108 protein-coding genes and 3 tRNA genes (2 of these 111 cut by a window edge) are annotated in these 115,343 nt (G+C 57.5%); 61 read left to right on the forward strand and 50 right to left on the reverse strand.

The features are described 5' to 3' along the window. The 3 genes from glnA to hspQ form a co-directional block, all read left to right on the forward strand. On the forward strand, nt 1–602 hold the 3' end of the coding sequence (gene glnA, locus FY152_07020) for a type I glutamate--ammonia ligase (protein UXS31849.1). 808 nt of this gene lie to the left of the window's left edge; 602 of the gene's 1,410 nt are visible here — the last part of the coding sequence; the start codon falls outside the window, past its left edge; its stop codon occupies nt 600–602. 95 nt (nt 603–697) lie between these two features. Then, nucleotides 698–1,618 (forward strand): DMT family transporter, encoded by a 921-nt coding sequence (locus FY152_07025; GenBank protein UXS31850.1) that lies wholly within the window; start codon nt 698–700, stop codon nt 1,616–1,618. Between the two features lie 91 nt (nt 1,619–1,709). After that, a complete protein-coding gene (gene hspQ, locus FY152_07030; GenBank protein ID UXS31851.1) occupies nt 1,710–2,039 on the forward strand; it encodes a heat shock protein HspQ in 330 nt (109 codons plus the stop codon). A gap of 95 nt (nt 2,040–2,134) precedes the next feature. Here hspQ and FY152_07035 read toward each other — a convergent pair whose 3' ends face one another. Then, entirely contained in the window at nt 2,135–2,791 is a 657-nt protein-coding gene (locus FY152_07035; GenBank protein UXS31852.1) for an invasion associated locus B family protein, read from the reverse strand. A 326-nt stretch (nt 2,792–3,117) separates the two neighbouring features. Here FY152_07035 and FY152_07040 point away from each other — a divergent pair, with 326 nt between their 5' ends. From FY152_07040 to FY152_07050, 3 genes are read left to right on the forward strand one after another with little or no spacing between them, the layout of a single operon-like run. Further along, entirely contained in the window at nt 3,118–4,965 is a 1,848-nt protein-coding gene (locus FY152_07040; GenBank protein UXS31853.1) for an ABC transporter substrate-binding protein, read from the forward strand. A gap of 38 nt (nt 4,966–5,003) precedes the next feature. Then, the gene (locus FY152_07045; protein UXS31854.1) at nt 5,004–5,672 is read left to right on the forward strand and encodes a DsbA family protein; all 669 of its coding nucleotides are present in this window, start codon (nt 5,004–5,006) and stop codon (nt 5,670–5,672) included. A 53-nt stretch (nt 5,673–5,725) separates the two neighbouring features. After that, nucleotides 5,726–6,667, forward strand: a complete 942-nt coding sequence (locus tag FY152_07050; protein UXS31855.1) for a DMT family transporter — start codon at nt 5,726–5,728, stop codon at nt 6,665–6,667. Nucleotides 6,668–6,715: 48 nt separating this feature from the next. Here FY152_07050 and FY152_07055 read toward each other — a convergent pair whose 3' ends face one another. From FY152_07055 to FY152_07065, 3 genes are all read right to left on the reverse strand, one after another. After that, on the reverse strand, nt 6,716–7,054 hold the full coding sequence (locus FY152_07055) for a hypothetical protein (protein ID UXS31856.1): 339 nt from the start codon (nt 7,052–7,054) through the stop codon (nt 6,716–6,718). 391 nt (nt 7,055–7,445) lie between these two features. Then, the gene (gene mfd, locus FY152_07060; GenBank protein ID UXS31857.1) at nt 7,446–10,943 is read right to left on the reverse strand and encodes a transcription-repair coupling factor; all 3,498 of its coding nucleotides are present in this window, start codon (nt 10,941–10,943) and stop codon (nt 7,446–7,448) included. A 4-nt stretch (nt 10,944–10,947) separates the two neighbouring features. After that, on the reverse strand, nt 10,948–11,259 hold the full coding sequence (locus FY152_07065) for a succinate dehydrogenase assembly factor 2 (protein UXS31858.1): 312 nt from the start codon (nt 11,257–11,259) through the stop codon (nt 10,948–10,950). Between the two features lie 189 nt (nt 11,260–11,448). Here FY152_07065 and recG point away from each other — a divergent pair, with 189 nt between their 5' ends. From recG to FY152_07085, 4 genes are read left to right on the forward strand one after another with little or no spacing between them, the layout of a single operon-like run. Beyond that, nucleotides 11,449–13,554, forward strand: a complete 2,106-nt coding sequence (recG, locus tag FY152_07070) for an ATP-dependent DNA helicase RecG (GenBank protein UXS31859.1) — start codon at nt 11,449–11,451, stop codon at nt 13,552–13,554. Between the two features lie 12 nt (nt 13,555–13,566). Next, nucleotides 13,567–13,839: a hypothetical protein gene (locus tag FY152_07075; protein UXS31860.1), complete on the forward strand. Its 273-nt coding sequence runs from the start codon at nt 13,567–13,569 to the stop codon at nt 13,837–13,839. A 54-nt stretch (nt 13,840–13,893) separates the two neighbouring features. Further along, on the forward strand, nt 13,894–14,151 hold the full coding sequence (locus tag FY152_07080) for a type II toxin-antitoxin system prevent-host-death family antitoxin (protein UXS31861.1): 258 nt from the start codon (nt 13,894–13,896) through the stop codon (nt 14,149–14,151). Beyond that, on the forward strand, nt 14,148–14,531 hold the full coding sequence (locus FY152_07085) for a type II toxin-antitoxin system VapC family toxin (GenBank protein UXS31862.1): 384 nt from the start codon (nt 14,148–14,150) through the stop codon (nt 14,529–14,531). Before FY152_07080 ends, FY152_07085 begins: the two co-directional genes overlap by 4 nt. Nucleotides 14,532–14,534: 3 nt before the next feature. Here the strand turns inward: FY152_07085 and FY152_07090 are convergent, their stop codons facing one another. The 10 genes from FY152_07090 to FY152_07135 all read right to left on the reverse strand — a co-directional run bounded on the left by FY152_07090 (nt 14,535) and on the right by FY152_07135 (nt 25,867). Beyond that, nucleotides 14,535–15,203: a DUF502 domain-containing protein gene (locus FY152_07090; protein UXS31863.1), complete on the reverse strand. Its 669-nt coding sequence runs from the start codon at nt 15,201–15,203 to the stop codon at nt 14,535–14,537. 13 nt (nt 15,204–15,216) lie between these two features. After that, on the reverse strand, nt 15,217–15,720 hold the full coding sequence (locus FY152_07095; GenBank protein ID UXS31864.1) for an N-acetyltransferase: 504 nt from the start codon (nt 15,718–15,720) through the stop codon (nt 15,217–15,219). Beyond that, nucleotides 15,717–17,543, reverse strand: a complete 1,827-nt coding sequence (glmS, locus tag FY152_07100) for a glutamine--fructose-6-phosphate transaminase (isomerizing) (GenBank protein UXS31865.1) — start codon at nt 17,541–17,543, stop codon at nt 15,717–15,719. The genes FY152_07095 and glmS overlap by 4 nt, the downstream gene beginning before the upstream one ends. A 203-nt stretch (nt 17,544–17,746) precedes the next feature. Beyond that, nucleotides 17,747–19,108: a bifunctional UDP-N-acetylglucosamine diphosphorylase/glucosamine-1-phosphate N-acetyltransferase GlmU gene (glmU, locus tag FY152_07105; GenBank protein ID UXS31866.1), complete on the reverse strand. Its 1,362-nt coding sequence runs from the start codon at nt 19,106–19,108 to the stop codon at nt 17,747–17,749. A gap of 207 nt (nt 19,109–19,315) precedes the next feature. After that, nucleotides 19,316–20,053 carry a FadR family transcriptional regulator gene (locus tag FY152_07110; protein UXS33234.1) on the reverse strand — a complete coding sequence of 246 codons (738 nt, stop codon included), beginning with the start codon at nt 20,051–20,053 and terminating at the stop codon, nt 19,316–19,318. Nucleotides 20,054–20,264: 211 nt separating this feature from the next. Next, a complete protein-coding gene (locus FY152_07115) occupies nt 20,265–21,338 on the reverse strand; it encodes a BMP family ABC transporter substrate-binding protein (GenBank protein UXS31867.1) in 1,074 nt (357 codons plus the stop codon). A gap of 35 nt (nt 21,339–21,373) precedes the next feature. Next, complete coding sequence (locus FY152_07120; protein ID UXS33235.1) at nt 21,374–22,294, reverse strand: ABC transporter permease; 921 nt, start codon at nt 22,292–22,294, stop codon at nt 21,374–21,376. Next, complete coding sequence (locus FY152_07125) at nt 22,294–23,385, reverse strand: ABC transporter permease (GenBank protein ID UXS31868.1); 1,092 nt, start codon at nt 23,383–23,385, stop codon at nt 22,294–22,296. The genes FY152_07120 and FY152_07125 overlap by 1 nt, the downstream gene beginning before the upstream one ends. Then, nucleotides 23,375–24,931 (reverse strand): ABC transporter ATP-binding protein, encoded by a 1,557-nt coding sequence (locus FY152_07130; GenBank protein ID UXS33236.1) that lies wholly within the window; start codon nt 24,929–24,931, stop codon nt 23,375–23,377. The genes FY152_07125 and FY152_07130 overlap by 11 nt, the downstream gene beginning before the upstream one ends. A gap of 210 nt (nt 24,932–25,141) precedes the next feature. Beyond that, a complete protein-coding gene (locus FY152_07135; protein UXS31869.1) occupies nt 25,142–25,867 on the reverse strand; it encodes a phosphatidylcholine/phosphatidylserine synthase in 726 nt (241 codons plus the stop codon). 209 nt (nt 25,868–26,076) lie between these two features. Here FY152_07135 and FY152_07140 point away from each other — a divergent pair, with 209 nt between their 5' ends. After that, on the forward strand, nt 26,077–27,285 hold the full coding sequence (locus tag FY152_07140) for a UbiH/UbiF family hydroxylase (GenBank protein UXS31870.1): 1,209 nt from the start codon (nt 26,077–26,079) through the stop codon (nt 27,283–27,285). Here the strand turns inward: FY152_07140 and FY152_07145 are convergent. Together FY152_07145 and FY152_07150 are read right to left on the reverse strand one after the other, a co-directional pair. Continuing rightward, nucleotides 27,269–28,207 carry an AEC family transporter gene (locus FY152_07145; protein UXS31871.1) on the reverse strand — a complete coding sequence of 313 codons (939 nt, stop codon included), beginning with the start codon at nt 28,205–28,207 and terminating at the stop codon, nt 27,269–27,271. The genes FY152_07140 and FY152_07145 overlap by 17 nt on opposite strands. Nucleotides 28,208–28,241: 34 nt before the next feature. Further along, the gene (locus FY152_07150; protein ID UXS31872.1) at nt 28,242–28,988 is read right to left on the reverse strand and encodes a cytochrome c biogenesis protein CcdA; all 747 of its coding nucleotides are present in this window, start codon (nt 28,986–28,988) and stop codon (nt 28,242–28,244) included. Between the two features lie 285 nt (nt 28,989–29,273). Between FY152_07150 and FY152_07155 the strand changes: the two genes are divergently transcribed. The 3 genes from FY152_07155 (at nt 29,274) to FY152_07165 (ending at nt 31,834) form a co-directional block, all read left to right on the forward strand. Then, nucleotides 29,274–29,349, forward strand: a tRNA-Lys gene (locus FY152_07155). Between the two features lie 86 nt (nt 29,350–29,435). After that, the gene (locus FY152_07160) at nt 29,436–30,599 is read left to right on the forward strand and encodes a site-specific integrase (protein UXS31873.1); all 1,164 of its coding nucleotides are present in this window, start codon (nt 29,436–29,438) and stop codon (nt 30,597–30,599) included. A gap of 182 nt (nt 30,600–30,781) precedes the next feature. Beyond that, on the forward strand, nt 30,782–31,834 hold the full coding sequence (locus FY152_07165) for a MobA/MobL family protein (protein UXS31874.1): 1,053 nt from the start codon (nt 30,782–30,784) through the stop codon (nt 31,832–31,834). Nucleotides 31,835–31,900: 66 nt separating this feature from the next. On the opposite strand, the gene FY152_07170 is transcribed toward FY152_07165, so the two are convergent. The 5 genes from FY152_07170 to FY152_07190 all read right to left on the reverse strand — a co-directional run bounded on the left by FY152_07170 (nt 31,901) and on the right by FY152_07190 (nt 37,933). Then, entirely contained in the window at nt 31,901–32,233 is a 333-nt protein-coding gene (locus FY152_07170; protein ID UXS31875.1) for a lysozyme inhibitor, read from the reverse strand. A gap of 775 nt (nt 32,234–33,008) precedes the next feature. Further along, on the reverse strand, nt 33,009–33,695 hold the full coding sequence (locus FY152_07175; protein ID UXS31876.1) for a haloacid dehalogenase-like hydrolase: 687 nt from the start codon (nt 33,693–33,695) through the stop codon (nt 33,009–33,011). Between the two features lie 117 nt (nt 33,696–33,812). Then, nucleotides 33,813–34,751: a M48 family metalloprotease gene (locus FY152_07180; GenBank protein UXS31877.1), complete on the reverse strand. Its 939-nt coding sequence runs from the start codon at nt 34,749–34,751 to the stop codon at nt 33,813–33,815. A gap of 1 nt (nt 34,752) precedes the next feature. Beyond that, nucleotides 34,753–36,441 carry a type IV secretory system conjugative DNA transfer family protein gene (locus FY152_07185; protein ID UXS31878.1) on the reverse strand — a complete coding sequence of 563 codons (1,689 nt, stop codon included), beginning with the start codon at nt 36,439–36,441 and terminating at the stop codon, nt 34,753–34,755. A 553-nt stretch (nt 36,442–36,994) separates the two neighbouring features. Further along, nucleotides 36,995–37,933, reverse strand: a complete 939-nt coding sequence (locus FY152_07190; protein UXS31879.1) for a hypothetical protein — start codon at nt 37,931–37,933, stop codon at nt 36,995–36,997. A 22-nt stretch (nt 37,934–37,955) separates the two neighbouring features. Here FY152_07190 and FY152_07195 point away from each other — a divergent pair, with 22 nt between their 5' ends. Then, a complete protein-coding gene (locus tag FY152_07195; GenBank protein UXS31880.1) occupies nt 37,956–38,840 on the forward strand; it encodes a hypothetical protein in 885 nt (294 codons plus the stop codon). Between the two features lie 2 nt (nt 38,841–38,842). Here FY152_07195 and FY152_07200 read toward each other — a convergent pair whose 3' ends face one another. From FY152_07200 to FY152_07215, 4 genes are all read right to left on the reverse strand, one after another. Then, a complete protein-coding gene (locus tag FY152_07200) occupies nt 38,843–39,145 on the reverse strand; it encodes a hypothetical protein (protein ID UXS31881.1) in 303 nt (100 codons plus the stop codon). Beyond that, complete coding sequence (locus FY152_07205) at nt 39,142–40,017, reverse strand: integrase (GenBank protein UXS31882.1); 876 nt, start codon at nt 40,015–40,017, stop codon at nt 39,142–39,144. Before FY152_07205 ends, FY152_07200 begins: the two co-directional genes overlap by 4 nt. Nucleotides 40,018–40,810: 793 nt before the next feature. After that, a complete protein-coding gene (locus FY152_07210; protein UXS31883.1) occupies nt 40,811–42,346 on the reverse strand; it encodes a hypothetical protein in 1,536 nt (511 codons plus the stop codon). A gap of 47 nt (nt 42,347–42,393) precedes the next feature. Further along, nucleotides 42,394–43,287, reverse strand: a complete 894-nt coding sequence (locus tag FY152_07215) for a helix-turn-helix transcriptional regulator (protein ID UXS31884.1) — start codon at nt 43,285–43,287, stop codon at nt 42,394–42,396. 174 nt (nt 43,288–43,461) lie between these two features. Between FY152_07215 and FY152_07220 the strand changes: the two genes are divergently transcribed. The 4 genes from FY152_07220 to FY152_07235 all read left to right on the forward strand — a co-directional run bounded on the left by FY152_07220 (nt 43,462) and on the right by FY152_07235 (nt 48,413). Beyond that, nucleotides 43,462–44,694 (forward strand): PAS domain S-box protein, encoded by a 1,233-nt coding sequence (locus FY152_07220; protein UXS31885.1) that lies wholly within the window; start codon nt 43,462–43,464, stop codon nt 44,692–44,694. Between the two features lie 17 nt (nt 44,695–44,711). Beyond that, nucleotides 44,712–46,214 carry a tail fiber domain-containing protein gene (locus tag FY152_07225; protein ID UXS31886.1) on the forward strand — a complete coding sequence of 501 codons (1,503 nt, stop codon included), beginning with the start codon at nt 44,712–44,714 and terminating at the stop codon, nt 46,212–46,214. Between the two features lie 107 nt (nt 46,215–46,321). Further along, nucleotides 46,322–46,873 (forward strand): hypothetical protein, encoded by a 552-nt coding sequence (locus FY152_07230; GenBank protein ID UXS31887.1) that lies wholly within the window; start codon nt 46,322–46,324, stop codon nt 46,871–46,873. A 49-nt stretch (nt 46,874–46,922) separates the two neighbouring features. Beyond that, complete coding sequence (locus FY152_07235) at nt 46,923–48,413, forward strand: methyl-accepting chemotaxis protein (protein ID UXS31888.1); 1,491 nt, start codon at nt 46,923–46,925, stop codon at nt 48,411–48,413. 722 nt (nt 48,414–49,135) lie between these two features. Here FY152_07235 and FY152_07240 read toward each other — a convergent pair. Further along, entirely contained in the window at nt 49,136–49,750 is a 615-nt protein-coding gene (locus FY152_07240; protein UXS31889.1) for a recombinase family protein, read from the reverse strand. Nucleotides 49,751–50,072: 322 nt separating this feature from the next. Here FY152_07240 and FY152_07245 point away from each other — a divergent pair, with 322 nt between their 5' ends. Beyond that, nucleotides 50,073–50,312: a hypothetical protein gene (locus FY152_07245; GenBank protein UXS31890.1), complete on the forward strand. Its 240-nt coding sequence runs from the start codon at nt 50,073–50,075 to the stop codon at nt 50,310–50,312. Between the two features lie 175 nt (nt 50,313–50,487). Continuing rightward, complete coding sequence (locus FY152_07250; GenBank protein UXS31891.1) at nt 50,488–50,721, forward strand: hypothetical protein; 234 nt, start codon at nt 50,488–50,490, stop codon at nt 50,719–50,721. A gap of 166 nt (nt 50,722–50,887) precedes the next feature. On the opposite strand, the gene FY152_07255 is transcribed toward FY152_07250, so the two are convergent. From FY152_07255 to FY152_07265, 3 genes are all read right to left on the reverse strand, one after another. After that, nucleotides 50,888–51,433, reverse strand: coding sequence for a hypothetical protein (locus FY152_07255; GenBank protein UXS31892.1), 546 nt, complete (start codon nt 51,431–51,433; stop codon nt 50,888–50,890). A gap of 104 nt (nt 51,434–51,537) precedes the next feature. Continuing rightward, nucleotides 51,538–51,969, reverse strand: coding sequence for a hypothetical protein (locus tag FY152_07260; GenBank protein UXS31893.1), 432 nt, complete (start codon nt 51,967–51,969; stop codon nt 51,538–51,540). A gap of 81 nt (nt 51,970–52,050) precedes the next feature. Continuing rightward, nucleotides 52,051–53,172 (reverse strand): integrase, encoded by a 1,122-nt coding sequence (locus tag FY152_07265; GenBank protein ID UXS33237.1) that lies wholly within the window; start codon nt 53,170–53,172, stop codon nt 52,051–52,053. A gap of 746 nt (nt 53,173–53,918) precedes the next feature. On the opposite strand from FY152_07265, the gene FY152_07270 reads away from it, so the two are divergent. Then, nucleotides 53,919–58,184, forward strand: coding sequence for a hypothetical protein (locus tag FY152_07270; protein UXS31894.1), 4,266 nt, complete (start codon nt 53,919–53,921; stop codon nt 58,182–58,184). A gap of 46 nt (nt 58,185–58,230) precedes the next feature. Next, nucleotides 58,231–59,262, forward strand: a complete 1,032-nt coding sequence (locus FY152_07275) for a hypothetical protein (GenBank protein UXS31895.1) — start codon at nt 58,231–58,233, stop codon at nt 59,260–59,262. Between the two features lie 7 nt (nt 59,263–59,269). On the opposite strand, the gene FY152_07280 is transcribed toward FY152_07275, so the two are convergent. Then, nucleotides 59,270–59,821, reverse strand: a complete 552-nt coding sequence (locus tag FY152_07280) for a hypothetical protein (protein UXS31896.1) — start codon at nt 59,819–59,821, stop codon at nt 59,270–59,272. A 315-nt stretch (nt 59,822–60,136) separates the two neighbouring features. Between FY152_07280 and FY152_07285 the strand changes: the two genes are divergently transcribed. Next, nucleotides 60,137–60,469: a DUF3768 domain-containing protein gene (locus FY152_07285; GenBank protein UXS31897.1), complete on the forward strand. Its 333-nt coding sequence runs from the start codon at nt 60,137–60,139 to the stop codon at nt 60,467–60,469. A gap of 51 nt (nt 60,470–60,520) precedes the next feature. Here the strand turns inward: FY152_07285 and FY152_07290 are convergent, their stop codons facing one another. Beyond that, nucleotides 60,521–61,291 carry a hypothetical protein gene (locus FY152_07290; protein UXS31898.1) on the reverse strand — a complete coding sequence of 257 codons (771 nt, stop codon included), beginning with the start codon at nt 61,289–61,291 and terminating at the stop codon, nt 60,521–60,523. Between the two features lie 485 nt (nt 61,292–61,776). Between FY152_07290 and FY152_07295 the strand changes: the two genes are divergently transcribed. Further along, on the forward strand, nt 61,777–62,409 hold the full coding sequence (locus tag FY152_07295) for a hypothetical protein (GenBank protein UXS31899.1): 633 nt from the start codon (nt 61,777–61,779) through the stop codon (nt 62,407–62,409). A 174-nt stretch (nt 62,410–62,583) separates the two neighbouring features. Then, on the forward strand, nt 62,584–63,531 hold the full coding sequence (locus FY152_07300) for a DUF2726 domain-containing protein (protein ID UXS31900.1): 948 nt from the start codon (nt 62,584–62,586) through the stop codon (nt 63,529–63,531). Nucleotides 63,532–63,903: 372 nt separating this feature from the next. Here FY152_07300 and FY152_07305 read toward each other — a convergent pair whose 3' ends face one another. The 3 genes from FY152_07305 to FY152_07315 form a co-directional block, all read right to left on the reverse strand. Beyond that, the gene (locus FY152_07305) at nt 63,904–64,647 is read right to left on the reverse strand and encodes a glycosyltransferase family 25 protein (GenBank protein UXS31901.1); all 744 of its coding nucleotides are present in this window, start codon (nt 64,645–64,647) and stop codon (nt 63,904–63,906) included. A gap of 160 nt (nt 64,648–64,807) precedes the next feature. Next, nucleotides 64,808–66,049 (reverse strand): DUF882 domain-containing protein, encoded by a 1,242-nt coding sequence (locus tag FY152_07310; protein ID UXS31902.1) that lies wholly within the window; start codon nt 66,047–66,049, stop codon nt 64,808–64,810. A 157-nt stretch (nt 66,050–66,206) separates the two neighbouring features. Further along, nucleotides 66,207–66,647, reverse strand: a complete 441-nt coding sequence (locus tag FY152_07315; GenBank protein ID UXS31903.1) for a lactoylglutathione lyase — start codon at nt 66,645–66,647, stop codon at nt 66,207–66,209. Nucleotides 66,648–66,839: 192 nt separating this feature from the next. Between FY152_07315 and FY152_07320 the strand changes: the two genes are divergently transcribed. Both FY152_07320 and FY152_07325 read left to right on the forward strand, forming a co-directional pair. Then, nucleotides 66,840–67,418 (forward strand): cold shock domain-containing protein, encoded by a 579-nt coding sequence (locus FY152_07320; protein UXS31904.1) that lies wholly within the window; start codon nt 66,840–66,842, stop codon nt 67,416–67,418. Then, on the forward strand, nt 67,418–67,900 hold the full coding sequence (locus FY152_07325) for a DUF192 domain-containing protein (GenBank protein ID UXS31905.1): 483 nt from the start codon (nt 67,418–67,420) through the stop codon (nt 67,898–67,900). Before FY152_07320 ends, FY152_07325 begins: the two co-directional genes overlap by 1 nt. Before the next feature lie 59 nt (nt 67,901–67,959). On the opposite strand, the gene FY152_07330 is transcribed toward FY152_07325, so the two are convergent. Then, nucleotides 67,960–68,208 carry a BON domain-containing protein gene (locus tag FY152_07330; protein ID UXS31906.1) on the reverse strand — a complete coding sequence of 83 codons (249 nt, stop codon included), beginning with the start codon at nt 68,206–68,208 and terminating at the stop codon, nt 67,960–67,962. A gap of 213 nt (nt 68,209–68,421) precedes the next feature. Between FY152_07330 and FY152_07335 the strand changes: the two genes are divergently transcribed. Further along, nucleotides 68,422–68,691 (forward strand): DUF982 domain-containing protein, encoded by a 270-nt coding sequence (locus tag FY152_07335; protein ID UXS31907.1) that lies wholly within the window; start codon nt 68,422–68,424, stop codon nt 68,689–68,691. A gap of 216 nt (nt 68,692–68,907) precedes the next feature. After that, nucleotides 68,908–70,050, forward strand: a complete 1,143-nt coding sequence (locus tag FY152_07340) for a glycosyltransferase (protein UXS31908.1) — start codon at nt 68,908–68,910, stop codon at nt 70,048–70,050. Between the two features lie 53 nt (nt 70,051–70,103). On the opposite strand, the gene FY152_07345 is transcribed toward FY152_07340, so the two are convergent. Further along, nucleotides 70,104–70,180 (reverse strand) — tRNA-Pro (locus FY152_07345). A gap of 266 nt (nt 70,181–70,446) precedes the next feature. On the opposite strand from FY152_07345, the gene FY152_07350 reads away from it, so the two are divergent. The 7 genes from FY152_07350 to FY152_07380 all read left to right on the forward strand — a co-directional run bounded on the left by FY152_07350 (nt 70,447) and on the right by FY152_07380 (nt 76,178). Continuing rightward, the gene (locus FY152_07350) at nt 70,447–70,752 is read left to right on the forward strand and encodes an ETC complex I subunit (GenBank protein ID UXS31909.1); all 306 of its coding nucleotides are present in this window, start codon (nt 70,447–70,449) and stop codon (nt 70,750–70,752) included. A 48-nt stretch (nt 70,753–70,800) separates the two neighbouring features. Further along, nucleotides 70,801–70,877: transfer RNA gene (locus FY152_07355), tRNA-Arg, on the forward strand. 455 nt (nt 70,878–71,332) lie between these two features. Further along, a complete protein-coding gene (locus FY152_07360; protein ID UXS31910.1) occupies nt 71,333–72,184 on the forward strand; it encodes a hypothetical protein in 852 nt (283 codons plus the stop codon). Between the two features lie 425 nt (nt 72,185–72,609). Continuing rightward, nucleotides 72,610–73,908, forward strand: coding sequence for an efflux RND transporter periplasmic adaptor subunit (locus FY152_07365; GenBank protein UXS31911.1), 1,299 nt, complete (start codon nt 72,610–72,612; stop codon nt 73,906–73,908). 14 nt (nt 73,909–73,922) lie between these two features. Beyond that, entirely contained in the window at nt 73,923–74,642 is a 720-nt protein-coding gene (locus FY152_07370; GenBank protein UXS31912.1) for an ABC transporter ATP-binding protein, read from the forward strand. Further along, nucleotides 74,632–75,840, forward strand: coding sequence for an FtsX-like permease family protein (locus FY152_07375; protein ID UXS31913.1), 1,209 nt, complete (start codon nt 74,632–74,634; stop codon nt 75,838–75,840). The genes FY152_07370 and FY152_07375 overlap by 11 nt, the downstream gene beginning before the upstream one ends. A 62-nt stretch (nt 75,841–75,902) precedes the next feature. Then, entirely contained in the window at nt 75,903–76,178 is a 276-nt protein-coding gene (locus FY152_07380; GenBank protein ID UXS31914.1) for a hypothetical protein, read from the forward strand. A 217-nt stretch (nt 76,179–76,395) separates the two neighbouring features. Here the strand turns inward: FY152_07380 and sufA are convergent, their stop codons facing one another. The 7 genes from sufA to FY152_07415 all read right to left on the reverse strand — a co-directional run bounded on the left by sufA (nt 76,396) and on the right by FY152_07415 (nt 83,512). Continuing rightward, nucleotides 76,396–76,785, reverse strand: a complete 390-nt coding sequence (sufA, locus tag FY152_07385; protein UXS31915.1) for a Fe-S cluster assembly scaffold SufA — start codon at nt 76,783–76,785, stop codon at nt 76,396–76,398. Nucleotides 76,786–76,890: 105 nt separating this feature from the next. Continuing rightward, entirely contained in the window at nt 76,891–77,274 is a 384-nt protein-coding gene (locus FY152_07390; GenBank protein UXS31916.1) for an SUF system Fe-S cluster assembly protein, read from the reverse strand. A gap of 36 nt (nt 77,275–77,310) precedes the next feature. Further along, nucleotides 77,311–78,561 carry a cysteine desulfurase gene (locus tag FY152_07395; GenBank protein ID UXS31917.1) on the reverse strand — a complete coding sequence of 417 codons (1,251 nt, stop codon included), beginning with the start codon at nt 78,559–78,561 and terminating at the stop codon, nt 77,311–77,313. Beyond that, nucleotides 78,554–79,825, reverse strand: a complete 1,272-nt coding sequence (gene sufD, locus FY152_07400; protein UXS31918.1) for a Fe-S cluster assembly protein SufD — start codon at nt 79,823–79,825, stop codon at nt 78,554–78,556. The genes FY152_07395 and sufD overlap by 8 nt, the downstream gene beginning before the upstream one ends. 22 nt (nt 79,826–79,847) lie before the next feature. Next, entirely contained in the window at nt 79,848–80,603 is a 756-nt protein-coding gene (sufC, locus tag FY152_07405; GenBank protein UXS31919.1) for a Fe-S cluster assembly ATPase SufC, read from the reverse strand. Nucleotides 80,604–80,675: 72 nt separating this feature from the next. Then, nucleotides 80,676–82,145 (reverse strand): Fe-S cluster assembly protein SufB, encoded by a 1,470-nt coding sequence (sufB, locus tag FY152_07410; protein UXS31920.1) that lies wholly within the window; start codon nt 82,143–82,145, stop codon nt 80,676–80,678. Nucleotides 82,146–82,342: 197 nt separating this feature from the next. Next, nucleotides 82,343–83,512: a cysteine desulfurase gene (locus FY152_07415; GenBank protein UXS31921.1), complete on the reverse strand. Its 1,170-nt coding sequence runs from the start codon at nt 83,510–83,512 to the stop codon at nt 82,343–82,345. A 211-nt stretch (nt 83,513–83,723) separates the two neighbouring features. On the opposite strand from FY152_07415, the gene FY152_07420 reads away from it, so the two are divergent. Next, a complete protein-coding gene (locus FY152_07420) occupies nt 83,724–84,401 on the forward strand; it encodes an alpha/beta hydrolase (GenBank protein UXS31922.1) in 678 nt (225 codons plus the stop codon). Between the two features lie 237 nt (nt 84,402–84,638). On the opposite strand, the gene FY152_07425 is transcribed toward FY152_07420, so the two are convergent. Further along, complete coding sequence (locus FY152_07425; protein ID UXS31923.1) at nt 84,639–85,763, reverse strand: anhydro-N-acetylmuramic acid kinase; 1,125 nt, start codon at nt 85,761–85,763, stop codon at nt 84,639–84,641. A gap of 148 nt (nt 85,764–85,911) precedes the next feature. On the opposite strand from FY152_07425, the gene FY152_07430 reads away from it, so the two are divergent. Further along, nucleotides 85,912–87,165 (forward strand): tyrosine--tRNA ligase, encoded by a 1,254-nt coding sequence (locus FY152_07430; protein ID UXS31924.1) that lies wholly within the window; start codon nt 85,912–85,914, stop codon nt 87,163–87,165. A gap of 239 nt (nt 87,166–87,404) precedes the next feature. On the opposite strand, the gene FY152_07435 is transcribed toward FY152_07430, so the two are convergent. Continuing rightward, nucleotides 87,405–90,788 (reverse strand): hypothetical protein, encoded by a 3,384-nt coding sequence (locus FY152_07435; protein ID UXS31925.1) that lies wholly within the window; start codon nt 90,786–90,788, stop codon nt 87,405–87,407. A 119-nt stretch (nt 90,789–90,907) separates the two neighbouring features. On the opposite strand from FY152_07435, the gene FY152_07440 reads away from it, so the two are divergent. The 14 genes from FY152_07440 (at nt 90,908) to FY152_07505 (ending at nt 103,689) form a co-directional block, all read left to right on the forward strand. Continuing rightward, nucleotides 90,908–91,375, forward strand: a complete 468-nt coding sequence (locus FY152_07440) for a peroxiredoxin (protein ID UXS31926.1) — start codon at nt 90,908–90,910, stop codon at nt 91,373–91,375. Between the two features lie 15 nt (nt 91,376–91,390). Further along, on the forward strand, nt 91,391–92,218 hold the full coding sequence (locus FY152_07445) for a ferritin-like domain-containing protein (GenBank protein UXS31927.1): 828 nt from the start codon (nt 91,391–91,393) through the stop codon (nt 92,216–92,218). 160 nt (nt 92,219–92,378) lie between these two features. Next, nucleotides 92,379–93,674 (forward strand): peptidoglycan DD-metalloendopeptidase family protein, encoded by a 1,296-nt coding sequence (locus FY152_07450; protein ID UXS31928.1) that lies wholly within the window; start codon nt 92,379–92,381, stop codon nt 93,672–93,674. A 219-nt stretch (nt 93,675–93,893) separates the two neighbouring features. Further along, entirely contained in the window at nt 93,894–95,399 is a 1,506-nt protein-coding gene (locus FY152_07455) for a DEAD/DEAH box helicase (protein ID UXS31929.1), read from the forward strand. A 29-nt stretch (nt 95,400–95,428) separates the two neighbouring features. Beyond that, the gene (locus tag FY152_07460) at nt 95,429–95,845 is read left to right on the forward strand and encodes an NUDIX domain-containing protein (GenBank protein ID UXS31930.1); all 417 of its coding nucleotides are present in this window, start codon (nt 95,429–95,431) and stop codon (nt 95,843–95,845) included. A gap of 777 nt (nt 95,846–96,622) precedes the next feature. After that, nucleotides 96,623–97,798, forward strand: coding sequence for an ABC transporter substrate-binding protein (locus FY152_07465; GenBank protein UXS31931.1), 1,176 nt, complete (start codon nt 96,623–96,625; stop codon nt 97,796–97,798). A gap of 110 nt (nt 97,799–97,908) precedes the next feature. After that, the gene (locus tag FY152_07470) at nt 97,909–98,586 is read left to right on the forward strand and encodes a ribulose-phosphate 3-epimerase (protein ID UXS31932.1); all 678 of its coding nucleotides are present in this window, start codon (nt 97,909–97,911) and stop codon (nt 98,584–98,586) included. 60 nt (nt 98,587–98,646) lie between these two features. Further along, nucleotides 98,647–99,183 carry a hypothetical protein gene (locus FY152_07475; GenBank protein UXS31933.1) on the forward strand — a complete coding sequence of 179 codons (537 nt, stop codon included), beginning with the start codon at nt 98,647–98,649 and terminating at the stop codon, nt 99,181–99,183. Between the two features lie 124 nt (nt 99,184–99,307). Beyond that, nucleotides 99,308–100,615 carry an adenylosuccinate lyase gene (locus tag FY152_07480; GenBank protein UXS31934.1) on the forward strand — a complete coding sequence of 436 codons (1,308 nt, stop codon included), beginning with the start codon at nt 99,308–99,310 and terminating at the stop codon, nt 100,613–100,615. Nucleotides 100,616–100,683: 68 nt separating this feature from the next. Continuing rightward, a complete protein-coding gene (locus FY152_07485; GenBank protein UXS31935.1) occupies nt 100,684–101,247 on the forward strand; it encodes a serine hydrolase family protein in 564 nt (187 codons plus the stop codon). Between the two features lie 203 nt (nt 101,248–101,450). After that, nucleotides 101,451–102,215: a phosphoribosylaminoimidazolesuccinocarboxamide synthase gene (locus FY152_07490; protein UXS31936.1), complete on the forward strand. Its 765-nt coding sequence runs from the start codon at nt 101,451–101,453 to the stop codon at nt 102,213–102,215. A 56-nt stretch (nt 102,216–102,271) separates the two neighbouring features. Continuing rightward, a complete protein-coding gene (gene purS, locus FY152_07495; protein UXS31937.1) occupies nt 102,272–102,514 on the forward strand; it encodes a phosphoribosylformylglycinamidine synthase subunit PurS in 243 nt (80 codons plus the stop codon). Between the two features lie 21 nt (nt 102,515–102,535). Next, entirely contained in the window at nt 102,536–103,207 is a 672-nt protein-coding gene (gene purQ, locus FY152_07500; GenBank protein UXS31938.1) for a phosphoribosylformylglycinamidine synthase subunit PurQ, read from the forward strand. Between the two features lie 77 nt (nt 103,208–103,284). After that, nucleotides 103,285–103,689 (forward strand): hypothetical protein, encoded by a 405-nt coding sequence (locus FY152_07505; GenBank protein UXS31939.1) that lies wholly within the window; start codon nt 103,285–103,287, stop codon nt 103,687–103,689. A 247-nt stretch (nt 103,690–103,936) separates the two neighbouring features. On the opposite strand, the gene FY152_07510 is transcribed toward FY152_07505, so the two are convergent. Next, on the reverse strand, nt 103,937–104,242 hold the full coding sequence (locus tag FY152_07510; protein ID UXS31940.1) for a DUF1127 domain-containing protein: 306 nt from the start codon (nt 104,240–104,242) through the stop codon (nt 103,937–103,939). Between the two features lie 93 nt (nt 104,243–104,335). Here FY152_07510 and FY152_07515 point away from each other — a divergent pair, with 93 nt between their 5' ends. The 4 genes from FY152_07515 (at nt 104,336) to FY152_07530 (ending at nt 109,051) form a co-directional block, all read left to right on the forward strand. Further along, on the forward strand, nt 104,336–105,754 hold the full coding sequence (locus FY152_07515; protein ID UXS31941.1) for a PLP-dependent aminotransferase family protein: 1,419 nt from the start codon (nt 104,336–104,338) through the stop codon (nt 105,752–105,754). Between the two features lie 107 nt (nt 105,755–105,861). After that, nucleotides 105,862–106,452, forward strand: a complete 591-nt coding sequence (locus FY152_07520) for an acyloxyacyl hydrolase (protein ID UXS31942.1) — start codon at nt 105,862–105,864, stop codon at nt 106,450–106,452. A 114-nt stretch (nt 106,453–106,566) separates the two neighbouring features. Then, nucleotides 106,567–108,801, forward strand: coding sequence for a phosphoribosylformylglycinamidine synthase subunit PurL (purL, locus tag FY152_07525; protein ID UXS31943.1), 2,235 nt, complete (start codon nt 106,567–106,569; stop codon nt 108,799–108,801). A 16-nt stretch (nt 108,802–108,817) separates the two neighbouring features. Then, the gene (locus tag FY152_07530; protein UXS31944.1) at nt 108,818–109,051 is read left to right on the forward strand and encodes a BolA family transcriptional regulator; all 234 of its coding nucleotides are present in this window, start codon (nt 108,818–108,820) and stop codon (nt 109,049–109,051) included. Between the two features lie 140 nt (nt 109,052–109,191). Here the strand turns inward: FY152_07530 and FY152_07535 are convergent, their stop codons facing one another. Beyond that, nucleotides 109,192–110,340: a hypothetical protein gene (locus tag FY152_07535; protein UXS31945.1), complete on the reverse strand. Its 1,149-nt coding sequence runs from the start codon at nt 110,338–110,340 to the stop codon at nt 109,192–109,194. A 110-nt stretch (nt 110,341–110,450) separates the two neighbouring features. Between FY152_07535 and FY152_07540 the strand changes: the two genes are divergently transcribed. From FY152_07540 to FY152_07555, 4 genes are all read left to right on the forward strand, one after another. Then, nucleotides 110,451–110,699, forward strand: coding sequence for a hypothetical protein (locus FY152_07540; protein ID UXS31946.1), 249 nt, complete (start codon nt 110,451–110,453; stop codon nt 110,697–110,699). Further along, nucleotides 110,696–111,127 carry a hypothetical protein gene (locus tag FY152_07545; protein UXS31947.1) on the forward strand — a complete coding sequence of 144 codons (432 nt, stop codon included), beginning with the start codon at nt 110,696–110,698 and terminating at the stop codon, nt 111,125–111,127. Before FY152_07540 ends, FY152_07545 begins: the two co-directional genes overlap by 4 nt. A gap of 137 nt (nt 111,128–111,264) precedes the next feature. Next, on the forward strand, nt 111,265–111,600 hold the full coding sequence (grxD, locus tag FY152_07550; protein UXS31948.1) for a Grx4 family monothiol glutaredoxin: 336 nt from the start codon (nt 111,265–111,267) through the stop codon (nt 111,598–111,600). A 137-nt stretch (nt 111,601–111,737) separates the two neighbouring features. Further along, nucleotides 111,738–112,946 carry a multidrug effflux MFS transporter gene (locus tag FY152_07555; GenBank protein UXS33238.1) on the forward strand — a complete coding sequence of 403 codons (1,209 nt, stop codon included), beginning with the start codon at nt 111,738–111,740 and terminating at the stop codon, nt 112,944–112,946. Between the two features lie 220 nt (nt 112,947–113,166). Here the strand turns inward: FY152_07555 and FY152_07560 are convergent, their stop codons facing one another. The 3 genes in view from FY152_07560 to ttcA are tightly spaced (at most 30 nt apart) and all read right to left on the reverse strand, a layout consistent with a single transcriptional unit that may run on beyond the window. Beyond that, the gene (locus FY152_07560) at nt 113,167–113,991 is read right to left on the reverse strand and encodes an inositol monophosphatase (protein ID UXS31949.1); all 825 of its coding nucleotides are present in this window, start codon (nt 113,989–113,991) and stop codon (nt 113,167–113,169) included. 30 nt (nt 113,992–114,021) lie between these two features. Continuing rightward, nucleotides 114,022–114,849, reverse strand: coding sequence for an inositol monophosphatase (locus FY152_07565; protein UXS31950.1), 828 nt, complete (start codon nt 114,847–114,849; stop codon nt 114,022–114,024). Nucleotides 114,850–114,865: 16 nt separating this feature from the next. Continuing rightward, nucleotides 114,866–115,343, reverse strand: partial view of a tRNA 2-thiocytidine(32) synthetase TtcA gene (gene ttcA, locus FY152_07570; GenBank protein ID UXS31951.1) — the 3' portion only. It continues 464 nt past the right edge of the window; 478 of the gene's 942 nt are visible here — the last part of the coding sequence; its start codon lies beyond the right edge, outside the window — the gene reads right to left on this strand; the stop codon is at nt 114,866–114,868.

Here is a 115,343-nt window from a genome sequence, read left to right on the forward strand (position 1 = left end):
ACGTGCACCAGTCGATCTGGAAGGGTGGCAAGCCGACCTTCGCAGGCGACGAATATGCCGGCCTGTCTGAAAACTGCCTCTATTACATTGGCGGTATCATCAAGCACGCCAAGGCCATCAACGCCTTCACCAACCCCACCACCAACTCCTACAAGCGTCTGGTGCCGGGTTATGAAGCGCCGGTTCTGCTCGCCTACTCCGCGCGCAACCGCTCCGCATCTTGCCGTATTCCCTTCGGCTCCAACCCGAAGGCAAAGCGCGTCGAAGTCCGCTTCCCGGACCCGACCCAGAACCCCTATCTCGGTTTTGCGGCCATGCTCATGGCCGGCCTCGACGGCATCAAGAACAAGATTCACCCCGGCAAGCCGATGGACAAGGACCTTTACGATCTTCCTGCAAAGGAACTGAAGAAGATCCCGACCGTCTGCGGCTCGCTGCGCGAAGCGCTGGAAAGCCTCGACAAGGACCGCAAGTTCCTGACCGCAGGCGGCGTGTTCGACGACGACCAGATCGACTCGTTCATCGAGCTGAAGATGCAGGAAGTCATGCGTTTCGAAATGACCCCGCATCCGGTCGAATTCGACATGTACTACTCGGCCTGATCGGCATTCGGGACGCTCTTCGGAGCGTCCCTTTCATTCCGGCGGCTTCCCAGGAGGCCGCCATTTTCTTTTGAAGCCCAGCCATATCGCGAAGAATGTCGAACACGCCAGCCTCTCAGCAAAACCGCCTTACGGACTGGCTCATCTTTCTGGCTGTGCCGTTCTTTTTCTCCAGCAACGTCATTTTCGGCCGTGGCGTCGTCGGTGAGGTCTCGCCCTTCATCGCCGCCTTCATTCGCTGGATTGGATCAACCCTTATCATCGCGCCCTTCATGATCGCCGACTGGCGAAACTGCCTCGCCTTTGTGCGCCATAAAACGCTGCTCTGGCTCGTCCTCGGCATTCTCGGCATGGGCATCTGCGGCGGCGTGGTCTATTGGGGCCTCACCATGACGACGGCCGCCAACGGCACCCTGATCTATACGACGTCGTCGCTTTTCATTATCCTGTTCCAGCGCGTCTTCCAGGGCCGCCCCATCAGAAAGCTCGAAGTCGCGGGAATGATCATCGCCTTTGCGGGCGTGGCAGCCATCGTGCTCAAGGGCGACATGTCGGCTCTCTGGCACTTGAATTTCAACATCGGCGATTTCGCCATATTGACGGCGGCCATTGCCTTTGCGGTCTATTCGCTGCTGCTGCGCGACCCGGCGGCACGGCAGATGGCCTCCTTCAGCCTCTTCGGCCTGATCGCGCTCTCCGGCGCGCTGGTCCTTCTGCCGCCGGCCGCGCTGGAACTGGCGCAGGGCGGATTGTTGCCGGCCACACCAATGGCCTGGGCGAAGATCGGCGGCATCATCCTGTTCGCCTCATTGCTCGCCTTTTATTGCTTTACCCATACGGTGCGCGTTTTCGGCCCCGCCACGGCGGGCATCACGCTCTACATGATGCCGCCCGTCTCGATCCTGATGGCCACGCTTTTCCTTGGAGAGACCTTCGAGACCTATCACGCCATCGGCATCGTGCTGGTCACCGGCGGCGTCGTCATTGCCACGGCACCGATCGGCCGCAGGGCCTGAACGCCAGGTGGCGGATAGGGACGGGAGAACCCCTAACCCTTGATATTTCGCATTCCGCCCCCAACTATTAGTGGGAAAGGAAGTTCATGCCATGAAACAAAGAGACGCAAAATTCACGCTTGGCGAGATCGTCCGCCACAAGGTGTTTCCGTTCCGCGGTGTGGTCATCGACGTGGATCCGGAATATGCCAATACGGAGGAATGGTGGAACGCCATCCCCGCGGAAATCAGGCCGGATCGCGACCAGCCCTTCTATCATCTTCTGGCCGAGAACGAGGAGACGGAATATGTCGCCTATGTTTCCGAACAGAACCTCGTCCACGACGAAAACGAGACGCCGCTGAGAAATCCCAATATCGGCCGCATCTTCGACAAGGCCCCGAACGGCGAATGGCGCCCGAAAATGTCGACTGCGCATTAAACGCAGTTCGGACAGCGAGCCTCCCCAATCCCCGGACATAAAAAAACCGGTCTGTCGCCAGACCGGTTTTCCTGTTTTTGGAGCTTACGCTGCAATCAGGGCTTCGGCGCGCCCTTGGCGGCGTCCTGTGCGGCTTCCAGCTTCTTGCGGGCTTCTTCAGCCTTCTTCTGCATGCCTTCCTGCAGGCTGCGCTGGCTTTCGGCAAGCTGCGACTGGCTGATCGGTGCGCCGTCATAAGCGCCCGTGAAGCCGGAAAGTGCAATCTTGATGGGGTTCGGCGCGCGGCGGAAGTTGATGGAGGTGAAGACCACCTCGCTACCCTTCTTGAGCGACGCGATCATGGCGTCCGTCAGCGGAACTTCGGCCGTGCACTTGTCGGGAAGGCAAACGGCGTAATCGAGCTTCTGGCCCTTGCCGCCGTCGATCTGCATCATCACGCCCGGAGGAATGAGACGCGCGGTCGGAACGGAAACCTGCAGCAGCTTGCGGTTGACCTTGCCTTCAACGGTGATGAGGCCGACGGCGGTGATCATCTGGCCGTTCTGGGCAAGAACCACGTTCTGCACGACGCAGACATCGTTGTCTTCCTGCTTGGAGCAGGTCTTGAACCAGCCAAGCGGAGGAGCGCCTGCGCCCTGAGCGGCGGGAGCAGCATCCTGCGCCTGCGAGATGGCCGGAGCGGACATTGCGCCGAGAGAGAGGACCAGAGCGGACAGAGCCGTCCGGGTGAATGTGTTTGCCTTTTGCATCATAAGAGTTCCGTCTCCTGAATGTCTGCCAGAACAGAACCGCTAAGGTCCTGCTCGCCGATGGCGGTATCCTTCTGCCCGTTCAACTGTCGTTTAAATGAGGCAAATGCGTGACCCGTCTCTTCCGGCCACCCTGTTACATGCCGATCGCGGCGATATCCAGCACTTCTTTAACTTTTTCTTGAGCTGGGCCAAGATTTCCCGCCCGCGCATGGGTCCGGCCATGGGCCTGTGCTACATATTTGCCAGAATCATAACGAAAAAACCAATCATGACGATAAACCGATCATCATGACAAATCGGACGGACAGTTGAGACAGGATAATAAGATGCGCGACCTTGCGGCCCTCATCCCCGCATTGTTTCTTTTGGGTTCATCCCTGCTTCCCGCCGGGAACGCCCAGGCGCAGCCGCTTCACGGCATTTCCATGCACGGTACGCCTGCCCTGCCGGCAGACTTCCGGAACTTCCCCTACGTCAATCCGGACGTGAAGAAAGGCGGCCGTATCTCCTATGGCGTCGTCGGCACCTTCGATAGCCTCAACCCCTTCGTTCTCAAGGGAATGCGCACCACGGCGCGCGGCGTCTGGGACCCGGAATTCGGCAACCTGCTTTACGAACCGCTGATGCAGCGCTCCAGCGACGAACCCTTCAGCCTTTACGGCCTGCTGGCTGAAACGGCGGAGTGGGACGAAGAGCGCAGCTTCATCCAGTTCAACATCAATCCGAAGGCGAAATGGTCGGATGGCGAGCCGGTAACGCCTGACGATGTAATTTTCACCTTCAATCTCCTGAAGGAAAAAGGCCGCCCACCCTTCAACAGCCGTCTCGACGGCGTGGCAAAGCTGGAGAAGATCGGCGACCACGGCGTCCGCTTCACCTTCAATGAGAAGGCAAACCGCGAAACGCCGCTCATTCTCGCCTCCTCCACCCCGATTTTGCCGAAACACGCGATCGATCCGGAAAAATTCGAGCAGGCGGGCCTCGGCCCGGTCGTGGGCTCGGGTCCATACCGAATCAAGACGCTGCGTCCGGGCGAACGAATCACCTGGGAGAGGAACCCGGACTATTGGGGCAAGGATATTCCGAGCAAGGTCGGCTTCGAGAATTACGACGAGATCAGCGTCACCTATTTCCTTCAGGTCACCACCATGTTCGAGGCCTTCAAGAAGGGCGATATCGACATTTACCCCGAAGGCGACGCCATCAACGGCACTTCCGACACTTCGCATTGGGGGCAGGCTTACAATTTCCCGGCCGTGCATCGCGGCGATATCGTCAAGGATGTTTTCCAGCCGCGCCTGCCATCAGGCATGTTTGGCCTGGTGTTCAACACCCGCCGCGCCGTCTTTGCCGATGAAAAGGTGCGCGAAGGCCTTTCCTACGCGCTCGATTTCGAGTGGATGAACCGAAATATCCTCGGCGGCGCCTTCAAGCGCACGCAGAGCTACTGGCAAAATTCCCCGCTCGGCGCCTATGGCAATGCCGCCGATGCACGCGAGCTTGCGCTGCTGGGCGATGCGGCGAAAACCATGCCGCCGGAGCTTTTGGCGGGAACCTATGCCATGCCCACCACCGATGGCACCGGTGCGGACCGCAAGGTGCTGAAACTGGCCGTCGATAAGCTGAAAGAGGCCGGATACAGCATCAAGAACGGAAAAATGTCCGACGCCAATGGCCGCCAGCTCGCCTTCGAGATCATGACGCAGAACCCGGCGCAGGAGCGCATTGCGCTCGCCTATCAGCGCTCGCTCAATCTGATCGGCGTCGCCATGGGCATTCGTTCGGTCGATGACGGCCAATACCAGGCTCGCTCGAACAGTTTCGATTATGACATGATCATCCGCTCGCTGCCCTCCTCGCTCTCGCCGGGGGCGGAACAGCTCAATCGCTGGAGTTCGCTATCACGCGACGCGCAGGGCAGCTTCAACTATGCGGGGGCCGCCAGTCCCGATATAGACCGGATGATCGAGGCCCTGCTGCAGGCCCGTTCGACGGAGAATTTCCAGGCGGCGGTGCGTGGTTATGACCGTCTGCTGGTCGCCGGCCACTACGTCATTCCGCTCTATTACATCGGCGCCCAATGGATCGCGCGCTGGAAATATATCGACCGCCCGGATATGACCCCGATATCAGGCAATCAGAAACAGACCTGGTGGGACGCGCGGGCGCAATAGCCGCCCCCCGACCGGTCCAAGCAACGGAAGATAAAACCATGGAACGCATCGTTATCGACGTCGTATCGGATATGGTCTGCCCCTGGTGTTATCTTGGCAAGGCAAGGCTCGATCTTGCCATTGCCGAGGTGCAGGACGAAATCAGCGTCGACGTGAACTGGCGTCCCTACCGCCTCAATCCGGATTATCCGCCTGAGGGCGTCGACCAGAAGGCCGCGCTTGAGGAAAAGCTCGGCAAGGAGCGTCTGGAGCAGGCGCATATCACGCTAGTGCAACTCGGCAAGGAAGTCGGCATCCACTATGATTTCGATGCGATCAAGATCGGGCCGAACACACTCGATGCGCACCGCCTGTCGTTGTGGGCCCATTCCGAAGGCCGCGACGTTCAGGAGAAAGTCGTTACCGCTCTGTTCAAGGCGAATTTCGAGGAAGGCCGCAATATCGGCGATCACGCCGTGCTGACCGATATAGCCGAAAAGGCTGGCATGGATGCGAAGGTAGTGGCACGGCTTCTCGCCTCGGAGGCGGACAAGGATACGGTCGTTGCCGAAATTGATGCGGCGCAGCAAATGGGCGTCGCCGGCGTGCCTTTCTTCATTCTGGACCAGAAATACGCCATCAGCGGCGCACAAACGCCTGACGTCTTGATTGCTGCACTGCGGGATATTGCAAAAATCAAAGCGGACGAGCATAAGTCGATGAACTGACGGTCAAACACCTTCGGTTTTTCAGCAACTCGATTCTCCGCCGGTGTTTTCCCGTGTCCGACCAGACCCTGAAAGGCATTCTGCTTGCCTTTGCCGCCTTCGCTGCCTACGCATGGAGCGATGCAAGCGTTAAACTCATAGAAGGCCAGATTTCGCCGATCGAATCGGCCTTCTTCGGCGCCCTTTTCGGCTTTGCCGCCCTGCCCTTCATCCGCAAGCGCAACGATCGCTGGATGGATATCGTCAAGACGACGAACCGCCCGCTCTGGCTCATCCGCTTTTTCGCCTCCGGCATCGGCGCGGTCGGCAGTGTTACCGCCTTTACCCATCTTTCCATGGCGGAAGCCTTTGCGCTGATCTTCCTGCTCCCTTCCTTCGTCACCATCATGTCGGTGGTGTTCCTGAAGGAACAGGTGGGTATCAAGCGCTGGTCTGCGGTCATCATCGGCTTTGTCGGCGTTCTCATCATTCTGCGGCCGGGTTTCCGCGAGCTGGGCATCGGCCATCTCGGCGCGATCCTCGGTGGTTTGAGCGGGGCGTTGTCCATCGTGATCTTCCGCGCCATGGGGCCATCCGAAAAGAATCTGTCACTCTATGGCGCGGGCGTGCTGGGCTGTCTGGCGATCAGCGGCCTCGCCATGATCCCCACCTTCGTGCCGCCAAACGGCGAGCAATGGCTGCTTCTGGCGGGTTATGGCCTTTTTGCTGCCGTCGGCAACGTGCTGGTCATGTATGCCGCCCGTTATGCGCCCGCCGCCATGATCGGCCCGACGCAATATAGCCAGATGCTCTGGGCCATCTTCTTCGGTTACCTGATCTTCGGCGACCATATCGACAGCTGGATGCTGGTCGGCATCGCCCTCATTGTCGGCTCCGGACTGCTGACCCTCATTCGCGAGAAGCAGAGAAAAGTGCCGATGCCGGCCTCGATCGCCGCGACGGACCAGAATGTCGCCGTCGGGATCACACCGGAAGTTGCGCCGCGAAGCATTTAGAATCGGGGCGCATTCTTTCGTCTTTTATTTTCGGTTTTCAGCGAAGGGTCAGTAGCACACGCGCGCGCGGTACATATCGCCCCAGCTGTTCTCCCGCCAGACGACGTGGCAGCGCGGATAGGCCGGCTGATAGATCACCGGAGGGCCATAAACGGGCGGGCCGTAAAAAGGCTCGGCATAATAGGGGCCGCCATAGGAATGCCGCGCCCCGGCGATGATAGCGCCGCCGATAATCGCTCCGGCGATACCTGCGGCAATGCCGCCGCCGCCATGCCCATGTCCAAAGTGGTTGCGTGCTTCCGCCTGGTTGGTGGTGGCAATTGTGGTGCCCGCAATTGTCAAAGCAACCAGACCTGCGGAGGCGAACCTGTTCATCCTGGTCCACATTGTCTTGCTCCTTCGTCTTCCCGCTCGCGCATCATATTGGGCGCAGTGCAGGAGATGGGAACAAGACTACGCCCGCCGAAGCTACCGGCGCATGTCCGTTTCATTACATACCGGTAATGTTTGCAGAGCCTTGGGGTGTCGGCTTTGGGAAGTGTCCATTGACAGCGGACCGACGCGCGTGGGGCTTACCCCCCTCTGCCCTGCCGGGCATCTCCCCCTCAAGGGGGGAGATCGGCAAGAGGTGCTACCATCGCTCCACGCGCAAGCTTCGAGATGAGCGAGACCTAGCCGCAGATCGATCTCCCCCCTTGAGGGGGAGATGCCCGGCAGGGCAGAGGGGGGTAAGCCCCACGCTCATCGGTCCGCTATGGATCGGCAACCTCCCGAAGTTTTAGGACCGCGCCAGCTCCGCCAGCTGTGTCATGATCATCGCCGCCCCCGCCAGCCGCTTCTCCGGCGTCGGCAGGTCGCGGGTCAGGAACAGGCTGTGATCGGGGCGGATCTTCGCCATCGTGCCCTGCTTGCCGATATAGGCGACAAGCGCTGCGGGGTTGGGGAATTCCTTGTTACGGAACTGCACGACCACGCCCTTCGGCCCGGCATCCACCTTCTCGACATTGGCGGTGCGGCAAAGCGACTTGATGTAGACGATCTTGAGGAGATGTTGCACCTCTTTCGGCAGCGGGCCGAAACGGTCGATCATTTCCGCGCCGAAACCATCGATCTCGCCGATATCGGCAAGCTCGCCGAGACGGCGGTAAAGGCCCATGCGCAGATGCAGGTCGGGAACGTAATCTTCCGGGATCATCACGGAGGTGCCGACCGATATCTGCGGCGACCAGCCGCTGTCGCGTACCTCTTCGTCGCCCTTCACCTCGGCAACCGCCTCTTCCAGCATCTGCTGGTAAAGCTCGAAGCCGACTTCCTTGATATGGCCGGACTGTTCCTCGCCAAGCAGATTGCCCGCGCCGCGAATATCGAGATCGTGGCTCGCCAGCTGGAAACCGGCGCCCAGCGTATCGAGCGATTGCAGCACCTTTAGCCGCCGTTCCGCCATCGTCGTCAACACCTTGTTGACCGGCAGGGTGAAGAGCGCGAAGGCGCGCACCTTGGAACGGCCGACACGGCCGCGCAGCTGGTAAAGCTGGGCAAGGCCGAACATGTCGGCCCGATGCACGATCAGCGTATTGGCGGTCGGCACATCGAGGCCGGATTCAACGATGGTGGTCGACAACAACACATCATATTTGCCGTCATAAAAGGCGTTCATGATGTCTTCCAGTTCGCCGGCCGGCATCTGCCCATGCGCCACCGCCACCTTCAGTTCCGGCACATCCGATTGCAGGAACGCGTGAATGTCGGCAAGATCGGCAAGACGGGGGCAGACGTAAAAACTCTGGCCGCCGCGATAATGCTCGCGCATCAGAGTCTCGCGGATGACGAGCGGATCGAAGGGCGAGATGAAGGTGCGCACCGCCATGCGGTCCACCGGCGGCGTGGTGATGAGCGACAGTTCCCGCACGCCCGTCATGGCAAGCTGCAAGGTGCGCGGAATAGGCGTCGCGGAGAGCGTCAGCACATGCACGTCGCTCTTCAGCTCCTTCAGGCGCTCCTTGTGCTTCACCCCGAAATGCTGCTCTTCATCGATGATCAGCAGGCCAAGATTGGCGAAGCTGATGCCCGCGCCGAGCAGCGCATGGGTACCGACGACGATATCCGTCTTGCCATCAGCCACTTCCTTTTTCGTCAGCGTCAGCTCCTTGGAACCGACCAGCCGCGAAGCCTGCTGCACCCGGATAGGCAGGCCCCGGAAACGTTCCGAGAAGGTGCGGAAATGCTGGCGGGAAAGCAGCGTGGTCGGCACCACCACAGCCACCTGCACGCCGTTCATGGCGGCAAGGAACGCGGCGCGCAGCGCCACTTCGGTCTTGCCGAAACCGACATCGCCGCAGATGAGCCGATCCATCGGTCGTCCGGCACCGAGATCCTCGCGCACCGCCTCGATGGCGTTCAGCTGGTCCTCGGTCTCGTCATAGGGGAAACGGGCGGCAAATTCGTCGTAAAGCCCATCCGGCGCAACCAAGGCCGGCGCATGGCGCACCAGACGCGCGGCCGCGATGCGGATGAGCTCATCGGCCATGTCGAGCAGGCGCTTCTTGAGCTTGGCCTTGCGCATCTGCCATGCGCCGCCGCCCAGCTTGTCCAGCTGCGCTTCCGCCGCATCGGAGCCGTAACGGGACAGAAGATCGATGTTTTCAACCGGCAGGAACAGCTTGGCGTCATCGGCATAGTGCAGTTCCAGGCAGGCGCGCGGCGCGCCCGCCGCCTCGATGGTCCGCAGGCCAACGAAGCGGCCGATGCCGTGTTCGGCATGGACGACCAGCGAGCCCTCATCGAGCCCCGCCACTTCCGAGATGAAATCCGCGCCGCGCTTGCGGCGCTTGGAGCGGCGCACCATGCGGTCGCCGAGAATATCCTGCTCGCCGATAACGGCCAGCAGTCCGGTTTCGAAACCGGCTTCGAGGCTCAGAACCGTTGCGGCCGCCTCACCCTTACCGAGCTTTTCCACCTCTTTCAGCGAGGTAACCGGCTTGATCTTCTCAAGCCCGTGCTCGTTCAGCACCTGCAACAATCGGTCGAGCGAACCTTCCGACCAGCCGGTTATCAGCACCTTCCAGCCCTTGGCGCGGCGCTCGGCAATGTGCTTCACCGCCAGATCGAAGACGTTGACCCGTTCTTCGCTCTCGCCCTCGGTTGGCGGACGCGCCCAGCGCGGCCCGACATGGGCGTCCAGCGTCGCGACCGGGCGGCCTTCGCTGTCCTGCTCGTTGAAAGGTGTCAGCCGAACCGCGTTAACGGCGGCGAGCGCGGCATCAAAACTCTTGCCGTCGAGATAAAGCTGGCCGGGCGAAACCGGCTTGTAGGGCGCACCCTGCGTCGAGCCCTTGGTTTCGCCGGAACTGCGGCGCGCATCGTAATAATCGAGCACCAGCTTGGAGCGCTCTTTCGCCGCCTCCCGCGCCGTATGGTCGGTAACGATGCGGAAATCCTTCAGATAATCGAAGGCGGTCTCCAGCTGCTCGTAAAACAGTGGCAGCCAATGCTCCATGCCGGAATAACGGCGACCTTCGGAGACGGCCTGATAAAGCGCGTCGTCGCGGGTCGCCGCGCCGAATAGAGACAGGTAATTCTTGCGGAAACGGCTGATCGTATCCGGCGTCAGCGTCACTTCGCTCATCGGGTTCAGATCGAGCGAGCGCGCCTGACCGATGGTGCGCTGGCTGGCCGGATCGAAGGTGCGGATGCTCTCCAGCGTATCGCCGAAGAAATCGAGCCGCACCGGCTCTTCCGTGCCCGGCACGAAGACATCGAGAATACCGCCGCGCACGGCGAATTCACCCACTTCGCGCACCGTCGCCACCCGGTCGAAACCGTTGCGTTCCAGCCGCGCGGCAATCTCCTCCATGCGGATCTGGTTGCCGGGCCTGGCCGAAAAGCCGAGGCTTTCGATAATGTCGCGCGGCGCCATCTTCTGCAGCATGGCGTTGACGGTGACCAGCACGATGGCCGGATGCGGTTTCTTCGCATGGGCGATGAGACCGGAGAGCGCCGCCAGCCGGCGCGCCGAAGCGTCGGCGCTCGGTGACACGCGGTCATAGGGCAGGCAGTCCCAGGCCGGCAGCGTCATCACCGGAATGTCAGGTGCGACGAAACCGAGGATCTGTTCGAGATCGGCGACCCGCTGGCCATCCGACATCACATAGGCGACCGACGTGCCGGCCCGCGCCATATCGGCAAGCAAAAGGGCTTCCATGCCGGAAGGCACGTTTCCGATGGTCAGCGGCGTATCGGCCGACGACACCAGCTTTGCATCGAATCCGGCTATCATATTCTCAGGCTTTCAGGGTGTCAGTGGTGACGAGATCGAAATCGGGGCGGTAGGAGGCGATCTTCTCGAACAGCGGGGTCTGGAATTTTTCCGGTATGGCAAGGGCGCCCGTCACCATCTTGACGAGGTCGTTATCCTCTTCCGCCATGATGATCTCAAGCTCGTCGAGCTCGTCATCGGAAAGCCCGGCAATATTGTCTTCCGCGAATTGCCCGAGCACCAGATCCATCTCGCGAATGCCCCGGTGCCAGCAGCGGTAAAGAATCCGCCGGCGTCTCGGATCGAGGTCGGCACTCGTGCGCACCAGTCCAGTCATCGCATTCACCTTTCGGTTGGCTATTCAACAGGATGTTGACTGCGACCTCCTATAGAACAGGAGGCGAACGCTTGGGAACCGGTTTTTATCGAAATAATGCCGCAGCAGTGAAAATCTGCCGGTGATAACCCGCCTTTGTGGCCAGCGAAGTCTTGCATAAGCCGTCCCCTTCCCCGATTTTGCTGACCCATGCGCCCGGCCATTCTCGATCCGCTGTTTGCCTCCGTCTCCACCCTTGCCGGTGTGGGGCCGAAGCTTGCCGATCTTCTGGCCAAGCTTTTGAGCCGGGAAAGCGCCGACGACACGCGCGTGATCGATCTTCTGTTCCACGCGCCATCCAACGTCATAGACCGCCGCAACCGCCCCGGCATTGCGCTGGCCAGCCCCGGCGCCATTGTCACCATTCAGGGACGTGTCGACCGCCACCAGCCGCCGCCGCCGGGAAACCGCAACGCGCCCTATCGCGTCTTCCTGCATGACGAGACCGGCGAACTGGCGCTGACCTTCTTCCGCGCCAAGGGCGACTGGCTGTCCAAGGCCCTGCCCGTTGATGAAGAGGTTCTCGTCAGCGGCAAGGTGGACTGGTTCAACGGCCGCGCTTCCATGGTGCATCCGGATTTCATGGTGAAGCTATCAGAGGCGGAAAACCTGCCTTTGGTGGAAGCCGTTTATCCCATGACCGCCGGGCTGTCTGCCAAGGTGCTACGCAAGGCAATCGAAGGCGGGCTGTCGAAACTGCCGGTCTTTCCGGAATGGATCGACGAGACGCTCAAGACCCGGCAGGGTTTCGGCGATGTTGCCTCGAGCTTCCGCGAATTGCACGACCCGCGCGACAGCGCCGATATCGAACCGCAGGCCCCGTCGCGCAGGCGGCTTGCCTATGACGAATTCCTTGCCGGGCAGCTGTCACTGGCGCTGGTGCGCCAGCGGCTGCGCAAGGTAGCGGGCCAGCCGATCCGCGCCAAGGGTGATGTCGCCGCAAAAATCCTGTCGCAACTGCCCTTCTCGCTGACGGCAAGCCAGAGCGCCGCCGTGAAAGATATCCTCACCGATATGGCCGGCGAAGACCGCATGTTGCGGCTGCTGCAGGGCGATGTCGGTGCGGGCAAGACGCTGGTGGCGCTGATGGCCATGGCAACGGCGGTGGAGGCCGGCGGACAGGCGGTGCTGATGGCCCCGACCGAAATCCTCGCCCGCCAGCACTACGCCACCATCTCGAAGCTCGCCAATGCAGCGGGCATCACCGTCGAAGTGCTGACCGGCCGCACCAAGGGCAAGGAGCGCCGCGAGATCGAGGAGCGCGTCGCTTCCGGCGAAGCGCAGATCGTCATCGGCACCCATGCGCTGTTTCAGGACAGCGTGAGTTACAGGAACCTCGTGCTGGCCGTGGTCGACGAGCAGCATCGCTTCGGTGTGCACCAGCGCCTGCGCCTCACCGCCAAGGGCATCACGCCGCATATGCTGGTCATGACCGCCACACCCATTCCGCGCACACTGGTTCTGGCCGCCTTCGGCGACATGGATGTTTCCAAGCTCACCGAAAAGCCCGCCGGCCGCAAACCCATCCAGACCGTGACGATCCCTACCGAACGGATCGGCGACATTGTCGAGCGACTGCGCGCGGCACTGAAGGAAGGCAAGAAGGCCTACTGGATTTGCCCGCTGGTGGAGGAAACTGAAGAATCCGACCTGATGTCGGCGGAGGAGCGCCACGCGGTTCTCTCGCAGATGCTCGGCGCCAATATCGGCCTTATCCACGGACGCATGAGCGGCCCGGAGAAGGACGCCGCCATGCTGGCCTTCAAGAACGGTGAAACCCGGCTGCTGGTGGCGACGACCGTGGTGGAAGTGGGCGTCGACGTGCCGGATGCGACGATCATGGTCATTGAACACGCCGAACGTTTCGGCCTTGCCCAGCTTCACCAGTTGCGCGGCCGTGTGGGCCGCGGCGACGAGGCCTCCACCTGCATCCTGCTCTATAAAGGCCCGCTCAGCGAAAACGGTCGTGCCCGGCTCTCCATCCTGCGCGACAGTGAGGATGGCTTCCTGATTGCCGAGGAGGATTTGAAGCTGCGCGGCGAGGGTGAACTGCTCGGCACCCGCCAGTCCGGCACGCCGGGCTTCCGCATCGCCAGCCTCGAAGCCCATGCCGATCTTCTGGAAATCGCCCGCAAAGACGCGGCTTACGTCATCGAACGCGACCCCGAATTGACAGGCCCGCGCGGCAATGCGCTGCGCACCCTGCTCTATCTGCACCGCCGCGACGAAGCGATCCGCTTCCTGCACGCCGGCTGAAAGTGAACGCCCATGAACATGATCGACCCGCGCCGCCCGCCACCCGCCTTCCGCAAAGGTTATGCACTGTGCTCGCCGCAGAATATCCTGCAACCCGAGACATTTGCGAAGAGCGCGAAAAAGGCAATCGGCAAGGCCTTCAAGAAGCCCGGCCGCAAGAAGGCGTGGAGCGAGGCGCTGGAAGAAGGCTGGAGCGTGAGGCTGGTCTATATGCGGCTTTTCGTTCCCGTATTCCACGCCACGAGCACCGGCACGGAAGTGGATGATCTGGATGACGAGGATTGATATGGTCCATTGAATGGACTAATATAATGCTAACTTTAACGCCCGAGGTTAGCCGTGCAGATATCCGTGACGGATGCAAAAAGTCAGCTTACCGAACTGGTGCGCCGCGCCGAAGCCGGTGATGAGGTCATTCTCACCCGTCATGGCCACGCCGCCGTGCGGCTGGTTCCGGTCACTGCCGTGGCGGATAAAACCTCCCGCAAGGCCGCGCTCGCAAAAGTGCGCGCGACTGTCGCCAACAAAGCCAATGATGGTCCGGATGCCGCGCATAGTCAGGATTTTCTCTATGACGAGCATGGCCTTCCGAAATGATCGTTATCGATACGTCAGCTCTGATGGCGATCCTGCTCGATGAACCCAAAGCGGATGCCTGCGCCGCAGCGCTCGAAACGGATGAGCCTCTGCTCATTTCCGCCGGTACGCTTGCGGAAGCCATGATCGTGGCGCAGCGGCGCGACCGCAGCCAGGAACTGGAGATGCTGATCGAAGGTCTGAGCGTCGAAATCAGACCTGTTACCCCCAAATCGGCACATGGCGTTTCCGAAGCTTACCGCATCTGGGGCAAGGGCATTCATCCTGCCGGACTGAATTTCGGCGACTGTTTTGCCTACGAGCTGGCGAAAACCGAGGGGTGCCCCTTGCTTTATGTCGGCAACGACTTTTCGCAGACGGACATCCTCGGCGTTCTCTAACCGTCAAACCGGCGCAATCATCTTCGGGGGCGTGAAATCCGGGGCCACCAGACCACCGGATATCAAGAGCTTTGCCGCATCTTCCGGCGTCATATCCAGCATCACGATCTTGTCTTTCGGCACGAACAGCAGAAAACCGGCTGTCGGCACCGGTGTCGGCGGCAGGAAGACGGCGACCATCTGCTGGCCCATTTCATTGAAACGATGGGCAAGCTCACCTTTAGCCTCGGAGGCAACGAACACCATCGCCCAGGTGCCCGATGACGGAAACTCGATCAGGCCGACCTTCTTGAATGAGTTCGAATGCTCCTTCAGGACGGATTCGAACAGCTGCTTGATGCTCTTGTAGATCGGCCGCACCAGCGGCATGCGGTTGAGGATGGATTCGCCGACACCGAAAATCCATTTGCCGATGAGGTTATTACCGAGAAAGCCGATGAGGGTGATGCCGACGACGGCGATCAGCAGGCCGAAACCGGGAATAGCCACATCGAAATATTGTTCGGGATCGTAACGGGCGGGAATATAGGGCTTCACCCAGCTATCCGCCCATTGCAGGAAACTCCACACCAGCCACATGGTGATGGTGACGGGCGCAAGGATCAGAACGCCCGTGAGGAAACTATTGCGCAGCCGGGCTGCGAATGAAATTTTTACTGGAATATCGGTCATTTACCGTTCGGAATTAAGCGTTGACGCTATCGAAACCCGGATGAAAACCGACAATGCCGGATGGAGTTCCACCATGCAAGCGCAGGGCCAACAAATATTTGTCAGGAATGCCTTTGCTGTGCAGGCCGTCGAAACGCTCAAATCCAAATCGGCCGTAATAGGCAGGACTGCCCGCCAGAATGCATCCGGCCGCTTCGAGCCGATCCAGCATTGAAAGCCCCTCATGCACGAGGCGCGATCCAATGCCCTGACCTTGCCTCTCCGGAGAGACCGAAATCGGGCCGAGAGCAAACCAGCGACCTTCCGAATCCGAGACGGTGACCGGCGAAAAAGCGATGTGACCGACGATCTGCCCGCCATCCTCCGCCACCAGAGAAACGGTGAGCGCATCCGCATTGCGCAGCCTGCCGACGATCAGGTGTTCGCTCTGGTCGCTAAACGGCATATCCTGGAACGCCGCTTCCGTCAGCGCTCCGATCGCCTCTTCATCGCCCTGCCGCTCCGGCCTGATGATCATTCAACGGTCACCGATTTCGCCAGATTGCGCGGCTGGTCCACATCCGTGCCCATGAAGACGGCGGTGTGATAGGCGAGCAGCTGGATCGGCAGCGAAAACACCATCGGCGCAATGAGTTCGTCAACTGTCGGCAGCGTGATCGTCGCCATTGTATCGAGCTTGGAAGCCGCAGCTCCCTTCTCATCGGTGATGAAGATGATGCGGCCGCCGCGGGCGGCGACCTCCTGCATGTTCGAAACGGTCTTTTCGAAGAAGCGGTCATGCGGTGCGATGACGATAACAGGCATGTTCTCGTCGATCAGCGCAATCGGGCCATGCTTCAACTCGCCAGCGGCATAACCCTCGGCATGGATATAGGAGATTTCCTTGAGCTTCAGCGCGCCTTCCAGCGCCAGCGGGAAGCTGGTGCCACGGCCGAGATAAAGCACATCCTTGAAACGTGACAGATCGCGCGACAGGCCCTCGATCTGCGGCTGGATGATGTTCAGCACCTTGCTCATGATGCGCGGCATCTCGATCAGATGCTGCACCAGTTCCTTTTCCTGGCCGGGTTTCAGCGTACCGCGCGCCTTGCCGGCGGCGATCGCCAGCGAAGCAAGAACAGCCAGCTGGCAGGTGAACGCCTTGGTGGAAGCGACGCCGATTTCAGGGCCGGCAAGAATTGGGAAGATGGCGTCGGATTCGCGAGCAATGGTCGATTCCCGAACATTGACGATAGCGCCGATCTTGAGATCGTTTTCCTTGCAATAACGCAGCGACGCCAGCGTATCGGCCGTCTCGCCGGATTGCGAAATGAAAAGCGCCGCCTGAGACGGCTGAAGCGGCATTTCGCGGTAACGGAATTCCGAGGCGACATCGATTTCCACCGGCAGACGGGCATAACGCTCGAACCAGTATTTGCCGATCAGGCCGGACAGATAGGCCGTGCCGCAGGCGGAAATGGCAAGGCCGGAAAGCTTGGCGAAGTCGATGGCCGTGTCGGCCTGCTTCACGGTCTTGGAGGCGAAATCCACATAATGGCTGAGCGCATGGGAAATGACTTCCGGCTGCTCGTAGATTTCCTTTTCCATGAAGTGGCGATGGTTGCCCTTGTCGACCACATAGGCCGTCGCCTGCGAAATCTGCCGCTCGCGCTTGACCGGTTTGCCGGAGAAATCGATGATTTCCGCACCCCGACGGGTCACGATGGCGCAATCGCCATCCACCAGATAGGTGATCTCATTGGTAAAGGGCGACAGCGCGATGGCATCGGACCCGAGGAACATTTCCCCCCGACCGTAACCGACGGCAAGCGGCGGGCCGGAACGCGCCGAAAGCAGCGTGCCGGGATCGTCCTTGAACATGACGACCAGCGCATAGGCGCCCGTCACGCGGTTCAGCATCTTCAGCATCGCCTCGCGATGGCCGAGACCCTCGCGGGTATATTTCGCCAGAAGCTGCGCCACCACTTCGGTATCGGTCTGAGTGGTGAAGGTTGCGCCGCCGGCGGTCAGTTCCTCACGCAGCTCGGAGAAGTTTTCGATGATGCCATTATGAACGACGGCCACGCCGTCGACGAAATGCGGATGGGCATTGGTTTCGTTCGGAACGCCATGGGTTGCCCAGCGGGTGTGAGCGATGCCGACCACGCCCGGCAGCGGCTCTTCCGAAAGCCTTTTCTCCAGATTGAACAGCTTTCCTTCCGCCCGGCGGCGGTCCATCGCGCCATTGTCGATGGTGGCGACACCAGCCGAATCGTAACCGCGATATTCGAGACGCTTCAGCGCATCGACAAGCCGTTCAGCAACGGGCTGGGTTCCGACAATTCCGACAATTCCGCACATATATTTCTCCAGACGGCGATCTCTTCGCCGAAACTTCCAGAGTATTTTCGCATTTCACTGAAATGCAAAAATACTCCACCTTTTTGTTCTGACGCATTTCCGGACGTAAACCGCTGCACACTTTTACTGGAAATGCTTTAACCGTTTCCCTGAAATCGGCAATTACGCCGCCGGTCACTTTCGGTATCGCTCGGTAACGTCTTTCAAGAGGACTTTTTCTTCGCTTCCTTCAGCGCTTTTGCCCGCTCGCGCACAACGGTCGCCCGGCCCGGCTTCATCTCCTGCCGCGCGCGCCCGAAGGCTAGCGCATCATCAGGCACGTCATCGGTAATCACGCTGCCGGAGGCGATATAGGCTCCCTCTCCAATGGTGACAGGAGCGACCAGCGACGAGTTCGAACCGATGAAGCTATTGGCACCGATCCGCGTTTCTGCCTTGTTGTAGCCGTCGTAATTGCAGGTGATGGTGCCCGCACCGATATTGCTGCCCGCGCCGATGAAGGCATCGCCGATATAGGTCAGATGGTTGACCTTGGCGCCCGCGCCGATCTCCGCTTTCTTCACTTCGCAGAAATTGCCGACCTTGGCATTGGCGTGCAGATTGGCGCCCGGGCGCAATCGCGCATAGGGACCGACTGTCGCACCCTCGGCGACATAAGCCCCTTCCAGATGTGAAAACGCATGGATGACGGCACCCGGCTCGATGGTGACGCCGGGACCGATGACGACATTCGGTTCGATCAAAACGTCCTGACCGATCTTCGTGTCATAGGAGAGAAACACGGTCTCCGGCGCAATCATCGAAACACCGTCCACCATCAATTCGTGGCGGCGACGTTCCTGCCAGAGCTTCTCGATAAAGGCCAGTTCGGCGCGGTTGTTGCAGCCGACCAGTTCCGTTTCGGGCGCATCGATGGCGACGGCGCGGCGGCCGAGGGAACGGGCGATTTCGACCACGTCGGTCAGATAATATTCGCCCTTCACATTGCTGTTGCCGATCCGGTCGAGTAGGTCCAGCGCGTTGCGACCGTTGATGGCCATCAGGCCGCTATTGCACCAGGTAACCTTACGCTCCGCATCGGTCGCGTCCTTCTCCTCGCGGATAGCGACAAGTTCGCCATCCTTGACCAGAAGCCGGCCGTAGCCGGTCGGGCGATCGGTATGGAAACCGATGACGGCGACATCGGCGCCGGCAGCAATCGCCTCACGCGCCCGGTCGAGCGTTGCAGACGTGATGAGCGGCACATCGCCATAGGCAACAATGAGATCGTCGAAACCACGTTCGATGGCCTGGCGGGCGGCAAGAACCGCATGGCCTGTGCCCTTGCGTTCCGTCTGCAGGAAAGCTTCGACCTGAAGGCCCTTCATGCTTGCGGCTGCGGCGACATTGTCAGCATCGCGCCCGACCACCAGCGCCACCGCGCCGACACCCGCTCCAGCCACCGCCTCCACCACATGCCCGATCATCGGGCGTCCCGCGACCGGATGAAGCACCTTGGATTTCGACGACTTCATGCGCGTGCTGTCGCCCGCTGCGAGAATAACGGCTAGAGAGCTGCGCTCCATAAGACCTCCAACACCCTGTCACCGGCCACAGGACGGCCGCAACAGTGGCAATGTTTGACTTGACGCCGACCGGTTTAACGGACGGGCGCATCGGTGATTTCTTTCCGGCACTGCTATAACGGCGCCCCACTTAAGAAACCATGCAAATCTCCACCAAATTTCCACGCCGATTTTCATCAAACGTGATCGGCGGCTGCCTGGCATGATCTATTTTCGGGAATTACGGGCCGTGAATTCGAGTATCTGCTGACGGCCGTTTTCAATCAGCCTTTCCATCTCGCGGCGGGCCGCGGCCTCGTCGTGCAGGCGAAATGCTTCCACGAGCCTCAGATGGGAGGCGGATACGTCGGAAATCTCGTTAGGGTCGGCTTCCGGGTTGCTCATCCGGAAAATGCCCGCCAGGGCCGCCTTTATCAGCGAACCGACCGTGCGCATGAACGGGTTGCCGGACATTTCGGTAATCAGGACATGGAAATTCATATCCGCAAGCGCCCGCTTTTCCTTGGAATAGGCGGTATTGCCCATCTCATTGGCGTAAGCGACGAGCTTTGCAATATCGCCGTCTTTTGCCCTGATAGCGGCAAGCCCCGCACCATAGGGTTCGAAAGCCAGGCGGATATCGTAGAGGTGCAAAAGGAATTCGTCGCTGACACCCGCCTCGAAATGCCAGAGCAGCACTTCGCTGTCGAACATGTTCCAGTTTTCGCGTTCCGTCACCCGGGTGCCAATACGGGCCTTGGGAGAAATCATGCCCTTGGCCGTCAGCGTCTTCATCGCTTCGCGCAGAACCGTGCGGGATACTTTCAGCCGCTCCATAAGCTCGGCGTCGCCGGGCAGAATATCACCCGTCTTGAAAACGCCGGACACGATATCAAGGCCTAGCTTGTGAACGACCTGTGCATGATTTGTCCGCAACTTTCGAAAACCGATCGCCGCATCGAGCATTCCGCGCTGCAAATGTCATGTCCTTCCGTTCGGTTGGCGATCTCAAAAATCGCGCCAGACGTGTATATCCAAAGTCACAATATAGTGAAAAACATCAAGTCGTCTGAAAAGCAAAGGCAAACTTCATCTGCAACGTAAAACACATGAAAATAACAAAGGCCGCACATGAATTTCATGTGCGGCCTGTTATCAGCGGGAATGGAAAGTCCCGTTAATGCGGCAGCTTGTCGTCCACGCCGGCAACGTAGAAGTTGAGGCCGAGCAGAACGCCGTCCTCGGCCTTTTCACCAGCCTTCAGCCATTCCGAACCGTCCTGCTTCTTCACCGGGCCGGTGAAGGGGTGCAGCTCGCCCGACTTGATCTTGGCTTCGGTATCCTCGGCCATCTTCTTCACGTCATCAGGCATGTTGGTATAGGGTGCCATGGTCAGGATGCCATCCTTCAGGCCGTCCCAGACGGATTCGGACTTCCAGGTACCATCGAGAAGAGCCTGCGTGCGCTTGATGTAATAGGCGCCCCAGGTGTCCTTGATGGCGGTCAGCTGCGTCTGCGGACCGGCCGCGATCATGTCGGAAGCCTGACCGAAGGCCTTGATGCCGCGTTCGGCCGCAACCTGCATCGGCGCGGTGGTGTCAGTGTGCTGCGTCAGGATATCGACGCCCTGGTCGATCAGCGCCTTGGCGGCATCGGCTTCCTTGCCGGGGTCGAACCAGGTATTGGCCCAGACGACCTTGACCTTGAACTCCGGATTGACCGACTGCGCACCGAGCACGAAGGCGTCGATGCCCATCACCACTTCCGGGATCGGGAAGGAAGCGATGTAGCCGGCAAGACCCTTCTTGGACATCTTCGCGGCGATCTGGCCCTGAATGTAACGGCCTTCATAGAAACGCGAATTGTAGGTGGCGACGTTTTCTGCGGTCTTGAAGCCGGTAGCGTGTTCGAACTTCACCTTGGGGAACTTCTGGGCGACCTTCACGGTCGCATCCATGAAGCCGAAGGATGTGGTATAGACCAGCTCGCAGCCCGAGCGGGCCATGCGCTCGATGGCGCGTTCGGCATCCGGGCCTTCCGGAACGCTTTCAAGGAACGGCGTTTCGATCTTGTCGCCGAAATGCGCCTGCAATTCCTGGCGGCCGATATCATGCGCCTGCGTCCAGCCGCCGTCGGTCTTTGAACCGACATAGATGAAGCAGACCTTCTTGGCGTCGGCGGCCTCAGCCGAGGAAACGACGCCGCCGAGAGCCGCAACGGAAGCGGCGAGTGCGATGACCAGTTTTTTCATTTTTACCCCTGTTGGTTTGGAGACTTGAGACTTCTTCACCTGTCCGGAACGAAGGATTTGCCCAGCGATGCCGGTGTGTTGATCAAGGTCGTGCGGCGATTATGCGAGATGATCACGAGCACGACAATAGTTGCAAGGTAAGGTAGTGCCGAAAGCAGTTGCGACGGCACGCCGATGCCGAAGGCCTGCGCGTGCAATTGCCCGATCGTGACGGCGCCGAACAGATAGCCGCCCGCCAGCAGGCGCCAGGGACGCCAGGAGGCGAAGACGACGAGCGCCAGCGCAATCCAGCCGCGCCCGGCCGACATGTTCTCCACCCATTGCGGTGTGTAGACAAGCGAGAGCTGCGCGCCGGCGAGACCCGCGCAGGCGCCACCGAACATGACAGCCAGATACCGCGTGCGGATGACATTGATGCCGAGCGCATGGGCGGAACCATGATTGTCGCCGATCGCCCGAATCTTGAGACCCGTGCGGCTTTTGAACAGAAACCAGCTGATGCCGGCAACGAGCGCAATGGACATGTAGAAGATCAGGTCCTGTCGGAACAGCAAGGGGCCGAAGAAGGGAATCTCGGACAGAACCGGAAAGACGATGGGCTGCAGCTTGACACCCGGCAGGCCGACGAAGCTTTCGCCCAGCATGCCGGAAACACCAAGACCGAGAATGGTAAGCGCAAGGCCCGTCGCCACCTGGTTGGTCACCAGCGTCAGTGTCAGGAAGCCGAACAGCAGCGAAAAAACCGCGCCGGAAGCGATGCCGGCCAGAATGCCGAGATAGGGAGACCCCGTCATATGGGCGGTCGCAAAAGCGCAGACCGCACCCATGATCATCATGCCCTCGACACCGAGATTGAGGACGCCGGAGCGCTCCGCCACGAGCTCGCCGGAGGCGGCAAGCACGAGCGGTGTCGCGGCGGTGATGACGGTGAGAAGAATGGCCTGAAGCATATCCATCATGCCGCTCCTTCTTTGTGATGCGCCTTGCCGGTGAAGACGACCCTGATGCGATAGAAGATCAGCGTGTCACAGGAGAGCACGAAGAACAGCATCAGCCCCTGAAACACGCGCGTCACCTTGTCCGAGACGCCAATCGAAAGCTGCGCCGCCTCGCCGCCCAGATAGGTCAGCGCCAGCACCAGCCCGGAAAGGATGATGCCGAGCGGATTGAGACGACCGAGAAAGGCGACGATGATAGCGGTGAAGCCGTAACCCGGCGAAATGCTGGGCTGGAGATGGCCAATGGAACCGGAAGCCTCAGATATGCCCGCAAGCCCCGCCAGCGCACCCGAGAGCAGCAGCGAAAACCACACCATGCGGCTTGAGGAAAAACCGGCAAAACGCCCTGCCCGCGCCGATTGGCCGAGCACGGTAACCTCGAAGCCTTTCAGCATGTAGCGCATCATGAACCACAGCGCGATGGCCGCAACGATGGCGAAAACGAAACCCCAGTGCGCCCGGCCCGAGGCCAGCATTTCCGGCAGAACGGCGCTGTCGTTAAAAGGCTTGGTCTGCGGGAAGTTATAGCCGCCCGGATCACGCCAGATGCCGCGCGTCAACCAGTCGAGAAACAGCTGCGCGACATAGACCAGCATCAGGCTGACGAGGATTTCATTGGTGTTGAACTTCGTCTTCAACAGCGCCGGAATACCGGCATAAAGCGCGCCGCCGACAGCGCCCATCACCATCATCAGCGGCAGGATGAGCGGCGAATGCCAGTCGGGATAAAGCACCGGCAGGATGGAACCGGTGATCGCGCCGATGGTGAACTGCCCTTCCGCGCCGATGTTCCAGTTATTGGAGCGATAACAGATCGACAGGCCGACGCCGATCAGGATCAGCGGTGCGGCCTTGATCGCCAGCTCATGCAGCGACCACACCTCCAGAAGCGGCTCGACGAAGAAGGCGTAAAGCGCGTCCAGCGGGTTCTTGCCGAGCATGGCGAACATGACAGCGCCGACGAGCAACGTCAGCGTGAGCGCCAGAAGCGGCGAAAGAAGAGTGAATAGCTTTGAGACCCCTGCCCGTTTTTCAAGCTCAATGCGCATGCTGGGCGGCTCCCGAATGTGTGTGGATGCCGCCCATCAGCAGGCCGATCTTTTCAAGCGTCATGTCTTCCACGGGATGGGTCTCTGACAGCTTCCCGTCGGAAATGACAGCGATATTGGTGGCGACCTCGAAGATTTCATCGAGATCCTGGCTGATGACGATAACCGCCGAGCCCGCCTTGGCGAGATCGACAAGCGCCTGGCGAATTCGGCTCGCCGCACCCGCATCCACACCCCAGGTCGGCTGGTTGACCACCAGCACGGCGGGCTGACGGTCAAGTTCACGCCCGACGATGAATTTTTGCAGATTGCCGCCCGACAGCGACCCCGCCAGCGGATCGGCCCCGCTCTTGCGCACATCCATGGTTTCCGAGATGCGCCGCGCCGCCGCCTTGATGGTCGAGCCGCGGATGATGCGCAGGAAACCGCCAGTCAAAAACGCCTTCCGATCAGAACGCGCCCGCGCCAGCAACAGATTGTCGGAAAGGCTCATGCCGGGAACGGCGGCATGGCCATGCCGCTCTTCCGGCACAAAACCCGCGCCCATCAGCCGGCGGCCATTGATGCCGATGCGGCCGACCGGCTTGCCGCGCAGATGGATCGCATCATTATTATAGACCGGATATTCGCCGGAAAGCGCATCGAACAGCTCGCCCTGGCCGTTGCCGGCCACACCGGCAATCGCCAGCACCTCGCCGGCGCGTACATTCATCGAAATCGATTTCAGCGCCACGGCAAAAGGCGTGCGTGGCGCAACCGAAAGCCCCATGACCTCGATCTGCGGTTGCCCGAGCGCGGCTCCCGTCGGACGTGAAACGCTCGCGACATCGCTGCCGACCATCATACGCGCCAGAGATGCAGGCGTTTCCCTGCGCGGATCGCAGGCACCCGTCACCTTGCCATGACGCAGAACGGTGGCCCGGTCGCAGATGCGCTGCACCTCTTCCAGACGGTGGCTGATATAAAGCACCGAACGGCCTTCGGCCTTCAGCTTCGCAAGCGTTTCGAACAGCTTGTCGGCCTCCTGCGGTGTCAGCACCGAGGTCGGCTCGTCTAGAATGATGAGGCGCGGGTTCTGCAACAGCGCGCGCACGATCTCGATACGCTGGCGCTCACCGACCGACAGATCGGCCACATGTGCATAAGGGTCGAGCGGCAGGCCATAGGCGCGCGACAGCGTTTCCGCTTCCTTCGCGATTTCCTTCAGTGAAATTTTCGGGTCCAGAGACAGGGCGATGTTTTCAGCGACCGTCAGCGCCTCGAACAGGGAAAAGTGCTGGAAAACCATGCCGATACCGAGGCTTCGGGCCTCGCTTGGCGAGCCCACGGAAACCGGCCGGCCCTGCCAGATAATGTCGCCCTCGGTCGGCGAAAGAACGCCGAACAACATCTTGACGAGCGTGGACTTGCCGGCGCCGTTTTCACCCAGAAGCGCATGGATTTCGCCCGGCGCTATATCGAGGTCGATGCCGTTGCAGGCCGCGAAATTGCCGAACAGCTTTGTCAGCTTGCGAACAGACAGGAGAGGCACGGCCTCCGGCGCCAAATTTCCAGTCACTGGTCCCTCTCTCACCGCCAGCCCATGCTTTCTTTGAAGCACTTCAACAGCTGCGGTTATTGTTCCCAATCACGGGGCAATGCGTATGCAATGCTGCGCGACCATGATGTATTGATAACTGTTTTGCTGCTGCGCACAACTGAAAAAGAAGCTGCTTAAATGCAATTTGCACAAGCAATAAACGGCTTTAGATTTTCCTTACTTTGCGCCCAGCGACGGAAAAAACTGCAATATTCCACCGATGCAATAGAGATAGATGCCGCTCGCCACGAATGCGACCACCGCCCATGTCGGCGTTTCGAAATGCATCAGCAGCGCATAACCGCCAAGCGCGCACCAGACGAAAACGACGGCCAGATTAAGCGGCCGCAGGCGCTTCACCCGCACCGGATGCAGGAAATTGATCGGCAGGAACGTCAGGAACACCGAGACGGTAACCACGGTCATGGCCGTGGTGGCGCTGGCATCCATGACGAAGAGCGTGAACACCACCATGTTCCACACCACCGGAAAGCCGGAGAAGAAATATTCATCCGTCTTCATGCCCATATCGGCATAATAGATGGCGCTCGACACCACGATCATGCCCGCCGCCACGAAGGATAGCGGTTCCCCGATCATGCCGCTCTGGTAAAGCGCAAAGGCGGGCAAAAGCACATAGGTCACGTAATCGATGATATTGTCGAGCGTATCGCCCGACCAGTTGGGCAGAACTTCCTTAACCCGTACCTTGCGGGCGATGGGGCCGTCGATACCATCCACCAGAAGCGCCAGGCCCAGCCACCAGAACATGTCGACAAATCGGTGCTCGGCCGCGGCGACCACGCCGAGAAAGGCGAGAAACGAACCCGAAGCCGTAAGCATATGAACGGAAAAGGCGCGGATTTCCGCGTAGGGAACACGCTTGTAGTTGAAAATTTTCATGGTCAGCGTCTGCGCCCCGCTTTTCATCCGCCCTGTTCATTCCGGTATGCGGCCATTCACCACGCTTTGCAACCGGCTCAATCCGCTTATCCTAAGACTAATATAGTGGCGCAACCAACGAATCTTCGTGACTGAATGTTCCGGCCCCGAAGTGGATTTGCCCGCGCAAAGACACTATGATGTTCTGGAAATAACAACGGATCAGGACCATGAGACACTTCGATATCGCCATAACAGGTGCGGGACTTGCGGGCCAGATCGCGGCCATCGCGCTGGCGCGGGCGGGCCGCCACGTGGCGCTCATTGCACCTTCCAGCGACAGGAAGGACCAGCGCACCACGGCGCTGATGGACCAGTCCATCCGTTTCATGGACCGCCTCGGCCTCTGGTCTCGCATCGCCCCTGCGGCCGCACGCCTTTCCACCATGCAGATCATCGACGGCACCGAGCGCCTGCTGCGCGCGCCGACCGTACAGTTCCGCTCCTCCGAAATAGGGCTCGACGCCTTCGGCTGGAACATTCCGAACGAGGCGCTGCTCGGCGTGCTTGGTGAGGCTGTCGAACAGGAACACAATATTACTCGCCTCGACACCACCGCCGAGACGATCGACATCGGCAACGACCGCGTCTCCGTGACGCTTGCAGACGGCGAAACGCTCTCTGCCGATTTCCTCATCGGCGCGGATGGCAGGAAGTCGATGGTGCGGGATGCGGCCGGCATCGGCGTCAAATCCTGGTCCTATCCGCAGACGGCCATTGTTTTGAACTTGGGCCATAGCCGGTCGCATGGCAATGTCTCGACGGAATTCCATACGCCCACCGGTCCTTTCACCCAGGTTCCCCTGCCCGGCAACCGCTCCAGCCTCGTCTGGGTCGTTACCCCGCAACAGGCGGAGGAACTGACTGCACTGCCGCTGGAGGCGCTCAACCTGCGGATCGAGGAGCGTATGCAATCCATGCTGGGCGCTGTTACCGTAGAGGACAGCGTGCAGGCATGGCCGCTTTCTTCCATGACGGCGCACCGCTTCGGCAAGGGCCGCGTCGCCCTGATCGGTGAGGCCGCGCATGGCTTCCCGCCCATCGGCGCGCAGGGTTTGAACCTCAGCCTGCGCGACATCATTTCGCTGACGGAACTGCTCGGTGCCGTCTCCGACCGCCCCATTGCCGCTGACGCCGGCAGCAGCTTTGACCGCAGGCGGCGGGCGGATGTCTACAGCCGCACCCTCAGCGTCGATCTCCTGAATCGCTCGCTGCTTTCCGATCTTCTGCCAGTGCAGATGGCGCGCGCGGCGGGCCTGCATGTCCTCTCCGGCATCGGCACGCTCAGAAGCATGGTGATGCGCGAAGGCATCGAGCCCGGCCGCGGACTGAAGGCCCTGCCCTCGCTGCTGTTCGGCAGCTTCAAAAAGGCTGGATGAAATAGACCACGCCTGTCAGCGTGAGGACCGACAACACCGTCGAGATGAGAATCGTCGCCGACGCCCTCTCCTGCCAGACATGATATTGCTGGCCGATGACGAAGACATTCGTCGCGGTCGGCAAGGCTGCCAGCAGCACGGCGGAATAAATCCAGACCGGCTCGAAACGCCCGAGCGACGAGAGCAGGAGATAAGCCGCGAGCGGATGCAGGATCAGCTTGGCCGGCACGATATAGCTGATTTCCACCGGCACCCTTTTCATCGGCCGCAGCGCCAGCGTCACGCCCATGGCAAACAGCGCGCAGGGCGCCGCCGATTGCGCCAGATAATCCACCAGCCGCTGCACCGCCTCCGGCGGCTGCCAGGACAGCGAGGCAGCGAGAAAGCCCGCAATCACCGACACGATGAAGGGATGGGTGATGACCTTGCGCGCCACATCCATTGCAAGCTTCGCCGGGGAGCGCTTGTCACCGCCCGCAACCGCCATCATCGCCGGCGCGACGATGAAATGGGCGGCGTTTTCCAGACAGACGATCAGCGCCACCGGCACCGCCGCCTTTTCACCGAGCGCCAGCAGCGCAAGGCCCGGCCCCATATAGCCGATATTGCCATAGCTCGCCGCGAAACTCTGGATGGTGGTTTCGGCGAGGCTGTTCTTTCGCACGAACCGGCCGATCAGGAATACAGCCAAGAAAATGCCGTAGGTGCAGGCAAGGCTGGCGGCAACGAAATCCATGCGCGCCAGCTCTTCGACCGGCGTTTTCGACACCAGCTTGAAAAACAGCGCCGGAAGCGCAGCATAGATGATGAAGGTATTCAGCCAGCCCATCGCCTCGACTGGCTGTTTCGTGATGCGCGCCGCGCCGTAACCGATGAAGATCAGGCCGAAAAACGGCAAAAGCAATCCGACGATATCGGCCACGGTCTTTCCCTTACGTCTAAAATACGCGGGAGGCTTAGCCGATTTTCATCAGGATCGGAAAGGTCTCCTGGAACCAGATCGCCACATTGGTGATGAAACCGGACATGAAAGCGATACCGGTGAGCACGAGCAACACGCCCATCAGCTTTTCCACGAGGCCAAGATGGCGGCGGAAGCGCACGAGGAACCGCATGAAGGAACCGGAAAAAGCAGCCGCGATCCAGAAAGGCACGGCAAGGCCAAGAGAATAGACTGCAAGCAGCGCCGCACCGTCGCCAACCGTGTCGCGCGAAGCGGCAACACCGAGAATCGCGCCCAGAACCGGGCCAATGCAGGGCGTCCAGCCGAAGGCGAAGGCAAGGCCCATGACATAGGCTCCGGAAAGCGTGGCCGGCTTGCCCGCTCCCTGAAACCGCGCCTCGCGCGAAAACACACCGATGCGGAAAACACCGAGAAAGTTAAGGCCCATCAGAATGATGATGAAACCGCCGATCTTGGCGAGAATATCGAGATTCTGGCGCAAAAGCGTGCCGATTGTCGAGGCGCCGGCACCCAGCGCCACAAACACCGTGGCAAAACCGAGCGTGAAAAAGAAGGCCGAAATCAGCACCGCCTTGCGCACCTCGGGCCGGGGCGCCGCATCCTCCGTCTTGAACTGCTCGACGGAAATACCCGCCATGTAACACAGGTAAGGCGGCACCAGCGGCAGAACGCAGGGCGACAGGAAAGACAAGGCACCGGCCAGAAGCGCGCTGAACAGGGAAATATCGGCAATCGACAAGAAAGAACTCCGGATCCCGTAAAGCCCGCCGCGATTCGCAAAAGATTCGCCGGCACTTCACGCTTTCATTTTCGCACATGTCATTGCCGTAAAACGATTTCACCCGTTTGCCCGACATGTCTGAGCCGCTTTTATCCCCAGCCGCCCCCTGTCTCCAATCACCTTTTCGGGGGTGCGACAAAAAAAACCGGATTGATTGTAGAAAGCGCTTTTTTTGGGTTGACCGAACGGATCGCTCTACCTATGTTCCGCGCACTTCCGAAGGGCAACCAAGCCCCGACACGGGAGAGCGTAGCTCAGCCGGTAGAGCAACTGACTTTTAATCAGTAGGTCCAGGGTTCGAATCCCTGCGCTCTCACCAACGGAAACAAGCACTTACCGTTGAAAATCAGCCCAAAACCGGTAAAATTAGCCTCACACATGTCTCGCACAGTTTGAGAGGGTGAAATGGCCTCGCATACCGTCTTTGGTGACAAGGTCCGCGTCTATCGCCGGGCCAACAGCACACTCTGGCAATGCTCCACCTACCTTGAGGGCAAGGAGTGGCGCGTCAGCACAAAAACCGATGTTTTAGCGCTCGCCAAAGAGTTTGCCGAAGACTGGTATCTGGAGCTTCGCGGTAAGAGCCGTATCGGCCAGTTAAAGACCGAGCGCACCTTTGCCGATGCCGCCAAGCAGTTCCTTCAGGAATATGTCCCGCTCACCAACGGCGAGCGCAATCCGCGCTACGTAAAGGACCACGAGGCGCGCATCAACAACCACCTCCTTCCCTACTTCGGCAAGATGGCGCTTAGCGCCGTCACAGCGGGCAAGGTGCAGGAGTTCCGCGTCATGCGGCTTCAGCCGCATCCCGAGACCGGCAAGGTGCCGACACGCAGCACCCTTCACCATGAGACCGTGACCCTGCGCCAGGTCATGAAGACCGCCCTGCGCCACGGTTGGATCAGCCATCTCCCCGACTTCTCGGCTCCCTACAAGGCGTCGGGCAAGATCACGCACCGCGCATGGTTCTCTCCCGAGGAATACAAGCAGCTCTACACCTACACCCGTGAGCGCGCCAAATCCGCCGCAGGCCTTAACTGGCAGTATGCCGCCGAGCAGTTCCATGACTACATCCTGTTCATGGCCAACACTGGCCTGCGGCCCGATGAAGCCAACCGGCTGGAATACCGCGACGTGACCATCGAGAAGGACGAGGAGAGCGACGAGCGCATCCTGTTGATCGAGGTGCGTGGCAAACGGGGCTTCGGCTATTGCAAGAGCACCACAGGCGCTGTGCATCCGTTTGAGCGGCTGGTGAAGCGCAACAATCCCAAGCCGACCGATCTCGTGTTCCCGCAGGACCACAAGAAGCAGTTCAACCGTGCCATGACTGATTGCGGGTTCAAGACTGACCGTGAAGGCAACAAGCGTTCGGCTTACAGCCTTCGCCATACCTATATCTGCCTGCGCCTGCTGGAAGGTGCCGACATTTATCAAATCGCCAAGAACTGCCGGACGAGCGTAGAAATGATTGAGAAGCACTATGCCGTGCATCTTAAGAACACGCTGGATGCCAAGGCCATCAACGTGAAGAAAAAAGTGAAGAAGGTGGTAGCTGCCGAGGCCTAGTTTCTATTGAACATCCTTGGCTTAGCTGTATCAATGCGTAACAGCGCACCTACGCATCGCAATGTGTACGCATTGAGGGCGATGCTTTGCTCGATTTTGTCACCAGCCGCGCGGCGTCTGGACAAAACCGGCAAGTGCGTCAGGGGAAACCCCTGAACCCCGTCCGTGCCGGAGCAAGGTGAATGGCTATCTATCACCTGAACGTCAAGAACATCAGCCGGGGAGACGGACGCTCCGTTGTCGCGGCCGCTGCTTATCGCGCGGGTGAGGTTCTGCCGAATGATGCGGAGGAAAAGCTTTCGGATTTCGGCGGACGGCGGGATGTGGTCACAAGCGGCATCCGCCTGCCAGCCGGTGCGCCGGACTGGATGGCCGACCGAACCACTTTATGGAATGCCGTGGAACTGGCCGAGAAGCGGCATGACGCGCGCTTAGCCAAAGAAATCGAATTCGCCCTGCCCCGTGAGCTACCGCGCCCGGCGTGGCTGGCCGTTGCCCACGCGATGGCCGACGCCTACACGGCGCAGGGCTTCGTGGCCGACTTCGCCATCCACGATGATGGCACCCAGCATAATCCGCATGTCCATATCCTGCTGACCACGCGCGTCATCACGCCGGAGGGATTCGGCCCCAAAATCCGCAGCGCTGATGGTCGGCAGTTTATAAGCGAGGCCCGACTAATCTGGGAGCGCATTGCCAACGCATCATTGAAGAAGGCAGGAGTTGCCGCCGCCATCGACAGCCGCAGTTATGCGAAACGTAAACTTGACCGGACACCCGGCCAGCATCGTGGGCCGGACAAAGAGGAACGGCGGGCCCGCAGGCAGCGCCAGCGAGAAAGGGAAAAGATGGTTCCTACACATGATGACCGTGACCTGCCCGTTCCCGATCCCGATGGTAAGCCCATTCACCCACGAGAGCTCGCAGCCGCCGAAGGGCGGATGCTGCGCGAGGTTGAACGGGAGGAACCTCCCTCCTTTCAAGAGCCGAACGGCGACCCTGCTGCCGCACGGCAGGCGATTGAGCGGCAGAACAGCCGCAATATGAGCGAAGATGACGCTGCCGCTTATCGGCTGGCACCCGAGGATATGCTGGATTGGTTAAGTGAGCCCCTTCCCGCCCAGGACGAGGCAGTTCTGGAGCGGTGGGAAAACCACCTCGACTGGCTTGAAGCTGATGTCAGACACTCACCTTCTCCTCTAGAGTCCGGGTTAGAGCCAGAGCGCGAGCGTTAAAGGTGAGTGCATTGCATCTGCCAGACGTTTGATCATCTGGTTCTGAAGTTTAGGAAATCGGCTTCTTTAACTTTTGCACTCAGACAGTATCGTCTGACGGCTATCCTGAAGCGTGGCGTCCTTGCCTTTGGTGATCAACGTATAGGTGTAGTTCGGATCAATGGCCTTGTAGGTCGCTCCAGACGCCGAGCGTTGTTCCGCCATGGGGATCATTTCATCCATCTGCTGCAAGATTGCGAAGCTTTTTCCGTCTGCGCCATTCACATACACGACACGCATGACAGCGTTGTTGGCGCATGAATAGGACACCGAATCCAGCGTTGTCTTCTCTGCTGCGGTCGCAGTGGAGAACGTTGCTACGCTCAATGCACACGCCAAATAGACGTTAATCTTCTTCATTACTAATTACCTTTATACATTGATTGCCAGTCCGAAATTGAACTCGCTGTTTTAGACTACATTTCGGAAAATATACTTTCAAATAATAAATCGCGTCCCGCACCACATGACAATGATGCGTCATCTTCAAGATCCGAAGGGCGGTTCTGCTGCCGCGCGGCAGGCTATGGAGCGACATGACAGCCGCAAGATGAGCGAGGATGACACTTTATGGGAAATCAGTTGGTTTGGCTTAAAAAGGACGACAAGCGTTCGCGGAACTATCTCCGCGAAACAAGCTTTTTAAGCCGCTGCCACAACGTAAGGCGATCACGCGTTAAACGTAAGGGTATTGTTGTGACGCTTGTCCCTTGCTGAGATAGCCGGAGATAATACCCATTCAGAACATTATCGCTCTGCTGGTGCACATACCAACACCCGTAACTCATAACGCTCGTATCTACCGACCAGAACACAGCGAAAAAATCAGCGCCTCGTAGGCGCCCCTCAAATTTCCACTTCCTATGAGCTTCGTTCTCCGGGATTTTTCGCTCAATGCTTCCCGACAGAACGTCATTATACTGCTTTACCTTCAAACGATCGACCTTAACCACTTGACCGGCGTCGTCCAATATTTCGGTCCGCCAAATTCCCGTATAGTCGCCCCGGAACTCCCGAACCCTTCGATAAAGGACAATAATAGCCTGCCATATTATAGCACCGGCAATGCTGGTAATTACCGCGTATACGTGTATCTCCAAAATGCTTCCCCAAAAGCAGTGAACGAAAGCGTGTCTTAAAGAATGCTTTCTAGCTCTTCCATCAACTCAGACGGTGCAATGATAGGGGCGATTTCCCGCAGAAGTCGAGACGTTTTTGCTCGACTTTCATTTGAAATAACAAATGGAAAACGTGCCGCTTCCAGAAGAGGGGCATCTGAAATCGTATCGCCCAAAGAAATGGTCAATCGATGGCCTTGCGCTTGTAACTGTTCAACGACCTCTCTTTTTGCGACAGGTCCCGCCATATTGCTTACAAATTGGTTTTTAAACACACCGGAAGCGTCGGTAGCTACCTCAACGCCGAATATTCGCTTAATACCTAAAACATCGGCATATTCACGCAGCACAATGCCGGGAGCTCCACTCACTACGACAAAATCTACGTTCTTCTGCTTTGCACGTTTTATGAGAGGCATCACGAAATCAAATAAGTTGCCTTTATCTTTTCGAACAAATCTAGCTGCGAAGGCAGCTATTTTCTTTTCTTCGTATCCAACCATACTTTCAGCATATAGGTCGAGAACGGCAACGGCGAACTCGTCGTAGCTTTTCTGATGGTTTTTATACTTATGTAACTCGCTGTCGAAAATATGGGGATACTTATCTTCGATGACTTTTACGGACGCTAAATAATCAAGCCAGTCCTTCAACATGAATCCCGGCCTCAGGGTCCCATCCCAGTCCGCCACAATCAGGTCCACCGACAAGGTCTCACAGAGAGATTCGGCGTTTTTTTTGAGTGATCTCATCCTCGGATGTTACCGCAGTCATTGAGTTTCACAAGCAGAATAACAAGGCAGTCTTACGAATAGCTTATGCTATATTTTAGTGGGTCTTGATGACGGGCGTTTAGCGTAGGCCATGTCTTGAACTTCTGGCACCTGTGCGGATGGTACGCTCAGTGAATGACTTATCAAAAGCGGTGGAATCCGCCCCAGATACGTCTCCGCCTCCAGCGCCCCTCGCCGCTCCTCCAGCGTTGGGTGCGTTGAAAGCAACGAGCCAGCGGCAATCCCCCTGAACATCAACCGTGCCTTCTTGCGCTCGAATTCGCTCAGTTCCGGCCCGTTGTGCAGCTTGTCCAGCGCGGCGATCATATGCTCCTTGCTGGTCAGCGCCGCGCCGAAGGCGTCGGCCCAATACTCGCGCTTGCGCGACAGGCTCAGAACATACAGTTCCGACACCCACGTCAGGAGCCAGCGGCCCCAGCGCTGCAAGGTTTCGGAAAACACCAGATACCACACCAGCGCGTTCTGAAACGAGTGTGCCAACCCCATGCGGCGCATGTCATTGTTGGCGATATGGCCGAGTTCGTGGCCGATAATGGCGTCAACTTCGGTCTCGCTCAGAGTGTCGATGAGTGGCTGGCCCACCACCACCATCGCGTTGTCGGCATTGGAACCGATGGCGTAGGCGTTGTTGTGCGGCATGATGCCCACCCATGGGCGGGTTTGCAGGCCGAGGCGGGCCGCGAGGGTGTAGACCCGCTGGGCCAGCGGATCATCCTCTTTCAGGAGGGTAATACCGTGTTCCTTGAGTGCCATCTCCCGCTGTCGGCCCAGACCGATCAGGCCCCAGACCGTGCCCCATAACGGTACGGCGAGGAAACCGCCAAAGGCGCTGCCTGCCGCCACGCCGAGACCGATGCCGACAGGCGCGGAAATCAAACTCCCCCAGGCGAGGCCAGCCCAACTGCCGGCGACAAGGCCGAGCCAGGTCGGAAAGGTGCTATGTTTGAGAGGTATCTGCTCTGCCATGTCATTCCCCCTTGGTCATCATGCCGATGCGTTGCCTGCAAGTCTCGCTTTTCTCGTGAACTACGAGCTGCGTCTTGAACGGGCGGGTGCCCGCGATATCGGTAATGCCGTAGCGCCAGCCGTCACCCTGCCAGCCACCGAAGAGTTCCCTCACCTCGTCACTGGTCAGCAGCGGACGGCCAAGAAACTGTGTGCTCTCGGTCATGGAAAACCCGCTGTTGGTCGAGGCGTCGCCCATCCATCCGCCAAGATGCGAGGAGACATTGGTGCTGGAGGTGGTGGTGCGCAGCGCATGCGTTTTGTGACCGAGATAGTCGCCCACCATCTTGGCGGTCTCGTTGTCGTTGATCCCGAAGAACTGCTTCACCGCACAATTGAGGAACGGGCGCCAGCTGTTGCCGGGATAGTGTTCTTCAATGGAATAGATGTCTTGCAGGAAGAACCACAGGCGCACCCCTGCCCCGGCATGGGTGCGAATGGCATCGCGGTACTCCGGAAACGGGCCGATGTTGAGGAATTCGTCCAGCACGAACAGCACCGGAATGTCGGGCACGCGTGGGTTGGCGAGCATAGCATCAAGCGCGGCCTTCAGCACGACCCGCAGGTAACCGGCAAACGTCTGCATCATGTGGAACGGGATTTCGATGTAGACCGTCGCAGTGTGATCCTTGAGGCTTTCGAAGCTCACATCGTTGCCGTCAACGCTGCGCCGGATATCGATATCCCTCCACTCATAGAGCTTGCTGGCCAGCGTTTCCTCCAGAACCTTCAGGCCACGTTCCGCATTCTTTGCGAGCAGTGCACGTCCCGCATCGGCGGACGACCGGTGTTCAGCCATCCTCTTGGCCCAAGCCAGCAAATGCTCTCCCTTCAAAGCGGCGAGATCGCAGACCGTTCCCAGCGTGCGCCGATGGCGTGGAGCCGTGTCACGGACGTGCATAATGAAGCCGGTCATGATCCCCACCGCGTCATCCATGAAGAACGAGGATGCGCGGGGATCGCGCGGAAACATCTGCTGCGCGATCGCACGGGCGTCGGCTTCGCGTTTGACGCGGCTCAGCGGGTCGAAACGGTGCACGGGTTTGCCCGAGCCGTCATCCAGAGGGGCGATGCGGTATACGGGGCCGAGCGTGCTGCGCCACTTGGACGTGGCTTCGAACAGCTCGCCCTTGGGGTCGAGGACCACGCAACTGCCTTGGTAGCGCAGCAGGTTCGGAATGATGGTGGTGAGGGCCTTGCCGGAGCGGGTTGGCGCGATGGTCAGCAGGTGGCCGTCGCCATCCCAATGCACGAATCCGGCGGGTGTCGTCTGGTTCTCGTCCGTAAAGCTGCCGAGCAGGATCGAGCGGGGATCGTTGAATGCAGTGCGGTCGCGCAGGTAGGGTTTCAGGTCAGCGGGGGTGGGCCAACGTGCGGAGCCATAGAGTGGTGGTGGGTCGGCAAGCTGGCGTTCGCGTTCTTCGCGCGCCATGCGGTCTCGTTCGGCCCGCTCCAATCGCGGGCGCGGATCGCGGCCTGCGCGGATGTCGGCTTCTACCGCATCGGCCACTTCGGGACCGTAACGCTCCTCAACCTCTTGTCGTGCAAAACGCGCGCTGAGATTGCGTCCGGCCTTGAAACCCCATGTACCCCATTTTTTAGCGAGACTGAAGTTTCGCTCCAGATCGCTAAAGAGATCGAACTTACTCATACGACTGCCCCCAGCCAATAACGCGGAGACTATCAATCAAATGAGGAAAATCAATGCCTGATGAAGCAGGCCAAGTGGCGTTATAACTGAGTAGTTTCGTTGTATGTATTTTAGAACGTACTTACGAAAACTCGACCGCCGCCCAATACTGGCAGGGTTAATACCTAATAGACATCTCGTTTCCGCTCCATAGCGGCCCCGTCATACGCCTTCCGGCATTGACGGAAGGCCAAATTATTGGAGGTTCCCAGTGCCTATTCTTCCTATTTTGAAAACCTTTGCAGCAAAGCTTGGCCTATCCAAAAGAGCTGAAGCCAACGGGCGAAGCAATTGCGGCTCATCGATCCATGATCCGGCAAACGGCAGGTACGACAGCAATTACCCGCGAACACACCAGACTCTGATGCAGGTCGTTGCGGGGAGCGCATCGACATAATCCACATATTACGCAGACGAGCCTCCGGTAAACACCGGAGGCATTTTTGATGGATGCGCGGCGCAGCGCACTTAAGAACTCAAAGCAAAACACGATCACTTTGAATGAAAGTGTTATTTACCGAACCTTGACTGATTTGACGACGGTGAGATCGGAGGGTGGTAGGGTTGAAAACACCAGCAGAGATGAAATTTTACATGTTCGCTTGTCATCTATGCTGGCAATGGCCAAGACTTCGGGCGTTTCTTTAAGAGCGTAAATAGCGACCTCACTTTTCCCTATAGGAAAACCACTAACACGTAGCAATGTGCCATCATTTGGATCAACCTCGGTTAAGTTGGAGGTTTTCGATGAGGCCTTCAGACTTCTAATATCGCCATCAAATTCACGGAGTGTGGGCGTGCAACTCACTACCGATGTGGTCGCCCCCCCAAACATGATGAACAATCGGCGCCAAGACGCCGCCGCCTCAGTCCGTTGGTTACCCGGCTTCAGGTACGACCGAACATGATTTAGGAATGTGGTATCGACCGCATCTGTTTGGTTCAAATAAAATGTGTTGGTCGTAACTAGTGTCTCGGAGATGTTAGGCACATATTTCCAACGACTTTCCGGTTGGGGCTCCACTCCGGCAAGTCGCTCGCCGAGAACGAACGCAGCGTTTTGTATTTGTGGAACGTCTGGGCCGAAGGCCCACTGAGTAACTAGGAGAACGTCGGCGACCGGGTTGTAGAAAAGAATATACGTTTCCGTTGGTGCTACCATTGGAAATGCTGAAGCACCACGCATGAAGGCATCTAACATGATCAGATCGTGTTCAAAGGGGTAGCCATTGTTCAGGTGTGTGCGAAGAGAATTCACTATAGGGCTGAGCGCATTGCGCTCTAACAAGTTTGCCCGCAAAGACTTTCCAACACCTATTAGCTCCGCAGTTTTGCGAAGTTCCTTGGTGTAAGCAGTATCGGATTTCGTCCCGATTTTCCCAAGATTTTCAGCAAAGCATGTCGTTGTGATTGCGAAGCAGCAGCAAAGTAAATAAGGGAATAATAAGCGCAATTTCGAAACCTCTGAGGCTGTTATGCTAGTTTTTAGAAATGCTATCATACTATGTATTGGCCTCGCATCTCTTTTGAACATTAGCTCCAAAGCATTTGCCGACGACGATGTCGAATTGGCTATCGCAAGTGGAGATGCTATTCGCAATGTCGAAGAAGCGGTCAAGAGTAGCTCTGGCTGGCGACTTGCAGGCACTGTACTGAGTAAAGCTGGGCCTGTAAAAGATCTTTGGGATGCCGAAATAAAGCTCAATGCAGGGCAAGATCCCTCTGTGTCATATTCTGGGCTGGCGGCGAAAGCTTCTGCCGCATACGCCCTCAGCAAAGGCTCCTCGCCAGTTATAGAGCGTGCATGTAGGTCACGCGGAGGGATCGGGATTGCGGTTTGCGTTAGCACCGGGATAGGTCTGGCCTACACATCCTGGCAAGCCGCAGAAGCTGCTCAGAAACAGGGGGAAAAACTAATGGCCAGTCTAAATAAAGCGGGTAAGGCTGCAATAGCGAGAACAACCGAACGGTCGAGCAAGTGGAAATATATTGATGAAGATGGCTCGTGGCCGTGCGAAGCAATTTCGCTCGACGGTGACAACTGGATTGATGACTTAATTAAGGAAGATCTCGGAAACGCACCGGAGTGCCAGCTAGTAGCTAAAGACATTACAACGAATCTCGCGACCTACACCACCCAGTGCATTTATCGAACCGAGGCCTGCCCGAGTTGTGTCGATGTCGCAAGCAGCACACCTCGGTCTGGTGGAACGCCCGCATCAACAACTATACACCAACTCGAAGTCAGAGTCGAAAGAGCCAGTCAAGATCGAGTTCTTTACAGTTGGCGAGAGTCAAGAAGCTCGGGTGAAAACTCGTCCGGACGCAGCGAATATAACCGCTGCATGGCTCCATACTAACCTCACCAATAAATCACCAACTCGGGATGCTCCGTTGCAATTGACGGCCGGAACGCATCTTGTTCGAGAAAGCGCGGCCGCCACGTGTAGGTGAACTGTTCCTGTTTCAACCACTCTTCGAGCGCACGGGCAGCTGCCGTACCAGACAGATCGAACGGAAGTTCCTGCACCACCCGATACTGCCGATGGCCTTCGAACGCCACGGCATCGACAGCCGTGGCGATTGTGGCAGGGTTGAATAGCTTTTTGGCATACTTGGCACGATAGCTGACCGCCATCATGCAGTTGCCTTCCGCCCGTTTCATTGAAAGGCACTCCCCAAATAAATATCCGTGATCTTGAGGCGGCCATGGCCAAGTTCGGCGGAGATTTGTCGGCGCGCAGCGCGATCGGCCTCACGTTCCTGTTGCGTCATGGTGGCCCAGTCTTTGCCGCCCGCCAGCGGGCAGGCTTGGCCGGTCAGAACCTTGTAGCGGTTCTGGGCATAGGCGTGCCGGAACCCGTGCGTGTTACGAAGATTCACCTTGAGGGTCTGGTACTCGAACCGTTTGAGGTGTTCGACATAGCTGAGTTCCGCGGGGATCAGTGAGCCGCGACCGGGCACGAGTTTCATGACATGCTGGAGGACATGGCGCTGTTCCAGCGTAGTGATCGGGATGGTGCGTGCCCTGCCCCCTTTGGTCCAACTGGCTTGCAAGGTGACGTGGTCGCCGCGTATGGCCGCCAGCGGCTGGAACTTCATCGCCTCCTCGCGGCGCAGGCCGAAGGCCGCTTGCAACAACAGGGAGGCTTGGATGTACGGGCAATCAATGGCTTTGAACTTGGCGGGATCGAGGGTCTGGGCGCGGTTGCGGGTGATTTCGCCACGTTCGGCCACGCCGTAGGCGGCGTTGTCGCGGTTGACGACGTTCGGCTTGTTGACCTTTTCGGCCCACCATCGCAGCCACGTCAGCCGGTTGCGGATGCTGGCATCGGTAGTGTCGGCATCGAGCCATCGCTCGACCAGTGCTTCGATATGTTTGGGTTTGAGGGATTCAGCGGACGGTAGCTTGTAGCCGAGGTCGCTGAGATCGTTCGCCATTGCGGTCAGGCCGCGTTTGCGGTTGGTCTGGGTGCCGTAAGAGCCATCTTTGTTGCGCTGGCACAGATGCACGAGGTCCATAGTAAGGTTATCCATCTAGCTTCCTTCCTTGAGAGGTCGGTGAGTGTTGATGGCTGATGCCTGTCCTTGGATCAGGTCACCCCGCGAAGGTCATTCGCGGCGAGCGCCGGAATGCGTCAGTCAGTGGTCCTTTCGTGGTAAAAGCCCCCCGAGCCAGCCGGATGGCTGGCCTGTGTGGTCTGCCCTGTTGGGCACCGGCACCCGTTCGGGTGAAGAACAGGTGTCGGGAACGAATGCCGCTGCGGCGGCGCGCGGATAGATGAAGCAGGCATGGAAGCCCTCCTTTTGCTGGGAAAACGGTGAGTGAGATGGATCAGCGTTAGGCGTGATCTGGGGAGATAGTGAACGGCGCCGTGTGTCATTTCCAGCGGCCTGCGCTGAAAATGATCAGCGAAGCGGAGCGCCAAGGGCGCTGTCATTGCGGTGTCATGTAGAATCCTTTGCGTGCAAGCGGCGGCGGCTCTGGATTTGGTGGCGGTCCGTCACTCCCTAATAAATAAGGGAGTGACGGACCGCCGTCGCCCGCACGGTCGGATGTGCGACATCCGACCTGTCCCTCTTTTCGCTTTGCGTGACGTGATTGTGCCCTGAGAGAGGTCAGCAGACGATGGCACCCTGCCCTGTCTCCGCCAACCCGCAAGCCGTGTGCCGCCGCGAGCGGTCTCCCGAGCACAGGCTTGCAGAACGTCGGATACGACAGGCCATAAGGGGCCATCTGCCGACCACTCTCGTGAGCATCACGCCCCTGCTCCGCTCAAGGCGGGAGCGCGTGCGGCTAAGGCCTCCATGCGGAGCCTTCGGCTAGTCTTTAAGTACGGGTACTTTGTCCGACTAAAGCGTCAGCCCGGTCTGAAAACTCTTCAATCCGGCTGAAAGGGACTATTCGCGGATTGTCCGTAATGACCGGAAATTTAGAAACCAGCATATGCTGTATGCTGTTGATTGAGAGCTTGGACGTAAGCAGGTCTCCGCGCTCACGTTCTTTTTCGAGCGCCTTTTCGTATGCGCGCACGTAGAGGCGGTTGAAGCGTGCAAAGCGCTCTGCGTCATGCTCGACTTGTGCGAGAGCTACAAAATTGTTTTTGCATTGGACGTTCCAGATTACCCCATCCCGAACGGTAACAACGTCAAATTCGCTTCCATTCACTCTGGTGATATTTTGATGAACAAACCCCTGCTTCTCCAAAGCTTTCGCTACAGCATCTTCGAAAATGAAGCCTGACCGAATTTGGAACCGCTTACGTTGATCGAGAGTGCGACCTCTCCAATGGTACATAAAGCGGCTCAGCAAGCTGACCGTAGATGAGTAATGGCCATTCATCAGGACGAATGGTGAATAAGTGGACAAACAGCCTACGTAATCCTTCGCGTGATTGATAATTGCCGTCCTTAGTGACGCAGGCGTTTGAAGATAGTTGAATAGTTTGTCCAACTGCTTCGGTGAAATTTTTACCCAGAAATCTCGTTCGACATACTCCCGCGAAAGCTTGTCGATCAGCGCAGCAACAGGCTCAAAGTCAGTGGTAGTCAAGTCAAACTCCGCATAGGCGGCACGAACCAGTAGAATATCGTTTCTCAACTCAGCCGCAGAAAAAAGCGCGCTCTCCGGTTGAGGTTCTCGTCGCTCGAGTATTTCATGACCCTCGGCGGTGATGGGCATATCCGTGACGCCTGCACGTTCAGGTTCAAGGAAAAACTTATTCAGCACCCGTAATGTCGGTACGGAATGGGCGGTGATACCAAGCTTTGCCTTAGCAACGTGCTCAAGAAGCGCATTCTGCGCTCCCATTAACTGAATTCCATCCAGTTCGACAATCGGCAGAAAAATAGTGAATGCGTCTGACTGTGTGACCGGAACATTGCCCCGACATGCGGTCGGCATCATATGAAGCAAAGCGACAAAATGCCGACGTCGCGATTGGAAATAACCAACCATATACGCAAACGACTGTAAGCCGCCAACAGGTTCATAAACCCCTATCTGGGCAAAGCTCCAACTCATAGAGACACCCAACCCAATCAGATTGCAAATACGGTTGGCAAACGTCTCGCTGTAATGGTGTGTGAGTTGCTGACGAACCTCTATGAAGAGTTCGGGATGATTGAGAAATTCTGTCAGAGGCGTATGAAAAAACATCTCTTCAAAGGTATCGTTGTCGAAACCGGCTAAACCTAAATTGAAAACTTCTTCAACAGCGCGGATTATATCGAGCCACCACGCCATAGCGCTAATTGGCTCATATTGTGCGAGGCTCGCCGCTATGCGTTGCTCGTGCAGGGCTATGCGGTTTTCAATGACGTTCCGAGGGGAGCGAGCCGTTACTATTCCGCTATTGTTAGCCAAGACCATATCTTTCTCACTTTCACAGATGCGAGTTGAGCAACTTAAAGCTACGAGATTTTACGGAACTCCGAAGGAGTGACGCCCACTAGTTCACGGAACGTCTTAATGAAATTCTGCACGGTTCCGAAACCGAGATTTTCAGCTATCTCGGAAATGGTCGCCCGTGAACTGACCAGAACCGACTTCGCAAAGTTCACCCGTTCCTTGTTGATATAGCGGACGGGTGAATCGCCGAACGTCTCTTTGAAGAACCGTGAAAAGTGAAATCGGCTCATCCGTACGAGGGATGAAAGCTCATCAAGAGTCATGTCCTTGGTGAGATTGGCTGTTATGTACTCGGACACGAGGCGTTCTTGTGCGCGACTTAGTCTGCCACGCTTCATCTCGAAGACATCGTTGGTGAGTACCATATTAAGCTCAAATACAGCAGCCAGACCCAAGGTTTCCATGTACATGGCCTGATAGGGCTCCACCTGGCTGAGCAAATCCGCAATTTTCAGCATTGTTGACTGTATGCTCTTGCTTCGAAAGTAGATGTGCGGCGAGAGCAACTTAACCGGAAAAATGGCTTCAAGTTCATCGCCTATCAAATGAGGATCAAACGTGAGAGCAACGATCTGGTTCTCTCGCGGCTCAAGAGTAACCCACCCCTTAAAATCCACCTGTTTTGGGATATACGTGATCGTCTCGCGTATGTCTTTGCGATTGGAGGCGGCCTTCCCTCCCACTTCCCATTCCCCCTCAGCGCGTACAAGGTCGTGATACGCTAGATAGTGGTGGCTAGGATTTCCGCCGCGAAACTCATAACTTTTAGCTGAGCTCAAATCGATGAGCTCAACTGAAAAACCTTTCCAGAATGATGCACGTGAATGTTCAACGTCTTTAGAAGACTTCTTCACGTCAAATAATAGCGCGAACTTATCTCGCTTAACCCCAGTCATGCGGCGACATTACCACAATCGCAGGATGGTCATAGGTTGCATATTAGCGACACATGATAATATATCGTGCACTTAATCTTTACACATAGCAAAAATAATTAATAATGCGCAAAAAGGTTTAACTGCGTGCGTGTATTAAGTGTGTTTAATAAAGAAAATGATGAGTCAGCCATCATGTCTGCGCTTCATCGTTCTCAAGCTATTATTCACTTTACTACCGATGGCACGATTATATGGGCAAATCCCAACTTCTGCAAAGCATTGGGTTATTCCCTATCTGAAATACAGGGCCAACATCATCGTATTTTCGTAGACCCCTACTATGCTGCAAGCCCACACTATCAAGCCTTCTGGTCCGATCTGGGTGCGGGAAAATTCAAGAGTTCCCAGTACAAGCGCATCGCCAAAGGTGGTCGCGAGGTTTACATCGAGGCGACCTACAATCCCATCCTCGATAGGAATAATAAGCCGTTTAAGATCGTCAAGATTGCGACCGACATTACGGTCAAGACACGCAAAATGCGGGAAGCTCTCGATCGGACTCAGGCTGTCATCTCGTTCAATATGGATGGCACAATTCTTGAAGCCAACTTGCTGTTCTTGAATGCCGTTGGTTACAGCTTCGAGGACATCCGAGGGAAGCATCACAGCATCTTTATGGACCCTGTCGAAGCGCAAAGCCCTTCATATGGCGAATTTTGGAAAGCGTTGAACCGAGGAGAGTTTCGTGCTGGTGACTTCCGTCGAATAGGCAAAGGCGGTCAAGAGATTTGGATTCGAGCCAGCTATAACCCGGTCTTTGGGAATGATGGTCTGCCCTACATGATCACCAAATTCGCCACCGACATCACCCAGCAGAAGCGTATCGCCAAACAGACTGCTGAAGTCGCCACATCTGTCGCCACCGCAACGCATGAAATGAGCGGTTCGATTCAAGATATCGCCAAGAACATGGCCCTCACCCGCGACAATGTTGAAAACATTTCTGATGAAACGGCGAATGCAACCGCGTTTATCGATCACTTGATGGATTCGGCCAAAAACATGGGAGAAGTCGTCAGCCTGATCAAAGCCATTTCCAGCCAGATCAACATGCTTTCCCTCAACGCTGCCATTGAAGCCGCCCGTGCGGGTGAAGCTGGACGGGGATTCTCTGTAGTTGCTGACGAGGTCAAGAAGCTCGCCAATCAGACTGGCGCTTCAACTGAAAAAATCACGGTCGAGATCAGCGACATGCAAAGTATCTCAAAAAAGGTATCCGACACGCTTTTGAGGATCAAAGAACTCTTAGATGGGGTTTCGGCCCGCGCCCATACCGTAGCAGCGGCTACCGAACAGCAGGCATCTGTCACCAATGATATCGCCAAAAACGTCATGACGGTCAGCGAACTGGTCAATCGAAGATAAATAATCCGTACTGAAACATGAATCCCCCGTTCATCCACTCTCTTTTGCTGAAATATAAAGTCTCAAGACATTTCTCATTATTCGTTTTTGTCTGTCTCTCAAGCGGACTGATTTCAACCTTCTCTCACGCCGAGACCGTGCAAGGCAGCTATGGTGTTTCCACAACTGGATATTTGGAGGCCGTCAGCGCAACCGGCCCATGGATCGCCACTCAGTCGGAAGCTGAAGACGGCGCGAATAACGATCAGTTGATGACACCGCTACGCGTCAAACAGGCTTTAATTTCAGCTTTGGGTACGGGAAATTTTAGTGGTGACCGTATTGTGTCCGGTACAGCGTCCCTCACCGTCGACACAGCCGGAACAGTAACTCAGCGTTCGAGTGGTAACAGCAAGCTTGCACTGCAAGGCGATGGCTCTAATTTCATTGAGTTGGGAAACACCCGCACGACGAACAACTACGCTTATATCGATCTGATTGGGGACGCCACCTACACCGATTACGGCTTGCGGCTTATTCGCGATAATGCTGGACCAAATGCTAATTCGTGGCTCCAGCACAGAGGTACAGGCGGGCTGCATCTTATGACGCAAGAAGCCGCGCCAATCGTTTTCCGCACAAGTAATACCGAGCAAATGCGTGTCCTTCCGAATGGGAATGTGGGTATTGGTACATCTTTACCGCAAGCACCCATGGAAGTTGCCGGCATAACAACTGCGCGCGCCATTGCCCAGGGAAGCGTGGGGCTTGGCCACATTTCTGAGACGGGGTGGGATGGAAACGGAATTATTTTCACAAATTCCTATATAACATCTTCCGTCACCCACCGCTCCATAGTTCAGAATGGCGGAAACTTGTACTTCGGACGTCATAGCTCGTCAGGGCATACAACAGACATGTTCATTGCTGAATCAGGTCGTGTTGGTATTGGCACAAGCTCTCCCCGCACGTCACTCGATAGTCCGCGCGGAGCAGTATTTAATGAGGTCAGCGTAGGGGCGTGTCCGTTTGGTAGCTGCGTAGGAGATAATATTGATTACTCCTACGAGGCAATACAACTCCCAGGCGGAACGAACTTGCGACTCTTCTTTGGCTCTAATCAGCGGTTCATTTTCGGCAATGACGGCACCCCCTACAAACCTAATGGTGGTTCTTGGGCTGCCATTTCAGACAAACGCCTTAAGCAGGTTGAGGGCAGTTATACCCGTGGCCTAAAACAGATCGCGGGCCTCAATCCAGTTCGTTACCATTACACCAAAAATAATCCACTTCAGCAGCCTTCAGACAAGGAATATGTCGGCCTGCTGGCGCAGGACGTGCAACCGCATTTCCCAGAAGCAGTGCACAAAGCCGAGGATGGTTATTACCGTCTCGACACGACCTCCATCAATTTCGCCATGATCAATGCCGTCAAAGAACTCAAATCTGAAAATGACGATCTCAAAACCGAGATGCGTCGGTTCCGACAGGATTTTGAGGATTACAAACACCGCCACTCTCAGGTGGTCCAAGTTAAATAATGAAAGCCCCCCATGTGAAAATCGCTCATCTCGTGCTTGTCACGGTCGTCCTAGCTCCAGCAATTCGAGCGCAAGAGCGCGCAGCGGCTGGAGCTATAGAAACTCAAATGTCTTGGACTGCTTTAAGCGCAAAGGCTGACGCGGCTAAATTTGCAGCTGACGCTGTAGATATCCGGGTAAATCAAGTTGTGGCCTGTGCGCGCGCTGGGATGCTCTACGCCCCTGAAGCGCCAGGGGCAAATACACAAGGATGCTTACTATCCAAACTGGATCCAAGCTTCACTACTAAATTAGACATACTTAACTCAAACATAAACAGCGTAAACTCCTGCGCCGCGAGCGGTGGTTTCTATAACCGCAACACACATTCTTGTTCACAAATAAAAATGCCAGATCCAGCGGCTCTAAATGTTCAGAGCCATACTCGAACCATGTGCGTAAATGGTGGAAATCATACACTTGAGGCAGGTTGCCCATCAGGACAACGCTTATTGGGTTGCGGCGGGGGACCGGGCGATCAGCTTGAACGCGGCGAGTATTGGGTGCTCATGCCGGACTTTAAAGGGAATAAATGCATCGGACATGCCGGCAATCCGTGGTGCAATCCCGACAACTACTATGGGCAGACCATCGTAACCGCCATCTGCTACGCCCCGTGACTTTAGCCTTCAACAAAATATCCAACTAAAATAATAAAAAGAATACCACATGCTCAAAACCATTCGCGCCAAACTAATAACGCTGGCAATAACATCCATTTTGTCCATATTGGCAATAAGCGGGTTCGGTTACTACGGGTTCTTTAAATTAGAAGCCGCGCTCACCAAAGCTAACACTGACACTATTCCAACCCTTATAACATCGGGCCGGATGTCGTTAGATGTAGCGAGATTGCGGATGTTAGATGCGCAATATGCAACGGAACCTCATGAAGTTGATCGCAACGATCTTAAGAAACAAGCGATCTCAGTTCTACAGGATATTACGCGTACTCAAAATGAATATGAACAGCTTAATTCGTTGCCTCAAGAGCCAGAGACTTATGATGCTTTCAAAAAAGCATTCTCTACCTATCTCAACCACAAGCCTGCTCTAGCCACTCTTGTAGAGGCCGGAAAGGTCGAAGATGCAACAACGCTGTTCAATGGACTGATGAAGAACTCTTACGATGAAGCGCTTCAGCATATGCAAACAATCGTTCAAATGAATAGCGCGGCTGCTGATCTACGTGCAGCTGATGCAGATAGAACCGAGAGTAATATTTCAATATTGATGTTGGCGAATGTTGTAGGCGCTATTTTGCTCTCAATAATCCTTCAAACCTCCATTCTTCGGAGTGTTTCGATGGGCCTTTCTGAACTTGGCCGTTGTCTTAAATCGCTCTCTACGCTCGATTTAAAAGCCAAGGCCAATGTTATAGCTCAAGATGAAATCGGACACGCTTTATCATTATATAATAACACCTTGATTGAGCTCAAAACGGTAATCAGCCATACAAAAGAAGCATCTAGTACAGTATCGGCAGCCTCCAGTGAACTCAGTTCAACGATGGATTCTTTGTCAACGGCGACAACTGAACAATCGGCGGCACTAGCGGAAATTGCTTCTGCCGTTGAACAAACCTCTTCATCAGCCTTGTCCGTCAAAGAGCGAACAGAGCTTTCGGTACGCGCTACACGTGAGGTAGAAGACGAGTTCAGAACGACTACCGAAAGTTTGAGAGAGCTTCACAGCAGCGCAATCGGAATTGAAGAAGCACGTGGCGTTATTCAGGATATATCCGAACAGATCAATTTGCTTGCCTTGAATGCTGCCATTGAAGCTGCCCGTGCGGGTGATGCAGGGCGCGGCTTTGCTGTCGTGGCGGACGAGGTACGTAAACTTGCGAACTCAACAGGTATTTCGACCCAGCAAATCACTGAACGCATCGTGCGATTAAAAGGCTCTGTTGAAAAGATTACGAGCAGTCTATCACGCTCAGTCTCATTGGTGACAGACGTGACAAACAACGGACAACTCATGCTTTCCTCAGTCACAGAACAAACAGCTGCAATCGAACAAATAAGTAATTCGATGCAGCATTTTCAAAATCAGATGAATGGCATGGTTCTAAGTATTAACGAATCTAAAAGCGCGTCTGCCGGTCTCTCGGAAACCGCTGTCGGCCTTTCCGATACAGCTACCAAATTCAATACTTAATTAGGTTTCAAGACATCATGAGAGCTTTTAATCTCACTTGGCCACAATGCGGTACACACCAAGTTCGTGGATCGGGTTATCCAGACGAACTCAGGATCCAATTAGCGGAAGCGGTACGAAAGGACGCAGTTCCGCAGGAGATCACCGCGAAATAAGAATTAATCCAACTACAAGTTATCTTCAGACATGCAGGTTTTAGATACTCCTTTCCAGAGCGAGAAAGACAATCTCGAATTGTACCTACTTCAGCTAAAGGCGAATTCCGTAGCTCTTATCCGTGAGATGAATGTTCTTAACGCCGCCGTAAAAAAAGAGATCAGGTTTATCGAAAATCTCATTGAAAAGATAAAAAACAACAACACCCCCTGAGCGGCTGAAACGCCCGATATTGTCGATCTAACAGGTAAAGCCGTTTCCTAAACGGAAAACATCAACATAAACAAATAGAAAACAGATCTTTAATGAATTTTAGCGAACCCATGCTTATGCAAGAACTTGATGATGTTGATCATCGCCAATTCTTGGTTTTTGTGACAAATCACTGTCTCAAGGGTAAGCCCATGCATCGCGAGTCATTGACGACTACCGTGTTCAAGCTAATCCAAATCTCGCGCAATATGGATCTTGAGCAAGTAGAACGCGACGCAGCGGCCACACTTGCGACAGGTTTGGCGAACGCTGCCATTCAAGCTCATGGTCCCAATAGTGAATTCAGTTATATGCTAACCTCCGGTATCCAGAGCCTTATCGACAAACACCATTAAAGTGCGTTGGATGCGATAAATCGTACTCTCACTCACTCCAAACGTGTGAGAAATTGTAGCACATGTCTCCCCAAGCTCTCTACGCTCCTTGATCACTTGTTTTTCGCGATGCCCTAATTTGGGTTTCCGCCCGAATTTGACCCCGCGTTCTCGCGCAGATTTTCTACCCTGTGCAGTATTTTCCAGTATGCGCTTCCGCTGCCAGCGTGCAGCCCATCCCACGAGAAAGACAATTAGATCTGCCATCTCGGAGGTGGTGTCTATGAAAGGCTCATCCAATAGCCGCAGCCCCGCACCCGCATCCTTCACCGTTTTGAGGATATTCACCAGATCAAGCGGATCACGCGCCACCCGATCGGTAGCGGTTGCCAACATGATGTCACCGGGCTGAAGGCTGGCCAGAAGGCCTGCAAGCTCCTGCCGGTCATTGCGGTTCTTGCCGCTGCGCTTTTCATGAAAGATCTGCGTGCACCCCGCCCTCGTCAGTCGGTCGATCTGATAGGCGAGGTCTTGAGCCTCGGTGCTGACGCGAGCGTAACCAATGAGCCGCACGGGCGGGTGAATCTGGGGCATAGCGAGGTCTCCGGATTAAATCCCTTGAAGACCGCGAACATCGAAAAGGTTGCTTAAGGGATGCTTGATATTTACTACCCGCCAAAAGTCACGACTTTTGCAAGTAGGCCTGATTCACAATTTGTAACGTGAGATAAACTTTATCAATACTGAATCTATTCAGATTTACATTGTCGCTTCACGAGGTCAATGCGGGGGATACGGCGGGCAAGCCCCCGTCAAAAGTCGTGATTTTTGATAGTCACGATTCCGGAATGCCCGCGCAATGCGGGCCTTATCTTTCGGGGCCATTCTCATGATTTCGTGCAAGAACATTTCATTCATGACCATACCCGTTGTCCTGCTTGCTCTTGGAGGATGCAGTAATGGTGACGACAGGCCCATGGCCGCCGATGTGGCAGCAGCGGCGGGTGTGGAGAGTTTCACCACACTCGATTGCAAAAAAACCAACGATGGAAAGCCGGGCTATCTGTGTTTTTATAAATCGCCGCAGTTGAATGCATACGCCGCCGAAATCAGAATCGAAAAAGGCTGGTTCGGCTGGAACCGGATCAGCAACTAACCTCGGCACCACCATTTCATTGCTCGTTTTAAAACAGGTTGTTTAAATGCGTCATCACATAATGAAAGTAGCCTCAGCAGTCGGGCTTGCCGCTACCATACTCGCCGGTTGCTCTGACAAAAGCGATGAACTTATCGGGTCGTGGACCGCCTCAGTCCCCGCGGGCAAGCTCGTCATGGAATTCATGGAAGGCGGCGCAGGCAAGGCCTCTGCAGCAGGCACCGAAAAGCTGTTCAAGTGGCAGCGGGTGGAGGGCACCATTCCGGACGGTTACCAAGGCTTGCTCCACTTATCCAATCCCGAGAGCACAGCCAAAGACCTCACCTGCGCCTACAAAATTGTGGGATACAACCTCTCCTACGCCAATTGCGAACTCCAGACTGCGGTGTTCACGCGGGTGAAGACGTAGGGCATCCCGCCTTACGGATAACAGCATCGCAACACATTAGGCGTCCCCTGAAACACGATGCGTGATGGAGGGAGTTGGAACGAAATTACGCGCTCCACTCCCTCGCCTTTGTTGGACCATTCCTCCACCAAGTCGAAGAACAGATCGGCACCCCGCCAGACTTGCGCTAGCTATCCTTCTGCACGAAGAGTTTCCCGCGTTGGCGTGCATCGGCACGCCATAACTTGCGGCGTGCGTCCGGTGTTTCCAAATGCCTGTATTTCCCGCCTGAGAATTTCGGCCAGTCCAGCGCCATACCGGCGCTGACCATTTCAGCCGACAGGTCGCGTCCATCCGGCAAAAAACATTCTGCCACCACACGGTCGTAGGACAGTTCCGGCCTGATCCGCGCGGTAATAGTCTGGCCCTTGCATAGTTTGACCAACGCCCATTTGGACTGCTTACCGTAGGGGTGGTCAAGTTCGGGAGCATCAATCCCGGCCAGGCGAATATGACGGTTATCGATCACAATCGTGTCGCCATCAACAACCCAGCACGTACCTTGAAGGAGGGTATCTAGTGGCGCCGGCGGGACTACGATTGGACGCGGGGCGGCATAGGACCGGGAAGCCGGGGAAGTCACAATGACAACCGGCCGCGACTGATTCTGCCAGAGTGACGAGCGCCTTCGTTTCCCGAAAAACGCTCGTATTAATATGCGAAATAGCCTCATGCCCACGACCCGCTACAATCTGTCTTTTCAGTCAGAATGATACCCTTAAGTTGCAATTAAGGGAAAGGGGCACTTTTGCGGATCATTGTGTATGGCTAAACCTTTTACGCAGTCTTGTTGGCGTGGGTAGAACACGTGAACTTTCGGCGGCGATAATAAGCCTCCCATGCTAGCCGTATATCCGCAAACGACCATTCGCGGCGACGGCCATAGGCTGGGCTTGGGCGACTGTAGCAATCCACGAGTCCGGTTTCCCGTTGGAACTTCATGAACCATGCCGAGGATTTCGGTTTGCCGCGTGGCGTTGGTTCGATCTGGCGGACGATGCCGCTGTGCGCCCAGCAGTCGTTCGGGTTAGGGACCGACGCCGGATTTGTGAGGTATGCCCGCAGTCTCTGCAAGGTGACATCATCGGGTGGCTGGTGGATATCCTTCCGCAGTTCCGCAACGGCTAGCGCTGCGCCCTGGCGCGCGGCCTCGCGCAGCATGCCATTCAATTGATCGCCGGTCAGCACCAGCGCCTGCATTGGTTCCATGAGCACACCCTTCCGATGACGACACAATGTGGCTCGGTGGCGCGCTTTAGGTAAGGATATAGTTAGGAAAATGACCTGTGCTCACAGACCCGCCAATTCACCCAGCCTTTGAGTGACAGGACGAAGCGGATCGACCAGCCCAAGATCGTAAATCATCGTGGTTTCTAGGTTGCCCTTGTGATCGACGTAGTGGGAGACCGCCTCACGAGATACGCCCTGCCCGGTCAGCATCAGCGAGATCGCGATGCGCTTGAGATCATACAGCTGAAAGTGATCCGGCACTCCTCGCAACGCTTTGAAGCGCGCCAGTCCCTTACGGAAGTTGTCGCGCGGCTGTGACGGGTTCGTATGGGACGGAAATACGAGCTTGCTTTCCGGCCAGCGGTCGCGCTGGGCACGGACCATCGCCGCCACCTTGCTGTGGATCGGCACCGTACGGTAAGCATACTCATAGAGCGAACGCGAGAGTTTGATACCCTTGGTGTTGTGTTTATTCCAGACCAACGTATCGAGATTGAAATGTGCGAACTCGGCACCGGCAAGGTCGCTCGGGCGAGCCATGGTCAGGAAGAGGATGCCCATGTAGTTGCATAGCTCAGCCATTTGGTCATTGGCCGTCATAATATGGGCTTTAACGAGAGCTTCGTCCCGCTTTGCCAGACCGCTCATGCTGTCGATGTCTGGCACCGCTTCAAACACTGGATAGAAAATATGCGCGGTTATCTGGCGGATTTGCTCCACAGTATAATCCCGCCGCTGACGAATGACTTTACGCTTTTTCAGAGGATGGGCAGGATTGCGCATATCAACTAGTTGCATTCGGATAGCCCAATTAAACAGAGCCAAGACATGCCGAAGCGCGGTATTGTAGACATATGGAGAGGCAAACTGCTTCTGGTACCGTTCAATATCCAAGGGCTTAATTGACGACAACGGCCGATCCAGAAACATCGTGCCGAGATCGATGTAGTTTCGGATATTGCCGCCCCTCTTCGTCACGAGTTTAGGAGCATGGCGGAGCCATTTCGCCATCAGCACTACAAAGGAATACTTATAGCCGTCCGACAACCCGGAAACGTGGCTTTCCCAGTAGCGGTCAATCGCTTCACGGACGGTCATGAGGTGGATGCGGCGCGGGTCGCTCTCATCAAGATCAGGATTCTCGCCCGCATGAAGTCGCCTTTCGCGATCAATCACGGCCAACCGCGCTGAGGCAACGTTTAAGATGATCGTTGACCCAAGAGCCTTCCGGTGTCGCTTTTGATTGAAAACATAAGCATGCACAAAGGTCTTGTTACCCAATGCCGTCACACGCAGTCCAAGTCCTGCAACTGAGCCATTCCGGACGATTCCGTCACCACCAATCGGGTAATCCCAATAAATTTCCTGATCCTTTTCCGCAGGACAAATCGCTTGGGCAACCACTAGATCAGTTAAGTAGATATTCGGCATTTCATGTAACTTCCATGTAACGGATTTCGACTGAATGTTACATGAAAAGTGCCATAATGACGAAATATCAATTTTGCAAAATGATTAAATAACAATCATTTACATGTGTTTCATGAATCTAAAAATTAGTCTGGAGCCGCTACGAATCTGAGGGTCAGGAGTTCGAATCTCTTCGGGCGCGCCAAATTTTCCAAATACTTACGTGATTTCAGCCCGGCAATGCCGGGCTCATGTAACTTTGGTGTAACCGCACCACAATATCTTGTCTGGTGATGATGTCGGGCTACTTCTTCACCTTCATGCAGATGCTTATAGCGGGCATTTAATTTATCCGGCTTTATCCTGGCGGGTCCGAAACTAGGTCGCGCTTTGCTATCGGAGCGTGTTTTATTTTGTGATTATCTACTCAACTTAGTCGCAACCACTAGTCAGAACAAAAAATGAACAATAATATGCGGAGCTCATATTAAGCCCTACTCCGCAGGTACATCCCTCTCGTGTCAGAATATATTCCCCTCTCTCGCCATTTCAGACCCGTCAATGCAGACGAGGCCGAATATCGGTCTCAGCGCGAGATGGCCTATGCATTTGGGAAATCCGTTGAGCAAGGATGGGAAATTGTCCTTAATGCGCGCCGGGCCGTGGTTCTGGCCGAAGGTGGCAACGGCAAAACAGAAGAGTTTCGGCAACAGGTCCTAAAACTGAAAGCAGACGGTCAGTTTGCCGTCTTTGTTCCCGTCGAGGACCTCGACAATTCAAGCCTAGAGGACGCGCTCGATGTGAGCGATGGGACCCTGTTCACCGCATGGATGGCGTCCGACCAAGCAGGATATTTTTTCCTCGATTCGGTTGATGAAGCGCGTCTTACCCAAAAGAGCTTTTCTCGCTGTGTACGCAATCTGCAGAAGGCTATTCACGGCCACGCCGAACGGGCCACAATCGTTATAAGTTGCCGTTGGAGTGATTGGGATAGGAAAGAAGACCTTAAACTCTTGAACGACAAGCTGACTCTAGTGACACGCACGCCGGGCGAAGAAACTACCCGCGAGCAGGTGCTTGTGTCTTTGCTAGAGGTTCGTGGCGGGGACAAGGACACGGCCGCAGCAGCTACGGCCAAGGTGCACGAATTCCAAACTTTCATTCTGGAGGAGCTCGATGTCGAGCAACGCACTGCCTTTATCAAGGCCAAAGGAGTTCGGAACGCGGCCGCCTTTTCGCGCGAGCTTGATCGCAACGGTCTTTTGCCATTGGCAGGCAGGCCGAAGGACTTACTAGACTTTGTCGACTACTGGCACAGTAATGACGAGCGCCTTGGTACACGTGTCGAGATGCTCCGCTTTGTAATCGACATGCGCCTGCGCGAGGACCGCCAACACCATCCAGGTATTCAAGACATATCTTTGGACGAACTTCGTCTGGGCGCTGCCCGCATCGCGGCCGCCATGGTCCTCGGTAGGACATTCTACGTTCGTGCGGGACAGGATGACGGTAACGGTAACACCGAGTGGCTGGATCCTCTCGCGCTGTTGCCGGATTGGAGCCAACCTAAAGTTAGCGCGCTTTTGCGCCGAGGTCTGTTTACACCCGCAAGCCTTGGACGCTCCAAGTTTCATCATCGAGAAGCGATGGAGTTTCTTTCCGCAATCTGGTTAAAACACCTGCTAGACAACGGCTGTCCACCCACGGTCATCCGTGATCAGATCGTCGTCAGTCTTTACGGGCAGGAAACCATCATCCCGTCGCGACGCGCGACTGCTGCGTGGCTCGCAGTATTGGACGATGGGTTTCAAAAGGACATTATCGCCCGTGAACCTCTGGTTCTTATTCAGCATGGCGACCCCGGCTCATTGTCGATCTCAGCGCGACAAGAGCTCCTGCATACTTACGCTGCCCTGCATGCCCAACACCGGATCAGCAATGATCAACTCGACGGCACTCGGCTCTGGATGTTCGCCGATAGCGGCCTTGAAGGCACCATTCTTGAAATCTGGCCCGACCACTATGAGTATGACCTTCGCGGTGATCTCATTCGATTGATTATGTCGGGGAAGCTGAGAGGATGTCTCCCTTCCGTTCGCCAGCTTTTAGATTCTCCTTGTGCAAACCACCACCAAGGACCGTGGGCGCTTGAATGCATGATCGAGCTCGAAGATGACGATGCGGTGCACGCATTCTCCGAGCAGTACATGGCAACTTATCGGGAGATGACGACCTCTTACCAGACTTGGTTCGCCAAGCTGCTCTATCCTCGGTTCCTTACTCTTGATCAGCTCTTTGAGGTAATTGAGAATTCGCGACCGCCAACTAAAGGCCGTGTGGATGGATTCGGGTACGAAATCCGGGATCTATGGAAGCGGTGTCCAGAGCAAGACAAGCCGGGATTCGCACTGCGAATAGCAACGCTGGCACTCAAGCCGCCATATGCGTCAGATTACCATCGCATCTCCGCTCGGTATCGTTTTCTGGCTCGGCATATCGAATCGGTGTGTCGTGGCCTTCTTCAGCGCAATCCAGTTGACAACCCAACCGACGAGCTAATCCGCTGTCTGATCGTGTATCAGCGCAGTGACCGGCAAAGTAACAGTTTCGACCGGGACGAAGAGCCTCTACACCAGATCGTTGCCAACAGGCCGCGCACCAAAAGGGCCTTGTTATGGGCGGAAGCACATGAGGCCCGCACAAACGCTGAAACCGACCGCAATATCGTGGCCGTATGGCAGTTACACTCGATTTTCCGTTTGCTGGCGGATTTCAACGCTAACGACGCAATGTGGCTCTTCACCGACCTTAAGGATGAATCAATCCACCTGGACGACAGGAAAATCGCCTTGAGCGCCCTATGGAAACTCGCGCAACAGAGGCGACTCCCAGATGCAGAGTGCATTGAAGATGCGATTTCAGCGGACGGCGCATTGCAGGCGTATTGGGCGGAACTACAGGCCCCTCCTCCAGAAGACGCGGACATCAAGCGACTGGAGAGGAGAAACGCCGACTGGGAACTGAAAGAAGAAAAAAAGAAACTTAAAGCACGCGCTAGCTGGCTTGAGTTTCAACGGGACATCGTGGCCGATCCAGCCCGTTTACGCGACCCTAAAATGGGTTTTACCCATATGCACCACGTATCTGAACTGGTGAAACGAAAAACACACCATGCTGATGAACGCTTTATTGATGACATTGCTCTCGTCGACTCCCTCTTCTCGTCTGAGGTTCGCAAAATCTACGAAGACATTCTGCGTGAGCATTGGCGTGCTCTTGAGGTTAGAGAGAGTGAAGTCAACACATGGAACCAGATATATGGTCGAGCAGGCGTCTATCTAGAGTTCCGTGAGAATCTTCCGGCTTTCGATGCTTTGCCGGAAGACATGGCCCGAAAAGCGATTGCACTTGGTGTCTGGGATTATCACCGCGATTGGCTTCAGAGACTTATTGACCGCAGGCTCGAGATCGGTTTGCCGCTCGTTACCGCAAAACTGGCCAAAGATTTGAGCAGCAAGGACGGACATAACAGCTTCCTCTACTACTACGCTCGTCAGACCACCGATGTTCCTGCCCCCGTCGTCGCTTGCCTGCTGAAGGTGCTCGAAGTGGGCCTCCTGGACAATCTCGCTCATCTGGGACAGGTCATCACTATTCTGCTTAAGTCCAATCTGGCTTCCCATAATACCGGTCTTGCCGCTAAAGCATTTCGAACCGCATTGGATACGGCAATTTCGTGCAAGGACATTCCGAGGCAGGCACATTGTATCGGTGGACTTTTGGCGCTCGACCTACCAGAGGGTGTGGAAGCTCTTTTCAGCAGCATCTCTAAAGCCAAGGACGCCCATAGAGTTAGCTTGCTGATTGCTGTATTTTCTACGCTGTTCGACAACAACCACAGCGGAATTGCAGTGTCTGTGCTCGCGCGTCTGGAGGTGCAGCAACTCGCTGACCTTTACAAAATCGGCGATCGTATTTTGCCAAAGCCTGAATACTCAGGCGGATCAGTCACCGAATTTCATCATGCACGAGACGGGTTGGGAGCTGTGCTCTCTGCCCTTGAGGGCAAGCTTGGTCTTGATGCCTACATGGCAATGTATGACCTGGCCAAGACCGACGCCCCTGGCGATGGCTGGTACCTGAAGAAAGCCAAGGCGATGCTAGAGCGCGACAGTGAACCGCAGGAATGGGACGTAAGTGAAGTGTTAGCCTTCGAAAAGGGCTTCCTCGCACCAATTAAGAACGGCAAACAGCTCCACGCTGCGGTTACGAATGCGTTGGAGCGTGTTCGGGATGATCTCACCTACGCCGATGCGTCCATTGCCGAGATCCTCAAGATCGTCGCTGAAAAGGAAGTGCGCGACGAGAACGCATTGCGGAACGCGGTGATGAGCAAACTTATCGATAGCAACCCTACGATTTTCCATACCGCACGGGAGAACCATGTCGGACAGGAAAAGCGCCCGGACATTTTCATTGCAGGTGCAACATGTCCTTTCCAGGTCGCCGTCGAAGTGAAGCAGGCCGATTATTGGTCAGGCCGCGAGTTAGTACAGGCACTAGAGACCCAATTGGTGGGTCAGTACCTCTATCCGCAACGCCGCCGCAACGGCATTCTCCTGCTGATAAATACGGGAACTAAGAAAAGCTGGCAAATACCCAGCAGTCCGAAGAGGTTGGGGTTTGCAGCACTGGTGCAAGCCTTACAGACGATAGCAACCAGTCTTAGCAACGTAAATGGCCGAGAAAATGTATCGGTGTTTGGCCTAGATACCACAACGTGAGTGATCAAGCAGACCGTCGCTATATAACAGTGAATGACATGTTGCCATGGATAAACCTTTTACTACTTTGAACGAATTGCCACATATCGACACCTCAAATTTATGTGGGCGAAAGGTCTACTTGATACCTTTATGGGATAAGGTGAGCTGGAAGACGTGGACACCTATTGAAGACGGCAACCTCTTGGAATTGTCGCTCGTGGGCGTGCTGAGGTCAGACTATCTCGCGGAAGCTGCGGCACACAAAGACGATGTCTACATCCCTTTTATAGAATTGGTTTGGCAACATCTTAGCTGGCCGAACATAATGAGAGAAATGTCTGGCCTTGCTACAGACATTCACCTCATGGCGACGATCGCCGCGAAACTTGAACACTACCACTCCGCACAGGAAGCTATCGGCAAAGACCTCCTCACCACTTTCGTTAATTCCGAAGTTGAGCATCTCCTGGTAATTGCTCGATCAATGTTTGATCTTTTGCAGGCCATGATTGCTCATCTTTGGATTGAGCACGTTCGGATTGACGATCCAGCGCTCGAGAAAAGTCGCAAGCAGCGCCCCATGCAAGCGACATTCTCTAAAATAGTCTTGGACGGCCAAAAATTGCGGACCGCCGCAGAGATACAGGAAAAATACAGCATTCCTGCTGTTATGGCTGAGATGTACGTCAAGCATGCGCCTTTTTTCCAGTCCGTTCGAACTGCCCGCGATCACGTTGTCCATTACGGTAAATCGACGGATTCCGTTTATGCAACTGAGCGAGGATTTTGCGTAAATCCGAACGCACCATATTTCCGAGATTTCCCTTGGCTGGACGAACATCACTACAATGAGAATATTGTCACACTGAAGCCGTGGCTTGCCCGTTTGGTCGGTCAGACCCTGGAAGCGTGCTCTGACATTCTGTTGTCGATAAATAACCAGATTGGCTTTCCACCACCCTTAGCTCCGAGACATCATGTTTTTATTCGTGATCCTGCTGCCCCTGCACTCCTGCGTCTCATTGGCGCATCAGATGTTGCAGATCACTGGTGGGCCGACATACCCAACGACACAAATGAAGGTGAATTCAACTAGCTTACACTCAGGACATTTCGTCTTCTACTGACCCGGAAACCCCAAAAAGGCGCTCCCATCCACCGCGGCTTACGAAAAAACCAGTTTCAGCCATCTCCTTTGCACGATCCTCCAATCCAGCCGGATATCTTATCAAATAGCGGATTTCGCCTACTCTTCCCGCCATATCTGCCAAATCTTGAACTGTGAATTTTGCTCGAATAATCTCTTTCTTTATCACGCGCACGGCTACGACTTCATCCGGTTTTTCTGGCGTCCATTCCCACCGTGAATGCACAACTGCTTGCCGGAACTGAGAAAGCTCTCGGATTCGCTCGTATTGAGCGATCAATACAGCTCTCCGTTCCCCTTCTTGTTTTTCTGCGACTTCTCTTAGCCAGAGATCGAGAACCAGACTAAATTTCGCGTTATTCATTTCCTTGGGGAGCGGCTCGACATCAGCTAACGCCTGCAAAGTCTGTTCGAAAATATCTGCTTCAAGGTATCCCCATTGCGAGACGATCGAACCCAAGAGGTACGTTTCCCGCTCATTGAGGCTAGTATCTAAAACGTACTTCATCAAACTCTCCATAAATTGCTTCTCAGCATTCTCGCTGATTTCAATGTCAACGCGAAGCGTTATATTTGAACAACTTGGCAGCGGGGCCGTCCGTCGTTTTTACTTGTGGATGGGGCCCGAGGTGCTTCGCCCCTTCTCTCCCCCAAACAGGTCTTCCGCCCAGCTTCCTTCATTCCGCTGCGCTGCATTGCGTGCAGCCGGTTCCCCGCGAATCCCTGTTGTCCCCTTCCAACCCCACCGCTCACGCGGCCCCGGGAAGCAGGACGGGGCCTGTTTCCCTGTCCGACTAAGGAAACCAAGACAAGGGACAAAACCATGACAACCACACAGACCGACCGTATCCGCGAGCTGAATGACATATTCCGTACGACCTGGCTCACCGGTAAGGTACTTATGACATCGGGCATTAAAAGCCTACCTGATGCGATTCAATCTAGCATCGTGGAGGTAGTGCAGAGATTTGACGCGTTCACATCCGACAACGACCCCCATGGGGAGCATGACTTCGGCGTGGTCATCGTCGAGGGGCATAATGTCTTCTGGAAAATCGACTACTATGACCAGACCCTGCAATACGGTTCGGAGAATCCCGCTAATCCGGCTGTCACCAAGCGGGTACTTACGATCATGCTGGCAGAAGAATACTAATTCTAAAAGGACGGAAGGCGCAGATGTCTACGCCTTCCTCTCATCAGCCTGTTAGGCAGACCGCACAGCTTCGTTCCAGAACGGCGTCGGGAAAATATCCATAGGCGTCGCCCCGCATTCCGTGCAGTGCCACAGGTTTTTGGCCATGGCGTACCCATCATGCACGCCGTCGCAATGGAGGCAGTGCCACTCCGCCGACAAACCGCCTCCCAAAGGATGAAGCGCCCGTCCCTGCTGGTCCGGCATGGTCGAACGCCGTGGCCAATCAGCAGAAACCTCGGCATGCATCCGGCGCGCGCGGACCATGAGCAACTGGGTAGCGAGCTCGATAAAGGCGGGCTCAAGTGCATCCACTGATTTGATGCGTCCGCCCAGACGCTTAAGCACCGGCTTGGCTGAAGGTGCCTGATCAAGGATGATCTCCCAGCCTTGCGAACCAAAGGCCACCTCGAACTCGTCTCCAGTCAAATAGAATTTATGGCCGTCAAGCTCGCCATAAATCTCGTCAGCTTCCATTGGTTTTACGTCGGCAGGTACCCAACGGGTAAAGGCAAGCCTCTCACCAAACACGTTTAGATCAATGCTCTCGTTTGCGTTACCAGCAGAAGAGGTATTCACGTGGTCAGATAGCAAATCCGGCAGGTTATCCAGTTGCTCGGACGTTGGTTCCCAGCCCTTTTTATGGGCTTCGGAGAGTCCGCGCCAATGAGGGTATCCCATTTCGCGCGCGACGATTTCAAGAGCGGCGATATGTTGAATACGGCGCTTTCGTGCCAGCCTCTTGGCTGCAATCTTAAGCGGTTTGAGGGTGTCGATGGCCATGATATCCATTCCTTGTTGTAACGGAATCCAACCGGGTGCCCACTGCCGACCGGACCCGTCCAAAGGAACGGTGTCAGTCTTGATCAATAATAACGCACTGCAAGGCTTCGCGTGGTGGGCACACCGGCCTATGCTTCAGGCCAAGTGCATCCTGCCCGTATGATGCTGCTGAGTCAACAGGTAGCCTATAGCTCGTCGCCACGCATGCCGTCTGTTTCTCGCAACAGATTTTCAGCCAAGAATGTGTAGGATAGCACGGCCTACCATGAGACACTCTTTAAACTAATGGAGGCCTCCGCAATGCGTAATAATGTACCACGTGGCGTCACACTGCCGACGAATAGGATTGATGTAAGTATCGAGAATTGGCTGCGAAACGAGGTAGGTCGCGCTTACGATGCCCATAAAGCAGACCCCGCCCGCGCCGTTACACTTAAAGAAGCCATGTCCAACGTTCAGAAGCTTATTGCTAGTAACTGCCAAGCATGAAAACGAACTCAATAGATTTAGATGACTATGTCATCGTAAGTGAAGAGGCCGTGCAATTTCTGCCACCGGAGTGGCGCGATCATTTCCAAGTGCTAAGAGATGAAGGAGCGGCGCGCTTAACTGTTGTCGATGAAAACCTCAAAGGCTTAATGAGATTTTCAAATGCGATCCTTACAGTTGCCAGCCTCCAACATATCCATGACCGACTTTCCAAATGCCCCTTTGAAGTTTCGATGCCATCGATTCTGGAGCACGAAATGCTGACGTCGGCCTTCGTTGTTACTTATTCCCGCCTCAAGGAAATCGGTATCGCCCGTAAGGACCTGCCCCCTCATCTGCGTACGGTGCATGATCACATTCTGGAACTGCGCAATCAACGCTTTGCCCATAATGGGAACCACCATTCGCTCGGCAGCGAACTGCTAATAACCTTCCAAAATGGGCAATTCGATCTAAAACTAAATGCAAGCATGGGATTTCACGTCGGGGGACGGCTTGAATGGAGCGATCTTGTTAAATGCCTGAACGAAATCATCTATGATCGCCTACAAAAGCAATTAGATAAATTACGACAAAAAACCGGTTGGGAGTGGACATTCCCGGTGGGACCGCCTCCAGAAAAGGCTTAGGGCCGTCATCGGCATGCAAACTCACATGGATCGTTTTCGAGGATTGATGTATAATTGAACCATGAATCAGACCGATGTAATTAGACGCTCAAAGAAGCATTCTGAAAGTGGCTGTTCACGCTACTTGATATCTGTTGGAAACAAAGAATAAAAGCCGACGAGGAGCAAACGTACATGCTTCGCAAATTCCGCAATCACAGCGAAAATCGCTTGCAGCAGCAAATACGCCCGGTCACGGAGCGGCACGGCGCTCAGTTACAGGAGAAAGTCCGGGTTGCGGATATCGTCGATATCAAAAAACTAAGCAGCTCCCACCAAGGCACTTATGCGCTTCAGTCCCACTTTGACTTTGTTTTGATCGATGAAGATCAAATGCCGGTCGTGGTGATTGAATTCGATGGGCCCGGCCACAATACGGCAAATGACGAACTCAAAAACTCAATTTGCAAACAGGCCGATTTGCCGCTGATTCGTATTCACAGCTTTGAAGAGGTGCGAGAAGTTAAGCAAATGACGCTTGCTCGCTATCTGGTTGAACTGGTCTTTTATGGAAAAGCCTTTCTCCAAATGCAGGCGGATGGCCAGATTCCCAGAGATGAGCCTTTTACCTTGAGCGCCTTCCTCAGGGAGGACGCTAAACACATATTTGACAGTGAGTTTGATTTCATTTGCAGTGGGCGTAGCAAGCTAAGCAAGACCCTTCAGCAGTACGGCCTATCAGATTCGCCTCACCCTCACTTTTCTATCAGCCACGTTACTCTTAGATCACCAACCGATCATCTGCATACATTCGTCAGCGTTAATTCGAGCAAGGGTCCTGTTGTGGGTACAGCGGCTCTTAAAGTTAGCCTGCCATCCCCTGGCTTCCTTGATGATTTAGGTTTTGCTTCGATGGAGATCGCACAGTTTGTTGAAGGTATGGCCTTTGACAACCTTCTTGAGAATATTCGCCTTATTGCGACAGGCGCTGGTCATGTCGTTACTCACGCCGATGAGCGACTGGCGGAGCTCAAATATCTCGGTGAACAGGGCTTCACGCTTATGATGGGCGGAGGCGGCACTTCAGCGGATGCCAACCTCATGGCAGCTTTTACATCCGGCAGAGACGGTCAAATATTCTGATCACATTTCGTAACAGCGAAGCGCCAATTTGACCCGCCAGACGCACACTCGCACGCACATTTTTACACACACTCAAATCCTCATTTAAAATAACAAATTAAATACAATATCTTATCAACGGACTATCCTGACTTTTAATCAGTAGGTCCAGGGTTCGAATCCCTGCGCTCTCACCACCTCAACCGTCGATTTATCAATAGCTTAGATGACTTCTTGTCGCGTATGCCTCCGATCTGCAACAGATTGGAAAACAGCATCCTTGCGTTTTGTTGAGGTAAAAATAACCGCACCTTCTCTTTGCCGGGTACGGAATATCAATCTCCCCATTGCGCCGTTATCGGACAGCGAGCCGACATACCGTCATGATCGCGGCTAGCGATAGGCATAAACATACCGCGCAATATTGTCGTAAAAACTGGAGAGATAAGCCGGCACCCGCTTGAACCGGGCAAATTTGCTGCCGCGATATTCGGCGCGCGTTCCAACCAGCGTGTCCGGATCGCCAAAGGGCAGGAAATCCTTTTCGGTCACATAGACATGCGTGCCATAACCCCAGCCGCACTCCAGCGCCCGGTCGAAGGGCAGCGTCATCACCCTTGCGGCCTTCAGGAAACGTTCGGCACCGCCGCGTGAGATGATATAGCAGGCTGACGATCCCTGCGGGCCATAGATGCAGCGCCCGAACGTATCCCCGAGAGCGCTGGTCTTCCTGCCCTTGAAGCCGCTGCGGCGGTGATTGGTCAGTTTAACGATCGAATTTTTCGGCATGATCGCAGCCACGGCTTTGACCCGCTCGGAAAAGTCCGGGGTAAAGGCGACATCGTCCTCGACGATTACCGCCATCGGCGCGTCGCTCGCCAGGAAAATCTCCAGCGCCTTTATATGGCTGGCGTAGCAGCCATACTCGCCGGGCAAGGCGTGGCGGCCGTTACGCAGTTCAAAACCACGCCGGTTAAAGTCCGTCCATTCGGCGGGTGGAATGGTCTTGCCGTCGACACCCTCGACCGGACGCAAATCCAGCCCGAGGCCCGAAGCGCCGTTCAACATTTTTTCCAGCCGTGCGCGGGCTCTGGCGATGGAGATGATGTAGACGGGAAAAGTGGAAATCGGCAGCATTCGCAGGACACCATAAGCATGGAGATGGGAAACCGTCTCCTACAGCATGGCGTGCCACACGTCCATTCGGAGGCGAGAGGGTGTCTGCATAGAGAGATCCTAAACGAATCTCAGGGGCGCAACGCCCCGGATTCCCTAATCATCAAGAACTGGCTGGAAATTATTTGCGCGCGGCGGTGCGGCGGCAGCGCCAGTTCCAGTCTCTCGGTTCACCCGTGTCCATGTGCACCGATTCGGTATGGCAATAGGTGCCGACACCACCGCGCTCCGGCAGGGAACGCAGATAGGTTGCAAGCTCCCATTTGGAGACGCCCTTGATCTGAATATCGGCAGCATCGCAGGTATAATGCTTGGATCCCTGCCTTATGCCCTTTGGCGGACGATAGCCCGAGGTGACGATGGCCGGGCTGTTATAATGACGCTCGACATCCTTGATCATCCGCACGAGTTCCGGCTTGAAACAACCGACTTCGACATGATCCGTCTGCAGGAAAAGCCCGTTCGGGGAAACACGGGTGAGACCGGAAAGCGACGCAAGCTTCATCAGGCCGGTCGGTTGATCTTCCTCGTCTTCGAGATGTGCATCATCGAACTCATCGGACATCATCGAGCGGCCTGAAAGCGCAATGCCCATTGTCCTGTCCGCCGCTCCCGGCAGCGCTGCAACCTGCGTGTTCTCCGCAGAACCGCTTTCAATCATTTTCGGCAGACGCTTCTTGGCTGCGCCGGCGAAAAACGCCGCAAGCGTCACGCCCTTGCCCTCGTCTTCCTGCCCGCTTTCACCGGCTGGCTGTGCGGGAGATGCAGCAGCAAGCTGTTCAGATGCTGCCTGCGGCACCGGCACCGCCTGACGGTTTTCGCTGTGCTGTTCCGCTGGGACCTGCCCGGCGGGAACCTGAACCGGCGCTGCAACGGGCTGCGGCTGCGCCGCCTGCATGGGTGCCGAATAAACGCTGCTGACGGCGGGAATGATTTTCTGGGATGGCGCGCCGGTGGCAGCGACACCCGGGGCCCCGGCTCCCGCCGCAACGGCAGGTGCGGTGGAATAGATGCTGGATGTCCCGGCGGAAATCGCGGTCGGCTGCGTCGTCAGTCCGCCAATATCGGCGGCTGCGCCGTAACCCTGCGCCGGGCCACCCGGCGCCTGAGGCTGGGCCGGCACCGAAGCGCCGGCCGCCGATGCCACGGCGGGATCCACATAATGTCCCTGCTGCGTGCCGGCCGCCGACGTGGCGGCGGTCGTTTGCGGCTTCTGCTGTGCGGCAATCTCCGGCTTCTTGTTATTGGCGGCCAACTCGTCATCGGTCACGGCGGAAACGCACCCGGAAAGCCCGAGCAGCGAAACGGCAATAACAAGACGCTGACAGGAAACGCGCCCTTTCGCGCCGTCTGCAGCTTTCATGAGTGGCCTCCGTATCTTGCATTTCCAACAGCAGCACGGGAACGGGCGCGTGTGCTTTCCCAAAACGGGACAGGCCGTTTCGATTCGCGGACTATGCCTCATCCCATCCGGACAAGGCAAGAGCGCCCGAAAACGCCGCTGTTGGCCGGGAATATCCCTACCAGGAACCGGTATTCTGCATAGATATCCACGGTTCGGCTGGTGCGAGGCTTTCGCCTTTCTGCAGGATTTCGAATGAAATGCCATCCGGCGAACGGACAAAGGCCATGTGACCGTCCCGTGGCGGCCGGTTGATCACGACGCCATTTTCCTGAAGACGGGCACAGAAATCGTAAATATTGTCGACCTCGTAGGCCAGATGGCCGAAATTGCGTCCGCCTGTGTAGTCTTCCGTGTCCCAATTATAGGTGAGCTCGAGGCTCGGGGCCTTTTTTTCCTTTGCCGCAGCAATGTCATCACGTGCCGCAAGAAAAACCAGAGTGAATCGGCCTTTTTCGTTTTCGATTCGGCGTATTTCCTCGAGACCCATGAGGTCGCAATAGAATTTCATTGATTCGCCAAGGTCTTTGACGCGAACCATTGTGTGCAGATACCGCATTTTCTTACTCTCCAATACACGGGTCGGGGGCCGTTAAACGCATGATGGCAAGCCCCGGACAAGGACGGCGACATAAAAGCAGCTGCGCAAATCAAAAACTAGGGCTTGCGTGGAACCGTTACCAAGATGTTAATCTGGTACACAGGAATCAGTTGACCGGTGTATGGCGCGTAATCGAGGGGTTGGCAGGATATGGCTGATAGGATGTCATCGAAAACGATAGTCGATGTCGAGGACCTTTCGGGCGATGCCGTCGACCTGACCGAGATCACCGGCGTCGTGAAATGGTTCGATGTCGCCAAGGGTTTCGGCTTCATCGTGCCTGATAACGGCATTCAGGATGTGCTGCTGCATGTCTCCTGCCTGCGCCGCGACGGATACCAGACCATTCTGGAAGGCACGCGCATCGTCGCGCTCATCCAGCGGCGTGACCGCGGTTTTCAGGCCTTCCGCATCCTGTCGATGGATCAGTCGACCGCCGTTCACCCTTCGCAGCTGCCGCCGGTGCGCACCCATGTGCAGGTCACGCCTTCAAGCGGGCTGGAGCGCGCCATCGTCAAGTGGTTCAACCGCACCAAGGGTTTCGGCTTTTTGACGCGTGGTGAAGGAACGGAAGATATTTTCGTGCATATGGAAACGCTGCGCCGTTTTGGCCTGACGGAACTGCGCCCCGGCCAGGTGGTGCTGGTGCGTTATGGCGATGGCGACAAGGGTTTGATGGCGGCGGAAATCCACCCGGACAACCCTGTCTCGGTCGGGATGTCGCACTGATGGCCGCGATATTGGGAAAGATTGCGAAAAGCGCCGTTATGGCGCTTCTTTTTTTCACACTCGCAGGCGTCGCGCAGGCTCAGCAGCAGACCTTTGCCTCCGAGCCCCTGACAATTGAAACCGCGTCCGGCAAAAACCACGACTTCGTTGCGGAACTCGCCCTCAATAATGCCCAGCGCGAGCAGGGCCTGATGTTCCGCAAATCCATGCCGCTTGAAAACGGCATGCTGTTCGACTTTGGCAATGAGCGGGACGTGGCCATGTGGATGAGGAACACCCTCATTCCGCTCGATATGCTGTTCATCGTCCGGGACGGGCGCATCACCCATATCCACGAAAACGCCGTCCCCCACTCGGAAGCGATCATCAGCTCCCGCGGGGCGATAAAATTCGTGCTTGAACTGAATGGCGGCACTGCCAGGCGTTTTGGCATCAAGCCGGGGGACATGGTCCGCAGTGCCCAGATCGGCAACCGGAAATGATGTTGCCGCGTTAATATATCTGAAAAAGCCGGACGACACCTCGCCCGGCTTGCAGGATATTAATAAACCGGCTCGATATGGCTCAAAATGCGGCAATTGGAGATGGAGGCGGCAAGATTGATGGCGATATCGATCGCCTCGACCGAATCAGCCGTGCCTTCCAGATAGATCACGTCATTTTCGACGATTGCGGAAATCCGCGACTTCTCAAGTCCCGTTTCAAAGGCCAGCGCCGACGTGATCGCCTGGCACACGCCAGCCATGCGGTCGCCGAAGAAGCTTTCCTGAATACCTGACAAATTGAACATCTGCGTTCTCCTTCTTATGGACTTTACAACGCGCCAATAGCGGTTTTGTTCATCTCCGGTTCATCATTTCGTTCATCTTCCATTCATCTTGGAAAATTGGAACCCCCTGACCGATCACATTTTAGGTGATCGGGAACCATTTCGTGAGGCGGGCATTTCGCGCATGGGAGAGAAAACGGCCTTCAAGGCACATGAAACAGGGAGGAGAATGACATGCTGATAAACAGAACGGAGCCGTGTCACCACGCCTCGTGGATGAAGCCGGTGGCGATCCATCTGCCGCTCTGCGTCGCCGTGGAGATTTACAGCCCCCTGGTGGCGCTGGACATGCTGATGTACCGCTGGCCCGAGGAACACGGCCCGGAATATGAGGAAGCACGCAGGAACTGCCTCGATGCTATCGCCGGCAGGTGCGACATCGAAAAGGCGCGGGAATCGTTTCTCGTCGCAAGCAGTCACGCGCATATCCTGAACATCCACTAAAGTTCATTGGCACTGATGATGACTGGGCCCTTCTCGACGGAGGGCTTTTCTTTGCCGCCGGACCGGCGCTGTGGTGCCGTTTCCCGCACCCGCACCCTGCCCGCCTGTCGATGATGACATGTAACTGTCACTCAAACGTTATAATCGGCAGGAACGAATTCCATGGAATCGGTTGGCGGACAGACCGCCGAAAGCTTGGGAGTGGGACTGGCCAGCATGGAAACTGTTTTTGCCCTTTGCGCAATTCTGCTCCTCGCCTTCAATCTTCTCGGCATTGTTCTCGCCGGCTGGCGCCTGACAAGACGGGACGTTGAAAACGAACTCGTGCGACAGAGACCGCCGGTCTCACTGGTGGTCCCGCTGCGCGGCGTCGAAAACTTCACACCCCTGACACTCTCCCGGGCCTTCGAGCTCGACTGGCCGGACTATGAACTGCTGTTCTGCGTCGCCGACGAATTCGATCCCGTGATCGAGGAAGTGCGAAAGGCAAGCGCCGCCTCCCCCACAGTCTCCGCACAATTGCTGATCGGCGACGACCGCATCAGCGCCAATCCGAAACTGAATAATTGCGTCAAGGGCTGGCGCGCCGCCCGCCACGAATGGGTCATTCTGGCCGATTCGAACGTGCTGATGCCGAAATCCTATATCGCGACCATGATCTCGGCCTGGCGGCGGGATAGCGGGCTCGTCTGCTCGCCGCCGCTCGGCTCCCGGCCGGCAGGTTTCTGGGCGCATGTGGAATGCGCCTTCCTCAACGGCTCGCAGGCCCGCTGGCAATATGCGGCGGAAGCGATCGGCATGGGTTTTGCACAGGGCAAATCGATGTTGTGGAACAAACCGTTTCTGGAGGAACATGGCGGCATTCGCGCGCTCGCCGCCGAAATTGCCGAGGACGCCGCCTCGACCAAGCTGGTCAGAAATGCCGGCCGCAAGGTGCACCTGGTCTCGGCCCCCTTCGAGCAGCCACTCGGCCAGCGTCATGCCGGAGAGATCTGGTCGCGCCAGACCCGCTGGGCGCGGCTGCGACGCGTGACCTTCCCGCAATATTTCGCCCCGGAAATCCTCACCGGCGCACTTCCCCCGCTTCTCTTCGCGCTCGCAGCCGCCATCGCTGTCGATGCCGACCTCACGCTCACCACTCTTGCCGTCCTTACCCTCATATACGGCCCGGAACTGGTGCTGACAGCCCTCAATGGATGGCCGATATCTCTCCATACCCTGCCGGCGATGATCGCGCGGGATGTGATCATGCCATTTGTCTGGGTGCGCAGCTGGGTCGGCAGTGCGGTGGCCTGGCGCGGCAATGTCATGACGATCGGCACGGCCGAAAGTACCCTTGCCGGGCCATCAGCAGACTGAACAGAAGCTTGTTTGAAGAGGTTACGCCGGCGAGTTCATGTCTTGCTTTAAAATGGTCGGAGTGGAGAGATTCGAACTCCCGACCCTCTGGTCCCAAACCAGATGCGCTACCAGACTGCGCTACACTCCGCCGAGGCGATGGCTGGGGAATACACGGTTCACCCAAACTCCGCAACAGGGAAATTCATCTTTGTTCAGCCATTATCCCCATCGGCAAAACCTGGTGCCTGCGTGGCAAGAGCGCGAAAGGAAAGCGCGGGATAATCGTCTTGACTCTCACATGAAGTCGGTCCATTTCAAATTCAGCGTTCCTGACACGATTTGGTTATTCTATTCAGGTACGTGAATAGTAATCCGGGGTGCTACGCCCCACCGCCCAACCGGAGCAGTTTCGACATGTCTGCGAAGATTTACCGCCCTGCAAAAACCGCCATGCAATCCGGCAAGGCGAAGACCAATGTCTGGGTTCTGGAATTCGACGCCGAGGTTCCGCGCAAGATCGATCCGATCATGGGTTACACCTCCAGTTCCGACATGAAGCAGCAGGTCAAGCTGACATTCGAAACGCAGGAACAGGCCGAAGCCTACGCACAGCGCAAGGGCATCGAATATCGCGTCATTCAGCCGAAGGAAGCGACACGCAAGGTGGTTTCCTACACCGACAATTTCCGTTTCAACCGCACCCAGCCCTGGACGCACTGAAACAGGACGATCAAAGTTTTTGCCGGAGCATCGATTGCCCGGCATGACGGCCCCTTAGCTCAACTGGATAGAGCAACTGCCTTCTAAGCAGTAGGTCGCAGGTTCGAGTCCTGCAGGGGTCGCCAATTATTTCAAGCGCTTAGCTACATTTCCCAAATCGGCAGTTTGCAATTTTCTGCCGCAGTTTGCAGAATTCGCTCTGTGGGCGTTCTGGCGGTGCAACTTTTTGATGATTTTCCACTTGCACGAATCGGTGCCGACAACCATCTCTGATTACGACTAGAGACAGCCGCGCATGAGGGGGCAACCTGGCTGTTCAAACTGGAAACACCCTCAAAAAGTCTGGCGGGCGATACGCGGTTACCCAAGACTTCGCCCTGAGATATTGGAGCTCCTTATGGATGCGTCTTTGCTTCTCGAAGCCAGTCAGTCCGAACGGTCGTTTCGGTTGAAGCTTGACCTAAAGGTCAGTGTGGCTTTGATCCTTGGCTGGCTCGGCCTGTAATGCAGAAGCCTCTCCTGCTCGCGCGGGGGAGGCTTTTTAGCACCAAACACAGAGCGGACCTACGCGAGGCCATACGTGGAAAATGAATTTTCGTATCGCAAAGAGCTGACTTTTGAGCAGGCAGAGGGTGCGGCACCGCTGCCATCTCAGTTAGCACTTAAGGAAGTGTCCGACGGCCTAAAGGCGAAGATGTGGCAGCTGTTTCACGATTCTATCGTTTCAGTTAGGGGAGACTGGCTCGAAGGAAAATGGAACGAAATCTTACGCGATCACCATGTCGACCGTCTAAATCTACCAATAGATAGATTTAACGAATATAAGAAGCTTGCATTGGAGGAATTACGAGGCACGTTATTCAATAACGATTACCTCAAGTTTTTTGGGTTCATACAATACGTTCTACGACATCATCAATGTCCCGAATATATCAAGATGGCTGTGCCGGCGATATTGACTATGCACAGAGCCGCGTATCGAGTTGTTGACGGGGACACTATCGCTCCATTTGCCACAGAAGAAGAAGGCGCAACCGCTCAAAGAGCTCTCGATGAGTTGAAAGCTGCCGGAATGGATGGCGCCCGTTCCCACTTGCGAAATGCTATGATCAATTTGACTGCGGGCGCGTGGGCAGATTCCATTAGAGAAAGTATCCACGCCGTTGAGTCTGTTGCTAGAACAATTGCAGCAAGGACAAACACACTTGGTCCCGCCTTAACGGAGATTGAAAAGAAGCTTGGGATGCATCCAGCGCTGAAATCCGGGTTCGGATCAATTTACGGCTTCGCCAGTGACTCACGCGGCATCCGTCATGCGCTCTTGGATAGGGGCGATGCCGAAGTCGACGAAGCAGACGCAATGTTCATGATTGGCGCGTGTTCTGCGTTCGTTACGTACCTTGTTCAAAAAAAGAGGGCGGCTGGACTATAATTGATGCGCGCTCCCTTGTAAGCTGCAATGTGCCTACCCCTGCCCCATAAACGTGAAATACCCCCACACCGCCACGAAAAACGCGATGACAACCGCAATCGTCAAAGCCTTCCTGGCTTTCGGTCCCAGCGGTTCGCGTGGCTTCTTCGGCGGCACCGGTTTGCGGAACTTCACCACATTGTCGTTCATTCTATCTTCGTCCTGACTATCGCTGCTGAAACCGCTGCCACATCAATGGCATCGGCCTTTACGGATTTCTATCTACCAGACCAGAGCTATCATAAATATTACCAAGTTTTCACTTCCTCCTTTGGGCAAGCTATGTCACTTCCCACAATCAGAGGAACACAAACAGCGACAGACGGACCGAAAAACAGGGTTGGCGACAATCCCCTGTGGTATTTTGAATTTTGCGGGTGACGAGAATGAATGATGCCAACACCAATGGCCGCGACACGGAAAACAGCCAGCCCGATCTGCGGGAGATTCTGGGTACGAACAGGTCCGGCAGGAAGAAGAAGTCGCGCCGGTATCTCTATGCCGCAGCAGCCATCGTGTTGATCGGCGGCGGACTTGGCTATTATTACCAATCCCGCGCAGCAGGCGTTGCCTATAACTACACCACGGAAGCGGCGCGTCAGGGCGATCTTTCCGTCATCGTCACCTCCACCGGTTCGGTTCAGCCGACGGATCAGGTCGATATATCGAGCGAATTGTCCGGGACGGTGCGCAAGGTCAACGTCACCTATAATAGCCCGGTCAAATCAGGCGATATCCTTGCCGAACTCGACACCAACAAGCTGGAAGCCGACGTGCAGAGCGCCCGCGCCAAGCTTGCCTCTGCCAAGGCCAATGTGCTGAAAGCGCGCGCCGATCTCGGCTCGGCAAAGACATCCATGGAGCGTCTGAGATCACTGGTGCAGAACCGCGTTTCCAGCCAGCAGGATCTCGACGCCGCGCAGTTCAGCCACGATGCCGCCGCGGCCACGCTTGAAGTCAACGAGGCCACCGTGCTTTCGGCGGAAGCGGATCTGAGGCTTGCCGAGGTCAATCTCGGCAAGGCCAAGATCGTCTCGCCCATCGATGGCGTCATTCTCACCCGCAGCGTCGATCCCGGCGCCACCGTCGCCTCCTCGCTCAACGCCCCTGTTCTCTTCACCATCGCCGGCGATCTGCGTCACATGGAGCTGCAGGTCTCGGTGGATGAGGCGGATGTCGGCAAGGTCGAAACCGGCCAGAAGGCCAATTTTAACGTCGATGCCTATCCCGACCGCAGCTTTCCGGCCGAGATCGAAACCGTGCGCTTCGCCTCGGAAACCGTGTCCAACGTGGTGACCTACAAGGGCATATTGACCGTCGACAATGAGGAACTGCTGCTGCGCCCCGGCATGACGGCGACCGCCAACATCATCGTCGAGGAAATCAAGGATGCCCTGCTGGTGCCGAATTCCGCGCTTCGTTATACGCCGCCGCGCGAATCCGCCTCCCGTGGCGGCGGGTTGATGAGCCTGTTCCGCCCGCCGCGCATGGGCCGCTCGCAGAACCGCGACGCCAGCCCGGCGGCAACGGCCAAAAGAACGGTCTGGGTGCTGCGCAACAACAATCCGGTCTCCGTCGCCATCGAAACCGGTTCCACCGACGGCCAGCATACCGTGGTAAAATCGGGCGAGTTGAAAGCCGATGACCAGGTGATTACCGACGCAACGGCCCGCAACGCGGGCTGACGGAGGACAAGCCCATGCAACAGCCGCCGCTCATCGAATTCCGCAATGTCGTCAAGCAATATGGCCGCGGCGAAGCGACGATCCGCGCGCTTGACGGCGTCAGCCTGTCTATCCGCGAAAAGGAATTCGTCGCCATCATGGGTCCATCGGGCTCCGGCAAATCCACGTCGATGAACATCATCGGCTGCCTGGATGTACCGACGGCTGGCGAATATCTGTTTCAGGGCGTGCCGACCAGCGGCTTCGACAATGAACATCTGACGCTGCTGCGCCGGCATATGCTCGGCTTCGTGTTTCAGGGCTTCAATCTGCTATCGCGCACCTCGGCGGTGGAAAATGTCGAGCTGCCGCTGGTCTATCGTGGCATGAAGGCCTCGGAGCGGCGCGCGCGCGCCATGGAGGCGCTGGCGCAGGTGGGTCTGAAAGGCCGCGAGGATCACACCACGCAGGAGCTTTCCGGCGGCCAGCAGCAGCGTGTGGCCATTGCCCGCGCCATCGTCACCCGCCCTGCCCTGCTTCTCGCCGACGAGCCGACCGGCAATCTCGATACGAAAACCAGCGCCGAGATCATGGATCTTATCACCTCCCTCAACCGCGACAGGGGCATCACGGTCGTCATGGTCACCCATGAAGAGGATATCGCGGCCCATGCCGGGCGTCTCCTGCGTTTCGTCGATGGCCATCTTGCCTCCGACAGCGCGACGGACAAAAAGGAGACCGCCGATGTTCTTTGAAACGTCGCGTCTTGCGCTGCGCGCCATCAGCCGCAACCTGCTGCGCTCCTTCCTCACCGTGCTCGGCGTCGTCATCGGTGTAGCCGCCGTCATCGCCATGGTCACCATCGGCAATGGCACGACGGAACAGGTGAAATCGGAACTGTCGCGGCTCGGCACCAACATGCTGTTCGTGCGCCCAGGCCAGTTCGGGCCCGGCCGTGCCAGCACCGAAGCCAAGCGCTTCGATGATCGCGATGTCGAGGCCATTCGCAACCAGATCAGCGGCGTGCGTGCCGTGGCGCCGCAGAACCGCAGCTCCGCCGCGACCGTCATTTTCGGCGGCAAGAACCATCAGACAAGCGTCATCGGCACCACCAACGACTATCTGATCGCGCAGGACTGGACCATCGCGCTCGGGCGAGACTTCCAGCCGGCCGAAGATCGCGGCGGCCAGATCGGCTGCATCATCGGCGAAACGGTGCGGCAGGAACTGTTCGGTGCAGAGAACCCGGTGGGGCAGACGATCCGCGTCAGCAACATCTCCTGCCCCGTCATCGGTGTGCTGGGCAGAAAAGGTCAGTCAGGCCTCGGTGACGATCAGGACGACACGGTCATCATGCCGCTGAAAATCCATCAGCGACGCATCGGCGGCACCACCACCATTTCCTCGATCATGGTTTCGGCGCAGGACGGCGTTTCGACTGCCAAGGTGCAGAGCGACCTGCAGAACCTGCTGCGCGAACGTCGCCGCATCGGCATCGGCCGCGAGGACGATTTCACCGTCAACGACATGACACAGATCGCCTCGGCCATGACCGGCACGACGACGCTGATGACCGGGCTTTTGGGTGCAGTCGCAGCCGTCAGCCTGCTGGTTGGCGGCATCGGCATCATGAACATCATGCTGGTCTCGGTGACGGAACGCACCCGCGAGATCGGCATTCGTCTCGCCATCGGCGCGCTGGAGAAGCAGGTCCTGACGCAGTTTCTGGTGGAAGCCGTGATGCTCTCCGCTTTTGGCGGCATCGTCGGCATCCTGACCGGCCTCGGTCTGGCTTACGGCGTGGTCAGCTTTCTCAACGTGCCCTTCGTCACCAGCCCGTCGATCATCTTCCTCGCCTTCGCCTTCTCGGCCGCCATCGGGGTGATTTTCGGCTATTTCCCGGCGCGACGGGCGGCAAGCCTGAGCCCGATCGAGGCTTTGCGGCACGAGTGAGACAAGCGGTCGAGGCTGCAACGGCCTCGACGGAACAGGTTGATAATTGACGGAGGGCTTCGATGTTCAAATCGGTATCGGACAGCGCCGCCGCCGCGGACGGCGGTTCGCTCGCGCTCTTCGTGGAACGAATTGACGGACAGACGGAGGTGTTTGTGATCAATCGCTCCCTCGCATCACGCGGAACGCCCGACTACAACAAGGTCAGCTCGAGCCTGCGGTCACTTACAGAGGAGGATTGCGGGACGATCGCCGCGGCTCTCAAGCCTCTATTGACGACGACGCCATCGGTTCATCCGCTGGCGGATTTCATCGATACGCTGAAACAGCAGTCATGATCCTTCGAAAGCTGATTTGCGCGGGACGCAGTTTGCGGAAAATGAATCTGAAACCTCTCATCCGTCATCCTCGGACTTGACCCGAGGATCTACAAAGGTCTCAAGGGATTTGACGGGGATAGATCCTCGGGTCAAGCCCGAGGATGACGTCGCGTTTGTGGGAGCGCTGTGTGCATAAGAAAGGTCTGTCTCTCCATCGCAGAGATAGCGCAGCCAATCAAACGCTGGCCTCTGCCTCACGCTGCTTTGCCAGCGCCGCCAAATCGGCAGGCTTCAACTCTACCGATTCACCGCAGCCGCAGGCGGACGTCTGGTTCGGGTTGTTGAAGGTGAAACCGGAGCGCATCTTGGTCACTTCGAAATCCATCTGCGTGCCGAGCAGATAAAGCACGGCGGAAGGCTGAACCCAGACCTTTGCCCCTTCGAATTCGACCAGATCATCCTTCGCATCCGGCTCGGTCACGAGGTCGATGGTATATTCCATGCCCGCGCAGCCGCCCTTCTTGATACCGACGCGCACACCCCTGGCATCCGGTCCGGAATTTTCGACGATTGCTTTAACGCGCGAGGCAGCAGCCCCGGTCATGGTCATGATCGCAAAGCCCATGGGCTTAATTCTCCTTCGACAATCGAGTTCAAGGCTCGATGCTTATGGATTTCAATTTAGTAGCGCCTGAGAGTGTCATCAAGGGATGACATCAGTCAAATCACGTCAGTACCAGCCGACAGCGACCTGTGCTTCTTCCGACATGCGGTCAGGCGTCCATGGCGGATCGAAGGTCATTTCGACCACGACACCGGAGACACCCTCGACGGCGCCGACCGCATTTTCCACCCAGCCCGGCATTTCACCGGCCACCGGGCAACCGGGCGCCGTCAGCGTCATGACGATCTTGACCATGCGGTCATCCTCGATGTCGATCTTGTAGACGAGACCGAGTTCGAAAATATCGGCCGGAATTTCCGGATCGTAGACGGTCTTCAGCGCCGCGATCACGTCATCGCTGAGGCGCGCCAGTTCGTCAGGCGGGATAGACGACGGCTTTGCCGCGTCTTCGGTCGTATCCTGGGTCTTTGCAGTGGCTTCGGCAGTCATGGTCTTAAACCTCAATCCTGATCTCTTATTCCGATATCAGGCGAAAAATTTGCGCGCATATTCCAGCGCCTCAACAAGAGAGTCTACTTCGGCGCGGGTATTGTAAAGGCCGAACGATGCCCGGCATGTGGAGGTGACGCCAAAGCGTTTCAAGAGCGGCATGGCGCAATGGGTGCCCGCACGTACCGCAACGCCGCGCCGGTCGATCACCATCGAGACATCATGGGCGTGAATGCCCTCAAGCTCGAAGGAGAAGATGCCGCCCTTGTCAGGCGCATTGCCGATGATGCGAAGCGAATTGATCTCGCGCAGACGCTCGGCAGCGTAAGCGGCAAGATCGGCCTCATGCGCAGCAATCGCGGCGCGGCCGAGATTGTCCATGTAATCCAGCGCGTAACCGAGGCCGATCGCCTGCACGATGGGTGGCGTGCCGGCTTCGAAACGGTGCGGCGGCTCGTTATAGGTGACATTGTCTTCGGAAACGTCGAGGATCATCTCGCCGCCGCCCTGGAACGGCCGCATCTCGCGCAGGCGATCCGCCTTGCCATAGAGCACGCCGATGCCCGAGGGACCGTAAAGCTTGTGGCCGGTCATCACATACCAGTCGCAATCGATATCGCGCACGTCGACCGGCATGTGAACCGCGCCCTGCGAACCATCGATCAACACCGGAATGCCGCGCTCATGGGCGATGCGGCAGATTTCCTTGACCGGCACGATGGTGCCGAGCGCATTCGACATATGGGTGATGGCAACGAGCTTGGTGCGCTCCGTCAGGCTCTTTTCGAAAGCCTCGATATGAAACGCGCCGTCATCATCGACAGGCACCCAGACGAGCTTCGCACCCTGCCGCTCGCGGATGAAATGCCACGGCACGATGTTGGAATGATGCTCCATGATCGAGATGACGATCTCGTCGCCCTCGCCGATCTTCGGCATGCCGTAACCGTAAGCGACTGTGTTGATCGCTTCCGTTGAGGATTTGGTGAAGACGATCTCATCCACCGAACCGGCATTCAGGAAACGGCGCACCTTTTCGCGCGCCGCCTCATAGGCGTCGGTTGCGGCATTGGAGAGGAAATGCAGGCCGCGATGCACATTCGCATACTCATTGGCATAAGCATGCGAAACGGCGTCGATCACCACCTGCGGTTTTTGAGCGGACGCGCCGTTGTCGAGATAGACCAGCGGCTTGCCATAGACCTCGCGCGACAGGATCGGGAAATCCTTGCGCACGGCTTCGATGTCATAAGGGGCCGCCAATGCGGCGCGTTCGCTCTCAGGCATGATGTTCCAGCCAGCCGGAGATGATCGTCTCCAGCGCCTCTACCAGATTTTCTTCTTCCAGTTCCTCGACGATCTCGGCGACGAAGGCGTTGACGAGCATCGCCCGTGCCTTCGCCCGCGGCACGCCGCGCGCCATCAGGTAATAGAGATGATTGTCGCTGATATCGGCAACCGTCGCACCGTGGCCGCACTGAACGTCGTCAGCGAAGATTTCCAGTTCCGGCTTTGCCGAGAACTCGCCATCGTCGGACATCAGCAGCGTATTGCACGCCATCTTCGCGTCGGTCTTCTGGGCATCGGGCGCCACCCGGATCATGCCCTGGAAAATACCCTTTGCACGGTCGAACACCACGTTGCGGAATACTTCCGTCGAGGTCGTATTCGGCACGTTGTGGCCGAGAACCATCGTCACGTCGGTATGGGTTTCGCCACCCAGAAGGTTGACGCCGCGAACGATGAGGTCCGTGCCCTCACCTTCCACGTCGATGCGCAGTTCCTGACGGACCAGCTTGCCGCCGGCATTGACAATGAACAGGCGAATCTTGGCATCCGCGCCGATTTTCATGCGCAGCTGGCCAAGATGGATATCGGCCGCACCCTGTTGCTGCAGGATGATCCAGGTCACTTCCGCGCCATCCTCGACAACGATGTCGCTGACGGAGGAAACGAACGCTGCATCTGAAGTCACCGAAAGGTGACGCTCGATGACGGTCGCCTTGGAGCCCTTGCCGAAACGGACCGGGAAGCGGTTGTGAACCTGGCCTGCGCCATGGACCGCCTGCAATTCGATCGGCTTCTCGATATCGGCATCGGCCGGGATCTCGAGCACCAGACCATCGCGCACGAAGCTGCCATTGATGCGGCCAATCGCGTCATCCTTGCTGGCTTCAGCGAGGCCAGCGGCAGCAGAACCATCGAGCAGGCTTTCGGCAAAGCGCGACACGCGGATGTCTTCAATCTTGCCGATATCGGCCGTGCCATGCTGCACATAGGCGACCAGCGAACCGGCAACCGTTGGTGTCTGCTTTTCGATAACAGGCGCAGGCCGGTCTTCCGGTACGGCGCGCAGCAGGCTCTTCAGATCGGTATAGTGCCACGCCTCGATGCGGCGGGTCGGAAGACCGCCGGTCTTCAGATCGTCGAACAGCACGTCACGGGCGGCGACAACAGCGCCGTCGCCCGGCAATTCGCTGAACTTGGCGGTGTAAGCGTCGACCAGCGCGGTTTCCGCTGGCGTCAGCCGGTTGGTAGCTTGAATGTTCATGGACATCACCTCCTGGCCCGACTTAGGCCGCTTCACCGATGATGTCGGCGTAACCGTTGTTTTCCAGTTCCAGCGCCAGAGCCTTGTCACCCGAGCGGATGATCTTGCCCTTGTAGAGAACGTGAACGCTGTCAGGCACGATGTAATCAAGCAGGCGCTGATAGTGGGTGATGACGACGGTGGCGCGATCCGGCGACTTCAGCGCGTTGACGCCGTCAGCCACGATCTTCAGCGCGTCGATGTCGAGGCCGCTATCGGTTTCATCGAGAACGCAGAGCTTCGGCTCCAAGAGCGCCATCTGCAGGATCTCGGCGCGCTTCTTTTCGCCGCCGGAGAAGCCGACGTTCAGCGGACGCTTCAGCATCTCCATATCGATCTTCAGATCGCCGGCCGCTTCCTTGACGCGACGGATGAAATCCGGCGTCGTCAGCTCGGACTCGCCGCGCGCCTTGCGCTGCTCGTTCATAGCGACCTTCAGGAACTGCATGGTGGCAACGCCGGGAATTTCGACCGGGTACTGGAAGGCAAGGAAAATGCCCTTGGCGGCGCGCTCGGCGGCATCCAGCTCCAGAATGCTTTCGCCGTTGTAGAGAATGTCACCGGAGGTGACTTCATAATCTTCGCGGCCCGACAGGATGTAGGACAGCGTCGACTTGCCGGAACCGTTAGGCCCCATGATGGCGGCAACCTCACCGGCAGCAACCTTCAGGTTGAGACCCTTGATGATCTCGGTTTCGGTATCGGCGATCTTTGCGTGCAGGTCGATGATTTCAAGCATGGATGTATCCTAAGAATTGTGTGAGCGAAGGTGCGCGAACATCGCGCACTCAAATGCATGTTTGGGTGACGATCAGCCGACCGAGCCTTCCAGCGAAATGCCGATCAGCTTCTGCGCTTCCACGGCAAATTCCATCGGCAGTTCCTGAATGACTTCCTTCACGAAACCGTTGACGATCAGCGCGATCGCCGCTTCCTCGGGAATGCCGCGCTGCAGGCAGTAGAACAGCTGGTCTTCGGAAATCTTCGACGTCGTCGCCTCATGCTCGAAATGCGCAGAGGAATTCTTCGCCTCGATATAGGGCACGGTATGCGCACCGCACTTGTCGCCGATCAGCAGCGAGTCGCACTGCGTGAAGTTGCGCGTGTTGGTCGCCTTGCGGTGAGCCGAAACCTGGCCGCGATAGACGTTTTCCGAAAAGCCGGCGGCAATGCCCTTGGCGATGATGCGGCTCGACGTGTTCTTGCCGAGATGGATCATCTTGGTGCCGCTATCGATCTGCTGATGGCCGTTGGAGACCGCGATCGAATAGAATTCGCCACGGCTGTCATCGCCGCGCAGGATGCAGGACGGGTATTTCCAGGTAATGGCCGAGCCGGTTTCCACCTGCGTCCACGAAATCTTCGAACGGTCACCGCGGCAATCGCCACGCTTGGTCACGAAGTTGTAGATGCCGCCCTTGCCTTCCTTGTCGCCCGGATACCAGTTCTGGACGGTGGAATATTTGATTTCGGCATCATCGAGTGCCACCAGTTCGACAACGGCCGCGTGAAGCTGGTTCTCGTCGCGCTGCGGCGCGGTGCAGCCTTCCAGATAGGAGACGTAAGCACCCTCTTCGGCGATGATCAGCGTGCGCTCGAACTGGCCGGTGTTCTTTTCGTTGATGCGGAAATAGGTGGAAAGCTCCATCGGGCACCGCACGCCCTTCGGCACGAAGACGAAGGAACCGTCGGTAAAGACAGCCGAGTTCAGCGTCGCGTAGAAATTGTCCGTCGTCGGAACGACCGAGCCGAGATATTTCTTTACCAGCTCCGGATGCTCGCGCACGGCTTCCGAAATCGACATGAAGATGACGCCGGCTTTCGCCAGTTCCGCCTTGAAGGTGGTGACGACGGAGACGCTGTCGAACACGGCGTCCACCGCAACCTGGCGCTTTTCAACACCGGCGAGGATTTCCTGTTCCTTCAGCGGAATGCCGAGCTTTTCATAGACCTTCAGAAGCTCCGGGTCGACTTCATCGAGCGACTTCGGGCCGGGCGTGCTTTTCGGTGCGGCGTAATAATAGAGATCGTTGAAGTCGATCTTGGGATAGCTGACGCGTGCCCAGGTCGGCTCTTCCATCGTCAGCCAGCGCTTGTAAGCCTCAAGACGCCATTCCAGCATCCATTCCGGCTCCTGCTTCTTGGCCGAGATGAAACGGATCACCTCTTCCGAAAGGCCCTTGGGGGCCTTGTCGACTTCGATATTGGTTTCGAAGCCGTATTTATACTGGTCCACATCGATCTGGCGGACCTGATCGATCGTTTCCTGAACCGCTGCCATGTCGTTCTCCAATCTCGCCGGAGCCAAGGTCCGGTGGCTTGTCAACGTATCAAGGCGGAAAGCCGCCTTATCCATCTTCGGGCAATGTCACCGCGCCGTTAAGCGGGGCGGAGCTTATACCCATGTAAGTGCGGGATGGCGCTTTTCACACATCCCGGCAAGCGGAAAATTGCTATTCCGCAATTCTTTGCCGCATTTTAAGCGGCCTGACCGGAAAGCCTGCGCCGCCCGGCAATTTTCGTGAACGCCGCAAGCGTCCGTTCTATATCGGCCTCATCAGTCGCATGGCCAAGGGAAATCCTGAGTGCGCCAAGCTTGGGATCACGCCCCATAGCCGTCAGCACATGGCTTTCCCCCACCTTGCCGGATGAGCAGGCCGAACCGGCAGAGAGCGCAATGCCTTCAATATCGAAAGCGATCTGCCCCGTTTCCGCCTTCAGGCCCGGCAGGGTGAAAAACGTGGTATTGCCAACGCGGGCAACGTCCTCGCCGTGGATGATCACGTCAGGCGCGCTCGCCCGCATGCCGTCTTCCAGCCGCGCCTGCAGAGCGGCAAGACGCGCCGCTTCAATCTCGAGATTCTTGGCAGCAACAGTAGCAGCGGCACCAAACCCGATGACCGACAGGGTATTTTCCGTACCGGAACGATGCCCCTTTTCCTGCCCGCCGCCATGGATCAGCGGCTTCGGCATCATCACCTCGCCGCGCGAGACCAGCGCGCCAGCCCCCTTGGGGCCACCGAGCTTGTGGGACGAGACAACAAGGAAATCGGCATCGAGCGCGTTGATATCGAGCGGAACCCGGCCTGCCGCCTGAACGGCATCAACCACCATCAATCCACCCGCCGCATGCACCAGCCACGCCGCTTCCGCCACCGGCTGGAGGATGCCGGTCTCATTGTTCACCAGCATGCAGGCAACCATCGGCAGGCCGGTGGAAGCATCATGCGAAGACAGAAGCGCCTCAAGTGCGGCAAGATCGATGACACCCGCTGACGTAACGGGAATTTCCGCAACGTCAGCCTTGCCGAACCGGCCGCCTTCGCGAAAGGCGGGGTGCTCGATAGCGGAGACGTAAAGACGGCCATAGCGCACGGGAGCGCGCCCCATCCTGAATTCAGGCGTCAGCACCAGATTGGCAGCTTCCGTCGCCCCGCTGGTGAAGGTGACATGGGCGGCCTGCGCACCGGCAAGCGCTGCAACCTCGCGGCGGGCGGCCTCGACGGCAGCGCGCGCCGCACGCCCTTCCCGATGAACGGAAGACGGGTTGCCAGAGAGATCGAGCGCCGACACAAGGACATCACGCACGGCGGGCAGAAGCGGCGCCGTGGCGTTCCAGTCCATATATGTGCGCGTCAAACCCGTCATGGCGATGAGGCTTTATCCAATCTTCAATGCGCAAAAACGCATTTTTCTTGAAATTACAGTTGCGCTTGTCTTATGACACCACCCGAGTGCTTAAGCACACGCAAAGTTTCGAATTATTCTAAACTGCGTTCTAGAAAAGATGACACAGTTCGTCAAGTCTTCTCATCGGAAGAATGCGGTTGGAGAATGAAAAAACACGACCGGAGTACCAATGCCCGAAGTCATCTTTAACGGCCCTGCGGGTCGCCTCGAAGGCCGTTATCAACCCTCCAAGGAAAAGAGCGCGCCGATAGCGATCATCCTTCATCCGCACCCGCAGTTCGGCGGCACGATGAACAACCAGATCGTCTATCAGCTCTTCTATCTTTTCCAGAAGCGCGGCTTCACGACGCTCCGGTTCAATTTCCGCTCCATCGGCCGCAGCCAGGGCGAATTCGACCATGGCGCCGGCGAGCTTTCCGACGCGGCCTCCGCTCTCGACTGGGTGCAGAGCCTGCATCCCGATTCGAAAAGCTGCTGGGTCGCGGGTTATTCCTTCGGCGCCTGGATCGGCATGCAGCTTCTGATGCGCCGCCCGGAAATCGAAGGCTTCATGTCGATTGCGCCGCAGCCCAATACCTACGACTTCTCCTTCCTCGCCCCCTGCCCGTCCTCCGGCCTCATCATCAATGGTGATTCCGATAAGGTCGCGCCTGAGAAGGACGTCAACGGTCTGGTCGAAAAGCTGAAGACCCAGAAGGGCATCCTCATCACCCACCGCACCCTTCCCGGCGCCAACCACTTCTTCAACGGCAAGGTGGATGAGCTGATGGGCGAATGCGAGGACTACCTCGACCGTCGCCTGAACGGCGAGCTGGTGCCGGAACCGGCGGCCAAGCGCATTCGGTGATTTTGAGCGTATTTTCAGGTCGGTCTTGATCTGGCTGCAATGATCGATGGCGGGTGTGGTTCACCCCCCTCTGCCCTGCCGGGCATCTCCCCCTCAAGGGGGGAGATCGAATCGTGGCGACCTTTCGACCATTTTGAACGTCGCAGCCGAGGCGAAGAGCAAGCCTCTTGCTGATCTCCCCCCTTGAGGGGGAGATGCCCGGCAGGGCAGAGGGGGGTAAGCTTCACCCGCCGCCGTCTAACGTGATCGCACCAAAACCCCACCCGTCACCGGCTCCCTCACCCCCGTCGTCCCGGGATAGGTCAGCGGCAGACCGTTCAGCGAACGCACCGCCAGATAGGCCCAGGCCTCCGCCTCCATCGCCCCGCCATCGAAACCCGCCTCCTCCGCCGCGATCACCCGTGCGCCGACTTTCGCGACAAGGCCCGCAAACTCCGCCATGATCACCGGATTAAGCCGCCCGCCGCCACAAACGACATAGGTCTTCGCCGCCTCCGGCAGATAGCTCGCCGACTTCAGAATCGCCGCACCCGTCAGATGCGCCAGCGTCCGTGCCCCATCCGCCAGAGAAACCTCACCCTTTTTCGGCGGCGCGAAATCGCCGCGATCGAGCGAGCGGCGGATATTGGCCGAGAAGAACGGGCTTTCCATATAACGCGCCACCAGCGACGCGACGACGCTGCCGCCCGCCGCCGTCCTGCCGCCCTTGTCGAAGGCTTTGCCCGTATGCGCCTCGATCCACTGGTCGATCAGCATATTGCCCGGTCCGCTATCGAAAGCCGCGAGCCGTCCGCCATCACCGATATAGGTGAGATTGGAAATGCCGCCGACATTGACGAAGACGGCGGGCGTTTCGAATCCATCAGGCAGATTGGCGGAGAGCGCCACGTGATAGGCGGGGATCAGCGGCGCGCCCTGCCCGCCATGCACCATGTCATTGGCGCGCATGTCATAGACCACGTCGATGCCGGTTTCGGAGGCCAGAAGCGCGCCGTCGCCGATCTGCACGGTCAGCGCCTCATCCGGCCGGTGCAGCACCGTCTGGCCGTGAAAACCGATCACATCGATATCGCCGGGCTGGAGCCGGTGACGGTGGAGGAAGGATTTCACCGCCGCCGCATGGGCAAGCGTCAGCTTGCGCTCGGCCTCCGCCAGATCGCCGGGACGTTCGCGTCGTTCACGAATGGCTTTGGCCGTGACCAATGCCTTCTGCCAGATGGCGCGCAGGCCCGGATCATAGGGGAAATACCCACTCGGCCCATGCCGCACCACGCTTTCGCCATCCGTGCGCAACAGGGCGATATCGATGCCGTCCATCGATGTGCCGCTCATCAGCCCGATTGCCGTTTTGACCTCGCCCACCTGCCGCTCCCCTGCAATCACGAATCATCATCGAGTGAATCCCGACATTCATGGCCGAAACGGGTGCACATTTCAAAAAACAATGATAAAGGCGCGACGGTCATTGGTTTTCGATGGCCGCAAAGATCAAACCAGAAAGAAAAAGGTTATGTCCAGGTTCAAGTCCGATTTCCTCCGCACGCTCGACGAGCGCGGCTTCATTCACCAGATCTCCGACGAGTCGGGTCTCGACGAACTGTTCGCCAAGGAAACCGTGACCGCCTATATCGGCTATGACCCGACGGCTTCGAGTTTGCATGTCGGCCACCTTACCCAGATCATGATGCTGCACTGGATGCAGAAGACCGGCCACCAGCCGATCTCGCTGATGGGCGGCGGCACCGGCATGGTCGGCGATCCCTCCTTCAAGGAAGAGGCCCGCAGGCTGATGACGATCGACATGATCGAGGACAACATCACCTCGCTCAAGCATGTCTTCGCCAACTACCTCGATTATGACCGCGCCAACAATCCGGCGCTGATGATCAACAATGCCGACTGGCTGCGTGGCCTCAACTACCTCGAATTCCTGCGCGATGTCGGCCGCCATTTCTCGGTCAACCGCATGCTGTCCTTCGACAGCGTGAAGACCCGCCTCGACCGCGAGCAGTCGCTGTCCTTCCTCGAATTCAACTACATGATCCTGCAGGCCTACGACTTCGTGGAGCTGAACCAGCGTACCGGTTGCCGCCTGCAGATGGGTGGGTCGGACCAGTGGGGCAACATCATCAACGGTATCGACCTTGGTCACCGCATGGGGACGCCGCAGCTCTACGCGCTAACCTCGCCGCTTCTGACCACCTCCTCGGGCGCGAAGATGGGCAAGTCCGCTTCGGGCGCGGTATGGCTGAACAAGGACCTGCTGCCGGTCTATGATTTCTGGCAATACTGGCGCAACACGGAAGATGCGGACGTGGTTCGCTTTGCGAAACTCTTCACCACGCTGCCGATGGATGAGATCGCCCGCATTGCCGCGCTTGGCGGATCGGAAATCAACGAGGCGAAGAAAATCCTCGCGACCGAAGTGACCGCCATCCTGCATGGCCGCGCCGCTGCGGAAGAAGCGGCTGAAACCGCGCGCAAGACCTTCGAGGAAGGTGCGCTCGCCGAAAACCTGCCCTCCATCGAGGTTCCGACATCCGAACTCGATGCCGGCCTCGGCGTTCTCTCGCTCATCGTCCGCGCCGGCCTCGCCGGCTCGAACGGCGAGGCCCGCCGCCACGTTCAGGGCGGTGCGGTGAAGATCAACGACGTCAGCGTTTCGGATGAGCGCCAGACGGTTGGTTCCGGTGAAGTGACCGGCGACGGCGTCATCAAGCTGTCGGTCGGCAAGAAGAAGCACGTTCTGGTTCGCCCGGCATAAGACTTACAAAAACATCGTGTCGAGGACTGCGAAAGCGGTCCTCGATGCGCCGATACCCCCACTTCCGTCATGCCGGACTAGATCCGGCATCCAGCCACGGCGCGTCTGCGCCGTGAAAGGGCTCTCGCGCGATCAAGGACTTGATCGCACTGGACCCCGGATCAGGTCCGGGGTGACGGAGTACGGGTGCACCCGTTCTCGCCAAACAGCCGCTTGCGCCAAGCTTTGCGACGCTCCATTCACTGAAATTCGAAAATCTGCCGGAACACACCGGGCGCGATCAACGACAGCGGATTGATCGTCAGCTTCGGCTGGTCCGTCTGGCCTGATAGTTTGAAGGTAATGCCGAGCAGACCCCGGTCGCGGCCATTGCCGAGGAAAATGCCGATGAAGGGCAGCTCGCCGAACAGCCGGTTCAGGCCATAGGCGGGCATGAAGGTGCCGGTCATGTCCATGCGGCCGCTCTGGTCCTTCAGCAAGCCCTGGAAGGTCGCGCCGATCTGCTCGCCGCGCACGACGCCGTTTTCCACCGCAACCGAGCCGTTGACGTAAACGACCCGGGCAAAACCGCGCTGGAACTTCTCCGAGCTGACATCGATATTGCGGCGCACCGCATTGTTGAGGCTCCTGCCATCCTCACCCGTCGGCGTGGCAACGATATCCTGCAGCTTGGCTTCGTTCACGACGGCAAAATTGCGCAGGTCGAGCGATCCGCTCCAGTCACTGCCATTGGAGGTCGTGAGCGCAAGGTTGAGAAGGCCGCCGCGAATGCGGCTGTAGATATTGGCGAAACGGGCAAGCGACCCCGCATCGCTGCTGGTCAGCGTCACGGTTCCCGTTGCGCCGCGATTGACGGTCTGCGCCACGACCGCCTGGCCGTTGCCGGTGACGCCACGGAAATCCACCGAACGCACCTTGCCGTCACGCACGCTGATATCCGAGCTGACATTGGCGAGGATTTCGTCGTTGAAACCGTAAACCTTGTCGAATTGCGTCTTGATGGCAAGGGATGGCTGCGCACGCGATGTCCCGTCACCACCACCGGAAGAACTGCGCAGCTTCGAAAGGAAAGGCCTGACATCGGCGGATTTTCCCGAAGCATTGATGCTATAGCCGTTTTTCGAGGCGGCGACCGAAACGGCGTAATTGTCGGAAGGCGACAATTGCACGCGGCTGAGATCGGCTGAAATCAGTCCGTTCTTGCTGAAGGCAATATCGCCGGCAGCGCCAAAGCCATCGCCATCGAGGGAAAAATCACTGATTGTCGTGCGGCCATCCACCACCTCCATGGTGAAGGCAGCTTTTGCCGGAATGCCGATACCCTTGCTCCAGCCAAGCCCCGGCAGAATGATCGATGCCTTGTTGAGGTCGAGCCGGACATCCTGACGTTTGGGATCGGCCCCTGAAATTTCCATCACCGTCGTGCCGCCAAGGACTGTCGAAAGCTCCGGCGCAAGCTTGGCAACCTGCGACTCGTTCAAGGTTGCCTTCAGCAACAGTGTCGGAGAGACGTCGCTGTTCTTGCGCACAGGTTCCGTCATTTCGATGTCCATCGGCACATCGTCCACCCGGCCCTTGCCCTCAAGCCTGAGCTGCCGGTCGTTCAACGCCATGAAACCATCGAGCGCGGTCACCTTGTGGCCGGCGAACGGCTTTGTCAGCGACAGGTTCTTGAGGTCGAGATCGGCCGTCCATACCGGCGGCGGCGGGTTTTGGCTGGAGAGGAGCCCGATGGTCAGCTTCGCATTCGCCTTCACATCGCCGGTGAAATCGTCCGGCTTGAACTGCGTATCCTTGAGGGCATTGATGGGTTTCAGCGTCGCAAGCTCCGCCACGGCATCGGCTGCGCCCGCAACATTCAGTTCAAGATTTCCAAGCAGCGGCTTGTCATAGACATCGGAGATCAGGAAACGGCTGTTCTCAAGCGCAAGCGAGCGATTGGACGGGAAATAGGATGTCGCCCGCTTGATATCGACACTCATCTGGCCGCCGACGAGATTGAAATGCGCGTCGACATCGCGCAGCGGCGGAATGTCGCCGGTCGTATTGAGCCGCGTATCGTCAATATCGAAGCGGATCTGCATTTCGCTCTCGCCAAGCACCAGCGGGCAACCGGGACCGCACATCCGCCCCTGCGGAATGAAAACGGCAATCGAGCCATTCGTGATCGTCCCGCCATAAAGGTTGGAAACCACCCATTCGCGCGGCTTGTGCGCCATCCAGAACGGCCAGAGCTGCTTGACCGCCGTCGCCTCCATCTTCGGAATCTGCCCCGCGAAACTGATTTCCGGCGATCCTTCCCCAAACCGGATTTTCAGCGATCCCGCCATGTCTCCAAGTGGACCGCTGACATAAAGCGAGGGAACCTCAAGCTGTTTCGTGGCCGCCGTAAATTGCCCATCGGCCTTCAGGCTGAAAGGCACGGGCGCCTCACCCGAGGCTTCGGCGGAAGCCACCGCATTGTCGATCCGCAGCGAAAGACCGAAGCCCTCTTCGGTATCCCTGATTTCGCCAACGACCGGAACGACCGTCCGCCCCAGCTCCACCCGTGAGTTTTCGATCACGAGCGTGCTCTTTTGAAAATCGTAGCGGGCATTGACCGTGCCGGCGGTAAAGGGCTGGGCCTCGCCACCGATCAGAAGCGTTCCATTGCCCATGCCGACCGAGACGTCCAGCCGTGGCTCGTGCCCTTCCATGGCGCGGCGGGCAACGATGCTGACACCGGTCTTGACATTCAGCCCCTCATGAATATTGCCCTGCGGATCGTATTTTTCCAGAAACGGGCCTATATCGAAACCGTCTATCCGGGCCTGAAAGCCATCGATCACGCCGCCACCGCCCGAGGTCTTCAGCGACACGCTGGCAATTTCACCGTTAAACAAGGTTTCGCCATCAAGCGCATAGCCGCCCTGCTGGTCGGGCGTCAGCGACAGTTCCCGCACCTCGATGGTACGCGGTTTACCGAGTTCACCGGGCGGCAGATGAACCGAAACGCTGGAAATATCGATTTCCTCGGTTCCGCTGCTCAAGAAAGCCTGCGCAAGCTTGTCGAGCTGCCCGAAAGCCTCCTGCAATTGCTGCGGCACCGCATCGAGCTTGACACTGGACAGATCGAAACCGTTGCCCTTGGGCAAGAGCGCCGTATCGAGCTCCATGCCGTCGGCCTCGAGGCTCTGTACCGAGACGCGGCCAGCCAGAAGCGCAAGCGGATCGAGCGCCATGCCGATCGCCCGCGCCCGGCTCAGATGCTGGCCGGATTCCTTCTCGACAATGTCCACATCCTGCGCCACCAGCGCCAGCCGCAGCCCGGTCGAGAACCGGATGGCCGATGAGCCTATCCGCGCGCTGTAGTGAGGCCCGAGCGCCCTTTCCAGCGCCTGCTGCGCCTGGCTGGAAAGGGTCTTGTCGATCGATCCGGTTTCAACAGAGACGATGATGCCGCCGATCGACAGAAAGGCGAGCACGAAAAGAGCCGCGAAAATCTTGATGAAGGCACGCGCCATGGAACGCGGCGGCGGGCAATGCACGATGATGGGATCTTCCGCCTGCGCCGAAGGGAGATCGTGCAGCGCAATGATATCGCGCTTGCCGAACGTAACCTTTTCACCCCTGACTTCAGCCATACGCCCGTGTTTGCCCCTGAATAGCTTTTGTTTCGCCCCAACACTGGACGACGCGCCGTTTCGCTATATATCGAATGTGGCGACTTTCACTCAACATCCCGGCGAAAGAAAGGTGGATTATGACAGACTTGACGATTGGCAGCCCGGCTCCGGATTTCACTTTGCCCCGTAACGGTGAAGGAACGGTGACATTGTCCGGCCTGCGAGGCAAGGCGGTCGTTCTCTATTTCTACCCGAAGGACGATACATCCGGCTGCACCGCCGAAGCGATCGACTTCAGCGCCCTTGGCGGAGAATTCGAGGCCGCCAACACGGTCGTCATCGGCATTTCCCCTGACAGCGTCAAAAGCCACGACAAGTTCGCTGCAAAACACGCGCTCAGCGTCATGCTCGCCTCCGACGAGGACAGGAAGGCTCTCGAAGCCTACGGCGTCTGGAAGGAAAAAAGCATGTATGGCAAAAAATACATGGGCGTCGAACGCACCACCTTCCTCATCGCACCCAATGGCACAATCGCCGAGATCTGGAACAAGGTGAAGGTCGCGGGCCACGCACAGGCCGTCCTGGACGCCGCAGGCAAACTCTGAGAGACGGCGCCTGTCGTGACACCCCCTTTCAAAATCATGTCGCTGCGCGGCGGCGCCGCCGAGGCGATCGCCAGCGCCGATCTCGACAGAAAAACCGCATTGGCGCAGGAGACGGCGACACGATGGTTCGAACGTCGCCTGTCGCTGCGCTCTCCTCTCGATCCGCCCCTGCCCGAACGTCCGGGCAGGCCTGAAAAGCCGCAGCTCGTTCCACCGACCGCCGTCGAGCGCCGTTCCCTTCACACCGTCAAGGGCCGCATAGCGCTGTTGCATGCCATTGCCCATATCGAGCTGAACGCTGTTGATCTCGCACTCGACATCGTTGCCCGTTATGCCAGCGAGCCGGTGCCGCATTCCTTTTTCGATGGCTGGATGCAGGTCGCCTTCGAAGAGGCGAAACATTTCCGGCTGGTGCGTGACCGGCTGCGGAGCCTGGACGCGGACTATGGCGATCTGCCGGCCCATGACGGGCTCTGGCAGGCAGCCCACTCGACCCGCAACGACCTGACTGCGCGGCTCGCGGTCGTCCCTCTCATTCTTGAAGCGCGCGGGCTGGATGTGACGCCCTCCCTGCAGGCAAAGATGCGGGAAACCGGAGATCTGGAAAGTGCCGCCGTTCTCGATGTCATCTACAATGATGAAAAGGGCCATGTCGCCATCGGCGCCAAATGGTTCCGGTTTCTGTGCGCCCGCGAAAAGAAGGACCCGGCAGCCACCTTCAAACAGCTGGTGCGCACCAATTTCCGCGGTCCGCTGAAACCGCCCTTCAACGACCTCGCCCGCGCCGAAGCAGGTCTGACGCCGTCCTTTTATCGCTCGCTTACCGCCGTCAGCAACAGCTGACGCCGCTTTCGGCCCTGAAAGCCTCCCCGGCAAAACTTCGTTAACCTTAACGAATTATGATTTCCTTCAGTGCCCCGTGCGTCCGGTCGGACGCGCGAATGACGCTCCAAACTGTTGAATCTACGCGTCGTGCTTTGCGAAGCCAGCCCGGAGAGAGATTTTGACTGATACAACGGAAAACCGGGTATTCGGCAAAAAGCGTGAGCCACACGTCCTCATTCTGGCGCGCGGTGACAAGGTTCGGCATCTGACGATCCGGCCCTGGATGTCGGCGCTTGCCGGCTGCACCATCGGTTTTCTTTCACTCGGTTATCTCGGTGCCACCGGCTATCTCATCCTGCGCGACGACCTGATCGGCGCAACCATGGCGCGCCAGACGCGCATCCAGAACGATTACGAAGACCGCATCGCAGCGCTGAGAGCGCAGGTGGACCGCGTTACTTCACGGCAATTGCTCGACCAGCAGGTGGTTGAAAAGAAAGTGGAAAAGCTGCTGGAACAGCAGGCCGCCCTCACCTCCAGGCACGGACGCATGAGCGAATTGCTGGAACGCGCGGAAAATTCCGGCATCGCCGCTTCGCCGGCCGCACCTTCCTCTCTCTCGAATGCGATGGCACCGGAAAAACGCGCCGATATGTCCGGCGGCCTTTCCGCCATCGAAAAGCTGATGGCGCCCCGGAAATTGCAGCCGGAAAATGCCGGAACCGACAAGCGGGCGTCCTACGTTCCAGAAGCCGGCGAAACACCTTCCGACCGGGCCGACCGGGTGTTCTCCAAGGTGACGCTTTCGCTGAAGGACATCGAGCGCCAACAGATATCGCGCATAGCCAGGCTGACCAGCGACGCCGAGGACAAGGCGAGCGCGATGCAGGACATCATCCGTCAGGCAGGCCTGAAAATCGACGAAAGCGGCACGGACGATGTTGGCGGTCCCTATGCGGATCCTCAGCGCAGCGAAACCGATCCCTTCAATCTGTCCCTCACCAATCTCGACAATGCGCTCAACCGTCTGGATATCGTCAAGGAAAGCGCGACCGCCCTGCCCTTCGGCAATCCGGCTCCCGGCAGGACCATCACCAGCCGATTCGGCAACCGGATGGATCCGTTCCTCGGGCGGCCCGCCTTGCATACCGGCATCGATTTCCGTGCAGAAACCGGCGCTGACGTGAAGGCAACCGGTGCCGGCAAGGTGACGGTGGCGGAAAATTCCGGCGGCTACGGCAATATGGTCGAGATCGACCACGGCCAGGGCGTGTCGACGCGATTCGGCCACCTCTCCGCCATTCTGGTCAGGGTGGGTGAGAAAGTGGAGGCCGGCCACGTTATCGGCCGGGCCGGCAGCACCGGCCGCTCGACCGGTCCGCATGTGCATTATGAAGTACGCCGCAACGATACGCCTGTTGATCCGATGCGGTTCCTGGTCGCCGGGGCAGAGCTTAAAACCTATCTTAAATAGTCGGCCGAATTTAACGCTTTTTTTGCGCTTTTTACGATAAATCGCGCAAAACCGCGCCGAAGGCTAAAAAGCCCCGCTCGAACCGCGACGTTTCGCGTGCATTTCCCGTTGTTTCCTTGACTTTCCGGCAATTTGGGCATATCCCCGCGCCAAGTCTTTGCAAGTGTCGCAGCGGCACGCAGGTGTTCTTACCGAACCAGAACGGAAAAAGTTCTTCCTTTGACAACATTCTCTGATCTTGGCCTGAGCCAAAAAGTTCTTTCCGCTATTGCAGATGCCGGCTACACGACGCCGACACCCATTCAGGCCGGCGCAATTCCGCCCGCGCTGGAAAAGCGTGATATCTGCGGTATCGCACAGACAGGCACGGGGAAAACCGCTTCCTTCGTTCTGCCGATGCTCACCTTGCTCGAGAAGGGCCGCGCACGCGCCAGAATGCCGCGCACGCTGATCCTCGAGCCGACCCGCGAACTCGCAGCGCAGGTCGCCGAAAACTTCGAGAAATACGGCAAGAATCACAAGCTGAACGTCGCCCTTCTGATCGGTGGCGTTTCCTTCGAAGATCAGGACCGCAAGCTTGAGCGCGGCGCCGATGTTCTCATCTGCACACCCGGCCGTCTTCTCGACCATTGCGAGCGCGGCAAGCTGCTGATGACCGGCGTGGAAATCCTCGTCATCGACGAAGCCGACCGCATGCTGGACATGGGCTTTATTCCGGATATCGAGCGTATCGCCAAGATGATCCCCTTTACCCGGCAAACGCTGTTCTTTTCGGCCACCATGCCGCCGGAAATCCAGAAGCTCGCCGACCGGTTCCTGCAGAACCCCACCCGTATCGAGGTTGCCAAGCCCTCCTCCACGGCAAAGACGGTCACGCAGCGTATCGTCGCCGCGCACAACAAGGATTATGAGAAGCGCGCCGTCCTGCGCGATCTCGTCCGTGCCGAAGAGACCGAACTCAAGAACGCCATCATCTTCTGCAACCGCAAGAAGGATGTGGCAGACCTGTTCCGTTCGCTGGATCGCCACGGCTTTTCCGTCGGCGCCCTGCATGGCGACATGGACCAGCGTTCGCGCACCACGATGCTGCAGAATTTCCGTGATGGAAATCTGACGCTGCTGGTCGCCTCCGACGTTGCAGCACGCGGACTGGACATTCCCGATGTCAGCCACGTCTTCAACTTCGATGTTCCCATTCACGCTGAAGACTATGTCCACCGCATCGGCCGCACCGGTCGCGCGGGACGTTCGGGCAAGGCCTTCACCCTCGTCACCAAAAGCGACGCAAAATATCTGGACGCGATCGAAAAGCTGATCGCCGAGAAGATCGAGTGGCTGAATGGTGATCTGTCCTCGCTCCCCGCCCCCATGGAAAGCTTTGAAAGCAATTCCGGCCGCCGGGGCAGCAAGGAACGTGGCGGCAGGGGCCGCGACAGGAACCGTCGCGATGCACCCGCATCGCCGGTCGAAAACATCAATCAGGTTGCACAATCCGCTGTGGACACGGACATCCCGGCTCATGGAGACGACAAGGTGAAAGCAGAACGCAGACCGGAAAAGACCCCGCGCAATTCTGAGCGCAACAACCGCAACCAGCCGCATGCCAATGACGACAACCGCGACCGCCGTCGCCACTATCGCGACCATGATGACGGTCCGACGCCCGTTGGTTTCGGCGACGACATTCCTGCATTCATGCTGATCGTGGCAAACGCCAAGGCCTGAGCCCACCAGACTGCCGCGGGAATGAAAACATGACGCCGACCATCAAGCCAGGACAGGATTTTCCAGGCGTCGGCGTTGGCCTCGCCATATTGCGCGATGGCCAGCTTCTCCTCTGCCGGCGCATGAAAGCGCCGGAGGCAGGATACTGGAATATTCCAGGCGGCAAGGTTGACCATCTGGAAACCGCCCTCGCCGCAGCAAGGCGAGAGGCCGAAGAAGAGACCGGGCTGACAATCGGCAAGGTCGAGTTTCTCTGCCACAGCGAATATATCAATCCGGAAGACCGCCATCACTGGGTCTCGCTGATCTTCATAACGCGTGACACGCAGGGTGAACCGTCGCTCACGGAACCGGACAAGCTTTCCGAAATCGGCTGGTTCGACCTCGATGCCCTTCCAGCACCCATTTCCGCTTTTGCGAAAGACGCCTTGACCGCGCTGAAATAAAGCCGGGCAACAAACAGCGAACCGCCGCTCTGCCGACGCAAGGACGGCATTTTTCCGTCTCAAGGAGAGATTTGCGCGGATCGAACATGCTCACGCCCGCACCAGAAGACCCGCTTTCATGCGATTTATTTTCAGCAAACATAATTATAGAAGAATGTTTTTGCGCGAAGCTTTCAAAATACAATTTAAAATTGCTTAAATTAGCACAATGTAAAAAACCGCCCCAGTTGCCTGAAGCGGTTTATACGTGATGAAATAAATAGAATAAGAACTGTAATATAGTCTGGCAGTGCTTATAATCGGAACACTTCCGAGGCCTTTTAAAGCCAATTTCAGTCGTCCCCTGAAACACGGATATCTAAGCTAAACATTTACTTTCCGTCAAGCAAATCTTCTCGCAAATGCGAAAAAAACATGGCAAGAAGCAAATGGCAGGCAAAAAAATCAGAATATTATCTTTGCATATCAATGAATTGAAGAGATGAAAATTAAATGTGCAGTCTATCGCGCTGCACTTAAAAAGTGCAGAATGAGATATTAATCTGCATAAAATTTGCTTATAAGCTCGGCATGTTACAGCATTATAAAGTAAAGAGCCTCTCGTAGAGCGCAGGCGATACTTCTTTTTGCACTCTGCGGAAATTCCATTAGCTTTCGAGCAACGATAATCGGCAGATCGCCCATAATTGCGCCAAACACCAACAACCAGGACGTGTCGTCGTCCTCCCGCCTTTCGAATCGGATAAGTTCCACCACAACCATCGCGAAGGGCGGTCGATGTGCGATTCTGCGAGGGTGTCAGTGATTTTTCCTTTGGAAAACCGATTGTTGCCGATAAACATCAAGCCGGGACAACAGGATTTCGATCACGTCATGCTTTCACTTCGCCTGCTAACGATTATCGCCGGTTTTGCCCTTGCGGGCTCAGCAAGTGCGGCATCGATCGGCATCGTTGCTCCACAGAATGGTCCCTACGAGCTTTTGGGACAGCAGCTACGGCAGGGTGCGAAGGCAGCGGCCGCCAAGCTCGGGCTGGACGTCGTCGAAATCCATGAGAGCTGCGAAGACGGCAGCGGCGGTGCGATTGCCGACGGCCTGGTGGCCGCCAAAGTCAGCGCCGCAATCGGGTTCCTGTGCACCGAGACGCTTCAGGGCGTTCTGCCGCCCCTCAAGGCGGCGGCCATTCCGGCGATCACGCTCTCCAGCCGCGCCCCCATCCTGATGGAAGACGCCCTTAAATACGGCTGGCCGCTCTTCCGCCTCACCCCGTCGGACAGGGCCGAGTCGGACAGGGCGGCGGAAATCATCCTGCGTGACTGGAAAGGGCATTCGATCGGTCTTGTGGATGACGGCACGATCTTCAGCCGCGACCTGATCGACCGCATCCGCTCGACGCTGGAGGAAAACGGGCTGAAACCCACCTTCGCCGACACGATACGCCCCGGCCAGGAACAGCAGGTGGCGCTTGTGCGCCGGCTGGCGCGAACCGGAATTACCCATGTCTTCATCGGCGGCGAGCGCAATGACATTGCGATCATCGCCAGAGATGCCGCTTCGGAAAACATTCCCCTTACCATCATGGGCGGCGACGCCATGAATGCGGCGAACAATCCGGTTGCGCTTGCCGCCAATGTGCTGGCCATCACCCGCCCCGCTTATGACACGCTGCCCTCGGCACAGGCCGTTGCCGGTGAATTGCGCGCCGCCAACATCGAACCGGAGGGATATACCCTGCCCGCCTATGCGGCAACCGAGTTGACCGCAGCGCTCGCCGAAGCGGCGCAATCGCAGGGAAAACCCGCACCCGAAATACTGGCAGGCGGCACCGTCTTCAAAACCGTCATCGGCGATATCGTTTTCAACCCGTCGCATGAACTTGCGGACAATCCCTATCGCCTGCAACGATGGAACGGCCAGCGCTTCGAACCGGCAGACAAGGCCGAGCGACAGTAAGCGAAGCCGGCGTCACCGGAAATTCAACAAGTCGCGGCTGAGGCCGTTTCAAACCCGGATACATGATGCTAAAGGCAGCGTTGAGCAACGCGTCGAGAGGAGTTTGCCCCATGTCCCTTCCCATCCGGATAGCACCGTCCATCCTGGCTGCCAATTTCGCCAAGCTTGGGCAGGAAGTCGCCGATGTGACGGAAGCAGGCGCGGACTGGATCCATCTCGATGTCATGGACGGCCATTTCGTGCCCAACATCTCGTTCGGACCGGATGTGATCAAGGCGCTTCGCCCGCACAGCAATGCCTTTTTTGATTGCCATCTGATGATCGCCCCCGTCGATCCCTATCTGGAGGCCTTCGCCAAGGCCGGCTGCGACGGCATCACCGTGCATGCGGAGGCAGGGCCGCACCTGCATCGCTCGCTTCAAACCATTCGCACGCTCGGCAGGAAGGCCGGTGTGACGCTCAACCCTGCCACGCCGCTCTCCGTCATCGAAAACGTGCTTGATGATGTCGATCTCATCCTGATCATGAGCGTCAATCCCGGCTTCGGCGGGCAGAAATTCATTCCCGCCATGCTCGACAAGATCCGCGCGGCAAAAGCGATGATCGGCGACCGGCCGATCGAACTTGAAGTGGATGGCGGCGTGACGGCGCAGACCGCCGGCGCGATCGTTGCCGCCGGCGCCAATGCACTCGTGGCCGGCTCAGCCATCTTCAAGGGAGACGGCGTCGAGGATTATCGTAAAACGGTCTCGCTGCTGCGCACGACGGCGGAAGCCGGACAGTCCTGATCCGACACCAAACGCGGAGACGCCGGAAACGAGACTGCAGGCGTTTGGGTGGGGGCTTTGATGGACAGCGAAACGCAGGATTTCCGTAAGATAATATCGGCCTCTTTGTTCCCGCTCCTTGCCCCGCTCGTCTGGGCCGCCTCTTCTGCAGCCAGCGCTGCCCTCGGCCTCTATCTCAGAAACCGGTTCGAAACCGACCATGCCGCCGACATCGTAATATTGTTCTTCTGCGGTGGCCTTCTGGGCTGGCCCTTGGCGATGGTCGCCCTGCGCTTCCTCCCCGCATCCCTCAACGTCCCGCTACGCCTTGCGGCGAGCTGCCTTGCCATCGCCTTCTTCACCATAGCGGTCACGGCAGTTTTTTTCGCTTTTCAGTACCGCATCTTTTATGCGCAGTGGCACGCACCGGCATTTTCCCGCATCTGGTTTTTCCAGCAGCTCTTCACCTCGCTCGGCGCCATCTACCAGTTCTGCATTCTGGGCCTTCGCCTTTATTTTCCATTTGCCGCCGTTCCGCTGCTGCTTGCAGGCCTTATCCTTTGCAGACGGGCACATGGAGCGCCGCGCATCCGTTCAGACGCACAAAGGACGCCCTGACACTTTGAATATGCGCATCGGGCCGATGCGCAGGCCTGATAGCTGATTGAGATTACCGGAACACTTTGCTAAACGGGCAGCAAAATTCCTCCACAGAGAATTCCACACAAAGAAAGTCATTGCCATGATCCCTCGTTACTCCCGGCCGGAAATGGTCGCCATCTGGTCGCCGGAAACAAAGTTCCGCATCTGGTTCGAGATCGAGGCGCATGCCTGTGACGCGTTGGCCGAACTCGGCGTCATCCCCAAATCGGCTGCCCAGACCATCTGGGAAAAGGGCGGCAGCGCCACTTTCGACGTCGCCCGCATCGACGAGATCGAGGCCGTCACCAAGCACGACGTCATCGCTTTCCTGACGCACCTTGCCGAATTTGTCGGACCCGACAGCCGTTTCGTCCACCAGGGCATGACCTCCTCCGACGTGCTGGACACCACGCTCAACATCCAGCTCGTCCGCGCCGCCGATCTGCTGCTCGCCGATATGGACCGGGTGCTCGCCGCACTGAAGACCCGCGCCTTCGAACACAAGAACACGGTGCGCATCGGCCGCAGTCACGGCATCCATGCCGAGCCGACCACCATGGGCCTGACCTTTGCCCGCTTTTATGCCGAGATGCACCGCAACCGCGAGCGCCTCGTCAATGCCCGTGCGGAAATCGCCACTGGCGCGATCTCCGGCGCCGTCGGCACCTTCGCCAATATCGACCCGCGCGTGGAAGAACATGTCTGTGCCAAGCTCGGCCTCATTCCCGAGCCGGTCTCCACGCAGGTCATCCCGCGTGACCGTCACGCCATGTTCTTCGCCGTCCTCGGCGTCATCGCCTCCTCGATTGAAAACGTCGCCATCGAAATCCGCCACATGCAGCGCACCGAGGTTCTGGAAGCGGAAGAGTTCTTCTCTCCCGGCCAGAAGGGTTCCTCCGCCATGCCGCACAAGCGCAACCCGGTGCTCACCGAAAACCTGACGGGCCTTGCCCGTCTGGTGCGCATGTCGGTCGTCCCGGCGATGGAAAACGTGGCGCTCTGGCATGAGCGGGATATCAGCCACTCCTCTGTGGAGCGCGCCATCGGCCCTGACACCACCGTTACCCTCGACTTCGCACTGAACCGCCTTGCCGGCGTCATCGAAAAGCTGGTGATCTACCCGGACAACATGTTGAAGAACATGAACAAGTTCCGTGGCCTCGTGCATTCGCAGCGCGTTCTCTTGGCGCTGACGCAGGCCGGCGTTTCGCGTGAGGACGCCTACCGCCTGGTGCAGCGCAACGCCATGAAGGTCTGGGAACAGGGTGCGGATTTCCTTGAGGAACTGCTGGGCGATGAGGAAGTGCGCGCCGCCCTTCCCGAAGATGCCATCCGCGAGAAGTTCGATCTCGGCTACCACACCAAGCATGTCGACACGATCTTCAAGCGCGTCTTCGGCAACGCCTGAGCAAACACCCTGAAGTTAATGCCGTCGCGGCCTTGATCGCGGCGGCATCACGACACAGATATGGGCGCATGAAAGTTTCAGAAGCAGATATCCTCATCGTACCGGGTTACACCAATTCCGGCCCAGACCACTGGCAGACCCGCTGGGAGCGCAAGCTTTCCACCGCGCGCCGTGTCGAGCAGGCCGAGTGGACAAAACCGGTGAGGCACGATTGGGTGGCGCGGCTGGTGGAAGAGGTCAACGCCTCGACCAAGCCGGTCGTTCTCGTCGCCCATTCACTGGGTGTACCGACCGTCATCCACGCCATTCCGGAAATCGGCAGGAAAGTTGCAGGCGCGCTTCTCGTCGCACCGCCGGATGTCGCCAATCCGGATATCCGGCCGAAACATCTGATGACCTTCGGCCCCTATCCGCGCGATCCGTTGCCATTTCCGGCCATCACCATCGCCAGCCGCAACGATCCCTTCGGCTCCTATGAACATGCCGACGATATTGCCGCCGCCTGGGGTTCGCTGCTGATCGATGCCGGCATGTCCGGTCATATCAACGCCGAGTCCGGCCATGGACCATGGCCCGAAGGCGGCATGGTGTTCGCCCAGTTCCTGAGCCGCCTGAAGGCAAACGAGCCCTGAGAGGTACGAAGGGCGAGACCCGTCCCGCCCCTCGCCGCTCGCGCCGGCCGATTTTCAGCCATGGGACATTGTCGGCCCGACATAAGAATTGAAGGGAAGATATGCGCGCTGCATTGTAGAATGCACTCTTTTCCTTTATGGGACCGCTCAAAGACAGAAACGTAACGCCACCAGAATCGGCGTCAACCAAGAGACCTGCCATTATGAACCGTCGCCGCCGTATTTACGAAGGCAAGGCCAAGATCCTCTACGAAGGTCCGGAGCCAGGCACGCTTATCCAGTTCTTCAAGGACGATGCGACCGCCTTCAACAAGAAGAAGCACGAAGTCATCGACGGCAAGGGTGTGCTGAACAACCGTATCTGCGAATATGTCTTCACGCATCTGAACAAGATCGGCATTCCCACCCACTTCATCCGCCGCCTCAACATGCGCGAGCAGCTGATCAAGGAAGTGGAGATGATCCCGCTCGAGATCGTCGTGCGCAACGTCGCCGCCGGCTCGCTCTCCAAGCGCCTCGGTATCGACGAAGGCGTGGTCCTGCCGCGCTCCATCATCGAATTCTATTACAAGTCGGATGAGCTGGAAGACCCGATGGTCTCCGAAGAGCACATCACGGCCTTCGGCTGGGCCAACCCCGCCGAGCTTGACGACATCATGGCGCTTGCCATCCGCGTCAACGACTTCCTGTCCGGCCTCTTCCTCGGCGTCGGCATCCAGCTCGTCGATTTCAAGATCGAATGCGGCCGCCTTTTCGAAGGCGACATGATGCGCATCATCCTCGCCGACGAGATTTCGCCAGACAGCTGCCGTCTCTGGGACATCGAGACCCAGAAGAAGATGGACAAGGACCTGTTCCGCCGCGACATGGGCGGGCTTCTCGAAGCCTATTCCGAAGTTGCGCGCCGTCTCGGCATCATCAATGAAAACGAACCGATCCGCGGCACCGGCCCTGTCCTCGTGAAGTAATATCGGCCTCGTGAAGTAATATCGACACCGCAAGGGTAAAATCAGGAGAAGATCAGGTGATCAAGGCACGGGTGACTGTTACGCTGAAGAACGGCGTTCTCGATCCGCAGGGCAAGGCAATCGAAGGCGCGCTCGGCAGCCTCGGTTTCGGCGGCGTCGGCCATGTCCGTCAGGGCAAGGTCTTCGACCTGGAGCTGGAAGGCGCCGACAAGGCCAAGGCCGAGACCGACCTGAAGGCGATGTGCGAAAAGCTTCTGGCCAATACGGTTATCGAAAACTACTCTATCGCCATTCTCTAAAAGCCGCAGGAGCCGCCGACCATGAAATCCGCTGTCGTCCAACTTCCCGGCCTCAACCGCGACCGCGACATGATCGCGGCGCTCACGAAAATCTCCGGAACGGCGCCCGTCACCATCTGGCAGACGGAAACGACACTTCCGGATGTTGACCTGATCGTCATTCCCGGCGGCTTCTCCTACGGTGACTATCTGCGTTGCGGCGCCATTGCCGCCCGCATGCCGGTCATGCAGGCCATCCGCGAAAAGGCCGAAAAGGGCGTCAAGGTTCTCGGCGTCTGCAACGGCTTCCAGATATTGGTCGAAGCCGGCATGCTGCCGGGCGCGCTGATGCGCAACGCCTCGCTGAAATTCGTCTGCCGTGAAGTGAAGCTCGAAGTCGTCAATAACGACACCGAATTCACCCGCGCCTATGACAAGGGCCAGGTCCTGCGTTGCCCCGTCGCCCACCACGACGGCAACTACTTCCTCGAAGCGGATGAGTTGAAGGCCGTCGAAGGCAATGGCCAGGTCGTTTTCCGTTATGCTGACGGCACCAATCCCAACGGTTCGCTGAACGACATTGCCGGCGTCATCAACGCCAAAGGCAACGTTCTCGGCATGATGCCGCATCCCGAAAACCTGATCGAAGCCGCCCATGGCGGTAATGACGGCCGCGGCCTCTTCGCCTCGGCGCTCGGCGTCATCGCCGCCTGACAAGCGGGCGGGCATGTGCCTGCCCTCTTCTCGATGCCACTTCCGGCTCCAGTTTGGCCTTTAATTTGGATGACGCGATGAACCGCCTGTTCCGATCCCATGCCCCGAAGGCCGCTGGATTGCTTTTCGCCGCAGCAGCGCTTGCCGCGTGCCAGCCCAAGCCCCAGCCGGTATCATCCGTGTCGCGAGCGGCATTGCCGACCATGGAACGGGTCGCACTCGGCGCGAATGCCTGCTGGTTCAAATCGGGCGATCCGGCCTTCAAGGCCTATCGCCTGGCGCCGGAACTGAATTCCTTCTCCGGCCGTCCGCGCATCCTGCTCGTGCCGCGCAACAGCCCGGAATCCCGCCCCATGCTGGTGGTTCAGGCCGAGGGCAACCCGGCAAAGCTCGACGCTTTCGGTCCGGTGATGAACGACGCCGTTGCCGGCCGCATCGCGGCTGACGTCAAACGCTGGGCGAATGGCGGCAAGGGCTGCTGATTTAGCGACCCTGACGTGTTCAGTTAGAGATTTGACGACAAGGCCACCCCGCGCGTGACGCCATCCTCGGGCTTGACCCGAGGATCCACGGCCGAATGAAAACGGGTTCTCGGGTCAAGCCGGAAGACGACGGAGGGTGGAAGATTCAATACAAAAAGACCCGCCGCGCCGGTTGGGACTGGCGTGGCGGGCCTGCCGAATGGCTATCAGGCACCGGGGAAAGATGGCGCCGCTCTCCGGCAGAAAATCAAAGCGGCCGCGTTGGCCACGAGAAAAGCTGCGACTTTGCGGCCTCTTTCAAGGCCTCGTCGCGCGTCACGCCAATATCCTGCAGAAGATCGTCCGACAGTTCCCGCAAAGCGAGCCGTCCCTGTCGTTTATCGTGCCAATTGAACAAGCCCGTAATCAGGCGACCAATAAGCGTGCGAGCGATCTCAGCCGGATACGGCGCCGGTGCGACCATGTCGCCGGCATCGCGGAACACGCGTTCCCGTTCGTAACCGTCAGGATAAATTGTATCCGTTGTCGAAAGGTATTGATCCATCTTGCGCATATTGCACCTATTGTCTCCGTGCGTTCAGCCTCAGTTAATGCATCCAATAAATACAATTGACTTGCACATAGATACAATGCATAAATTGTCACCATGACAAATTGGCTTCCCGACATTACCGAGGGCAATGGGCCCATTTACCTGCGCCTTGCAGACAGTATCGAAGGTGCGATTTCGGATGGCATTCTGAAGGCCGGTTCGAAATTGCCGCCGCAACGCAATCTCGCTTATGATCTTGGCGTGACAATCGGCACAATCAGCCGGGCCTATGCTCTCATTCACGAACGTGGTCTCGTCAGCGGCGAAGTCGGGCGTGGCACCTATGTCAATGAGAGCAAGACCCCTGCCCCGTCGTCACGTATCGAACCCGCAGCGTCCGCATTCGGCGGCACACGCCACCCGATCGAGACCAGCGCGGAGTTCAGGCTGAACACCACTGCTGCACCCGATGTAGGCCAGAGCACGTTGATCACCCGGCACATCGAGGCCGTCACCCGGGACCATCCCTTCGAAGTGACCAACTACACCCGCGCGCTTCCAGACAGCTGGTGTATGGCGGGCGTTCGCTGGCTTTCCCAGAACGGCTGGTCGCCAAAGCCGGAAAACATCGTTTCGACGCTCGGCGCCCATGCGGCGGTGATGAGCGTGGTGACGGCGATGACGGCGCCGGGCGACCGGATCGTTTTCGAGCCCCTCACCTATTCCCATATCAGCCGCAGCGCCGCATTGGCCGGACGGCGGGTAACGCTGGTGGAAGCGGATGAGAAGGGCATTGTCCCCGACGATTTCGAACGCGTCTGCGCCCAGCAGCACCCCAAGATGATCTTCCTGATGTCAGCGGGCCAGAACCCGACCTGCGCCACCCTGCCCGAAGAGCGGCGGCGTGCGATCGCCGATATCGCCCGCAGATACGGCGTATGGATTGTCGAGGACAATCTCTATGGCGCCATGACCCGCGAGGCGATCCCGCTGATCGCCGAATTCGCGCCCGATATCACCTTCGTTGTCGGCGGCCTGTCCAAATCCGTTTCCGCCGGTGTCCGGGGCGGCTGGGTCGCCTGCCCGGCGCAGTTCTCGTCTAGGATACGCATTTCGCATTCGATGATGACCGGCGGTCTGCCCTTCATGCTGGCCGAACTGAATGCACGGCTCGTCAATAGCGGCGACGCCGATGACATCCGCAAGGATTGCATTGCCGAGATCAACCAGCGTGAGGCGATCGCCAGACGCGTTTTTGCCGGGCTGGAATTCAACTCGCTGCCGGATATCGCCTTTCTGTGGCTGCGGCTGCCCGAACCCTGGCTTTCTGGCACGTTCCGCAATGCAGCCATGAAGGAGGGCGTGCTGATCGACGACGAGGACGAGTTCAAGGCGGGGCGCACGGAGAAGGTTTTCCACCGTGTCCGCATCAGCTTTTCCGGGCCTCCCAAACGCGAGGATCTGACCCATGCCTTCGGCACCTTGCGGCATCTGCTCGACAATGGTTCGGCCGGTTATGAAAGCGAGGCGTGAGCGGGAACGAGTCTTTCCTGCAACACGACCTCTAATTCAGTAACTCATCATTTACCAAACCGGCGAATCTGCCATCCTTTCCCTACTTCGCAGTGGGGAATGATTCGATGGCAGCATTCGGTTCCACTTCCGCCAGGGCATTCTTCGCTCTTGTGATGGTTTTCGCAGCATATGTGTTGACTGATATGACGCCGGCCATCGCCGCGGATGGGACCGTGTTCGATGAATTGCGCTTCGGGGTCACAACCTCGCTCGCCAATCGCGATGACGGCGGCGAAGATGGCGTTTTTCCAGCCTTCACCGCCTATTTCGATCCTTTCGCCAGCGCCTCGGCCGTCACCCTTGGCGAAAAGCTTGCTCGCCCACGACTGCATCTGGGTGCGGAAATCGGCACCGAGGGCGAAGCGAATACCATTTACGGCGGCGTCAACTGGACCTTCGACCTCAATCCGAAGATTTTCGTCGATCTCGGCTTCGGCGGCCTGTGGCATGACGGCAGGCTGAGAAACGGTCCGGGCGAAACCGGCGCGGAATTTGGCTGCCGCGTGCTTTTTCATGAATATGCCGCCATCGGATATCGCTTCAACAGCAACTGGAATATCTCGACCCAGATCGAACACGCCTCACATGCCAATCTGTGCGACGGCCCCAATGACGGGCTGACGCGTGTAGGACTAATGGTCGGCTACAAGTTCTGAATAAGCCAACAAAGCAGCGCTTTGCCGGCAAAACGGCGCATTTTCCTGTCGCACGATCAAGCCTCTTGCGCTAAAGAACCGGAAACTTTCCTCGGCTCGAACCGCGTGAGACCTATGTCTATCTCAAATTCCATCAAGATCACCCCGGAACTCGTTGCATCCCACGGGCTGAAGCCCGACGAATACCAGCGTATCCTCGACCTGATCGGACGGGAGCCCAGCTTTACCGAGCTTGGCATTTTCTCGGCCATGTGGAACGAGCATTGCTCCTACAAGTCTTCCAAGAAGTGGCTGAAGACCCTGCCGACAACAGGACCGCGCGTCATTCAGGGCCCCGGCGAAAACGCCGGCGTGGTCGATATCGACGATGGCGACTGCGTCGTCTTCAAGATGGAGAGCCACAACCACCCGTCCTATATCGAGCCCTATCAGGGTGCGGCAACAGGCGTCGGCGGCATCCTGCGTGACGTCTTCACCATGGGCGCACGCCCGATTGCGGCCATGAACGCCCTGCGCTTCGGCGCGCCTGACCACCCGAAGACCCGCCATCTCGTAGCTGGCGTCGTCGCCGGTGTCGGCGGTTACGGTAATTCCTTCGGCGTGCCGACTGTCGGCGGCGAAGTGGAATTCGATCCCCGTTATAACGGCAACATCCTCGTCAACGCCTTTGCCGCCGGTCTTGCCAAGTCCAACGCGATCTTCCTCTCGGAAGCCAAGGGCGTCGGCTTGCCGGTCGTTTATCTCGGTGCGAAGACCGGCCGCGACGGCGTCGGCGGTGCGACCATGGCGTCCGCCGAATTCGACGAATCCATCGAGGAAAAGCGCCCGACCGTTCAGGTCGGCGACCCCTTCACCGAAAAGTGCCTGCTGGAAGCCTGCCTTGAGCTGATGAAGACCGGCGCGGTCATCGCCATTCAGGACATGGGCGCCGCCGGCCTCACCTGCTCGGCCGTTGAAATGGGCGCCAAGGGCGATCTCGGCATTGAGCTCGATCTCAACGCCGTACCGGTGCGCGAAGAGCGCATGACGGCTTACGAAATGATGCTGTCGGAAAGCCAGGAGCGCATGCTCATGGTTCTCGAGCCCTCCAAGGAAGAAGTCGCCAAGGCGATCTTCGTCAAATGGGGTCTGGACTTCGCGATTGTCGGCAAGACCACCGACGACCTGCGCTTCCGCGTGCTGCACAATGGCGAGGAAGTCGCCAACCTGCCGATCAAGGAACTCGGCGACGAGGCTCCCGAATATGACCGCCCATGGACACCCGCCAAGGTGCCGGCACCGCTTTCGGAAAACGACGTGCCCGCCGCCGATATCGCCGATGCGCTGGTGTCGCTGGTCGGTTCGGCCAACAATTCCTCGCGCCGCTGGGTTTACGAACAATATGACACACTGATCCAGGGCAATTCGCTGCAGCTTCCCGGCGGCGATGCCGGCGTGGTTCGCGTCGAAGGCCATGACAAGAAGGCGCTCGCCTTCTCCTCCGACGTCACACCGCGTTATGTCGAGGCCGACCCGTTCGAAGGCGGCAAGCAGGCCGTCGCCGAATGCTGGCGCAACATCACCGCAACCGGCGCTCTGCCCCTGGCGGCCACCGACAACCTCAATTTCGGCAATCCGGAAAAGCCCGAAATCATGAGCCAGCTGGTCCATGCCATCAAGGGCATCGGCGAAGCCTGCCGCGTCTTGGAGTTCCCGATCGTTTCCGGCAACGTCTCGCTCTATAACGAGACCAATGGTCAGGCGATCCTGCCCACCCCCACCATCGGCGGCGTCGGCCTGCTGAAGGATTGGGGCCGCATGGCGCGCATCCGTTTCGCTGCCGAGGGCGAAGTGGTGCTGCTCGTCGGCGCACCTGCCGGCCTCGGCACGCATATCGCCCAGTCGGTTTACATGCGTGACATTCATGGCCGCATCGATGGCCCGGCGCCGCATGTCGATCTCGCCGCCGAAAAGAACAACGGCGATTTCGTCCGTACGCTCATCACCGATGGTCTTGCCACCGCCGTTCACGATTGCTCCTCGGGCGGTCTCGCGCTTGCGGTTGCCGAAATGGCGATTTCGTCGGGCATCGGCGCAACCATCGACGCGGTCGAAGGTCACAACCCGGTACTCACCTTCTACGGTGAAGATCAGGGCCGTTACGTTCTGACGGTCAAAAAGGCCGATCTCGACGAGGTGTTGGCAGCAGCGAAGGCGGCGGGCGTTTCCTGCCCGGTTATCGGCGTTACCGGCGGTGCGAGCGTAAAGCTGGGCACGGCGCGGGCTGTCGAGATTAAAGAATTGCACTTGGCCTATGAATCGTGGTTCCCTAAATTCATGGACGGCGAAACTTTGCTCGCCGCAGAATGAATTAAGGAGAAACACCATGCCCATGAAACCCGGCGACATTGAAGACATGATTAAGGCGGGAATTCCCGGGGCAAAGGTCACGATCCGCGATCTGGCCGGTGATGGCGATCATTACGCGGCGGAAGTCGTTGCGGAAGCGTTCAAGGGCAAGACCCGCGTGCAGCAGCACCAGATGGTCTATGACGCGCTGAAGGGCAATATGGGCGGCGTTCTGCACGCCCTTGCCCTGCAGACCTCGGCTCCCGAATGATGACGCCCATGAAAACGGTTCCGGCAACCGCACGTCTCTGTCCCGCCTGGGGGACAGCGTGAAACCTTCGGAATAATCAAAGGCCCGCGTGATACTCTCACGTGGGCCTTTTCATGTCCGGCCGAGTGGATCAGCGCCGCTTACAGGACTGGCGGCGTCTGCGAATCCAGATCGGCAAAGGAGGCGACGGGCAAAGGCCCCGCCGTCAGCAGGGTAAAATCGTAACCGGATTTGCGATCCGGCCCCAGAACATATTGCCGGTGCATGCGCAGGAAGTTGCGCTTGTTCTTCTTATAACGCTCCGACGAAAGCGAATGCTTGAAGCGGATCGGCACGATCTTCGGCTGCGGCGCATCTTTATCGCCCGTTAAGCCCACGGTATTGCACCGGTAGAGGTGGATAGGATCGGTCAGGCACTGGATATCGAACCATGTCACCTCCGGGTGACGGGCGATCGTGCCGACGCTTTGGCGAAGCCGATCGGCGCTCGTCAGGAACGCACATTGTAGCGCCGCCCCGCCCAAGGTCGCGAAGGACAGTTTCCGGCCATCCAGCGCATCCGGCTTCAGTTCCAGCACACGGCCGATCACGGCGAGCGCAAGGCTGGCGCCCATGCTGTGGGAAACCACCAGAACCTCATCCGAAGGCTGCTCCAGCGCCGTCAGAACAAGTGCTGCCCTCTCCTCTATCCAGTCACGGGCAATCGGCTCATCGCGGCCGACCGCGAGCGCGAAGCGCCAGTCCGCATAAAGATGCAGGGTGTGAAACCGCTCCGCAAATGGCAGGAACGCCTTCACGAAAAACAGCGCGGCGGCGGGAAGGCTGATCACAAACAGCCAGAGCGGCAAACCAAAAAGCCATGGTGAAAGCGCAATGCCGGCAGCAAGCGCACCGCCGACAAGCATCAGCAAAAACGGGAAGATGAAGAACAGGCCAAAACGCCAGGCATGGCGGAAATAGCGCGCAGCACCGCCCTCACTGACAATGCCCGCCCCGGCTTTGAACCCGAGCCATGTCTGGCGCCAGACCGGCGCATCCCGCAACTGCGAGATAACGTCGTTATGGTCATAGACAAAAATCTCCGAACGCGTCCGCCATTCGCCCGCCGAGGCCTCCACCGTGAATGTCTCACCCGCCGGCGAAGTCTCCAGCGCTCCCACCTTATAATCTACATCCCATGTCTTGCCGGCCAGTGCCGCTGCCCGCTGGTAACGCAGATGATGGGCCGCCGCATCGAGCGGATCGAAACCGGGGAAATAAAGAACAAGTCGTGACTTGACGGTCGGCATGCATAAACCTTCAGGCTAGAGACACCCGAAAGGATCGCTTGATACAGTGGGCGATGCACGTATAGTAAAAAACGCGACGGAAATGTGATTTATTTATTGGCGAGGGAAATTTGTCTGGCATCGTCGATCAAGTGCTCAACGGCGTCGTCAAGGGCGCGCTGTCTGAAATCCTCACCAAGACCGGCATCCGCAAAACGCGCCGGGCGCGCCGGACGAAAAGTACCGGCTCGCTCGCCGGCGGCATCGTCGGATCCGTCCTCGAAGCCGCACTCAACGCCGCCGTCAAACCCAAGCCAGCCAGGAAACAGGTGAGCAAAAGGCGCACAGCCGCTGCCCGCAGCAGGCAACGATATCGATGATGCATCGCCTCCCCCTAATTCCCGCCTTTTTACTACTGGCGATTTCGGGGCCGCTACAAGGTGCCGCAGAGGTTAAGAGCAGCAAAGAGATAAAGATCGGCTTCGTCGTGGAGCTTGATGGTGCTGATCGGATATCCGGCACAGCCTTCTGCAAAACCGGCAACAGCTGCCGCCTGGTGGACCATAAAAGTCCAAAGTTAATTCTCGATATTGAAGTGAACAGTTTCTATAGCGAAATGGAGATTGACTGTGAGGACGATTGCTCGTTACCGAGCGGCAGGCGAGCCATAACGTTCGATAACACTCGCGAATTCGATATTCGGGAAGGCGAAACAGGTGTATTGACGCAATCAGTCTTCAGACGGTGGAAGCAGATAGGAAAAATAGTTCTCGACTTTTCTTACCCGAAGAGAACGACGCGCTGGTAGCCGGAGTTTCGACCCGCAATCAGCGATGCCACACCCGCGCATTTTTTACGCTTTCCGGGTGGAAATCGCGCCGCGACATGTTATTTAGGAACAAACGAAAGCAGCGGCCTTGAACCGCATGTGAAAGGAATAGGCCTATGAGCGGCATTCACGACATGATCGACAGCGAAGTGAAGAGCAACGATATCGTTCTTTTCATGAAGGGCACCCCGCAATTTCCGCAGTGCGGTTTTTCCGGCCAGGTGGTACAGATCCTCGATTATCTCGGCGTCGACTACAAGGGCATCAACGTGCTTGCCGATGCAGATATCCGCCAGGGCATCAAGGACTACTCCAACTGGCCGACCATCCCGCAGCTCTACGTCAAGGGCGAATTCGTCGGCGGCTGTGACATCGTAAGAGAGATGTTCCAGTCCGGCGAACTTCAAAACCACTTCCAAGAACAGGGTATCAGCGTCCGCGGCGCGGCCTGATTTCGGCCGGTTCATCCGGCCCACCCTGATTGTCAGAAATTTATGCCAGGCGTTGCTTCATGCAACGCCTTTGCCGTTCTTTTTGGGGCAATCCTGTGACAGAACTTTCACAATCCACCGCTTCGCGCGCAGGCTCGATGGGGCGCACGGAATTCATTGCGCTGGCCGCTATGCTAATGGCGCTGAACGCGCTCGCCATCGACATCATGCTGCCCGGCCTTCAGGAAATCGGTGCATCGCTGGGCGTGGTCAATGAGAACCACCGCCAATATGTGATCTCCACCTATCTCCTGGGCTTTGGCGTCGCCCAGCTTCTATACGGGCCGATCTCGGACCGTTTCGGACGCCGCAAGCCGATGCTTGTCGGGCTTGCGATCTACATCGTTTCAGCCCTCGCCGTGGTCTTTGTACCGTCCTTCTCCGGCCTGCTGCTGCTGCGTTTCATTCAGGGCATCGGTTCGGCGGCAACACGCGTCATCACCATCTCGATCGTGCGCGACATCTATGGCGGCCGCCAGATGGCGGAAGTCATGTCGCTGATCATGATGGTCTTCATGGTCGTTCCGGTCATCGCGCCCGGCACCGGCCAGATCGTGCTGTTTTTCGGCAACTGGCACCTGATCTTCGCCTTCATGGCGGCAATTGCCGCCGTGGTGACGGCCTGGATGTATTTCCGCCTGCCGGAAACGCTGCATCCGGACGATGTCCGCCCTTTCACCGCCCGTTCGGTGCTTGGCGGCTTCAAGATCGTGCTCACCAACCGTATCGCACTCTGCTACACGCTCTCCAGCACCTTCATCTTCGGGGCGCTGTTCGGCTTCATCAACTCGGCTGAACAGGTCTACAAGGGCATCTATGGCCTCGGCGCATGGTTTGCCGCGGCCTTCGCCGGCGTCGCCCTGTTCATGGCCTTCTCGTCCTTCATCAATGCAAGGCTGGTCGGCAGGTTCGGCATGCGCAAGCTGTCGCACGGATCGCTGCTCGGTTTCATCGCCATCACCTTCGTCTGGCTGGTGGTGCAGGTGCTGGGACCGGAACCGATGCCTTTCGCGATCTTCATCGTGTTCTTCGCGCTCGCCATGTTCCAGTTCGGCTGGATCGGGTCGAACTTCAACTCGCTCGCCATGGAGCCGCTCGGCCATGTCGCCGGCACCGCCTCCTCCGTCATCGGCTTCATGGGTACGGTCGGCGGCTCGCTGATCGGCGCCGCCATCGGCCAGGCCTTCGATGGCACGGCGCTGCCAATGGTGGCAGGCTTTTTCGTCGTCTCCATCATCGGCCTGATCTTCGTGCTGATCGGCGAAAAGGGCATGCTGTTCCAGGCGCACAACAAACCGACACGGTAAGGGCGGTTAGAAAAATAAAAGGGCGCGGAATTTTGTTCCGCGCCCTTTTTTATTTGTCCGCCAATTGCGCTTCGCTTTCAACGTCATCCGTTCTCCGCGTCATCCTCGGGCTTGACCCGAGGATCCATCGCCTCAACCACCTGTGGATCCTCGGGTCAAGCCCGAGGATGACGGATGTGAGACCGGTAAACTCCATCGAACCGCAACGTGATCGCGCAACTCAAACCGTGAAAATCTTCTCGCGCAGCAATTCCCAGGTCTCCTGGTCCGGCGCAAGCAGCAGTCCGCCATCCACATGGCGCGGCAGATAGGGTGAGCCGTCGAGACGGGCTGCATAAGCGCCCGCTTCCTGCGAAAGCAGCGTGCCGGCCAGATGGTCCCAGGGCATCAGCTTGTTATACATTAGGAAATGCATGTGGCCGCCGCAGAACAGGCGGTATTCATGCGCCGCGCAGCGATAGCTGGTGAAGAGCCGCACATCGGCGAGGTTCGTCAGAATCTTGCGGCGGGTCTCCACATCGAAATAGCCGGTATTGGCGATGCCAACCATCTGCGACAATTCAGGCGCCGGCACCACGGACATCTGCGTCTGCGCGCCATCGGCGCTGCAAAGCCACGCACCGGAGCCCTTTTCGGCAATCGCCCAATCATTGCCCATCGGGTCGAAGATGAGGCCGGCGACGGTCTCACCCTTGGAGATGACACTCATCATCACACCGAAGAGCGGCAGGCCGGAAGCGAAATTATAGGTGCCGTCAATCGGATCGACCACCACGGCAAGATCGGCGTCGGCAAGCTTGCCAAGCAGCGAGGCATCCGCCGCCACCGCCTCTTCGCCGATGAACAGTGCATCCGGCATGATTTCCTGCACGCGGGCGCGGATCAGCCGCTCGGCGGCCTCGTCAGCCTCGGTGACGAGATCGATCGCCTCGCTCTTGATCCGCACATCGCCTTCGCCCAAATTGCGGAACCGCGGCAGGATTTCCACTGCCGCCGCCTCCTGAAGCGCATTGGCAAGAGAGGCGATGTCGAGTTCGATAGCCATGGGCGATATCCTTCTGTCTAGGCGTAAAACTTATAAAGCCACGATTTCCCGGCGCAGCATCTTCCAGCTCTCCTTGTCGGGGGCCGACAGGATGCCGCCCGTCGTCTGTCCCGGTCGGTAGGGCGTATTGTCGAAACGGGCCGTATAGCCGCCCGCTTCCTGATGGATGAGAACACCGGCGAGGTGATCCCACGGCATCAGCTTTTCATGACCGATGAAATGCAGCTTGCCAGCCGAAGCAAGCCAATATTCATGTGCCGAACAATTCAGCGAGAGCGCCATCTTGATCTTCGCCATATTGGCGGCAATCACCGGACGGCGATCCTCGTGGCTATGGCCCCAGGAAAAGATGCCGACCATTTCGGATAGTGGCGCGGGATCCGCGACCTTGAGCTTCGCCTGCGAACCGTTCTTGCGGTTGAGATAGGCCCCCTCGCCCTTGAGAGCGACGATGGTATCGCCCATGACAGGATCGTGGATAATGCCCGCCACCGTCTCACCGTTGACGGTGACCGCGAGCAGCGTGCCGAAAGCGGGAAAGCCGGCAGCATAATTGAAGGTGCCGTCAATGGGATCGATCACGAAGGCAAGCGGCGCATCGGCAAGTGCGGGAATGACGGACTGATCCGCGTCATAGGCCTCTTCGCCGACGATATGGGCCTTTGGAAATCGCTGAAGCAGCGCGGCGGTGATCGCCTTTTCCGCCAGAACATCGGCCTCGGTAACGAGATCGACGGCAGAGGTCTTTTCGGAGATTGCACCGGCGCTCAGGTTTCGGAAGCGGGGCAAAATTTCATCCACACCAGCAGCAGCAACGGTGGAAACGAGGAAGTCGATATCTTTGTCGGAAAGGGTCATCGCGCGGGGCACTTCTTCATAAGGGAGGGCGGGCCTCCGTACGCTCTTCAGGTGACGCGCCGGTGACAGCGAGCGCGGAAAAATCAAAAAGCTTCGGATCGAGCAGATGCGACGGATTGACATGGGCAAGCGCCCTCAGCATCACATCCTTGCGGCCAGGCATACGCCTTTCTATGTCGGCCAGCATCTCCTTCATCGCATTGCGCTGAAGCCCGTCCTGCGAGCCACAGAGATCGCAGGGAATGATCGGGAATTCCATCGCCGCCGCGAATTTCGCCATATCTTCCTCAGCGCAATAGGCAAGCGGACGCATGACCATCAGGTCACCCTCATCATTCAAAAGCTTCGCCGGCATTCCGGCCAGCCGGCCGCCATGGAAGAAGTTCATGAAAAAGGTCTCGAGAATATCCTCGCGGTGATGGCCGAGCAGCAGTGCGTCGCAACCCTCCTCCCGCGCAATACGGTAGAGATTACCGCGCCGGAGCCGCGAACAG

Source organism: Agrobacterium tumefaciens, from assembly GCA_025560025.1.
Taxonomy (GTDB): domain Bacteria; phylum Pseudomonadota; class Alphaproteobacteria; order Rhizobiales; family Rhizobiaceae; genus Agrobacterium.

Bases quoted from the DNA above. Each gene is read 5' to 3' on its own strand.
- FY152_07025 (UXS31850.1), top strand. From the start codon at position 698: ATGTCGAACACGCCAGCCTCTCAGCAAAACCGCCTTACGGACTGGCTC.
- hspQ (UXS31851.1), top strand. From the start codon at position 1,710: ATGAAACAAAGAGACGCAAAATTCACGCTTGGCGAGATCGTCCGCCAC.
- FY152_07035 (UXS31852.1), bottom strand. From the start codon at position 2,791: ATGATGCAAAAGGCAAACACATTCACCCGGACGGCTCTGTCCGCTCTG.
- FY152_07040 (UXS31853.1), top strand. From the start codon at position 3,118: ATGCGCGACCTTGCGGCCCTCATCCCCGCATTGTTTCTTTTGGGTTCA.
- FY152_07045 (UXS31854.1), top strand. From the start codon at position 5,004: ATGGAACGCATCGTTATCGACGTCGTATCGGATATGGTCTGCCCCTGG.
- FY152_07055 (UXS31856.1), bottom strand. From the start codon at position 7,054: ATGTGGACCAGGATGAACAGGTTCGCCTCCGCAGGTCTGGTTGCTTTG.
- mfd (UXS31857.1), bottom strand. From the start codon at position 10,943: ATGATAGCCGGATTCGATGCAAAGCTGGTGTCGTCGGCCGATACGCCG.
- FY152_07065 (UXS31858.1), bottom strand. From the start codon at position 11,259: ATGACTGGACTGGTGCGCACGAGTGCCGACCTCGATCCGAGACGCCGG.
- recG (UXS31859.1), top strand. From the start codon at position 11,449: ATGCGCCCGGCCATTCTCGATCCGCTGTTTGCCTCCGTCTCCACCCTT.
- FY152_07075 (UXS31860.1), top strand. From the start codon at position 13,567: ATGAACATGATCGACCCGCGCCGCCCGCCACCCGCCTTCCGCAAAGGT.
- FY152_07085 (UXS31862.1), top strand. From the start codon at position 14,148: ATGATCGTTATCGATACGTCAGCTCTGATGGCGATCCTGCTCGATGAA.
- FY152_07090 (UXS31863.1), bottom strand. From the start codon at position 15,203: ATGACCGATATTCCAGTAAAAATTTCATTCGCAGCCCGGCTGCGCAAT.
- FY152_07095 (UXS31864.1), bottom strand. From the start codon at position 15,720: ATGATCATCAGGCCGGAGCGGCAGGGCGATGAAGAGGCGATCGGAGCG.
- glmS (UXS31865.1), bottom strand. From the start codon at position 17,543: ATGTGCGGAATTGTCGGAATTGTCGGAACCCAGCCCGTTGCTGAACGG.
- glmU (UXS31866.1), bottom strand. From the start codon at position 19,108: ATGGAGCGCAGCTCTCTAGCCGTTATTCTCGCAGCGGGCGACAGCACG.
- FY152_07110 (UXS33234.1), bottom strand. From the start codon at position 20,053: ATGCTCGATGCGGCGATCGGTTTTCGAAAGTTGCGGACAAATCATGCA.
- FY152_07115 (UXS31867.1), bottom strand. From the start codon at position 21,338: ATGAAAAAACTGGTCATCGCACTCGCCGCTTCCGTTGCGGCTCTCGGC.
- FY152_07120 (UXS33235.1), bottom strand. From the start codon at position 22,294: ATGGATATGCTTCAGGCCATTCTTCTCACCGTCATCACCGCCGCGACA.
- FY152_07125 (UXS31868.1), bottom strand. From the start codon at position 23,385: ATGCGCATTGAGCTTGAAAAACGGGCAGGGGTCTCAAAGCTATTCACT.
- FY152_07135 (UXS31869.1), bottom strand. From the start codon at position 25,867: ATGAAAATTTTCAACTACAAGCGTGTTCCCTACGCGGAAATCCGCGCC.
- FY152_07140 (UXS31870.1), top strand. From the start codon at position 26,077: ATGAGACACTTCGATATCGCCATAACAGGTGCGGGACTTGCGGGCCAG.
- FY152_07160 (UXS31873.1), top strand. From the start codon at position 29,436: ATGGCCTCGCATACCGTCTTTGGTGACAAGGTCCGCGTCTATCGCCGG.
- FY152_07165 (UXS31874.1), top strand. From the start codon at position 30,782: ATGGCTATCTATCACCTGAACGTCAAGAACATCAGCCGGGGAGACGGA.
- FY152_07170 (UXS31875.1), bottom strand. From the start codon at position 32,233: ATGAAGAAGATTAACGTCTATTTGGCGTGTGCATTGAGCGTAGCAACG.
- FY152_07180 (UXS31877.1), bottom strand. From the start codon at position 34,751: ATGGCAGAGCAGATACCTCTCAAACATAGCACCTTTCCGACCTGGCTC.
- FY152_07185 (UXS31878.1), bottom strand. From the start codon at position 36,441: ATGAGTAAGTTCGATCTCTTTAGCGATCTGGAGCGAAACTTCAGTCTC.
- FY152_07195 (UXS31880.1), top strand. From the start codon at position 37,956: ATGCTAGTTTTTAGAAATGCTATCATACTATGTATTGGCCTCGCATCT.
- FY152_07200 (UXS31881.1), bottom strand. From the start codon at position 39,145: ATGAAACGGGCGGAAGGCAACTGCATGATGGCGGTCAGCTATCGTGCC.
- FY152_07205 (UXS31882.1), bottom strand. From the start codon at position 40,017: ATGGATAACCTTACTATGGACCTCGTGCATCTGTGCCAGCGCAACAAA.
- FY152_07215 (UXS31884.1), bottom strand. From the start codon at position 43,287: ATGACTGGGGTTAAGCGAGATAAGTTCGCGCTATTATTTGACGTGAAG.
- FY152_07220 (UXS31885.1), top strand. From the start codon at position 43,462: ATGTCTGCGCTTCATCGTTCTCAAGCTATTATTCACTTTACTACCGAT.
- FY152_07225 (UXS31886.1), top strand. From the start codon at position 44,712: ATGAATCCCCCGTTCATCCACTCTCTTTTGCTGAAATATAAAGTCTCA.
- FY152_07230 (UXS31887.1), top strand. From the start codon at position 46,322: ATGTCTTGGACTGCTTTAAGCGCAAAGGCTGACGCGGCTAAATTTGCA.
- FY152_07235 (UXS31888.1), top strand. From the start codon at position 46,923: ATGCTCAAAACCATTCGCGCCAAACTAATAACGCTGGCAATAACATCC.
- FY152_07240 (UXS31889.1), bottom strand. From the start codon at position 49,750: ATGCCCCAGATTCACCCGCCCGTGCGGCTCATTGGTTACGCTCGCGTC.
- FY152_07245 (UXS31890.1), top strand. From the start codon at position 50,073: ATGACCATACCCGTTGTCCTGCTTGCTCTTGGAGGATGCAGTAATGGT.
- FY152_07250 (UXS31891.1), top strand. From the start codon at position 50,488: ATGGAATTCATGGAAGGCGGCGCAGGCAAGGCCTCTGCAGCAGGCACC.
- FY152_07255 (UXS31892.1), bottom strand. From the start codon at position 51,433: ATGAGGCTATTTCGCATATTAATACGAGCGTTTTTCGGGAAACGAAGG.
- FY152_07260 (UXS31893.1), bottom strand. From the start codon at position 51,969: ATGGAACCAATGCAGGCGCTGGTGCTGACCGGCGATCAATTGAATGGC.
- FY152_07275 (UXS31895.1), top strand. From the start codon at position 58,231: ATGGATAAACCTTTTACTACTTTGAACGAATTGCCACATATCGACACC.
- FY152_07280 (UXS31896.1), bottom strand. From the start codon at position 59,821: ATGAAGTACGTTTTAGATACTAGCCTCAATGAGCGGGAAACGTACCTC.
- FY152_07285 (UXS31897.1), top strand. From the start codon at position 60,137: ATGACAACCACACAGACCGACCGTATCCGCGAGCTGAATGACATATTC.
- FY152_07290 (UXS31898.1), bottom strand. From the start codon at position 61,291: ATGGCCATCGACACCCTCAAACCGCTTAAGATTGCAGCCAAGAGGCTG.
- FY152_07295 (UXS31899.1), top strand. From the start codon at position 61,777: ATGAAAACGAACTCAATAGATTTAGATGACTATGTCATCGTAAGTGAA.
- FY152_07300 (UXS31900.1), top strand. From the start codon at position 62,584: ATGCTTCGCAAATTCCGCAATCACAGCGAAAATCGCTTGCAGCAGCAA.
- FY152_07305 (UXS31901.1), bottom strand. From the start codon at position 64,647: ATGCTGCCGATTTCCACTTTTCCCGTCTACATCATCTCCATCGCCAGA.
- FY152_07310 (UXS31902.1), bottom strand. From the start codon at position 66,049: ATGAAAGCTGCAGACGGCGCGAAAGGGCGCGTTTCCTGTCAGCGTCTT.
- FY152_07315 (UXS31903.1), bottom strand. From the start codon at position 66,647: ATGCGGTATCTGCACACAATGGTTCGCGTCAAAGACCTTGGCGAATCA.
- FY152_07320 (UXS31904.1), top strand. From the start codon at position 66,840: ATGGCTGATAGGATGTCATCGAAAACGATAGTCGATGTCGAGGACCTT.
- FY152_07325 (UXS31905.1), top strand. From the start codon at position 67,418: ATGGCCGCGATATTGGGAAAGATTGCGAAAAGCGCCGTTATGGCGCTT.
- FY152_07330 (UXS31906.1), bottom strand. From the start codon at position 68,208: ATGTTCAATTTGTCAGGTATTCAGGAAAGCTTCTTCGGCGACCGCATG.
- FY152_07335 (UXS31907.1), top strand. From the start codon at position 68,422: ATGCTGATAAACAGAACGGAGCCGTGTCACCACGCCTCGTGGATGAAG.
- FY152_07340 (UXS31908.1), top strand. From the start codon at position 68,908: ATGGAAACTGTTTTTGCCCTTTGCGCAATTCTGCTCCTCGCCTTCAAT.
- FY152_07350 (UXS31909.1), top strand. From the start codon at position 70,447: ATGTCTGCGAAGATTTACCGCCCTGCAAAAACCGCCATGCAATCCGGC.
- FY152_07365 (UXS31911.1), top strand. From the start codon at position 72,610: ATGAATGATGCCAACACCAATGGCCGCGACACGGAAAACAGCCAGCCC.
- FY152_07370 (UXS31912.1), top strand. From the start codon at position 73,923: ATGCAACAGCCGCCGCTCATCGAATTCCGCAATGTCGTCAAGCAATAT.
- FY152_07375 (UXS31913.1), top strand. From the start codon at position 74,632: ATGTTCTTTGAAACGTCGCGTCTTGCGCTGCGCGCCATCAGCCGCAAC.
- FY152_07380 (UXS31914.1), top strand. From the start codon at position 75,903: ATGTTCAAATCGGTATCGGACAGCGCCGCCGCCGCGGACGGCGGTTCG.
- sufA (UXS31915.1), bottom strand. From the start codon at position 76,785: ATGGGCTTTGCGATCATGACCATGACCGGGGCTGCTGCCTCGCGCGTT.
- FY152_07390 (UXS31916.1), bottom strand. From the start codon at position 77,274: ATGACTGCCGAAGCCACTGCAAAGACCCAGGATACGACCGAAGACGCG.
- FY152_07395 (UXS31917.1), bottom strand. From the start codon at position 78,561: ATGCCTGAGAGCGAACGCGCCGCATTGGCGGCCCCTTATGACATCGAA.
- sufD (UXS31918.1), bottom strand. From the start codon at position 79,825: ATGAACATTCAAGCTACCAACCGGCTGACGCCAGCGGAAACCGCGCTG.
- sufC (UXS31919.1), bottom strand. From the start codon at position 80,603: ATGCTTGAAATCATCGACCTGCACGCAAAGATCGCCGATACCGAAACC.
- sufB (UXS31920.1), bottom strand. From the start codon at position 82,145: ATGGCAGCGGTTCAGGAAACGATCGATCAGGTCCGCCAGATCGATGTG.
- FY152_07415 (UXS31921.1), bottom strand. From the start codon at position 83,512: ATGACGGGTTTGACGCGCACATATATGGACTGGAACGCCACGGCGCCG.
- FY152_07420 (UXS31922.1), top strand. From the start codon at position 83,724: ATGCCCGAAGTCATCTTTAACGGCCCTGCGGGTCGCCTCGAAGGCCGT.
- FY152_07430 (UXS31924.1), top strand. From the start codon at position 85,912: ATGTCCAGGTTCAAGTCCGATTTCCTCCGCACGCTCGACGAGCGCGGC.
- FY152_07435 (UXS31925.1), bottom strand. From the start codon at position 90,788: ATGGCTGAAGTCAGGGGTGAAAAGGTTACGTTCGGCAAGCGCGATATC.
- FY152_07440 (UXS31926.1), top strand. From the start codon at position 90,908: ATGACAGACTTGACGATTGGCAGCCCGGCTCCGGATTTCACTTTGCCC.
- FY152_07460 (UXS31930.1), top strand. From the start codon at position 95,429: ATGACGCCGACCATCAAGCCAGGACAGGATTTTCCAGGCGTCGGCGTT.
- FY152_07465 (UXS31931.1), top strand. From the start codon at position 96,623: ATGTGCGATTCTGCGAGGGTGTCAGTGATTTTTCCTTTGGAAAACCGA.
- FY152_07470 (UXS31932.1), top strand. From the start codon at position 97,909: ATGTCCCTTCCCATCCGGATAGCACCGTCCATCCTGGCTGCCAATTTC.
- FY152_07475 (UXS31933.1), top strand. From the start codon at position 98,647: ATGGACAGCGAAACGCAGGATTTCCGTAAGATAATATCGGCCTCTTTG.
- FY152_07480 (UXS31934.1), top strand. From the start codon at position 99,308: ATGATCCCTCGTTACTCCCGGCCGGAAATGGTCGCCATCTGGTCGCCG.
- FY152_07485 (UXS31935.1), top strand. From the start codon at position 100,684: ATGAAAGTTTCAGAAGCAGATATCCTCATCGTACCGGGTTACACCAAT.
- FY152_07490 (UXS31936.1), top strand. From the start codon at position 101,451: ATGAACCGTCGCCGCCGTATTTACGAAGGCAAGGCCAAGATCCTCTAC.
- purQ (UXS31938.1), top strand. From the start codon at position 102,536: ATGAAATCCGCTGTCGTCCAACTTCCCGGCCTCAACCGCGACCGCGAC.
- FY152_07505 (UXS31939.1), top strand. From the start codon at position 103,285: ATGAACCGCCTGTTCCGATCCCATGCCCCGAAGGCCGCTGGATTGCTT.
- FY152_07510 (UXS31940.1), bottom strand. From the start codon at position 104,242: ATGCGCAAGATGGATCAATACCTTTCGACAACGGATACAATTTATCCT.
- FY152_07515 (UXS31941.1), top strand. From the start codon at position 104,336: ATGACAAATTGGCTTCCCGACATTACCGAGGGCAATGGGCCCATTTAC.
- FY152_07520 (UXS31942.1), top strand. From the start codon at position 105,862: ATGGCAGCATTCGGTTCCACTTCCGCCAGGGCATTCTTCGCTCTTGTG.
- purL (UXS31943.1), top strand. From the start codon at position 106,567: ATGTCTATCTCAAATTCCATCAAGATCACCCCGGAACTCGTTGCATCC.
- FY152_07530 (UXS31944.1), top strand. From the start codon at position 108,818: ATGCCCATGAAACCCGGCGACATTGAAGACATGATTAAGGCGGGAATT.
- FY152_07535 (UXS31945.1), bottom strand. From the start codon at position 110,340: ATGCCGACCGTCAAGTCACGACTTGTTCTTTATTTCCCCGGTTTCGAT.
- FY152_07545 (UXS31947.1), top strand. From the start codon at position 110,696: ATGATGCATCGCCTCCCCCTAATTCCCGCCTTTTTACTACTGGCGATT.
- grxD (UXS31948.1), top strand. From the start codon at position 111,265: ATGAGCGGCATTCACGACATGATCGACAGCGAAGTGAAGAGCAACGAT.
- FY152_07555 (UXS33238.1), top strand. From the start codon at position 111,738: ATGGGGCGCACGGAATTCATTGCGCTGGCCGCTATGCTAATGGCGCTG.
- FY152_07560 (UXS31949.1), bottom strand. From the start codon at position 113,991: ATGGCTATCGAACTCGACATCGCCTCTCTTGCCAATGCGCTTCAGGAG.
- FY152_07565 (UXS31950.1), bottom strand. From the start codon at position 114,849: ATGACCCTTTCCGACAAAGATATCGACTTCCTCGTTTCCACCGTTGCT.